At 71.4% G+C, this 112,597-nt stretch carries 98 protein-coding genes and 1 pseudogene (2 of these 99 running past the window's edge); 43 read left to right on the top strand and 56 right to left on the bottom strand.

All coding sequences use genetic code 11. The features are described from left to right. Positions 1–703: the 5' portion of an alpha/beta fold hydrolase gene (locus ACIQTP_RS27995; RefSeq protein WP_403404662.1), read on the bottom strand. It extends 143 nt beyond the left edge of the window; 703 of the gene's 846 nt are visible here — the first part of the coding sequence; the start codon lies at positions 701–703; its stop codon lies beyond the left edge, outside the window. A gap of 85 nt (positions 704–788) precedes the next feature. Here ACIQTP_RS27995 and ACIQTP_RS27990 point away from each other — a divergent pair, with 85 nt between their 5' ends. Then, entirely contained in the window at positions 789–1,421 is a 633-nt protein-coding gene (locus ACIQTP_RS27990; protein WP_403404585.1) for a helix-turn-helix domain-containing protein, read from the top strand. Positions 1,422–1,672: 251 nt separating this feature from the next. Here the strand turns inward: ACIQTP_RS27990 and ACIQTP_RS27985 are convergent, their stop codons facing one another. From ACIQTP_RS27985 to ACIQTP_RS27960, 6 genes are all read right to left on the bottom strand, one after another. Further along, positions 1,673–3,139, bottom strand: a complete 1,467-nt coding sequence (locus ACIQTP_RS27985) for an aldehyde dehydrogenase family protein (protein ID WP_403404659.1) — start codon at positions 3,137–3,139, stop codon at positions 1,673–1,675. A 5-nt stretch (positions 3,140–3,144) separates the two neighbouring features. Beyond that, positions 3,145–4,875, bottom strand: a complete 1,731-nt coding sequence (locus tag ACIQTP_RS27980; RefSeq protein WP_403404582.1) for an amidohydrolase family protein — start codon at positions 4,873–4,875, stop codon at positions 3,145–3,147. A 13-nt stretch (positions 4,876–4,888) separates the two neighbouring features. After that, positions 4,889–6,007, bottom strand: a complete 1,119-nt coding sequence (locus tag ACIQTP_RS27975; protein WP_079065185.1) for an LLM class flavin-dependent oxidoreductase — start codon at positions 6,005–6,007, stop codon at positions 4,889–4,891. Positions 6,008–6,130: 123 nt separating this feature from the next. Further along, the gene (locus tag ACIQTP_RS27970) at positions 6,131–6,907 is read right to left on the bottom strand and encodes an SDR family NAD(P)-dependent oxidoreductase (RefSeq protein ID WP_403404580.1); all 777 of its coding nucleotides are present in this window, start codon (positions 6,905–6,907) and stop codon (positions 6,131–6,133) included. A gap of 32 nt (positions 6,908–6,939) precedes the next feature. Beyond that, positions 6,940–7,845 (bottom strand): TIGR03619 family F420-dependent LLM class oxidoreductase, encoded by a 906-nt coding sequence (locus ACIQTP_RS27965; protein WP_402044908.1) that lies wholly within the window; start codon positions 7,843–7,845, stop codon positions 6,940–6,942. 53 nt (positions 7,846–7,898) lie between these two features. Then, positions 7,899–9,170, bottom strand: coding sequence for an amidohydrolase family protein (locus ACIQTP_RS27960; protein ID WP_403404577.1), 1,272 nt, complete (start codon positions 9,168–9,170; stop codon positions 7,899–7,901). 308 nt (positions 9,171–9,478) lie between these two features. On the opposite strand from ACIQTP_RS27960, the gene ACIQTP_RS27955 reads away from it, so the two are divergent. From ACIQTP_RS27955 to ACIQTP_RS27945, 3 genes are all read left to right on the top strand, one after another. Next, complete coding sequence (locus ACIQTP_RS27955) at positions 9,479–12,439, top strand: AfsR/SARP family transcriptional regulator (RefSeq protein WP_403404575.1); 2,961 nt, start codon at positions 9,479–9,481, stop codon at positions 12,437–12,439. A gap of 207 nt (positions 12,440–12,646) precedes the next feature. After that, a complete protein-coding gene (locus ACIQTP_RS27950; RefSeq protein WP_402044410.1) occupies positions 12,647–12,826 on the top strand; it encodes a hypothetical protein in 180 nt (59 codons plus the stop codon). A gap of 89 nt (positions 12,827–12,915) precedes the next feature. Beyond that, positions 12,916–13,278 carry a hypothetical protein gene (locus ACIQTP_RS27945; protein WP_403404572.1) on the top strand — a complete coding sequence of 121 codons (363 nt, stop codon included), beginning with the start codon at positions 12,916–12,918 and terminating at the stop codon, positions 13,276–13,278. 52 nt (positions 13,279–13,330) lie between these two features. On the opposite strand, the gene ACIQTP_RS27940 is transcribed toward ACIQTP_RS27945, so the two are convergent. Next, on the bottom strand, positions 13,331–14,911 hold the full coding sequence (locus tag ACIQTP_RS27940; protein WP_403404571.1) for a FadD3 family acyl-CoA ligase: 1,581 nt from the start codon (positions 14,909–14,911) through the stop codon (positions 13,331–13,333). A gap of 102 nt (positions 14,912–15,013) precedes the next feature. Between ACIQTP_RS27940 and ACIQTP_RS27935 the strand changes: the two genes are divergently transcribed. Genes ACIQTP_RS27935 through ACIQTP_RS27925 form a run of 3 tightly spaced genes read left to right on the top strand, consistent with a single transcriptional unit; the run spans position 15,014 to position 17,382 of the window. Then, positions 15,014–16,162 carry a lipid-transfer protein gene (locus ACIQTP_RS27935; protein ID WP_403404568.1) on the top strand — a complete coding sequence of 383 codons (1,149 nt, stop codon included), beginning with the start codon at positions 15,014–15,016 and terminating at the stop codon, positions 16,160–16,162. 9 nt (positions 16,163–16,171) lie between these two features. Beyond that, positions 16,172–16,603, top strand: coding sequence for a Zn-ribbon domain-containing OB-fold protein (locus ACIQTP_RS27930; RefSeq protein ID WP_403404565.1), 432 nt, complete (start codon positions 16,172–16,174; stop codon positions 16,601–16,603). Next, on the top strand, positions 16,600–17,382 hold the full coding sequence (locus ACIQTP_RS27925) for an enoyl-CoA hydratase/isomerase family protein (RefSeq protein WP_403404562.1): 783 nt from the start codon (positions 16,600–16,602) through the stop codon (positions 17,380–17,382). The genes ACIQTP_RS27930 and ACIQTP_RS27925 overlap by 4 nt, the downstream gene beginning before the upstream one ends. A gap of 121 nt (positions 17,383–17,503) precedes the next feature. Here ACIQTP_RS27925 and ACIQTP_RS27920 read toward each other — a convergent pair whose 3' ends face one another. Next, positions 17,504–19,828: a PQQ-binding-like beta-propeller repeat protein gene (locus tag ACIQTP_RS27920; protein ID WP_403404559.1), complete on the bottom strand. Its 2,325-nt coding sequence runs from the start codon at positions 19,826–19,828 to the stop codon at positions 17,504–17,506. 160 nt (positions 19,829–19,988) lie between these two features. Beyond that, entirely contained in the window at positions 19,989–20,741 is a 753-nt protein-coding gene (locus ACIQTP_RS27915) for a VOC family protein (RefSeq protein ID WP_403404557.1), read from the bottom strand. A gap of 166 nt (positions 20,742–20,907) precedes the next feature. Between ACIQTP_RS27915 and ACIQTP_RS27910 the strand changes: the two genes are divergently transcribed. Continuing rightward, on the top strand, positions 20,908–21,543 hold the full coding sequence (locus tag ACIQTP_RS27910) for a TetR family transcriptional regulator (RefSeq protein ID WP_101404450.1): 636 nt from the start codon (positions 20,908–20,910) through the stop codon (positions 21,541–21,543). A 42-nt stretch (positions 21,544–21,585) separates the two neighbouring features. On the opposite strand, the gene ACIQTP_RS27905 is transcribed toward ACIQTP_RS27910, so the two are convergent. After that, positions 21,586–22,140: a nitroreductase family deazaflavin-dependent oxidoreductase gene (locus ACIQTP_RS27905; RefSeq protein WP_403404554.1), complete on the bottom strand. Its 555-nt coding sequence runs from the start codon at positions 22,138–22,140 to the stop codon at positions 21,586–21,588. Continuing rightward, on the bottom strand, positions 22,140–23,330 hold the full coding sequence (locus tag ACIQTP_RS27900) for an acyl-CoA dehydrogenase family protein (RefSeq protein ID WP_403404551.1): 1,191 nt from the start codon (positions 23,328–23,330) through the stop codon (positions 22,140–22,142). Before ACIQTP_RS27900 ends, ACIQTP_RS27905 begins: the two co-directional genes overlap by 1 nt. 114 nt (positions 23,331–23,444) lie before the next feature. Between ACIQTP_RS27900 and ACIQTP_RS27895 the strand changes: the two genes are divergently transcribed. After that, positions 23,445–24,614, top strand: coding sequence for a thiolase C-terminal domain-containing protein (locus ACIQTP_RS27895; protein ID WP_403404548.1), 1,170 nt, complete (start codon positions 23,445–23,447; stop codon positions 24,612–24,614). Between the two features lie 10 nt (positions 24,615–24,624). Here ACIQTP_RS27895 and ACIQTP_RS27890 read toward each other — a convergent pair whose 3' ends face one another. Both ACIQTP_RS27890 and ACIQTP_RS27885 read right to left on the bottom strand, forming a co-directional pair. Next, entirely contained in the window at positions 24,625–24,804 is a 180-nt protein-coding gene (locus ACIQTP_RS27890) for a DUF397 domain-containing protein (RefSeq protein WP_403404546.1), read from the bottom strand. Beyond that, positions 24,801–25,595 carry a helix-turn-helix domain-containing protein gene (locus ACIQTP_RS27885; protein ID WP_403404543.1) on the bottom strand — a complete coding sequence of 265 codons (795 nt, stop codon included), beginning with the start codon at positions 25,593–25,595 and terminating at the stop codon, positions 24,801–24,803. The genes ACIQTP_RS27890 and ACIQTP_RS27885 overlap by 4 nt, the downstream gene beginning before the upstream one ends. 107 nt (positions 25,596–25,702) lie before the next feature. Here ACIQTP_RS27885 and ACIQTP_RS27880 point away from each other — a divergent pair, with 107 nt between their 5' ends. Both ACIQTP_RS27880 and ACIQTP_RS27875 read left to right on the top strand, forming a co-directional pair. Continuing rightward, positions 25,703–26,110, top strand: coding sequence for a hypothetical protein (locus ACIQTP_RS27880; protein ID WP_403404540.1), 408 nt, complete (start codon positions 25,703–25,705; stop codon positions 26,108–26,110). Positions 26,111–26,120: 10 nt separating this feature from the next. Beyond that, a complete protein-coding gene (locus ACIQTP_RS27875) occupies positions 26,121–26,792 on the top strand; it encodes a pyridoxal 5'-phosphate synthase (RefSeq protein ID WP_403404537.1) in 672 nt (223 codons plus the stop codon). Here ACIQTP_RS27875 and ACIQTP_RS27870 read toward each other — a convergent pair. Further along, complete coding sequence (locus tag ACIQTP_RS27870) at positions 26,729–27,706, bottom strand: LysR family transcriptional regulator (protein WP_403404534.1); 978 nt, start codon at positions 27,704–27,706, stop codon at positions 26,729–26,731. The two genes, ACIQTP_RS27875 and ACIQTP_RS27870, sit on opposite strands and share 64 nt — an antisense overlap. 222 nt (positions 27,707–27,928) lie before the next feature. On the opposite strand from ACIQTP_RS27870, the gene ACIQTP_RS27865 reads away from it, so the two are divergent. After that, a complete protein-coding gene (locus ACIQTP_RS27865; RefSeq protein WP_403404531.1) occupies positions 27,929–28,834 on the top strand; it encodes an SDR family oxidoreductase in 906 nt (301 codons plus the stop codon). A gap of 21 nt (positions 28,835–28,855) precedes the next feature. Here the strand turns inward: ACIQTP_RS27865 and ACIQTP_RS27860 are convergent, their stop codons facing one another. Beyond that, the gene (locus tag ACIQTP_RS27860) at positions 28,856–29,755 is read right to left on the bottom strand and encodes a GNAT family N-acetyltransferase (protein WP_403404528.1); all 900 of its coding nucleotides are present in this window, start codon (positions 29,753–29,755) and stop codon (positions 28,856–28,858) included. Between the two features lie 175 nt (positions 29,756–29,930). Between ACIQTP_RS27860 and ACIQTP_RS27855 the strand changes: the two genes are divergently transcribed. Beyond that, positions 29,931–31,451 carry a metallophosphoesterase family protein gene (locus ACIQTP_RS27855; protein ID WP_403404525.1) on the top strand — a complete coding sequence of 507 codons (1,521 nt, stop codon included), beginning with the start codon at positions 29,931–29,933 and terminating at the stop codon, positions 31,449–31,451. 55 nt (positions 31,452–31,506) lie between these two features. Here ACIQTP_RS27855 and ACIQTP_RS27850 read toward each other — a convergent pair whose 3' ends face one another. Genes ACIQTP_RS27850 through ACIQTP_RS27840 form a run of 3 tightly spaced genes read right to left on the bottom strand, consistent with a single transcriptional unit; the run spans position 31,507 to position 33,160 of the window. Then, a complete protein-coding gene (locus tag ACIQTP_RS27850) occupies positions 31,507–32,130 on the bottom strand; it encodes a GNAT family N-acetyltransferase (RefSeq protein ID WP_403404522.1) in 624 nt (207 codons plus the stop codon). Positions 32,131–32,160: 30 nt separating this feature from the next. Next, positions 32,161–32,676 (bottom strand): Zn-ribbon domain-containing OB-fold protein, encoded by a 516-nt coding sequence (locus tag ACIQTP_RS27845; protein ID WP_403404519.1) that lies wholly within the window; start codon positions 32,674–32,676, stop codon positions 32,161–32,163. A gap of 31 nt (positions 32,677–32,707) precedes the next feature. Further along, positions 32,708–33,160, bottom strand: coding sequence for a DoxX family protein (locus ACIQTP_RS27840; RefSeq protein WP_403404517.1), 453 nt, complete (start codon positions 33,158–33,160; stop codon positions 32,708–32,710). Between the two features lie 230 nt (positions 33,161–33,390). On the opposite strand from ACIQTP_RS27840, the gene ACIQTP_RS27835 reads away from it, so the two are divergent. After that, positions 33,391–34,725, top strand: coding sequence for a flavin-containing monooxygenase (locus ACIQTP_RS27835; protein WP_403404514.1), 1,335 nt, complete (start codon positions 33,391–33,393; stop codon positions 34,723–34,725). 43 nt (positions 34,726–34,768) lie between these two features. On the opposite strand, the gene ACIQTP_RS27830 is transcribed toward ACIQTP_RS27835, so the two are convergent. Continuing rightward, positions 34,769–35,449 carry a hypothetical protein gene (locus ACIQTP_RS27830; RefSeq protein WP_403404511.1) on the bottom strand — a complete coding sequence of 227 codons (681 nt, stop codon included), beginning with the start codon at positions 35,447–35,449 and terminating at the stop codon, positions 34,769–34,771. A 189-nt stretch (positions 35,450–35,638) separates the two neighbouring features. Here ACIQTP_RS27830 and ACIQTP_RS27825 point away from each other — a divergent pair, with 189 nt between their 5' ends. From ACIQTP_RS27825 to ACIQTP_RS27815, 3 genes are all read left to right on the top strand, one after another. Beyond that, positions 35,639–37,864, top strand: a complete 2,226-nt coding sequence (locus tag ACIQTP_RS27825) for an acetate--CoA ligase family protein (protein WP_403404508.1) — start codon at positions 35,639–35,641, stop codon at positions 37,862–37,864. A gap of 91 nt (positions 37,865–37,955) precedes the next feature. Then, positions 37,956–38,906 carry an enoyl-CoA hydratase/isomerase family protein gene (locus tag ACIQTP_RS27820; RefSeq protein WP_403404505.1) on the top strand — a complete coding sequence of 317 codons (951 nt, stop codon included), beginning with the start codon at positions 37,956–37,958 and terminating at the stop codon, positions 38,904–38,906. Positions 38,907–38,959: 53 nt separating this feature from the next. Beyond that, a complete protein-coding gene (locus ACIQTP_RS27815) occupies positions 38,960–39,577 on the top strand; it encodes a flavin reductase family protein (RefSeq protein WP_403404503.1) in 618 nt (205 codons plus the stop codon). Position 39,578: 1 nt separating this feature from the next. Here the strand turns inward: ACIQTP_RS27815 and ACIQTP_RS27810 are convergent, their stop codons facing one another. Then, on the bottom strand, positions 39,579–40,934 hold the full coding sequence (locus ACIQTP_RS27810; RefSeq protein WP_403404500.1) for an MFS transporter: 1,356 nt from the start codon (positions 40,932–40,934) through the stop codon (positions 39,579–39,581). A gap of 71 nt (positions 40,935–41,005) precedes the next feature. Here ACIQTP_RS27810 and ACIQTP_RS27805 point away from each other — a divergent pair, with 71 nt between their 5' ends. Beyond that, positions 41,006–42,097 (top strand): GlxA family transcriptional regulator, encoded by a 1,092-nt coding sequence (locus ACIQTP_RS27805; protein ID WP_403404497.1) that lies wholly within the window; start codon positions 41,006–41,008, stop codon positions 42,095–42,097. 121 nt (positions 42,098–42,218) lie between these two features. Here ACIQTP_RS27805 and ACIQTP_RS27800 read toward each other — a convergent pair whose 3' ends face one another. From ACIQTP_RS27800 to ACIQTP_RS27790, 3 genes are read right to left on the bottom strand one after another with little or no spacing between them, the layout of a single operon-like run. Beyond that, complete coding sequence (locus ACIQTP_RS27800; protein WP_403404494.1) at positions 42,219–43,268, bottom strand: Zn-dependent alcohol dehydrogenase; 1,050 nt, start codon at positions 43,266–43,268, stop codon at positions 42,219–42,221. 10 nt (positions 43,269–43,278) lie between these two features. Continuing rightward, positions 43,279–44,424, bottom strand: coding sequence for an acyl-CoA dehydrogenase family protein (locus ACIQTP_RS27795; RefSeq protein WP_403404491.1), 1,146 nt, complete (start codon positions 44,422–44,424; stop codon positions 43,279–43,281). Positions 44,425–44,464: 40 nt separating this feature from the next. After that, entirely contained in the window at positions 44,465–45,379 is a 915-nt protein-coding gene (locus ACIQTP_RS27790; protein WP_402044497.1) for an SDR family oxidoreductase, read from the bottom strand. 99 nt (positions 45,380–45,478) lie between these two features. On the opposite strand from ACIQTP_RS27790, the gene ACIQTP_RS27785 reads away from it, so the two are divergent. After that, on the top strand, positions 45,479–46,405 hold the full coding sequence (locus ACIQTP_RS27785) for a cyclase family protein (RefSeq protein ID WP_403404488.1): 927 nt from the start codon (positions 45,479–45,481) through the stop codon (positions 46,403–46,405). A 450-nt stretch (positions 46,406–46,855) separates the two neighbouring features. Here ACIQTP_RS27785 and ACIQTP_RS27780 read toward each other — a convergent pair whose 3' ends face one another. From ACIQTP_RS27780 to ACIQTP_RS27765, 4 genes are all read right to left on the bottom strand, one after another. Beyond that, positions 46,856–47,338, bottom strand: coding sequence for an ATP-binding protein (locus ACIQTP_RS27780; protein ID WP_402044503.1), 483 nt, complete (start codon positions 47,336–47,338; stop codon positions 46,856–46,858). A 476-nt stretch (positions 47,339–47,814) separates the two neighbouring features. Then, positions 47,815–48,744, bottom strand: a complete 930-nt coding sequence (locus ACIQTP_RS27775; RefSeq protein ID WP_403404486.1) for an acyl-CoA dehydrogenase family protein — start codon at positions 48,742–48,744, stop codon at positions 47,815–47,817. A gap of 10 nt (positions 48,745–48,754) precedes the next feature. Beyond that, positions 48,755–49,909, bottom strand: a complete 1,155-nt coding sequence (locus ACIQTP_RS27770) for an acyl-CoA dehydrogenase (RefSeq protein ID WP_403404483.1) — start codon at positions 49,907–49,909, stop codon at positions 48,755–48,757. A gap of 7 nt (positions 49,910–49,916) precedes the next feature. Next, on the bottom strand, positions 49,917–51,110 hold the full coding sequence (locus ACIQTP_RS27765; RefSeq protein WP_402044512.1) for an amidohydrolase family protein: 1,194 nt from the start codon (positions 51,108–51,110) through the stop codon (positions 49,917–49,919). Positions 51,111–51,270: 160 nt separating this feature from the next. On the opposite strand from ACIQTP_RS27765, the gene ACIQTP_RS27760 reads away from it, so the two are divergent. After that, the gene (locus ACIQTP_RS27760) at positions 51,271–52,776 is read left to right on the top strand and encodes a class I adenylate-forming enzyme family protein (protein ID WP_403404480.1); all 1,506 of its coding nucleotides are present in this window, start codon (positions 51,271–51,273) and stop codon (positions 52,774–52,776) included. A 433-nt stretch (positions 52,777–53,209) separates the two neighbouring features. Here the strand turns inward: ACIQTP_RS27760 and ACIQTP_RS27755 are convergent, their stop codons facing one another. Continuing rightward, the gene (locus ACIQTP_RS27755; RefSeq protein ID WP_403404477.1) at positions 53,210–53,722 is read right to left on the bottom strand and encodes an EF-hand domain-containing protein; all 513 of its coding nucleotides are present in this window, start codon (positions 53,720–53,722) and stop codon (positions 53,210–53,212) included. 155 nt (positions 53,723–53,877) lie between these two features. Next, entirely contained in the window at positions 53,878–54,261 is a 384-nt protein-coding gene (locus ACIQTP_RS27750) for an STAS domain-containing protein (protein ID WP_403404474.1), read from the bottom strand. Positions 54,262–54,664: 403 nt separating this feature from the next. Here ACIQTP_RS27750 and ACIQTP_RS27745 point away from each other — a divergent pair, with 403 nt between their 5' ends. Together ACIQTP_RS27745 and ACIQTP_RS27740 are read left to right on the top strand one after the other, a co-directional pair. Beyond that, complete coding sequence (locus tag ACIQTP_RS27745) at positions 54,665–55,246, top strand: sigma-70 family RNA polymerase sigma factor (RefSeq protein ID WP_403404471.1); 582 nt, start codon at positions 54,665–54,667, stop codon at positions 55,244–55,246. After that, the gene (locus ACIQTP_RS27740) at positions 55,243–56,745 is read left to right on the top strand and encodes a maleylpyruvate isomerase N-terminal domain-containing protein (protein WP_403404468.1); all 1,503 of its coding nucleotides are present in this window, start codon (positions 55,243–55,245) and stop codon (positions 56,743–56,745) included. Before ACIQTP_RS27745 ends, ACIQTP_RS27740 begins: the two co-directional genes overlap by 4 nt. 63 nt (positions 56,746–56,808) lie before the next feature. Here the strand turns inward: ACIQTP_RS27740 and purU are convergent, their stop codons facing one another. Together purU and ACIQTP_RS27730 are read right to left on the bottom strand one after the other, a co-directional pair. Beyond that, positions 56,809–57,690, bottom strand: a complete 882-nt coding sequence (gene purU, locus ACIQTP_RS27735; RefSeq protein ID WP_402044530.1) for a formyltetrahydrofolate deformylase — start codon at positions 57,688–57,690, stop codon at positions 56,809–56,811. Between the two features lie 158 nt (positions 57,691–57,848). Next, entirely contained in the window at positions 57,849–58,295 is a 447-nt protein-coding gene (locus ACIQTP_RS27730; RefSeq protein WP_101404420.1) for a hypothetical protein, read from the bottom strand. A 171-nt stretch (positions 58,296–58,466) separates the two neighbouring features. Between ACIQTP_RS27730 and ACIQTP_RS27725 the strand changes: the two genes are divergently transcribed. After that, a complete protein-coding gene (locus tag ACIQTP_RS27725) occupies positions 58,467–59,795 on the top strand; it encodes an ABC transporter substrate-binding protein (RefSeq protein WP_403404465.1) in 1,329 nt (442 codons plus the stop codon). A 37-nt stretch (positions 59,796–59,832) separates the two neighbouring features. Here ACIQTP_RS27725 and ACIQTP_RS27720 read toward each other — a convergent pair whose 3' ends face one another. Next, positions 59,833–61,572, bottom strand: coding sequence for a hypothetical protein (locus ACIQTP_RS27720; RefSeq protein ID WP_403404462.1), 1,740 nt, complete (start codon positions 61,570–61,572; stop codon positions 59,833–59,835). A 225-nt stretch (positions 61,573–61,797) separates the two neighbouring features. Continuing rightward, complete coding sequence (locus ACIQTP_RS27715; protein WP_382149855.1) at positions 61,798–63,183, bottom strand: transcriptional regulator; 1,386 nt, start codon at positions 63,181–63,183, stop codon at positions 61,798–61,800. A gap of 298 nt (positions 63,184–63,481) precedes the next feature. Between ACIQTP_RS27715 and ACIQTP_RS27710 the strand changes: the two genes are divergently transcribed. The 3 genes from ACIQTP_RS27710 (at position 63,482) to ACIQTP_RS27700 (ending at position 66,686) form a co-directional block, all read left to right on the top strand. Further along, the gene (locus tag ACIQTP_RS27710) at positions 63,482–64,144 is read left to right on the top strand and encodes a bifunctional DNA primase/polymerase (RefSeq protein ID WP_402044539.1); all 663 of its coding nucleotides are present in this window, start codon (positions 63,482–63,484) and stop codon (positions 64,142–64,144) included. A 140-nt stretch (positions 64,145–64,284) separates the two neighbouring features. Further along, the gene (locus tag ACIQTP_RS27705; protein ID WP_403404459.1) at positions 64,285–65,079 is read left to right on the top strand and encodes an ABC transporter ATP-binding protein; all 795 of its coding nucleotides are present in this window, start codon (positions 64,285–64,287) and stop codon (positions 65,077–65,079) included. Continuing rightward, positions 65,076–66,686, top strand: a complete 1,611-nt coding sequence (locus ACIQTP_RS27700) for a transporter (RefSeq protein ID WP_403404456.1) — start codon at positions 65,076–65,078, stop codon at positions 66,684–66,686. The genes ACIQTP_RS27705 and ACIQTP_RS27700 overlap by 4 nt, the downstream gene beginning before the upstream one ends. Before the next feature lie 56 nt (positions 66,687–66,742). Here the strand turns inward: ACIQTP_RS27700 and ACIQTP_RS27695 are convergent, their stop codons facing one another. Further along, positions 66,743–67,618: an alpha/beta fold hydrolase gene (locus ACIQTP_RS27695; RefSeq protein WP_403404453.1), complete on the bottom strand. Its 876-nt coding sequence runs from the start codon at positions 67,616–67,618 to the stop codon at positions 66,743–66,745. Positions 67,619–68,443: 825 nt separating this feature from the next. Continuing rightward, the gene (locus ACIQTP_RS27690; protein WP_054235646.1) at positions 68,444–69,136 is read right to left on the bottom strand and encodes a metal-dependent transcriptional regulator; all 693 of its coding nucleotides are present in this window, start codon (positions 69,134–69,136) and stop codon (positions 68,444–68,446) included. Between the two features lie 275 nt (positions 69,137–69,411). Here ACIQTP_RS27690 and ACIQTP_RS27685 point away from each other — a divergent pair, with 275 nt between their 5' ends. Then, positions 69,412–70,167, top strand: coding sequence for an SIS domain-containing protein (locus ACIQTP_RS27685; RefSeq protein WP_402044551.1), 756 nt, complete (start codon positions 69,412–69,414; stop codon positions 70,165–70,167). 509 nt (positions 70,168–70,676) lie between these two features. On the opposite strand, the gene ACIQTP_RS27680 is transcribed toward ACIQTP_RS27685, so the two are convergent. Continuing rightward, on the bottom strand, positions 70,677–72,062 hold the full coding sequence (locus ACIQTP_RS27680) for a PAS domain-containing protein (protein WP_403404449.1): 1,386 nt from the start codon (positions 72,060–72,062) through the stop codon (positions 70,677–70,679). Between the two features lie 677 nt (positions 72,063–72,739). Between ACIQTP_RS27680 and ACIQTP_RS27675 the strand changes: the two genes are divergently transcribed. Next, on the top strand, positions 72,740–73,795 hold the full coding sequence (locus ACIQTP_RS27675) for an isopenicillin N synthase family dioxygenase (protein ID WP_403404446.1): 1,056 nt from the start codon (positions 72,740–72,742) through the stop codon (positions 73,793–73,795). Positions 73,796–73,876: 81 nt separating this feature from the next. Here the strand turns inward: ACIQTP_RS27675 and ACIQTP_RS27670 are convergent, their stop codons facing one another. Continuing rightward, positions 73,877–74,977: a citrate synthase 2 gene (locus ACIQTP_RS27670; protein WP_402044559.1), complete on the bottom strand. Its 1,101-nt coding sequence runs from the start codon at positions 74,975–74,977 to the stop codon at positions 73,877–73,879. Between the two features lie 422 nt (positions 74,978–75,399). Here ACIQTP_RS27670 and pdxH point away from each other — a divergent pair, with 422 nt between their 5' ends. Further along, the gene (pdxH, locus tag ACIQTP_RS27665) at positions 75,400–76,038 is read left to right on the top strand and encodes a pyridoxamine 5'-phosphate oxidase (protein WP_403404654.1); all 639 of its coding nucleotides are present in this window, start codon (positions 75,400–75,402) and stop codon (positions 76,036–76,038) included. A 12-nt stretch (positions 76,039–76,050) separates the two neighbouring features. On the opposite strand, the gene ACIQTP_RS27660 is transcribed toward pdxH, so the two are convergent. The 8 genes from ACIQTP_RS27660 to ACIQTP_RS27625 all read right to left on the bottom strand — a co-directional run bounded on the left by ACIQTP_RS27660 (position 76,051) and on the right by ACIQTP_RS27625 (position 86,309). Next, the gene (locus ACIQTP_RS27660; protein ID WP_403404651.1) at positions 76,051–76,695 is read right to left on the bottom strand and encodes a TetR/AcrR family transcriptional regulator; all 645 of its coding nucleotides are present in this window, start codon (positions 76,693–76,695) and stop codon (positions 76,051–76,053) included. Positions 76,696–76,763: 68 nt separating this feature from the next. After that, positions 76,764–77,507 carry an enoyl-CoA hydratase family protein gene (locus ACIQTP_RS27655; RefSeq protein WP_403404443.1) on the bottom strand — a complete coding sequence of 248 codons (744 nt, stop codon included), beginning with the start codon at positions 77,505–77,507 and terminating at the stop codon, positions 76,764–76,766. Next, a complete protein-coding gene (locus tag ACIQTP_RS27650; RefSeq protein ID WP_403404440.1) occupies positions 77,504–79,120 on the bottom strand; it encodes a 4-coumarate--CoA ligase family protein in 1,617 nt (538 codons plus the stop codon). Before ACIQTP_RS27650 ends, ACIQTP_RS27655 begins: the two co-directional genes overlap by 4 nt. A 33-nt stretch (positions 79,121–79,153) precedes the next feature. Beyond that, the gene (locus ACIQTP_RS27645; RefSeq protein WP_403404438.1) at positions 79,154–80,287 is read right to left on the bottom strand and encodes an acyl-CoA dehydrogenase family protein; all 1,134 of its coding nucleotides are present in this window, start codon (positions 80,285–80,287) and stop codon (positions 79,154–79,156) included. 65 nt (positions 80,288–80,352) lie between these two features. Beyond that, positions 80,353–82,218 carry an acetyl/propionyl/methylcrotonyl-CoA carboxylase subunit alpha gene (locus ACIQTP_RS27640; RefSeq protein WP_403404435.1) on the bottom strand — a complete coding sequence of 622 codons (1,866 nt, stop codon included), beginning with the start codon at positions 82,216–82,218 and terminating at the stop codon, positions 80,353–80,355. A gap of 7 nt (positions 82,219–82,225) precedes the next feature. Beyond that, positions 82,226–83,824: an acyl-CoA carboxylase subunit beta gene (locus ACIQTP_RS27635; protein WP_403404432.1), complete on the bottom strand. Its 1,599-nt coding sequence runs from the start codon at positions 83,822–83,824 to the stop codon at positions 82,226–82,228. Then, positions 83,821–85,518, bottom strand: coding sequence for an acyclic terpene utilization AtuA family protein (locus ACIQTP_RS27630; RefSeq protein WP_403404429.1), 1,698 nt, complete (start codon positions 85,516–85,518; stop codon positions 83,821–83,823). Before ACIQTP_RS27630 ends, ACIQTP_RS27635 begins: the two co-directional genes overlap by 4 nt. Then, the gene (locus ACIQTP_RS27625) at positions 85,515–86,309 is read right to left on the bottom strand and encodes a TIGR03084 family metal-binding protein (RefSeq protein ID WP_403404426.1); all 795 of its coding nucleotides are present in this window, start codon (positions 86,307–86,309) and stop codon (positions 85,515–85,517) included. The genes ACIQTP_RS27630 and ACIQTP_RS27625 overlap by 4 nt, the downstream gene beginning before the upstream one ends. 190 nt (positions 86,310–86,499) lie before the next feature. On the opposite strand from ACIQTP_RS27625, the pseudogene ACIQTP_RS27620 reads away from it, so the two are divergent. Next, positions 86,500–87,246, top strand: a pseudogene (locus ACIQTP_RS27620) (helix-turn-helix domain-containing protein); the annotation flags it as partial. A 173-nt stretch (positions 87,247–87,419) separates the two neighbouring features. Here the strand turns inward: ACIQTP_RS27620 and ACIQTP_RS27615 are convergent. The 5 genes from ACIQTP_RS27615 to ACIQTP_RS27595 all read right to left on the bottom strand — a co-directional run bounded on the left by ACIQTP_RS27615 (position 87,420) and on the right by ACIQTP_RS27595 (position 95,101). Continuing rightward, positions 87,420–88,379 carry an EamA family transporter gene (locus ACIQTP_RS27615; RefSeq protein WP_403404648.1) on the bottom strand — a complete coding sequence of 320 codons (960 nt, stop codon included), beginning with the start codon at positions 88,377–88,379 and terminating at the stop codon, positions 87,420–87,422. Positions 88,380–88,571: 192 nt separating this feature from the next. Next, positions 88,572–90,737 (bottom strand): ABC transporter ATP-binding protein, encoded by a 2,166-nt coding sequence (locus ACIQTP_RS27610; RefSeq protein WP_403404423.1) that lies wholly within the window; start codon positions 90,735–90,737, stop codon positions 88,572–88,574. Positions 90,738–90,826: 89 nt separating this feature from the next. Next, complete coding sequence (locus ACIQTP_RS27605; protein ID WP_403404420.1) at positions 90,827–90,958, bottom strand: hypothetical protein; 132 nt, start codon at positions 90,956–90,958, stop codon at positions 90,827–90,829. Positions 90,959–91,188: 230 nt separating this feature from the next. Further along, on the bottom strand, positions 91,189–92,019 hold the full coding sequence (locus ACIQTP_RS27600) for a metallophosphoesterase family protein (RefSeq protein ID WP_403404417.1): 831 nt from the start codon (positions 92,017–92,019) through the stop codon (positions 91,189–91,191). 82 nt (positions 92,020–92,101) lie between these two features. Beyond that, positions 92,102–95,101 carry an FAD-binding and (Fe-S)-binding domain-containing protein gene (locus ACIQTP_RS27595; RefSeq protein ID WP_403404415.1) on the bottom strand — a complete coding sequence of 1,000 codons (3,000 nt, stop codon included), beginning with the start codon at positions 95,099–95,101 and terminating at the stop codon, positions 92,102–92,104. A gap of 332 nt (positions 95,102–95,433) precedes the next feature. Here ACIQTP_RS27595 and ACIQTP_RS27590 point away from each other — a divergent pair, with 332 nt between their 5' ends. From ACIQTP_RS27590 to serC, 7 genes are all read left to right on the top strand, one after another. Next, on the top strand, positions 95,434–97,236 hold the full coding sequence (locus ACIQTP_RS27590) for an ATP-binding protein (RefSeq protein ID WP_403404412.1): 1,803 nt from the start codon (positions 95,434–95,436) through the stop codon (positions 97,234–97,236). Then, positions 97,233–97,640: a roadblock/LC7 domain-containing protein gene (locus ACIQTP_RS27585; RefSeq protein ID WP_054235659.1), complete on the top strand. Its 408-nt coding sequence runs from the start codon at positions 97,233–97,235 to the stop codon at positions 97,638–97,640. The genes ACIQTP_RS27590 and ACIQTP_RS27585 overlap by 4 nt, the downstream gene beginning before the upstream one ends. Then, complete coding sequence (locus tag ACIQTP_RS27580; RefSeq protein WP_402044609.1) at positions 97,637–97,984, top strand: DUF742 domain-containing protein; 348 nt, start codon at positions 97,637–97,639, stop codon at positions 97,982–97,984. Before ACIQTP_RS27585 ends, ACIQTP_RS27580 begins: the two co-directional genes overlap by 4 nt. Beyond that, positions 97,965–98,609 carry a GTP-binding protein gene (locus ACIQTP_RS27575; protein ID WP_403404409.1) on the top strand — a complete coding sequence of 215 codons (645 nt, stop codon included), beginning with the start codon at positions 97,965–97,967 and terminating at the stop codon, positions 98,607–98,609. Before ACIQTP_RS27580 ends, ACIQTP_RS27575 begins: the two co-directional genes overlap by 20 nt. Beyond that, positions 98,606–99,829 (top strand): cytochrome P450, encoded by a 1,224-nt coding sequence (locus tag ACIQTP_RS27570; protein WP_403404406.1) that lies wholly within the window; start codon positions 98,606–98,608, stop codon positions 99,827–99,829. Before ACIQTP_RS27575 ends, ACIQTP_RS27570 begins: the two co-directional genes overlap by 4 nt. After that, entirely contained in the window at positions 99,826–101,046 is a 1,221-nt protein-coding gene (locus ACIQTP_RS27565; protein ID WP_403404404.1) for a cytochrome P450, read from the top strand. Before ACIQTP_RS27570 ends, ACIQTP_RS27565 begins: the two co-directional genes overlap by 4 nt. Before the next feature lie 314 nt (positions 101,047–101,360). Beyond that, positions 101,361–102,479: a phosphoserine transaminase gene (serC, locus tag ACIQTP_RS27560; protein ID WP_403404401.1), complete on the top strand. Its 1,119-nt coding sequence runs from the start codon at positions 101,361–101,363 to the stop codon at positions 102,477–102,479. Positions 102,480–102,586: 107 nt separating this feature from the next. Here the strand turns inward: serC and ACIQTP_RS27555 are convergent, their stop codons facing one another. Beyond that, positions 102,587–103,570 carry a WD40 repeat domain-containing protein gene (locus ACIQTP_RS27555; protein WP_403404398.1) on the bottom strand — a complete coding sequence of 328 codons (984 nt, stop codon included), beginning with the start codon at positions 103,568–103,570 and terminating at the stop codon, positions 102,587–102,589. A 138-nt stretch (positions 103,571–103,708) separates the two neighbouring features. On the opposite strand from ACIQTP_RS27555, the gene ACIQTP_RS27550 reads away from it, so the two are divergent. From ACIQTP_RS27550 to ACIQTP_RS27540, 3 genes are all read left to right on the top strand, one after another. Beyond that, the gene (locus ACIQTP_RS27550; protein ID WP_403404395.1) at positions 103,709–104,383 is read left to right on the top strand and encodes an SGNH/GDSL hydrolase family protein; all 675 of its coding nucleotides are present in this window, start codon (positions 103,709–103,711) and stop codon (positions 104,381–104,383) included. Positions 104,384–104,486: 103 nt separating this feature from the next. Further along, positions 104,487–105,074: a Uma2 family endonuclease gene (locus ACIQTP_RS27545; protein WP_403404392.1), complete on the top strand. Its 588-nt coding sequence runs from the start codon at positions 104,487–104,489 to the stop codon at positions 105,072–105,074. A 60-nt stretch (positions 105,075–105,134) separates the two neighbouring features. Beyond that, complete coding sequence (locus tag ACIQTP_RS27540) at positions 105,135–106,127, top strand: aldo/keto reductase (protein WP_403404389.1); 993 nt, start codon at positions 105,135–105,137, stop codon at positions 106,125–106,127. 275 nt (positions 106,128–106,402) lie between these two features. On the opposite strand, the gene thpR is transcribed toward ACIQTP_RS27540, so the two are convergent. The 3 genes from thpR to ACIQTP_RS27525 form a co-directional block, all read right to left on the bottom strand. Continuing rightward, complete coding sequence (gene thpR / locus ACIQTP_RS27535) at positions 106,403–106,975, bottom strand: RNA 2',3'-cyclic phosphodiesterase (protein ID WP_403404387.1); 573 nt, start codon at positions 106,973–106,975, stop codon at positions 106,403–106,405. Positions 106,976–107,119: 144 nt separating this feature from the next. Beyond that, complete coding sequence (locus ACIQTP_RS27530; protein WP_403404383.1) at positions 107,120–108,403, bottom strand: MFS transporter; 1,284 nt, start codon at positions 108,401–108,403, stop codon at positions 107,120–107,122. A gap of 345 nt (positions 108,404–108,748) precedes the next feature. Beyond that, complete coding sequence (locus ACIQTP_RS27525) at positions 108,749–109,186, bottom strand: MarR family winged helix-turn-helix transcriptional regulator (protein ID WP_054235179.1); 438 nt, start codon at positions 109,184–109,186, stop codon at positions 108,749–108,751. A gap of 143 nt (positions 109,187–109,329) precedes the next feature. On the opposite strand from ACIQTP_RS27525, the gene ACIQTP_RS27520 reads away from it, so the two are divergent. After that, positions 109,330–109,512: a ribbon-helix-helix protein, CopG family gene (locus ACIQTP_RS27520; protein ID WP_329367041.1), complete on the top strand. Its 183-nt coding sequence runs from the start codon at positions 109,330–109,332 to the stop codon at positions 109,510–109,512. A gap of 610 nt (positions 109,513–110,122) precedes the next feature. On the opposite strand, the gene ACIQTP_RS27515 is transcribed toward ACIQTP_RS27520, so the two are convergent. Then, entirely contained in the window at positions 110,123–111,574 is a 1,452-nt protein-coding gene (locus ACIQTP_RS27515; protein ID WP_403404379.1) for an NCS2 family permease, read from the bottom strand. Positions 111,575–111,855: 281 nt separating this feature from the next. On the opposite strand from ACIQTP_RS27515, the gene ACIQTP_RS27510 reads away from it, so the two are divergent. Next, positions 111,856–112,134 (top strand): DUF2530 domain-containing protein, encoded by a 279-nt coding sequence (locus ACIQTP_RS27510; protein ID WP_403404376.1) that lies wholly within the window; start codon positions 111,856–111,858, stop codon positions 112,132–112,134. Positions 112,135–112,339: 205 nt separating this feature from the next. Continuing rightward, positions 112,340–112,597, top strand: the 5' portion of a protein-coding gene (locus ACIQTP_RS27505) for a cation-translocating P-type ATPase (protein WP_403404373.1). Its footprint extends 2,142 nt past the window's final position; only the first 258 of its 2,400 coding nucleotides appear in the window; it begins with the start codon at positions 112,340–112,342; its stop codon lies beyond the right edge, outside the window.

Below are 112,597 nucleotides of genomic sequence, written 5' to 3'. Positions count from 1 at the left end.
GATCGAACTCCCCGGTGAGCAGCAGGACGGGGGCCCGGAAGGCGGCGAGCGCGGCGCGGGTGGCGGCCGGGTCGAAGGCGCCCTCGGCCGCGAAGAGGGTCACGGCTTCCGCGTTGCGCGGCCGGGCCGCCTCATGGTGCCGGCGTGCCGCGGCGTCCCAACGGCCCCAGAAGAAGGGGGCGATGGCCTCCCAGTCGCCCCCCGTTCCGGCACCGATCGCCTCCAGGGCCCCGAACGCCGCCGGGTACCACGGCTCGCCCTCTCTGAGCCGCGCGAGTGCGCGCCGCGTCTCCCCCGCGACCTCGATGCCGACGGCCCGGGTGCCGGGGCCGATCAGGGCGAGCCTGCCGACGCGCTCCGGGTACCGGACCGCGTACTGCGTCGCGACGTTCGCTCCGGCTGAGTGGCCGAGCAGGTCGAGCCGGGCCGGCCCGAGGTGCGCGCGCAGCGCCTCGACGTCGTCGACCAGGCGGTCGCAGCGGTAGCTGGAGGTGTCGTGCGGGAACGCGGAGCGGCCGGTGCCGCGCAGGTCCAGGACGGCCAGCCTGCGGTGGGCGGAGAGGCCTCCGAGGTCACAGAGGTAGCGGGAGTCCGTGGGGCCGCCGGGGACACAGAGGACCGGATCGCCGCCGCCGTCTCCGTTCCCGCCCCCCATCAGGCGGTAGGCGAGGCGGGTTCCGTCAGGTGCGGTGAAGGTGGGCATGACGTGGATCCTGGCAGTCATAACTGGGTTATACAACCGAGTTATGACGACGATGGGAGACTCGACCTCGGTATATAACCGAGCTATGACAGCCGAAGAGGACACGCCTCGAACCCTCGAACCCCTGACCGAACCCCTGACCGAGCCCCTGACCGAGGCGCAGGCCGAGCGGATCTTCGCGGACATGAACGACGTCATCCGCGCGGGCGAGGAGATGCGCCTGCTGCGCGCCGAGATGATCAGGCTCTTCGCCGACCTCGGCTGGACCCAGGACAGGATCGCCCGCCTCACCGGTATGAGTCAGCCCGCCGTGTCCAAGCAGGTCACCAAGCACAAGGGGGAGGATCCATCATCCCCACCGCGCCTCTCCCTCGACCAGCACGACACCCCGTGGCTCGAGGGACGCCTCTGGGGCCTCGCCGAGGAGATCTCCGAGACCCTCCACGACACCGCCCACTGCACCGGCCACCTCAACGCCGTCGCCCGGGGCAAGAAGCACTTCACACCCCAGAACGTCGACGAACTCCGGCGCCTGGTCGAGGAGGACCTGCGGCTGCACCGGGCCGCCCTGCCCGGCGGCCACCGGCACGCCTACGACGAGATCGGCCGCGCCCTCGACACCCCCGCCCCCTCGACACCCGCCCCCACCGAATCCCCCTCCGTACGCCGCACCCTCGCCCGCCAGATCCAGCGCACCCGCCTCAGGGACGAGGCCTGAGCGTCCCATCGGGGCCGACGTCTCAGCGTTCGCCATACTCGCCATCACATTCGCCGCATGATGTCCTCATGACGGTCAACATGACGGTCAACATGACGATGAGCCGATGCCGGGCGTCCATGCCGACCGTCGCTGGCAACTGCATCCGCCGCGCGGCGCCGCGGGCCCCGGCGCCATGCCGGACCGGTTCGACACCCCCGCCCGGATGACACGCCCTGCCGGCCCCCGGACAGGCCCTGGGCCCTGTCTGCCTAGCTCCCCGACGGCCACACGATCGCCTGCACCTCGCTGTACGCATGCAGTGCGTACGACCCCACGTCCCGCCCCACCCCGCTCTTCTTGAAGCCGCCGAACGGTGCCTCCATGTTGCGGCCGACGGTGTTGACGCCCACCCCGCCCGCCCGCAGCGCGCGGGCGACGCGGAAGGCGCGGGCGACGTCGCCCGACCAGACGTAGTCGATCAGGCCGTAGTCGCTGTCGTTGGCGAGAGCGATGCCCTCCTCCTCGTCGTCGAAGGGGACGACCACGACGACGGGCCCGAAGATCTCCTCCCGGACCACCCGCATGTCGGGGGTGCAGTCCGCGAGGAGAGTCGGGGCGACGTAGAAGCCGCGGTCGTACGGGGGGCGCGTGCCGCCCGTGACGATCCGCGCGCCCTCCTTGCGGCCGAGTTCGACGTAGGCCTCGACCCGGTCCCGGTGGGCCGCCGAGATGACCGGCCCGACGACCGTCCCCGGCTCCCGCGGGTCCCCGACCGTCAACCGCTCGGCGTACGCGGCCAGTTGCTCGACCAGGCGGTCGTGGACACCCCGCTGTGCGATCACCCTCGTCGGCGCCGTGCAGATCTGGCCGCTGTAGAAGGAGAACGTCGTGCCGATGCCGAGCACCGCCGACTCGACGTCCGCGTCGTCGAAGACGACCGCCGCGCCCTTCCCGCCCAGCTCCATCAGCTGACGTTTCATCCCGCGCCCGCACACCTCGGCGATGCGCTGCCCCACCGCCGTCGAGCCGGTGAAGCTGACCATGTCCACGTCCTCGCAGTCCACGGCCGCCTCGCCGACCTCCGCGCGCGAACCGCTCACCACGTTCACGACACCCGCCGGTACGCCCGCCGCCTCCAGGGCCTGAGCCATCCGGTACACGGAGAGCGGGTCCTGCGGGGCGGGCTTCACGACCACCGTGTTGCCCATGGCCAGCGCGGGGGCGATCTTCCCGGCCGGGTTGGCCCAGGGGTTGTTGTAGGAAGTGACGCAGGTGACCACGCCGACCGGCTGGCGCACGGCGAGGGCGCCCATGACCGCCGCCTTCCCGAACGGCCCGGCCTCGTTGATCTGCGGCGGCAGCGGCTGCTCGACGGGCTCCACGCGCGCGTAGCGCCGGAAACGGGCCGCGCCCACCCCCACCTGCATCCCGCGCGCGGTCCCGGTCGTGGCACCGCTCTCGGCCTGGGCGAGATCGGCGTAGGAGAGGAAGTTGCGCCGGATGACGTCCGCCGCCCGGCCGAGGAGCGCCGCGCGTTCCTCGGGAGGCGTCCGCGACCACGGGCCGAAGGCCTCCCGGGCCGCGGCGGCGGCCGCGTGCACCTGCCCCCGCGAGGCCTCCGGCGCCATCCCGACGACACCCTCCGTCGCCGGGTCGATCACCGCGTAGTGCCCGTCGTCGGGCTCCACCCAGGAGCCGCCGATGAACAGCCGCTGCTCGTCACCCGCCCCCCGCACCTCGGTCACCGCGTGCTCACCGTCTGCGTGTCCCGCCCGGAGCGGAGCACCTTCCCGGGGACGGCGCCCGTCACCACGTCCCCCCGGATCGACTCGACCCCGTTGACCCAGACCGCCGTGATGCCGATCGCCTTGGAGTCGAGTCGCGGGCTGTCTCCCGGCAGGTCGTGCACCAGGGTGGCCTTGCCGGCGTCGATGCGCTCCGGGTCGAACAGCACGAGGTCCGCATGGAAGCCCTCCGCGATCCGCCCGCGTTCCCTCAGTCCGAAGAGCCGCGCCGGGTCGTCCGTGAGCATCTTCACGGCCGCCTCCAGCGTGGTCAGCCTCCGCCCGCGCAGACAGTCCCCGAGGAACCGGGTCGTGTACGGGGCCCCGCACATGCGGTCCAGATGGGCGCCCGCGTCCGAGCCGCCGAGCATGACGTCCGGGTGCTGCCAGGTCTCGGCGCGCAGCGTCCAGGAGTCGGAGTCGTTGTCGGTGGGCATGGGCCACAGCACCGTCCGCAGGTCGTCGTGTGCGCAGATCTCGACGAGGCACTCGAAGGGCTCCTGGTGGCGCCGGGCCGCGATGTCCTTCACGACCTGCCCGGTGAGGCCGTCGTTCGCCGGGCTGTAGGTGTCCCCGATGACGTACCGGCCGAAGTTGGCGAGGCGGCGGAAGACACCCGCCTCCTTGCTGTTCGCCCGGGCCAGCATCTCGGCCCGCACGGAGGGGTCCCGCAGCCGTGCGATGCGCTCCGGGACGGGCAGGGCGAGGATCGGGCCCCACCCGGGGATCAGGTTCAGCGCGCAGAACGTGCCCAGGGACATGTTCATGGGCGTGAGGATCGGCATGGTGAGGGCCACCACCCGGCCGCCCGCCTTCCGCGCCCGTTCGCTCGCGACCAGTTGCCTCGGTACACGCTCGGGGACGGCGGCGTCGACGGTCAGCACGTTCCAGTTGAGCGGGCGGCCCGCCGCCGCGCTCATCTCGACGAAGAGGTCGATCTCGTCATCGCTGAACTGGTCGAGGCAGCCGGCGACGATCGCCTCGATCTGGGTGCCCTCGTGCTCGCCGACGGCCCTGCTCAAAGCCAGCAACTCCGCGGGCTTCGCGTGCCGGGAGGCGACCGGTTTCCCGTCGCCGTCGGAGTGGGTGGAGGACTGGGTGGTGGACAGGCCCCAGGCGCCGGCGTCCATCGCCTCGTGGAAGAGGGCGAGCATCTGCTCCAGCTGCTCCCCGGTCGGCTGCCCGCCCACCGCGTCCGCGCCCATGACGTACCGCCGCAGCGCGCAGTGGCCCACCATGAAGCCCGCGTTGACGGCGATCCGCCCCTCCAGGGCGTCGAGGTAGTCGCCGAAGCTGTGCCAGTTCCAGGGCGCCCCCTCCTCCAGGGCGACCAGCGACATCCCCTCGACCTTGGACATCATGCGGCGCGTGTAGTCGGCGTCCTCGGGCCGCGCCGGGTTCAGCGGGGCGAGGGTGAAGCCGCAGTTGCCGCCCGCGACCGTCGTCACCCCGTGGTTCAGGGACGGGGTGGCGTAGGGGTCCCAGAAGAGCTGGGCGTCGTAGTGCGTGTGCGGGTCGACGAATCCGGGGGCGAGGACGAGACCGGAGGCGTCCTCGCTCGTGCGGGACGCCTCCGTGACCGTGCCGATCGCGGCGATACGGCCGTCGCGGACGGCGACGTCCGCGGTGTAGCCGGGCGCGCCCGTGCCGTCCACGACGGTCGCGCCCTTGATGACGTGGTCGAGCATGGCCGCACCCTCCTCAGACCGCTTGGCGGAAACGGGTCGTCCGGTGCACCGGATCCGTGTCGATCTTCGGGATCACGTGCTCGCCGATCAGCCGGATCGTCTGCAGGGTCTCCTCCTTCGGGACCCCGACCGGCAGGCCGAAGGAGAGCTGGTCGGCGCCCGCCTGCTCCCAGCGCTTGCACTGGGTGAGCACCTCGTCCGGGTCGCCGCAGATCAACAGCTCCTCCTCGATGAGGAGTTCGACGAACTCGGCGTTGTACTCGGGGAGCGTCTCCGGCCAGACGGGGAAGCCCTCGGGGCGCGGGAAGGTGTCGTGGTAGCGGAAGACGAGTGAGGGCAGGTAGTGCAGCTCGCCGGCGACCGCGATCCGTATCGCCTCCTCGTGCGTCGGCGCGCAGATGGCGGTGGTCGTCACCATCACGTTGTCGTTGACGAAGGCCCCGACGGGCTCGGCGTCCACGATGGCGGTCTTGTACTGCTGGAGCACCCACTCCATGTCGGAGACCTTCTGCACGCTGAAGCCGAGTACACCCAGGCCCTTGCGGGCGGCCATGGCGTACGAGGGCGGCGACCCGGCGGCGTACCACATCGCGGGGTGCGCCTTCCCGTACGGCTTGGGGAGCACCTTGCGGGGCGGGAGCTGCCAGTGCTTGCCCTGGAACCCGACGTACTCCTCCTGGAGCCACATCTTCGGGAACTCGGCGATGGTCTCTTCCCAGATCTCCTTGGTGTAGTTCATGTCGGTGATGCCGGGGAGGAAGCCGAGGATCTCGTGACTGCCCGCGCCGCGCCCGCTGCCGAACTCGAAGCGGTTCTCGCTGAGGTGGTCGAGCATGGCGACCTTCTCGGCGACCTTCACCGGGTGGTTGACCTGGGCGAGCGGGTTGAAGATGCCCGAGCCGAGGTGGATGCGGTCCGTGGCGTGGGCGAGATAGCCGAGGTAGACGTCGTTCGCCGAGAGGTGCGAGTACTCCTCCAGGAAGTGGTGCTCGGACGCCCAGGCGTACTTGAAGCCGGACTTGTCCGCCTGGATGACGTACTCGGTCTCCTCCATCAGCGCCTTGTGCTCCGCGAGCGGGTCGGTCTCGGCGCGCTTGCCCACGTATCCCTGTACAAAGAGCCCGAATTCCAAGGAGGTTCACCGTCCCCACATTCGTATCTGACGTTCCGTCAGATTTGCTTGCCGCCGACTGTCGCACCGTGCCCGTGAAGCGTCAATACCTGACGGACCGTCAGCCAATGCGGCGGACCACCGTCAGATCACGCTGACCCCCGCCAGCCACCCCCCGTCGATCACGAACGGCTGCCCGGTGATGTACGAGGAGTCCTCCGAGGTCAGGAACAGGGCGAGCCGGGCGACCTCCTCGGGCCTGCCCACCCGCCCGAGCGGCACGAGCTTGCTGTACAGCTCGTCCAGGGCCCTGGTCATCTCCTCGGGATCGGCCGTCGGGTCGAGCTGGGCCGGGTTCGACATGGGGGTGTCGACGGCGCCCGGGCAGATGGCGTTGACCCGTATCCGCTGGTGCGCCAGCTCCAGGGCGGCGACGCGGGTGAGGCCGAGGATGGCGTGCTTGGTCGCCGTGTACGTGCCCACGGCCGCCATCCCCGTCATCGCGGTGTACGAGGCGGTGTTGACGATCGTGCCCCCGCCGGCCGCGGCGATCTCCCCCGCGACCGTCTTGATCCCGAGGAAGCAGCCGACCTGGTTGACCTGCACGACCTGGAGGAACTCGTCCAACGGGGTGTCGACGAGGGCGTTGAAGCGCAGGATGCCCGCGTTGTTGACCAGCCCGTCGATCCGCCCGTACGCGCCCTTCACCGCGGCGACGGCCGCCGCCCAGTCGTCCTCCCGGCCCACGTCGAGGTGGACGTAGAGCGCGTCCAGCTCCTTGGCCACGTCCTCGCCCCGGTCGTCGAGCACGTCCGCGACGACGACCCTGGCACCCTCCGCGGCGAACAGCCGCGCCTCCTGCTCGCCCTGCCCGCGCGCCGCCCCGGTGACGATGACGACGCGTCCGTCCAGCTTGCCCATGCCCTGACTCCCTAGGTGAGGTGCGGCGCGATCTAGTTGAGGTGGGGCGCGACGTCGGCGCCGAACGCCGCGATCTGGTCGACGAGTTCGGCGAGCCCCCGCGCCCGGAACCGCACCTGGATCTGGTGCACCCCCATCGCCCGGTACGCCCGCAGCGACTCGGCGACCGCCTCCGGGGCCCCGCTCACGGTGCGCCGCCCGACCTGCCAGCCGGGCGTGCCGACGTACAGGGGCTCGGTGATGGCCCCGACGACGAGAGGCGCGGAGATCCCCGCCTCCTCCCTGATCCGGTACAGGCGGGCGATCTGCTCCGGCAGCCGCTCGCGCGGATCCCCCTGCGGCAGCCAGCCGTCGCCCCGCAGCGCGGCCCGGCGCACGGCGGCGGGCGAGGAGCCGCCCACCCAGACGGGCACGCGCTCCTGTGCGGGCCTGGGCCGCTGCCCGAGCCCTTCGAAGTCGTACAGCTTCCCGTGGTGCACGGGGAACTCGTCGGCCCCCAGGGCGGCCCGCAGCGCGTCGATGGACTCGTCGAGCACCGCCCCCCGCCGTGCGAAGTCGGCGCCCACCGCCTCGAACTCCTCCTCCACATGTCCGGCGCCGACCCCGAGGATCAGCCGGCCGCCGGAGAGGTGGTCGAGGGTCGCGTACTGCTTGGCCGTGACCAGCGGATGCCGCAGCCCGACGACCGCGACATGACTGAGCAGCCGTACGCGCTCGGTCACGCCCGCGAGGTAGGCGAGGGTGGCGACGGGGTCGTACCAGATCGTGCTCATGGCGTCCGCGAGACGGCGCGGGACGGCCACGTGGTCGCAGCTCGCCACGTAGGCGAAGCCGGCGCGGTCGGCGGCGCGGGCGACGGCGACGAGCTCGCCGGGGCCGGCCTCCGCCTCCCAGGGTTCGGCGTAGATCGTGCTCTGGGACTGGATCGGGAGCTGCATCCCGTAGAGCAGGGGCGCGGGGTCCGAGGGCGCCGGGTTCGACGGGGACTGGTTCAACGGGGACCTCCCGGCCCGGCCCAGAGGCCGTCCTCCGTCAGCCCCAGCAGCTCGATGGCGTTGCCCCGGACGATCCGTTCCACCACGTCCGCGTCCAGGTGCCCCATCTGGGCCTCGCCGACCTCGCGGGACTTGGGCCAGGTGGAGTCGGAGTGGGGGTAGTCGGTCTCGTAGAGGACGTTCGGGACCCCGATGGCGTCGAGGTTCTTCAGGCCGAACGCGTCGTCGAAGAAGCAGCCGTAGACGTGGTCGGCGAAGAGTTCGGACGGCGGGCGGTGGACCTTGTCGGCGACGCCGCCCCAGCCGCGGTTCTCCTCCCAGACCACGTCGGCGCGCTCCAGGATGTAGGGGATCCAGCCGATCTGGCCCTCCGCGTACATGACCTTGAGGTTCGGGAAGCGTTCGAACTTGCCGCTCATCAGCCAGTCGACCATCGAGAAGCAGCAGTTGGCGAAGGTGATGGTGGAGCCGACGGCGGGCGGCGCGTCGGCCGAGGTCGACGGCATCCTGCTACTGGAGCCGATGTGCATGGCGACGACCGTGCCGGTCTCGTCACAGGCGGCGAGGAAGGGGTCCCAGTCGTCGGTGTGGACGGAGGGCAGCCCGAGGTGGGGCGGGATCTCGGAGAAGGCGACCGCGCGCACACCACGGGCGGCGTTGCGGCGCACTTCCGCGGCGGCGAGTTCCGGGTCCCAGAGGGGTACGAGGGTGAGCGGGACGAGCCGGCCGCGGGCCGCCGGGCCGCACCACTCCTCCACCATCCAGTCGTTGTAGGCCTTCACTCCGAGCAGGCCCAGCTCACGGTCCTTGGCCTCGGTGAAGGTCTGGCCGCAGAAGCGCGGGAAGGTGGGGAAGCACAGGGCGGACTGGACGTGGTTGACGTCCATGTCGGCGAGGCGCTGGGGGACGTCGTACGAGCCGGGGCGCATCTGCTCGTACGTGATGATCTCCAGCCGTATCTCGTCCCTGTCGTAGCCGACGGCGGTGTCGAGGCGGGTGAGGGGCCGGTGCAGGTCCTCGTAGACCCACCAGTCGCCGATGGGTCCGTCGTCGCCGGGCCCGCCCATCACCGGGGCGAACCTGCCGCCGAGGAAGGTCATCTCCTTCAGCGGCGCGCGGACGATGCGGGGCCCGGTGTCCTGGTACTTCGCGGGGAGGCGGTCGCGCCAGACGCCGGGTGGCTCCACGGTGTGGTCGTCCACGGAGATGATCTTCGGGAACGGGGTCGTGGACGCCTGGGCGGCCTCAGTGGTCCTCGTGGTCTCCATACGGCTCACGGTAGCGCCGATCTGACGACCCGTCAGCTATCCGTGGGCCACCCGTCGACAACCCTTCGGCAACCCGTCGACAGCCCATCGACACCCCGTCCGCCGCCCGCGCCGCCGCCGTACAACCCCGCGCGCCTCTGGAATGGGCGGCTCTGTGCGGAGATGTGCGCAGAGGTTGTGAGAGCCCTGTGATTCCCCGTGCCTGTACGGTGTGCGGGCCTGTGATCGCTGTCTCGCACGGCTGACGCATCCGCCATGAACAAGGCAAACTGGCCTCGTAGCACTGACGGTTCGGCAGGGGGACGGCGATGGACGGTGTACCGCGAGTGCCGGAGCAGCGACGTGCCGGGGAGTCGGCGGCGTTGCGCTTCAGCGTGCTCGGCCCGGTGCGCGCCTGGCGCGGCGAGGATTCCTTGCCCACGGGGTCCCCGCAGCAACGCGCCCTGCTGGCCGCGCTGCTGCTGCGGGAGGGCCGGACGGCCACGTCCGGCGAGCTGATCGACGCCCTGTGGGGCGAGGAGTCCCCGCCCCAGGCACTGGCCGCCGTGCGGACGTACGCCTCCCGGCTGCGCAAGGCCCTGGACCCCGGCGTCCTGATCAGTGAGTCCGGCGGCTACGCGATCCGGCTGGCCGGGAGCGACAGCTCCCTCGACCTCGCCGAGGCCCAGGAACTCGCCGCCGACGCCGAGAAGGCCAAGCACTCCGGAGACCTGAGCTCCGCCCGCGACCTGCTGAACCGGGCGCTGGGCCTGTGGGACGGGGAGCCGCTGGCGAGCGTGCCCGGGCCGTACGCGGAGACACAGCGGGCGCGCCTGGAGGAGTGGCGGCTCCAACTCCTCGAATCCCGCCTCGACATGGACCTGGAGCAGGGCTGCCACGCGGAGGCGGTCTCCGAACTCACCGCCCTGACCGCGGCGCACCCCCTGCGCGAGCGGCTGCGCGAACTGCTGATGCTCGCCCTGTACCGCAGCGGGCGGCAGGCCGAGGCGCTCGCCGTGTACGCCGACACGCGCCGCCTCCTCGCCGACGAGCTCGGCGTGGACCCGCGCCCGGGCCTGAAGGAGCTCCAGCAGCGGATCCTCCAGGCCGACCCGGGCCTCGCGGAACCCTCGGCCCCGGCGGCCGAGCCCACCGCGGCACCGGTCCGCCCCGCCCAGCTTCCCGCCACCGTCACGGACTTCACGGGCCGCGCGTCCTTCGTCCAGGAGCTGAGCGACGTCCTGGCCTCCGCCTCCTCCGCCGAGGGCGAGGGCCAGGTCATGGCCGTCTCGGCGCTCGCGGGCATCGGCGGCGTGGGCAAGACGACCCTCGCCGTGCACGTGGCCCACCAGGCGCGCACGGCGTTCCCCGACGGGCAGCTGTACGTCGACCTGCAGGGTGCGGGCCAGCGGGCGGCGGAGCCGGAGACGGTTCTCGGCGCGTTCCTGCGTGCCCTGGGCACGGCGGACTCCTCCATCCCCGACTCCCTGGAGGAGCGCTCGGCGCTCTACCGCTCGGTCCTGGACGGCCGCCGGGTCCTGGTCCTCCTGGACAACGCCCGCGACGCGGCCCAGGTCCGCCCGCTCCTGCCCGGCACGGAGGGCTGCGCGGCCCTTGTCACGTCCCGGGTACGGATGGTGGACCTGGCGGGCGCCCACCTGGTCGACCTCGACGTGATGTCCCCGGAGGAGGCCCTCCAGCTCTTCACGAAGATCGTCGGCGAGGAGCGGGTGGCGTCGGAGCGCGAGGCGGCCCTCGATGTCGTCGCGGCCTGCGGCTTCCTCCCCCTCGCCATCCGCATCGCGGCCTCCCGGCTGGCCGCCCGCCGCACCTGGACCGTGTCGGTCCTGGCGGCGAAGCTCGGCGACGAGCGCCGCCGCCTGGACGAGCTCCAGGCCGGCGACCTCGCGGTCAAGGCCACCTTCGAACTCGGCTACGGCCAGCTGGAGCCGGCCCAGGCCCGCGCCTTCCGCCTGCTGGGCCTGGCCGACGGCCCCGACATCTCCCTCGCCGCCGCGGCCGCCGTTCTCGACCTCCCGATCGACGACACCGAGGACCTCCTCGAATCCCTCGTCGACACCTCCCTCCTGGAATCCGCCGCCCCCGGCCGCTACCGCTACCACGACCTCGTACGCCTCTACGCCCGCGCCTGCGCGGAACGCGACGAACAGCCCCCGAGCGAACGCGACGCGGCGATGTCACGCCTCCTGGACTTCTACTTGTCCACGGCTGCCGGTGTGTACGCGATCGAACGGCCCGGGGACCGACTGGTGGACCACCTGGAGCCGACGGAGCACCCAGGGCTGGTGTTCGACGATCGGCATCCGGCGCACGACTGGTTGTACGCCGAGGCGAACGCCCTCCTCTCGTGTGTGCGCCAGTCCGTGGCGGACAGCCGGCTCCGCAGGGCTGTCGACCTGCTCTGGGCCGCCAAGGATCTTGCCGAGTCGGGAGCCAATTCGCGCGAATACGAGGTCGCCGCGAACGCGGCGCTCGAGCGTGCTCGTGCCATTGGCGACGCGCGTGCCGCCGGGCGTGCGCTGACCACGCTCACCGACGTCCACCTGGTCGCGGGACGCTTCGACCAGGCTGACGCCGCCGCCGTCGAAGCCATGCGCATGGCACAGGAAGCGGACGACCCCGTCGCCAGCTGCTGGGCCCCCAACACCCGCGGCATCATCGCCATCTACCAGAGTCGGCACGCCGAGGGCGAGCAGTACCTGACCACGGCCATCGAGAATTTCCGCAGCAACAAGAACCGGCCGGGCGAGGCCAGCGCACTGTGCAACCTGTCCCGCATTCACCTGGCCACGGGACGTGTCGACAGCGCCGTCACTCTCGCTCAACAAGGCATCGACATCTACGACTCCACGGGGAACGCCCTCAGGGGCGCGAACGGGCGCTATGCCCTGGGCTTGGCGCTCACCCGCAACGGGGACCTCGGCTCGGCGGCCGAGAGCCTCGGGGAGGCCCTGGAGACCTTCCGCGACAGCCGCCAGCGACTCTGGGAGGGGATGACTCTCTTCCGGCTCGCCGAGGTCGATCTCGCCGCCCGGCGGCCGGCGCAGGCCGCCTCCAACGCGGAGATGGCTCTGACCGTGCTGCGGGGCATCGGTGGGGAGTGGCGACGGGGGCTCGTGCTCACCGTCCTCGGTCGCGCCCTCAGCGGCATCGGACAGACCGGTCGCGCCCAGGTCTGCTGGCGAGAAGCCCTGGGGATCCACGAGGAGTTGGGCTCACCCGAGGCGGACGAGGTGCGCAGCCTGCTGACCCTGGCCGCCGCCGCCTAGCCGGATGCCGGGGCGTTCATCGAACGTTTATCGCCGCCCGACATGCTCACTCCTGTCGTTCCGTCGCGTCGGGGGGCAGGCGGATCGGTAGTGAGGCCGTGAGGTTAATCTGAGCGGCCGATTGGTGCCCGTCCGGCGTCCATCGGGGGAGTTGCCGGGCGGGCTCCCAAGCCTCTTGCCTGGAACAGAACTGGGGAGTTGACCGCTATGAGCGAAAAGAAGAACGAGCCCATCGTCAAGCCGCAGGACCAGCACGCGACCGGTGAGGAGCTCGTCGCACTGGACCAGCACGCCACCGGCGAAGAGCTCATCGCGCTGGACCAGCACGCCACCGGCGGCGAAATCAAGCCGCTGGACCAGCACGCGACAACCGAACCGTCCAACTGACCAATCACGACGGGGATCGGCCGCGGCGGCGCGGAGGGGGAGCCGCCGCGGCCGATGTGTGTCCAGGGCCGATTCACCGGGGGAGGATCATGATGACCGCACAGCACGCCCAGCCCGGCGGGCCCGGCGTCGCACGGCCCGAGCGGACGCCGGCCGCCCTCCGGTGCGCTCTGGCGCGGGTCGCGCCCCACCGGCTCGCCGAGATGGAACGTGACAAGGACGAGGCGATCGCGCTCGCCGCGGCCACGGGCCGGCTCGGGCCGATCGTCCAGTTCCTCGAGACGTGGGCCGTCGCGGTGGAGATCGCCAGGGACCCGGCGCTGGCAGCGCGCCTGCACGCCGCCGAGCACGCGGCTCGGACCATCGACCGCAACGCCCCCGTCTGGCGTGCCGCCATGGACGAGATCCACGCCGTCCACGCCGTCGCCCGGCAGTCCCTCGTCCGGGAATGACCCGCGCGGCCCTCGTCCCCGTCGTATCGCAGCTGGGCAGGCGGCCCGGGTCTCAGCGTCCCCGCAACTCCCCCTTCACCACCTTCCCGCTCGCGTTCCGTGGCAGTTCCCGTACGAATTCCACCGCTCTCGGGACCTTGTAGTTCGCCATCTCGCGCCGCGACCAGGCGATGAGGTCGTCGGAGGTGAGGACGGATCCCGCGCGGCGGACCACGTACGCCTTGCCGACCTCGCCCAGGCGGCCGTCCGGTACGCCGATGACCGCCACGTCCGCGATGTCCGGGTGGAGGCCGAGGAGTTGTTCTATCTCGGCGGGGTAGGCGTTGAAGCCGCCGACGATGAACATGTCCTTGATGCGGTCGGTGATGCGGAGGTTGCCGGCCGGGTCCAGGACGCCCACGTCGCCGGTGCGCAGCCAGCCGTCCGGGGTCAGGACGCGGGCGGTCTCCTCGGCGTCCTCGAAGTAGCCCCGCATCACGTTGAAGCCGCGGACCAGCACCTCGCCCGGGGTTCCCGCCGGTGCCTCGACGCGTACCTCCACGCCCGGGATGGCCCGGCCCGAGGTCGACGCGACCACGGACGACGGGTCGCCCCGGCGGCACATCGTCACGAATCCGCTGGCCTCCGAGAGGCCGTACGCCGTCAGGACCGTCTCCACGCCCAGTTCGGTGCGCAGGCGTTCCACCAGGCGGAGCGGGACCACGGCCGCTCCCGTGACCACCAGACGCAGCGTCGACAGGTCGTGCGACGCCCGTGCCGCGTGGTCGAGGAGGGACTGGTGGAGGGTCGGCGGGCCCGGCAGGACCGTGACCCGCTCGGACGCGATGTTCGCCAGCACCGTGTCCACGTCGAACACCGGCTGCGGGATCATCGTCGCGCCCCGCATCAGACAGGCGAGCACCCCGGCCTTGTAGCCGAAGGTGTGGAAGAAGGGGTTCACGATCAGGTAGCGGTCCTCCCGGCGCAGACCGGCCAGCTCGCACCACACCTCGTACGCCCGCAGGCTCTGCTCGTGCGTGATCACGGCGCCCTTGGGCCGGCCCGTCGTGCCCGAGGTGAAGACGATGTCCGACGGGGCGGATCCGGGTACGGCGGCCGCCCGTTCCCGTACCTCCGCCGCCCCGACGCCCTCCCCGTCCGCCAGGAAGTCCTTCCAGGTGCGGAAGTCGGCGGGGGCGTCGTCCGCCAGCACCACGACCTGCTCAAGGTGCGGGAGCCCGGGGAGGGGGCCGTTTCCGGCGCCCTCCCCCGCCGCCCGTCGCAGCGACGCCACGTACGACGTCCCCAGGAACGTCCCCGTCACGAACAGCAGCCGCGCGCGGCTCCGGGACAGCACGTACGCCGCCTCGGCGCCCTTGAAGCGGGTGTTCAGCGGGACGAGCACGGCGCCCGCCGACACCGCGCCGAGGGCGGAGACGATCCAGTCCAGGGTGTTCGGGGCCCAGATGGCGACACGGTCGCCGAGCCGTACACCGTTCGCCAGGCAGGCCGCCGCCGCGCGCTCCATTCGGGCGCCCAACTCGGCGTAGGAGATCCGCGTACGGCCCTCGACGACGGCCTCGCGGTCCGCGAAACGCGTCGCCGCCGACCGCATCAGCCCCGGGATGCCGCCCCATTCCAGGTCTCCGCGCATCTCTCGCCTCCCGTAGGCACGAACCCGCTAGCTGACTGTCCGTCAGATTAGCTGTAGCCTGACGGCCTGTCAGCAGTCGGGCCCTTCTGTGGAGGTGCACCCATGCCGGGGATCAAGGACGCCACCGCCGTCGTCGGCATCGGCCAGACCCCCTTCGCCAAGCAACTCCCCGAGTCCGAGAAGACCTTGGCCTGCCGCGCGATCCTCGCCGCCCTCGACGACGCCGGAATCGCGCCCTCCGAAGTCGACGGGCTCGCCTCCTTCACCATGGAGGAGACCGACGAGGTGGAGGTCGCGAAGGCGGTCGGCCTCGGCGATCTCACCTTCTTCAGCAAGGTGGGCTACGGCGGCGGCGGCTCCTGCGCCACCGTCGCGCACCTCGCCGCCGCCGTCGCCACCGGCCAGGCGACGGTGGGCGTGGCCTGGCGGTCACGCAAGCGCGGCAGCGGGCCCAGGCCGTGGAAGAACACCGCCGTCCAACTCCCCACTCCGGCCCAGTGGACCCGCCCCTTCGGGCTGCTCAGACCGGCCGACGAGATAGGCATGCTGGCCCGCCGCTACATGCACGAGTACGGCGCCACCCGCGACCACCTCTTCAACGTCGCCCTCGCCTGCCGCAACCGCGCCAACCAGAACCCCGCCGCGATGATGTACGAGCGCCCGCTGACCCGCGAGATGTACATGACCTCCCGCTGGATCAGCGAACCCCTCTGCCTCTTCGACAACTGCCTGGAGACGGACGGCGCGTTGGCGTGCGTGATCGTGTCCGCCGAGCGCGCCCGGGACTGCCGGCAGCGCCCCGTGTACGTCCACTCCGCCGCCCAGGGGCTGCCCGCCCAGCACCACGGCATGGTCAACTACTGGAACGACGACCCGCTCTCCGGCCCCGCCTGGACCGCCGCCCGGCACCTGTGGAAACACGCCGACTTCACCCCGGACGACGTCGACGTGGCCCAGATCTACGACGCCTTCACCCCCCTCGTCCCGCTCTCCCTGGAGGGCTACGGCTTCTGCGGACGCGGCGAGGGCGCGGCCTACACGGAGGGCGGCGCCCTGGAGATCGGGGGCCGGCTGCCCCTCAACACCGGCGGGGGCGGACTCAGCGAGGCGTACGTCCACGGCTTCAACCTCATCAACGAGGGCGTGAAGCAGTTGCGGGGCACGAGCACCGCCCAGGTCCCCGGCGCCGCCACCTGCCTGGTCACGGCGGGGGAGGGCGTCCCCACCTCCGCGATCCTGCTGAGGAACTGAGGAGCCGAGATGACCGAGCCCCTTCTCACCCCCGTCCTCGACGACGACGGCGCACCCTTCTGGGGGTACGCCGCCCAGGGCGAGCTACGGATCCAGGCGTGCGCCGACTGCGGCGAGCTGCGCTTCCCGCCCCGCCCCTGCTGTCCCCGCTGCCAGTCCTTCGGCAGCGAGTGGCGACGGATGAGCGGACTGGGCCGCGTCTGGTCGTACGTCGTCCCGCACCCGCCGCTGCTCCCGGCGTACGCGGCGCTGGCCCCGTACAACGTGATCGTCGTCGAGCTCGCCGAGGCCCCGCACATCCGCCTGGTCGGCAACCTGGTCACGGCGCCGGGCGCCCCGCTCAACTCCCTCTCCCCGGACCGGATCCGGATCGGGGCGCGGGTACGGGTGGTGTTCAGCGGGGAGGGGCTGCCGCAGTGGGTTGCGGACGGCCGGTCGTGAACGGCGGCGCGCTGCGGATCGCGGCCGACAAGGACACGGGCGTCGCGGTCCTCACCCTGGACCGCCCGGATAAACTGAACGCCATCGACGAGGCACTGGCGTCCGAACTCTCCGCCGCCTGGCGGGCGTTGCGCTTCGACGACTCGGTACGGGCCGTCGTCCTCACGGGCGCGGGCGAACGGGCCTTCTCCACGGGCCTCGACCGCACCACCGAAACCCCCCAGCCCACCTCCCCCTACATGGTGGACGACCCGCTCCTGCGCATCGGCCCGAAGGCCAACGACCTGTGGAAGCCGGTCGTCGCGGCCGTGCGGGGGATGGCGTGCGGAGGGGCCTTCTACCTCCTCGGGGAGGCGGAGTTCGTCGTCGCCGACGAGAGCGCCACCTTCTTCGACCCGCACACGACGTACGGCATGGTCAGCGCGTACGAGTCCGTGTACGCGGCGCACCGGATGCCGTACGGGGAGGCGGCGCGGATGGCACTCATGGGGAACGCCGAACGGATGTCCGCGCGGCGGGCGTACGACATCGGGTGGGTATCCGAACTCACCCCGCCCGGCGGCGCGTTGGAGGCCGCCGTCCGCTGCGCCACGGTGATCGCCTCCTACCCCTCCGAAGGAGTGCAGGGCACCGTCCGCGCCCTGTGGACGGCCCACGAGGCAGCTCGCGCCCACGCCTTCGCCCAGGCGCCGCACCTCATCTCCCTGGGCAACCTGCCCCCGGCCCGGCAGACGGAACTGTTCTCCGCACGCCGACCCAACGGGTTCCGGGTGCGGTGATCAGTCTGCGGGGCGGTGGGGCGCCGGTCGGCTGGAGGCTTTTAGGGGCGCGGGGAACTGCGCGCCAAGCCCCCACCGGCCCGCAGACGAATCACCGCACCCCAGGGGGCCCCGGTCGGCCCTACGTCGTGCGGGCCGTGCCCGTGCCCTTCTCCGCGTCCAGCGCGTACACGCACCGGTCCTTGCTGCACGCGTACACCACCCCGTCCTTGACCACCGGCGCACCGGTGATCTCCCCGCCCGTCGCCAGCTTCCAGCGGAGCCGGCCGTCGTCCGCCTTCAGGGTGTAGAGGAGATGGTCCGTCGAGCCGAAGTGGATGCGGCCCTCGGCGACCGCGGGCGCGCCCACGAGGTCGCCCCCGGCCTGGAAGCGCCACTTCGGGGTGCCGGTGACCGCGTCGAGGGTGTACAACCCCTTGCCGCTGCCGACGTGGACGTGACCGGCGGCGACCAGGACGGGATCGATCGAGGAGCGGGCCTCGGTCGCGATGCGCCAGCGGTCGCGACCGTCCGTCGCGTCGAGGGCGTACACCGTGCCGAGGTAGTCGGCGAGGTAGACGCCGCCTCCCGTGACCGCGGGCCCCGGCACGAAGGTCGGCGGGGAGAGGAAGACCGCGGGAGCCTCGAAGTGCCAGCGGACGTGCCCGCTCGCGACGTCGACGGCGAGGACACGGGTGCCCGCGGAGATGTAGACGTAGCCGTCGGGGGCGGACGTGATCCGTACGGGTACGCCCCCGCAGGACGCCGCGTCGCCGATCGGGTACGACCACCGCTCCTCACCCGTACGGGCCTCCAGGGCGCGCAGCCGGGCGTCCTTCCAGACGTACACCGTGCCGTCGTGGACGGCGGGCCCGGCCTCCGGGGACTCGAAGTCGGTCTGGGCGCCGGTGATCTCCCAGAGTTTCTGGCCGTTGGAGGCCTCCCATGCCTGCACGCCGCCCCCGCGCGTACCGGTGATGACGGTCCCGCGGTCGGCCTTCAGGGAGTACACCCAGGCGTCCGTGGACAGACGCCACAGGTCCGCGCCCTCCCGCGCGTTCAGGGCGAAGAGGGTGGGGCCGTCGGAGGCGTGGATGCGGCCGTCCGCGACGGCCATGGACCAGGCCACGTCCCGCGTCTTGAAGCGGCGGCGGCCGGTCGCGACGTCCAGGGCGTGGACTTCGAAGGAGGTGACGTAGACGAGGTCGCCCGCGACCGAGGGCGTACCCCAGACGTCGTTCGACATACGGAAGCGCCAGGGCCGCCAGCCGGACGGGGAGTCCGGTGCGGCCGGCGGAGCGACCGTCGGCGCGGGGTCGGCGCCGTTGACGCCAACGCGCGGGCGCGACCAGGAGGCGGCGAGGCCCGCCTCCGGAGGAGGTGCCTTCACGGCGGCGGCACGGGCGTCGGCGACACGCGGCCCGGGGCCGATGGGTACCTGGCCGCCCGCGAGCCGCACGGGACCGGTGTCGGGCGCCCCGACGGGCAGGGGAGCGTGCGAGGGGGGAGGAGGCAGGGCGGGGCGTCCGCCACCGCTGCGACCGCCGGAGGACGGGGGCTTCAGCGCCGGACGGCCTCCACGGCGTGACTCGATCAGGCCCACCGCCCGCTCGGGCAGCCACGCCGACGCCGTACCGCTGTCGTCGGAGCCGGAGCCGAAGAGGTGGGGTGCCAACTGGGCCTGGAGGTCGGCGGGGTTGGGGCGGCCGGTCGCCTCCATCTGCATGCAGGACTCGATGAGGGGGCGCAGCTCGTCCGGGAGGCCCTCCAGGTCGGGGCCCTCCCGCAGCAGCATGAAGACGGTCTCGACCGGGTTGGCGCCGTGGAAGGGCGCGTGCCCCGTGGCGGCGAACACCAGCATCGAGCCGAGGGAGAAGACATCGCTCGCGCCCGTCACGCTGCGCGAGTCCTTCGCCTGTTCGGGGGACATGTAGGCCGGGGTGCCGACGGCGACGTTCGTCATCGTCAAACGGGTGTTCGAGACGCCGGAGGCGATACCGAAGTCGATGACCCGCGGCCCGTCCTCCACCACCAGCACGTTCGAGGGCTTCAGGTCGCGGTGGACGAGCCCGGCGCCATGGATCGACTGCAGCGCCTCCGCGACGCCCGCCGCCAGCCAGCGCACCGCCTGGGCCGGCATCGGCCCGCACTCGTTCACTATTTCCTCGAGGGAGGGCGCCGGAACGTACGCGGTGGCCAGCCACGGCACGGCCGCGCGCGGGTCGGCGTCGACCACGGCCGCCGTGTAGAAGCCGGAGACCGCTCGCGCGGCCTCCACCTCACGAGTGAAGCGGACCCGGAACAGCTGGTCCTCGGCGAGCTCGGTCCTGACCGTCTTGATCGCCACGCGCCGGCCCGAAGCCGAGCGCGCGAGATAGACCAGCCCCATGCCGCCGGCACCCAGCCGTCCCAGCACCTCGAACGGCCCGATCCGCCGCGGATCGTGCTGTGTCAGCTGATCCACCACTTGCCTGCCACCTCCCCGTACGAGCCACGTCATCCACGTATGAACGCAGCCCCGTGCAGCGTCTCACCACCGCACCGCCATGGCGGCACGCACCCCGATTCTTCCTGTCCGGGCCACAGGTTGCGAACCCGGGGGCGGAACGGGGTGTCTCGGGACAAAATCACCGGCCCCGTACCTGGAGTACGGCGAACGACGCCCCTTGATTGTCCGTGACGACGGCCGCCCTTCCGTACGAGGTGTCGAAAGGGGGCGTCTGGACGCGTCCGCCGAGCCGGTTCACCGTACCGAGAACCGCGTCGACGTCCTCCACTCCGAAGTGGACGAGGAAGTGCGGCGGCATCTCGGCCGGAAAGACACCGGAGACCGGGGCGCGGCCGAAGTCGGGCGAGGCGTCGGGGCCGAACAGGGCTTCGTGGAACAGGGAGCCGTAGAAACGGTCGACGGTTTCCGGGTCCCGCGCGTACAGCTCGGCCCAGCAGAAGGAGCCCGGCTCGTGCCGCTTGCCGAAACCGGGGTGGGTGCCCGCCTGCCACAGGCCGAAGACGCCGCCCTCGGGGTCGGTCGCCAGGGCGGTCGTACCGTAGGGGCCCAGCGGGGTGGGCGCGGTGATCACCTGCCCGCCCGCCGCCTGGATCCGGGCCGCGAGCGCGGCGGCGTCCGGGGTCGCGAAGGACACCGTCCAGACGGTGGGCATCCGACCGTCCCGCTTGGGGGTGAGGGCGGCGACGGGCTCCCCGTGATGGCGCGCCCACACGCCCTCCGCGTGCGGTCCGTACCCCTCCCCGAAGGTCCAGCCGAACAGCTCACCGTAGAAACGCCTGCCCGCCTCCACGTCGGGAAGCTGCGCGTCGACCCAGCAGGGGACGCCCTCTGGGTAGGCGTGCGTTGCGTCGGATGCCCGGGATACGGCCATGCGGCCAAGTTAACGGCCTTTCATCCACTCCGCGCGACGGCCCGGACACCCCCGGACATCCCCCAGGGCCCCCACTCGCCGCCCGCACTCCCCCACGCACCCCATTTGCAGTCGGCCGAATCGCGCTCCGATCACCCCTCGGTAAGCTGACGGCATGACAGGACAAGTGCGTACCGTCGACGGCCGCGTGGCCGGACGGCGAGGGCAGGCGACCAGGCAGAAACTGCTCGACTGCCTCAGTGAAATGCTCAGCTCGTCGCCGTACCGGGACGTCAAAGTCATTGATGTCGCCCGGAAGGCGGGCACGTCGCCGGCGACTTTCTACCAGTACTTTCCGGACGTCGAAGGCGCCGTTCTGGAGATCGCCGAGCAAATGGCCGCGGAGGGCGCCGGGTTGACCCAGCTCCTCGAAGGGCGCTCCTGGGTCGGCAAGGCCGGCTGGGCGACCGCGCAGGAACTTGTCGACGGTTTCCTGGAGTTCTGGCGGAAGAACGAGGCGATTCTGCGCGTGGTCGACCTGGGCGCCGCCGAGGGCGACAAACGCTTCTACAAGATCCGCATGAAGATCCTTAACTCGGTGAACAACTCCCTCTCGGACTCGGTCGCCGAGCTCCAGTCCAAGGGCAAGGTCGACAAGGACGTGAACCCCGGGGCGATCGCCGGTTCGCTCGTCGCGATGCTCGCCGCGGTGGCCTCGCACCAGAAGGGCTTCCAGACCTGGGGGGTCAAGCAGGCCGAACTCAAGCCGAACCTGGCGCTGTTGGTGCACCTCGGGGTGACCGGGAAGAAGCCGACCAAGTAGCGCGACCATATCTTCTGGGGCTCCCGCCCGGCCCACATCCTGTCATGCAGGCGGCAGTTCACTTCGTGGACTGCCGCCTGCTGTGCTGTGCGCCGCGCGCACGATACGAAACAGCCTGATCTCACGATCGATCCGCGCCTGGTACGTGGCGTACGGCGGCCAGAACGCCAGCACCGCCTTCCAGACCGCGTCCCGCTCCTCCCCCACCAGCAGCTGAGCCGTCACCGGGATGTCCTCGCCCTGCCGGCTGATGACGGCGTCCGGATGGGCGAGGAGGTTGGCGGTCCAGGCCGGATGATCGGTGCGCCCGAAGTTGGACCCGACGAGAATCCAGCTGACCGCCTCCTTTCGCCCCTCCGTCCCCTCTGGCATACAGGCCAGGGGCGTACGCCGCTCCAGCCCGCTGCGGGCGCCCCGCACGGTCAGCACGATCCCCGGCAGCAGCTGCGCGCTGAGCAGCACCTTGCCGCGTGTCAGCCGGTGCACCGCGCGGTCGAGGGCCGGGACGAGGTGCGGGGCGACCCGGGCGAAGGCCCGCGTCGAGGACACCTTCTGCACACTCCGTACGACCGCCCGCGACCGGATCCCCGGCGCCATCAGACCGCCACCTCCGCTCCGTCGAAGAGCCGCGCCGCGTCGGCGGCGTACGCCCGCAGCCGGTGCACGGGCCCGAAGAGCAGTTCGTCGCCGGCCGCGCGCTTGAAGTAGAGCTGGGCTTCGTGCTCCCAGGTGAAGCCGATGCCGCCGTGCAGCTGGATCGCCTCGGCGGCGGCCGTGCGCAGCGCCTCCAGGCCCTGGGCGAGCGCGAGCCCGCCGACCCGCTCGCCCCCGGCCCCCGCCGCCCAGGCGGCGTAGTACGCGGCGGAGCGCGCCGCCTGCACCCGCACGTACACGTCCGCGAGCCGGTGCTTCACCGCCTGGAAGGACCCGATCGGCCGCCCGAACTGTTCCCGCTGCCGCACATGGGCGACGGTCCGCTCCAGCGCCCGGTCGGCGGCACCGACGGCTTCGACGGCGAGCAGGGCGGCGGCGCTGTCCCCGACGGCAGCGAGCGCGCCGAGCACGTCGCCGTCCTCCTCGCCCAGCAACTCGGCTCGTACCTGGCGCAGTTGCACCCGGCCCTGCGTCCGTGTCTCGTCCAACGACGTCTGCCGCATCCGTACGAGCCCCTGGGCCCCCTTCGTCACCAGGAAGATCCGGGTCCGCGCCCGGGCGAACCCCCCAGTGTGCGCGGCGACGAGCAGAAGCCCCGCGCTGTGCCCGTCGAGGACCTGTTCCACCTCCCCGTAGAGGCGCCAGCCGCCCTCCTCGTCCCGCCGGGCCTGCACTCCCCCGGCCCGGCCGCCGCCCGCCCAGTCCCCGGCGTTGTCGCCGACCAGGCCGAGCGCGGTGGGAAGCCCGGCGCCCGGTACCGCGAGGGCGGCGGTCAGCTCACCGGCCGCGATCCCGGGCAGCAGCCCGGCGCGCTGGGCGTCGGTGCCGAGGGCGAGGATCAGCGGGGCCGCGAGGGCGGCCGTGGCGAGCAGCGGCGAGGGCGCGAGGGCCCGCCCCGACTCCTCGCAGGCGAGGGCGAGGTCGGCGAACGAGCAGCCGACCCCGCCGTACGCCGTGGGCAGGGCGAGCCCCGCCAGTCCGAGCTGCTGTGCGAGCGCCTCCCAGAGCCCGGTGTCGTATCCGGCCCCGGTGCGCACGGCCGACCGCACCTCCTCCGGACCGCAGCGCTTGAGCAGGAGTTCCCGCAGGGTGCGGCGGATCTCGTCCTGTTCGGCGGTGAAACGGGCGTCCATGGGCAGGCCCCTTCTCCCGATCTGACGGTCCGTCACATTAGCGCCGTGCGGTACGGATGCCCAGAGCCACGACGGCCTCCCGCGCGTCGCTGCATCTGATGTACCGTCAGATTCATGACTCCGGGGAAGCGCAAGGTCGCCGTCGTGGGTGTCTCCCTCTCGGACTGCGGTCGCGTGGACGACGCGACGCCCTACGCCCTGCACGCCCAGGCCGCCAGGCGTGCGCTGGCGGACGCGGGGATGGACCGCTCACTGGTCGACGGATTCGCCTCGGCCGGCCTCGGCACACTGCCGCCGGTCGAGGTGGCCGAGTACCTGGGCCTGCGCCCCACCTGGGTCGACTCCACCGCCGTCGGCGGCTCCACCTGGGAGGTCATGGCCGCGCACGCGGCGGACGCGATCGCGGCGGGCCACGCCCGCGCCGTCCTCCTCGTCTACGGCTCGACCGCCCGCGCCGACATCAAGGCGGGCCGCCGCACCGGCAACCTCTCCTTCGGCGCCCGGGGCCCTCTCCAGTTCGAGGTCCCCTACGGCCACACGCTCATCGCCAAGTACGCGATGGCCGCGCGCCGCCACATGCACGCGTACGGCACGACACTCGAACAGCTCGCGTCGGTGGCCGTGCAGGCGCGGGCGAACGCGGCGCTGAACCCGGACGCGATGTTCCGCACCCCGATCACCACCGACGACGTCCTGTCCGGCCCGATGATCGCCGACCCCTTCACCAAGCTGCACTGCTGCCTGCGCTCCGACGGCGGCGCGGCGGTGCTGCTGGCGGCCGAGGAGTACGTACGGGACTGCCGTACGGCCCCGGTGTGGATCCTCGGCACCGGCGAGCACGTCTCGCACACGACGATGTCCGAGTGGCCGGACTTCACCGTCTCCCCGGCTGCGGTGAGCGGACGCCTCGCCTTCGAGCGGGCGGGGGTGCGGCCCGACGAGATCGACGTGGCCGAGCTCTACGACGCCTTCACCTACATGACCCTCGTGACCCTGGAGGACCTGGGCTTCTGTGCGAAGGGCGAGGGCGGTCAGTTCGTGGAGAAGGGGCGCCTGACGGTGGGCGGAGAGCTGCCGGTGAACACGGACGGAGGCGGACTCTCGGCCCAGCATCCGGGGATGCGGGGCCTGTTCCTCCTGGTGGAGGCCGTACGGCAACTGCGCGGAGAGGCCGGGGAACGCCAGGTCAGGAAGTCGGGCGGACGCCTTCCCGAACTGGCGGTGGCCTCCGGGACGGGCGGGTGGTTCTGCTCGTCGGGGACGGTGGTGCTGGGGCGGGGGTGAGCCGACCGCCTCAACGGACGGTACGGAGGAAGGCGGTCCAGGTGGTGGGGGTGATGGTGAGGGTGGGGCCGGTGAGGTTCTTCGAGTCGCGGATGTGGATGGTGGTGGGGGCGGTGGCTATTTCGAGGCAGGCCTCGCCTTCAGCGTTGCTGTAGCTCGACTTGAACCAGGCAAGTTCGGTCGTGTTCACAGTTCTCCCACCTTCTGCTGGATGAGCTCCGCGGACTCCCAGGGGTTGAGGGCTTGGGCCCGCAGGATGCCAAAGAGTTCGAACAGGTCAATTGTCTCTTCCGGCTTGTGGATCAACTTACTGCCGCCATATGCCTCTACGTACACCAGATTTCGCCCCTCATCCGTGCTCATCAGCTGCATCGGCCCGTTCAGCCCGGAGTGGAAGTGCCGCTTGGTCGGCATCACCTGAACCGTGAGGTGCTGCGTCAGACGACGGCTGCACTCCAGGATGTGCAGCAACTGCTCCTTCAGCACCTCCTCGCCCCCGAGACTCCGCTCCAGTACGGACTCCTCGATCACGTAACCGACGTACGGCGGCGGAGTGCGCGTCAGCACCTCCTGCCGCTCCAGCCGAGCCGTGACACGCCCCTCGATCTCCTCCTCGGTGTACGCCGGTCGGCGCGCCTCATGCAGCGCCTGCGCGTACGCCGGGGTCTGCAGCAACCCTGGGATCAGCATGTTCTCGTACGCGCTGATCACCCGCGCCTGCCGTTCGAGCCGCACCCAGTTGACGAACAGGGGCGCGTACTTCTCCTCCTCCATCATCTCGATGCACGCGACGAGCGCACCTCTCGCATCCAGCCCGTTGTCCGCGTCCTTGAGGAACTGGATGGGCGGAATGCGTTCCGCCCTCTCGTACGCCCCGAGGCACCCTTCGGAGACCAGTAACAACTCCCCGGCCTCCTTCTGCGTCAGCCCCAATCTGCCCCGTTGGATACGCAGTAGCTCCCCCACCAACCTGCGCCCCATGGACACCCCACCATTCGCCCCCACAACGACCACCATCCTCCCCACAACCAGCAATGTGGACCGTGTCCTCCTGGTCACGCTACGCAACCACCGTCACGCTCATAGTCATGACGAACAAACTCACCCCGAATTGGGTCCCAAGGTCCGGGCTTCAACTACGCCTCGCCGGGGTCCACTTCGATGCGATCCGGGTGTGCGGCGTACGCGGGGAAGCCGTGCTGCACCACCTCGTCGCGCTCACCGACGGTCACCCCGGACCGGTCGTCAGGGAATCCAACGGCTGCCGCTGGACGTACTTCCTGCTGGCGCCCGGCGAGGGCACGGAGCACGACTGGCCGCCCGGCGCCCGCCGGTTCACACGCTCGGCGCACGACGAGTACGTGGGCGTACCCGCGCCGGAGGGGAACACGTACCCGCTGAGCTGGGGGCACGGCGCACCGGAGGTGGGTGAGTTCGTGGACGCGGAGCTGCTGCACGGGGTGCTCATGGCGCAGCTTTGCCGGGCCTGCGAGTGATACTCGGGGCATGGGAACGGATCTTCACGAGCTGCTCAGGTCACTGCGGGTGTGGGACGTAGAGCTGCCCTCCTTCGACCCGGCATCCGCACCCGCCGAACCACTCCCCCTGTTCACGGAGTGGTTCGCGGACGCGGTCGCGGCGGGGCAGAGCGAACCGCACACGATGTCGCTGGCGACGGCGGACGAGGACGGGCTGCCCGACGTCCGGATCGTGATGCTGCACGGCGCGGACGCGGACGGCTGGGCCTTCGCGAGCCATGTCAGCAGCCGCAAGGGCCGCCAGCTGGCCGCGCGCCCGTACGCGGCTCTGGGGTTCTACTGGGCCGCCCAGGGCCGTCAGATCCGGCTGCGGGGGCCGGTCGAGGTCGCCCCGGCCGAGGAGGGGCAGGCGGATCTGCACGCCCGTTCGACGGGGGCGCTGGCCGCCGCGCTCGTGGGCGGACAGAGTGAAGTGCTGGGTTCCGTAGCGGAGCTGGGGCGGGTCTCGGACGAGGCCTGGGACCGCGCTCAGCGCGAGCCCGACGCCCCGGCCCCGACGTGGACCCTCTACCGCCTCCGGCCGCAAGAGGTGGAGTTCTTCCAGGGTGACGCGAGGCGTCGGCACGTACGGCTCGTCTACCGCCGTACGGAAGCCTCATCGGAGGGCGGAGGCTGGCGCAAGGAGCTGCTCTGGCCCTGAGGCTCGGGACCGGTCAGGTGGGCCTGGGCGCACTTGCGGAAGGCCGTCACGAGGCGGCCGCGGTCGTCGGCGCGGGTCGCGAGCACGACGTGGCTCGGTTCGACGCCGTGCAGGGGGACCGTGGTGAGGTCGGGGCGGATTCTGTCGACGCGCGGGTCGGCCGGGACGATGGCCACGGCCTGCCCGGAGGCGATGAATTCGAACTTGTCCTCCAGGGCCTCGATGAGCGGACCGTCGGGCGCCCGGCTGCCGTCGGGGCGCGGGTCGATGCGCCAGAACGCGTTCCAGGCCGCGTCGGACACCCGGGGCAGGGGTTCGTCGGCGATGTCGTCGAGGGTCACGGATTCCTTGCCGGCCAGGCGGTGGTCGAAGGGGATGAGGAGCACGCGGGGCTCGTCGTGGAGGATCGTGACGTGGAGCTGGTCGGTCCGCATCGGGAGGCGGGTCACCGCCACGTCCACCCGGTGCTCGGTCAGAGCCGCGTGGGCGTCGTTCCAGACGAGGTGCTGGGCGGCCACCTCGGCGTCCGGGTGCAGCCGGCGCATCTCGCGCACCGCCGGGGTGACGATGAGGCCGGAGGTGTAGCCGATGGTGACACGGCTGGGCTGGGCGGCGGCCCGGGTGCGCGCCGCGGCCTGAGTGGCCGACCGCAGCAGCGCCTTGGCCTGGGACAGGAAGACCTCGCCTGCCTCGGTGAGCCGGCTGCCCTGCGGGGTACGGTCCAGCAGCCGGGCGCCGAGCTGCTGTTCGAGGCGGCGGATCTGCCGGCTCAGGGACGGCTGGGCGATGCGCAGGGCGGTGGCGGCCCGGCCGAAGTGCCGGTGCTCGGCGACGACCGTGAAATACCGCACGAGGCGCAGATCGAGGTCGACCGGAGGCGAAGGCTGCTGCTGCGGCGACGAGTCGGACGTCATGCCTTCATGGTATTCCTCGCACCCATCGAACGGCAGGACGCTTCGGGCATTGAGCTGCGGTGATGCCTGAAACGCATGTGCCTGTGCGAAACAGGACTTGGACGCGGAACCCCACGTGACCGCACGGTGGATCCGGAACCACCAGGCAGACAACCACCAGGCAGACAACCACCAGGCAGCGAACCGCCGGGCCGGACCCATCACCTTTTTTTGGAGTGCACCATGCGTGTGTTCGTCACCGGAGCCACCGGGTTCGTCGGCAGCGCCGTCGTACGCGAACTGCTGGACGCGGGACACCGGGTTCTCGGCCTCGCCCGCTCGGACCGGGCCGCCGCGTCGCTGACGGCCGCGGGGACGGAGGTGCACCGCGGAGCCCTCGACGACCTCGACAGCCTGCGGGCGGGCGCGGACGCGGCGGACGGAGTGATCCACACGGCGTTCCAGCACGGCTCCTGCGACTTCGAGGCCGCCGCCCGGACGGAACTCCGTGCCGTCCAGGCGCTCGGCGAGACGCTCGTGGGGTCCGGTCGGCCCTTTGTCGTGACCTCCGGGACCGCCGGTCTCACGCTCGTGCCGGGCCGTGTCGCGACCGAGGACGACGAGCAGGATCTCTCGTCGCCCGCGGCGGCCCGGATCCGCGTGGAGGCGGAGGCGCTGTCGTTCGCCGAGCGCGGTGTGCGGGCCTCGGTGGTGCGGCTGCCGCCGTCGGTGCACGGCGAGGGGGACCACGGTTTCGTCCCGCAGATCATCGCCGTCGCCCGCGCGAAGGGCGTCTCCGCCTACCCCGGCGACGGCTCCAACCGCTGGGCCGCCGGGCACCGGCTCGACGCCGCGCACCTGTACCGGCTGGCCTTGGAGGAGGCGCCCGGCGGCGCGCGGCTGCACGCGATCGGCGACGAGGGCGTACCGGTCCGCGACATCGCCGACGCCGTCGGCCGGTACCTGAAGCTGCCGGTGGCCGCCATCCCCCGCGAGGAGGCGGCCGACCACTTCGGCTGGCTCGGACACTTCTTCGTGATGGACGTCCCGGCGTCCAGCGCCCTCACGCAGAAGCAGTTGGGATGGCGCCCCGAGCGGCCCGGACTCGTCGAGGACCTCGAAGAGGGTCACTACTTCACGAAGTCGTAGCCGACTGCCTCCCGTGGACGGTTACTTCACGAAGTCGTAGACGGCGAAGTCGGCGACGGGGCGGTAACCGATGCGCTGGTAGAGGCCGTTGCTGGTCGGATTGGCGAGGTCGGTGAAGAGGAGCACCTCGTCCGCTCCGGCGGCCAGCGCGGCCCTGCTGACCTCGGCGGTGGCGGCCCCCGCGTAGCCGCGTCCGCGCAGGGGTGCCGGGGTGTAGACGGGGGCCACCCGGATCTGCCCGGCGATCAGAGGGGTCGCTCCGGCCATGGCCACCGGCGTACCGTCCGGGGTCTCCCAGAGGGTGACACCGCCGTACGCGAGTCGGCTCTCGGCCCAGCGGTCCGGGTCCTGCCTCTCGTTCCGCCCGAAGATCCCGGCGAACTCGGAGTACCAGCGCGCGACGAGCGCGTGGTCGCCCTCGCCGGCCACCCGGGCGCGGCCCGGCGGGACGGGCGTCGGCGGCGTGAGCGTACCGAGCCGGTACAGCCGTTCGCTTCTCCTGAGTTGGGCCCGCGCGCCGGCGTGGCGCTCCCAGGCGGCGGCGAACTCGGCGGCCGTGTCCACCGGACCGCCGACGCCCGGGAACGAGTACCCCTCGTCCGCGAACCGCGCGGCCAGCGCGTCGACGTCTTCCGCCGCGAGGTCGGTGAGGTTGAGCTGGTACGGCGGAGTGTGGAACAGCACGGCCGACACCCCACCGGCCCCGGCCCCGTCCGCGTCCGCATCCCCGTCGGCGTCGGTGAACCGGCCGAAGAACGGCGCCTCCTCCCCGTACACGTCCGGCCCTCGTCTGCGCAGCGCGTCGGTCACGGACAGCGCCACGGTGTGCGCCGCGGGCCGCGAGCGCAGGAAGTCCCCCGCGCTCGTGAGGAATTCGTCCAGATCGTGGGTGAACACCCAGCCGTACGCGTCACGAGTCATGCCGGGCATGATCCCGCCCATCCCCTGCCCGCCGCCTCCGGTTTTCCGGCGTGACCTTGTAGGCCGTTCGCCCCCGTGGTGGTGCACGGGTCGACACCGTCGATGACCATCCAGGTGTGCCCCTAGGCGATGAAATGCATCGATATGTCCGGGGCACTCGAACGAAGGACTGGACATGCGGTATCGAATCGTCGCCCTCGCCGTGGTGAGCTTGCTGGCCATGGCGGTCCCGGCGGGCGCGACTCCCCCACGGATCGCACCCGACAGCGCGGGGCCGAAACCCCCCGGGCCGACGCCTCCCCCCGGAACGACCCCTCCGCCCGGGGCGCCGAACGGCGAGGCCTGGGCATGGACCCAACTGACCAGCAACGGCACCCAGATCCGGTACGTGTCCACGGACACCAGCCAGACGTGTCCCTCCGTGCGCTACACCACGGGAACGGGCCGGGCCCCCCACCCCCTGCACCTGCTGAGCAGCACTCCCACGTCGGCGCAGTTCCCGACCACCGTCTGTGAGCTGAGGGTGCCCCTCACGGCCTCCAAGGCGGTGCTTGAAAGGACGTCGATCCAGGCGGCCAGGGTGCATCCCGCGAACCGCGAGCTCCCCTTGCCGGGGTGGACCTCGACCACACGTCCCGGCAAGATCGCCGTCATCGGCGACACGGGCTGCGAGGTCCCGGTGAGCGGTCCCGTGCAGAACTGCCTGAACCATCAGACCGGCTGGCCCTTCCAGCGGATCGCGGACAGCGCGGCCACCGTGACGAAGCCGGATCTCGTGATCCACACCGGGGACTACCTCTATCGGGAGAACCCCGACAGGGAGAACGACAAGGCGGCGAATCCGGGCTGCACGACGTTCGCCGACAGAGCCAGTTGGGACTGTGTCGTCGCCGACTTCTTCAGGCCCGCCGAAGCGCTGCTGGCCGCGGCGCCGATCGCGCTGACCCGGGGCAACCACGAAGACTGCAACACGGCGCATCAGGGCGGCGCGGGCGGCGCGTGGTTCCGCTACCTCGCCGACGATCTCCGCTCCAACGGATCGTGCAGCGTTTACCCGGCGCCCTCGCTGATCCCTGCCGGCACCCTGACCCTCGCGTCCGTGGACTCCTCGTTCGCCGACCCGAGCGACAACGGAAGCACTGCCCAGCGGAACATCTACGCAAGGCAGTTCCAAGCCGTGAACCAGGCCGCGCTCCAGACCCCCGCCAACGACTTCTTCGTGGTCACGCACAAGCCGCTGTGGATGGTGAAAGCGTCCGGCAACCCTCCCAACTCGGCGGAATGGCTGACTCGCGTCCTCGACGCGGCCGTCGCCGACACCTCCCTGCACCGGCTGGCGGACAACGTGCGACTGGTGCTGTCGGGGCACATCCATCTCTACCAGATGCTCGATTTCAACTCCCCGCGCCCGCCCCAGCTGACCGTGGGCTCCTCGGGCGGAACACTCGACAACGGCCCGGACGACTCCAAGGTCGTCGGACAGCTGATCGGCACGCAGCCCCCGCAGGCCGTCACACAGTCGATCACTCAGGAACAGAACCCGCCGCAAAACCTGGCAGGGGTCTTCGGATACGCGGTCCTCAACGACAACGGCGGGACTTGGAACCTCACCTTCCATGACACGGCCGGTGCCGTACGGGGCAAGACCTGCGCGCTGAGTGCGAGCAAGACCAACAAGTCGTTCGCCTGCCATTGAGACAGACCGACAGGTCAAAGAGCAGACCGACAGGTCAAGGAGCCGGGACCGGGCCCTACCGGGGCCCGGAGCCCGTCGCCGGCAGCGTCGGCTCCGGGTCCGTCGCGATCCGCGCGTGCAGGTGGACGTCACGGAACGCGTCGTGGCGCCCCGACTCGAACATCGCCTCCCGCAGCGTCCCCTCGTACGGGAACCCGCACCGTTCGGCGATCCGGCAGGACGCCTCGTGGCCGAGGGCGTGGCCGAGTTCGATGCGGTGCAGACGGACGGCGCCGAAGGCGTAGCGGGCGGCCAGGGCGAGGGCGCGGGTGGCGACCTGGTGGCCGCGGGCCTCCGGAAGGACCCAGTAGCCGACGATGCCGACGCGTATGACGTGGTTGATGTCGTTGACGCCTATGTGACCCAGGGTCCTACCGGTGGCCGCGTCCGTGACGCAGAAGGCGACAGCGCTGCCCTCGGCGACGCTCTGGGCGCGCGAGCGGAGCGAGTCACGGGCGCTGTCCAGGTCCCGGACGATCTTGACCGGGGTGTTCCAGCGCTGGAACTCCGGGTCGGACAGCCCGCGCAGCCAAGTCGCGACATCGGCCTCGGATTCCGGGTCCCAGGGGCGCAGCCGCAGGCCGTGACCGTCGAGCACGGGGAAGGGGTGGGCAAGTGACTTCTCGTGAACGTCGGACATCCGGCCATTATTCACGGGGCCCGAAGGGGTTCAGGAACTGGTTTTCGACACGGAGGAGGGGGGTGGGACGGCGGAGGAAGGGGATGGAGCGGCGGAGGAAGGCGGCGGGGCAGTGCCGGACCGAGGCCGGAACACGGGCACCCCCGCCCTGAACGCGACCTCCAGCCCCATCCCGATCCGCAGCGCGTCGCCCGCGCACTCCACCACCTCGGTCATCATCCGCGGCCCCTCCGCGAGGTCGACGACCGCGGCGACATACGGCACCCGCTCGCCGAACGGCGGGAGGTCGTTGCGGTGCACGACGGACCAGGTGTAGAGCGTGGCGTGGCCGCTCGCGGGCCGCCAGCGCACGTCCTCGCTCCAGCAGTGCGGGCAGAACTCCCGGGGGTAGTGGTGGGCCCGGTCGCAGTCCGCGCAGTGGCGGATCAGCAGCCGGCCCTCCGCCGCCGCGTCCCAGTACGGCCGGGTGAAGGCATCGACTTCGGGCAGATCGAACCGCACCCCGCCCGACGGACGCACTGCGCCCGACGCACGCTCCCCGCTCACGAGCGCACCCCGGCCTCGGCCGACCCGCGCCTCACGAGAACAGCCCGAGCGCACCGTCCAGCGACCACGTCTGCCATCCCATCCCGAAGAAGGCGACGACCGAGATCAGCGCCATCATCGCGTTCTGCCCCTGCTCGGCCCAGTCGTGGATCATGAGGGTGAAGTACAGGACGTTGAGGAGCAGTCCGCCGACCAGCGCGACCGGCGTCAGGAACCCGGCCACCAGCCCCAGCCCGAGGGCCAACTCCGCGTACACGACGACGTACGCCATCGTCCGCGGCCGGGGCGCGACCACGATGTCGAAGCCGGAGCGCACCGCGTTCCACCGGTGCTTGCCCGCGACGTCCGCCGCCCACGCGATCCCGGTCCCCCGCTCGAACCAGCCCTTCTTGTCCTTGTGCCGCCAACTCTCCAGCCACCACAGCCCGAGCCCGATCCGCAGCACGGCCAGCCACTCCGCCCCGCCGAGCCAGATCGTGTCCATGGCAGTCCACGCCCCCTTCGATATCTGACGGTACGTCAGTTCAGCGCACGGAGGGCGCCCGCGCAAGAGGCGTACGCCACCCTCCCCTCCACTCGTCCCCCCTCTTCGAACACAACCGAGTGACCTACGCCACCGGCCCCACCCACTCCTCCTACAGCCGTGATCAGTTCGCAACCGATTCCGGGCTTGACCGAGACCTATCAAGTGACGACGTGATTACGCTCGCGCTCATGGCCGACTCGACTGCTTCCTCCACATCCCGCCCGGTGCCGTCGCACGAAGACCGCCCCGTGTACGTGATAGGCGGCGGACCCGGGGGGCTCGCGACGGCGTACGCGCTGCGCGCCCAAGGCGTACGGGCCGTCGTACTGGAGAAGTCCGACCAGGTCGGAGCGTCCTGGCGGCGCCACTACGACCGGCTGCACCTGCACACGACCCGGCGGCTGTCCGGCCTGCCCGGCCTCGCGATGCCGCGCTCCTTCGGGCGGTGGGTCTCCCGCGACAACGTGGTGCGCTACCTGGAGAAGTACGCCGAGCACCACCAGCTGGAGATCGTCACGGGCGTCGAGGTCTCGCGCGTCGAGCCCGCCCCGGGCGGCGACGGCTGGCTGCTGCACGCCACCGGCGGCCGCGAGCTGACCGGCAGCGCCGTGGTCGTCGCCACCGGCCACAACCACACCCCGCGCCTGCCCGACTGGCCCGGCCGCGACACGTACACCGGCGAACTCCTGCACGCCGGCGACTACCGCAACCCCGCCCCCTACGCCGGCCGTGACGTCCTCGTCGTCGGCGTCGGCAACACGGGCGCCGAGATCGCCGTGGACCTGGTCGAGGGCGGCGCCTCCCGGGTACGGCTCGCCGTGCGTACCGCGCCGCACATCGTGCGCCGCTCCACGGCCGGCTGGGCCGCCCAGTTCACCGGGATCCTCGTACGACGGCTGCCGGTGCGCCTCGTCGACGCACTCGCCGGGCCGATGGCCAAGGTCAGCGTGCCGGACCTGTCGGCGCAGGGGCTGCCCCGCCCCGAGACCGGCCTCTACTCCCGCGTCAACGAAGGCTCCATCCCCGTCCAGGACGTCGGCCTCATCAACGCCGTCCGCAAGGGACGGATCGAGGTCGTGGCCGCGGTGGAGGGTTTCGAGGAGGACAAGGTCGTCCTCGCCGACGGGAAGCGGATCGGCCCGGACGTCGTGATCGCCGCGACGGGGTACGTACGCGCCCTGGAGGGCATCGTCGGCCACCTCGACGTCCTCGACGGGCGAGGCCGCCCCGTCGTGCACGGCGCCCGCGCCCCGAAGAAGGCACCCGGCCTCTACTTCACCGGCTTCACCAACCCCATCAGCGGCATGTTCCGCGAACTCGCCCTCGACGCGGAGAAGATCGCGAAGACGGTCGCGAGGACCGCGGAGAGGGCGGAAAAGGCGACGGCCAGGGCGGAGGAGAAAGCGAAGAAGGCGACGGCCAAGGCGGAGGGGAAAGCGAAGAAGGCGGCGGAGAAGGCGGCGACGAAAACCGGGGCGAAAACGGGAGTGCGCGACACGGGAGACACCCGCGCCGCGCACTGAGTCACCGCATTACCGAGCGCTGTTCACCACTGCCGAGCCCTCGTCAGTTGACCGCGAGCGCCGCCGTGTTGTTCGTGGTGTCCGGGTCGAAGGCGAAGTCGCCGAACTCGGGGTGGATGCTGACCTCACCGGTCGTGCCGGGCACCGCCGCGTCGATCCGCAGCTGGAAGGCGTACGTGCGCTCGGCGCTCTCGGACACCCAGTACGGGAGAGCGCAGTCGTAACGCGGGGCGCCCGTCCGCTTCTCGTAGTACCCGCCCGTGAGGGTGTGCGGGACGCAGTCCGCGGGGACGCCGGTGACCGTCGTACCGGTCGGGACGATCAGCCTGACCTTGGCGGCCGGGTCACCGGAGCCGAGGTTCGCGAACCAGGCCGGGCCGTTGTTCTTGAAGGTGAGCGGGGCGGTCACCGTCTGGCCCGCCGTACCGGTGACCGCGGCGCCGGTCACCGAGAAGTCGGCGGTTTTGTCCGTGCCGATCTGCAGGGCCGCGTAGTTGTCCCGGCTCGCCAGGTCGGTCGCGCCGTCGGCCGGGTCGACACTGATGTCCAGCCGGTCGTTCAGCGCGTGCCGCGCGATCGCCAGCTCCAGCGGCGCGGGCAGCTCGAAGGAGTCGCCGGGGGCCAGCACCCGGTCGAACGTGCAGGTCGCGTCCGTAAGCGTGAGAAGAAAGGTGAGGAGAAGGACAGAAGCGGCGGGTCGGCCGGCGTGAGCCGACAGGGTCATGTCATAGACGATCAAAGGGAGTTGATGGTTGCGCGGCGCCCCCAGGGGTTGCGGCGCCGCGTGCGGCGGGTACGAACCAGGTCCCCGCCGCCCAGCCTTTTGCTTGCACGACGGTTCCTGACGCGGCGTCAGTTAAGTAATCTGACAGTGCGTCAGTTAATTGGCTGTCACACAGGAGCGGGCGGACCGATGCTTGGATCAACCCACGGCACCCTCACCACCGACTCCCGCCGGGCCCGCGTCATCGCCTGCGGCGAGCAGCCCTCACCCGTCGTGCACGGCCGCCCGGCCGAGGTCGACGACCTGGACGTCAGCGGCCGGCCGCTGTACGCCGACGCACCCGATCTGGACCGCTTCTTCCGTCCCGAGTCCGTGGCCGTCGTCGGCGCCTCGGACGCCGAGGGCCGGCCGAACACCGGCATCACCCGGCAGCTGATCGCCTGGGCCGAGCGGGTCGGCGCCCGGCTGCACCCCGTGCACCCCACCCGTCAGTCCGTCTTCGGCATCCCCTGCTCCCCTTCCCTCGCCGGCCTGCCCGAGCAGGTCGATCTGGCCGTGCTCCTCGTCGGCGACCCGCTCCCCGTGATCGGGGAGCTGGCCGAGGCCAAGGTGAAGTTCGCCGTCGCCTTCGCCTCCGGGTTCGCCGAGACCGGGGCCGAGGGCGCCGCCGCACAGACCCGGCTCGCCGCCGCCGTCCGCCGCTCCGGCCTCCGGCTCCTCGGGCCCAACACCAACCTCAACGCCTTCGAGAAGTTCCGCGACGATCTCGACGGTCCCGCGATCGCCCTCATCACCCAGTCCGGACACCAGGGCCGGCCGGTGTTCGCGATGCAGGAGCTGGGCGTACGGCTCTCCCACTGGGCGCCAACCGGCAACGAGGCCGATCTCGAGACCGCCGACTTCATCTCCTACTTCTCCGAGCAGCCGGAGATCGGCGCGATCGCCTGCTACGTCGAGGGGCTGAAGGACGGCCGCTCCTTTCTGCTCGCCGCCGACCGCGCCGCCCGCCGCCAAGTGCCCGTCGTCGCCGTCAAGGTCGGCCGCACCGAGACCGGCGCCCGCACCGCCGCCTCACACACCGGCAAGCTGACCGGCGCCGACACGGTGGTGGACGCGGCGATGCGGCAGTACGGCGTGATCCGCGTCGACGGGCTCGACGAACTCCAGGACACCGCAGCCCTGTTGGCCCGCGCCCGCGCCCCGCGGGCCGAGGGTGTCGTCGTCTATTCGATCTCGGGCGGCACGGGGGCGCACTTCGCCGACCTGGCGACGGCGGCGGGGCTGCCCCTGCCGGGTCTCTCCGCCGCCAAGCAGGCCGAGCTGCACCAGTGGATACCCGAGTACCTGAGCGTGACCAATCCCGTCGACAACGGCGGGCACCCGGTCGGCGACTGGCGCGGGCGGAAGATCATCGACGCGATCCTCGCCGACCCGGAGGTCGGGGTGCTGATCTGTCCGATCACCGGGCCCTTTCCTCCCATGAGCGACAAGCTCGCGCAGGACCTGGTGGACGCGGCGGAACAGACGGACAAGCTGGTCTGCGTGGTGTGGGGCTCTCCGGTCGGCACCGAGGCCGCGTACCGCCGGACGCTGCTCGGCTCGTCGAAGGTCGCCACCTTCCGGACCTTCGCCAACTGCATCACGGCCGTGCGCGCCTACCTGGACCACCACCGGTTCGTCGCCGCCTACCGCTCCCCCTTCGACGAGGCTCCCCGCACCCCCTCGCCGTCCTTCCGCAAGACGCAGGCGCTGATGCGGCCGGGACAGCAGCTGAGCGAGCACGCGGCGAAGCAACTGCTGCGCGCCTATGGGATCCGGGTGCCGCGCGAGCAGTTGGTGACCAGCGCGGCGGCGGCAGTGCGCGCGGCGAGTCTCGTCGGCTACCCCGTGGTGATGAAGGCGTCCGGCGCCCAGATCGCCCACAAGACCGAACTGGGTCTGGTGAAGATCGGACTGACCTCCGCCAGCCAGGTCAGGGACGCCTACCGCGAACTCACCGACATCGCGCGCTACGAGGGGATCTCGCTCGACGGGGTGCTGGTGTGCCAGATGGTCGAGCGGGGCGTGGAAATGGTCGTGGGCGTCACGCACGACCAGCTCTTCGGGCCGACCGTGACCGTCGGGCTGGGCGGTGTGCTCGTCGAGGTGCTGCGGGACGCGGCCGTCCGCGTCCCGCCGTTCGGCGAGGACCAGGCGCGGGGCATGCTCGGCGAGCTGCGCGGACGGGCCCTTCTGGAGGGCGTGCGCGGGGGGCCGCCGGTGGATGTGGACGCGCTGGTCGAGGTCGTCATGCGCGTACAGCGGATGGCGCTGGAACTCGGGGACGACATCGCCGAGCTCGACATCAACCCGCTGATGGTGCTGCCCAGGGGGCAGGGAGCGGTGGCGCTGGACGCGCTGGTCGTCTGCCGCTGAGCCCCAGCGCCCCAGCCCCCGTGCCCGCCCCAGCCCCCATGCCATCTCCCGCCCCCGCCGCACCATCCCGCGTAAAAACCGGAGCATCCCCATGACGCCCTCCCCCGAAGACTCCGTCAATTCCGCCGAACCGGTCGAACCGGTCGAACCCGCTGAACCGGTCGGACCCGCCGATCCCGTTGACTCATTGGTACTGCACGCCACTGACAATCACATCTCGTGGATCACCCTCAACCGGCCCGAAACCCTCAACGCCATCACCCCTGACCAGCGCGAACGCCTGATTCAGCACCTCTCCCACGCCTCCTCCGACCCGGACGTGCGGGCCGTCGTGATCACGGCGACCGGACGCGGTTTCTGCGCGGGCGCGGACCTGCGCGGTGGGCCGCCGGCCGGGGAGCGGGTGGCCGGGGAGCGGGTGGCCGGGGAGCGGGTGGCCGGGGAGCGGGTGGCCGGGGAGCGGGTGGCCGGGGAGCGGGTGGCCGGGGACGTGGCCCGCACGATCCGGCTCGGCGCCCAGCGCCTGATCGCCGCGGTCCTCGACTGCGAGAAACCCGTGATCGCGGCGGTCAACGGCACCGCGGCCGGCCTCGGCGCCCACCTCGCCCTCGCCTGCGACCTCGTACTCGCCGCCGAGTCCGCCAAGTTCATCGAGGTGTTCGTGCGCCGCGGCCTGGTCCCCGACGGCGGCGGCGCGTATCTGCTGCCCCGTCTCATCGGCCCCCAGCGCGCCAAGGAACTGATGTTCTTCGGCGACGCGCTGACGGCGGCGGACGCGGCGCGGCTCGGGCTCGTCAACAGGGTCGTACCACCGGACGACCTGGAGAAGACCGCCCGCGACTGGGCCGAGCGCCTGGCCACCGGTCCGACCCGCGCCCTCGCCCTCACCAAACAGCTGGTCAACGCCTCCCTCGACACCGACCGCACCACCGCCTTCGCCGCCGAAGCCACCGCCCAGGAGATCAACATGACCACGACGGACGCGACCGAGGGCGTAACAAGCTTCGTAGAACGCCGAACCCCGCACTACCGGGGGCGCTGAGTCAGCCCCTTCCCTTCCTATCTGACACATCGTCAGCTTCAATGGGTGGTGTGATGGGACACGCAGGGATGGCGGCCGCCGCCGTCCGTTATCTCAGGTCGGCCGGGGCTTCCACCGTCGCGGGACACGTCGAGGCGCTGCCGCGGCCGGAGTTGCGCGCGGTGGGGGACGACGAGCGGGCGCCGGTCGATCAGGCCACGTTTCGGCGGGTGTTGGGGAACTTCGCGACGGGTGTCACCGTCATCACCGCGCCGGGCGTCGAGGGCGTGGCGGGCGGCGGGGGCCCCGCCGGGTTCGCCTGTCAGTCGTTCGCGTCGCTCTCGCTCGACCCTCCCCTGGTCTGCTTCATGGTGGGGCGTACGTCGGCGAGCTGGCCGCGGATCGCCCGCGCCGGCGTGTTCTGCGTGAACGTGCTGGAGGCGCACCAGGGTGAGCTGTGCCGTGGGTTCGCGGTGAGCGGGGCGGACAAGTTCGCCGGGGTCGTGTACGACGCGGCGCCCGTGTCCGGTTCGCCGCGTCTCGCGGGCGCCGCGGCGTGGGTCGACTGCACGATCCACGCGGTGCACACCGGTGGGGACCATCTGATCGTGGTGGGACGGGTGGACGCGCTCGGCGCGAGCGACGGTGACGACGTCGCGCCGCTGCTGTTCCACAAGGGGCGGTTCCTTTAGCTCAGTGGGCCGCCGCGGGAAGCGCGGGTGTGCCCGTCGCGGGGCGCCGTCGGATCACCAGCGCCATCAGGGCCGCCGCCGCGCACAGCGCGCCCGAGGCGTACCAGACCATGTCGTACGAGCCGAACGCGTCCCGTGCCACACCGCCGAGGAAGGCGACGAGGGCGGCGCCGACCTGGTGGGAGGCGAGGACCCAGCCGAAGACGATGGCGCTGTCCTCGCCGTACTGCTCGCGGCACAGGGCGAGGGTCGGCGGGACCGTGGCGACCCAGTCGAGGCCGTAGAAGACGATGAAGAAGAGCATCGGGGGGTGGACGGTGGGGGCCAGGAGCATGGGGAGGAAGAGGAGGGAGATGCCGCGCAGGGCGTAGTAGACGGCGAGCAGGCGGCGGGGCTCGAAGCGGTCGGTGAACCAGCCGGAGGCGACCGTTCCGACCACGTCGAAGACCCCGATGACCGCGAGCAGCGAGGCTGCCGCCGTGATGGGCATCCCGTGGTCGTGAGCCGCGGGCACGAAGTGGGTCTGGATCAGGCCGTTCGTGGAGGCGCCGCAGATCGCGAAGGTGCCGGCCAGCAGCCAGAACGGGCCGGTGCGGACCGCGGAGAGCAGGACCGTCACCGCGCGCCGGGCGGCGCCCTGCACGGGCGCGGGTTTCGGCACGAACTCCGCCGACCCGTACGGCTTCACGCCCACGTCGGCCGGGTGGTCGCGCAGCAGCAGCCATACGAAGGGGACGACCGCGAGCGCCGCGAGGGCCACCGTCACCGCGGCCGGGCGCCAGTCGTGCTCCGTGACGATCCAGGAGAGGAGCGGCAGGAAGATCAGCTGGCCGGACGCCGAGGCCGCCGTCAGGATGCCCGTGACCAGGCCCTTGCGCGCCGTGAACCAGCGGTTGGTGACCGTCGCCGCGAAGGCCAGTGCCATGGAGCCGGACCCCAGGCCGACCAACAGGCCCCAGCAGAGCAGCAGCTGCCAGGCCGCCGTCATCCACACGGTCAGACCGGAACCGAGCGCGATCACCATCAGGGCGACCGCCACCACCCGCCGGATGCCGAAGCGGTCCATCAGCGCCGCCGCGAACGGCGCCGTCAGGCCGTACAGCGCGAGGTTGATGGACACCGCCGCGCCGATCGTGCCGCGCGACCAGTGGAACTCCTGGTGCAGCGGGTCGATCAGCAGACCCGGCAGTGAACGGAAGGCCGCCGCGCCGATGATCGTCACGAAGGTGACGGCGGCGACGAACCAGGCGCGGTGGATGCGGACGCGAGGGGTGGAGGGGCGGGTCGGCTCGGTGGGGCGGGGGTCCTCCGCGGCTGCGGCGCCCCCCGGGGAGGCGGCTTCGGTTGTCTGGGTCACGACATAGAGCTTCGGGCCTGCCGTTCTCACGAACGAGTGGCCCGAAGGACAGCATTCGCTAGGATCGGGCCATGGCCTCTCACGGTGCACATCCTCGCCACCGCGTCGTCGTCCTCGCGCTCGACGGGCTGCTGCCCTTCGAGCTCGGCATCCCGCAGCGCATCTTCGGCAAGGCATGCGACGCGGACGAGCGCCCGCTGTACGAGATCGTCACCTGCTCGGTACGGCCACCCGGCCCCGTCGAGACGGACGCCGACTTCGCCGTCCTCGTCGCGCACGGTCCCGAAGTCCTCGCCACCGCCGACACCGTCGTCATTCCCGCCTCCTACGAACTCGGCCCCGTCCACGCCGAAGGCGTCCTCACCCCCGAACTGGCCGCCGCCCTCGCCCACATCCGCCCCGGCACCCGCCTCGTCTCCATCTGCACCGGCGGCTACGTCCTCGCCGCCGCGGGCTACCTCGACGGCCGCCCGGCCACCACCCACTGGATGCACGCCGAGCACTTCCAGCGGCTCTTCCCGAAGATCAAGGTCGACGCCGAAGTGCTCTTCGTCGACGACGGCGACGTCCTCACCTCCGCCGGCGTCGCCGCGGGAATCGACCTGTGCCTCCATCTCGTACGCCGTGACCACGGCACCGCCGTCGCCAACGACGTGGCCCGCCGCACCGTCGTACCCCCGCACCGCGACGGCGGGCAGGCGCAGTACATCCAGCGGCCGGTGCCCGAGCCGCAGGCGGCCACCACGACCGCCGCCCGCGCCTGGGCGCTGGCCCGCCTCGACGAGCCGATCCAGCTGCGCGACATGGCCGAACAGGAAGCCATGTCCGTACGCACCTTCACGCGCCGCTTCCGCGAGGAGGTCGGCGTCAGCCCCGGGCACTGGCTGACCCAGCAGCGCATCGAACGGGCCCGGCACCTGCTGGAGACCAGCGGCCTGTCCATCGACCAGGTCGCGCGGGACGCCGGCTTCGGCACGGCCCAGTCGATGCGGCAGCACCTACAGGCGGTGCTCGGGGTCACCCCCACCGCGTATCGGCGCACCTTCCGGAGCTCCGGGACCACCGGAGCCACCGGATTCGATGGCCTCGGTGGAGGGCTGGGAGACGGGCTGGGTGAGGGTGACGTCGCCCGTCTTGGGGCCGTGCGTCAACCGTCGCGTTGAGCGCGGTCCGGTGACGGGGGCGGGGCCAGGGGGCTTCGTCCGGGCGTGCTCGCCCAGCGCGCCCGCCAACGTGAGCGGCAGACTGTGCGGCCGCAGACGAATGAACCGAACCCCGAACCCCCTAGAACGTCAGCACCGCCCGCGCCACCCTCCCCCCTTCCGCGTCCTGCGCCGCCTTGTCGAAGTCCTCCACCGGGTAGGTCTGTGTGACCAGTTCGTCCAGGAGGAGGCGGCCTTCTCGGTACAGGTCGGCGTACAGGGCGATGTCACGCTGGGGGCGGGAGGAGCCGTAGCGGCAGCCCAGGATGGACTTGTCGAGGTACATGGACGAGACGAGGAAGGACGCCTCGGCCGTGGCCGGGGGTACGCCGAGGAGGACGGCCTGGCCGTGGCGGTCCAGCAGGTCGATGGCCTGGCGGATGAGTTCGACGCGGCCGACGCACTCGAAGGCGTGGTCCGCACCCGTGGGGAGGATGTCCTTCACGGCCTCCGTCGACGTCAGGAAGTGTGTCGCGCCGAAGCGCCGGGCCACGGCCTCCTTCGCCGGGTTGGCGTCGACCGCGACGATCTTCAGGGCGCCGGCGATCCGCGCACCCTGGAGGACGTTGAGTCCAACGCCGCCGGTGCCGATGACGAGGACGGTGTCCCCCCGGTCCACCTTCGCGCGGTTCAGGACCGCGCCCACTCCCGTCAGGACCCCGCAGCCGATCAAAGCGGCGGACGGGAGGGGGATGTCCTTGGGGATGCGGACGACCTGGACGGCCTTCACCACCGTCCGTGCCGCGAACGCGGAGTTGGACGCGAACTGGTACAGCGGCCGCCCGCCCCGCGTGAACGGCTGCCGCGGCATCCCGATCGCCTTGCGGCACATCGTCGGCCGCCCCCGGTCGCACTCCGCGCACGCCCCGCAGTTGGCGAGCGTGGAGAGCGCGACATGGTCGCCGGGGCGGACATGGCCGACGCCCACGCCCACCGCCTCGACGACACCCGCGCCCTCATGGCCCAGGACCACGGGGACGGGGAAGGGGATCGTCCCGTCCACGACCGACAGATCGCTGTGGCAGAGCCCGGCCGCGGAGATCGCGACCTGCACCTCGCCGGGCCCCGGATCCCGTATCTCCAGGTCGTCCACGACCTGGGTCCGCTTGCCGTCGAAGATCACGCCTCGCATCGCGACTCCCTCAGCCCTTGGGTTCCCTCGGCAGGCCGAGCACACGCTCGGCGATGATCGTGCGCTGGATCTCGTCCGAACCGCCGTAGATGGTGTCGGCCCGGCTGAACAGGAACAGATGCTGGGAGGAGTCGAGTGCGTACGGCGCCTCGGCCGACCAGTCCTCGGGGCCGCTCGCGGCCTGCGCGCCCCGCACCCGTACCGCCAGTTCGCCGAGCCGCTGGTGCCAGCGGCCCCACAGCAGCTTGGCGACGCTGGGCGCGCCCGCGTCGCCCGAACCGCCCAGCGTCCGCAGGGCGTTCCAGCGCATCGTGCGCAGCTCCGCCCACTGGCGTACGAGGCGGTCCCGCACGACCGGGTCGGCCGCCGCGCCCGTGGCGACGGCCGTCTCGATCACCCGGCCCAACTCCTCGGCGAAACCGATCTGCTGGGCCAGCGTCGAGACCCCTCGTTCGAAACCGAGGAGGCTCATGGCGACCTGCCAGCCGTTGCCCGCACCGCCGACCACATGCTCGGCGCGCGCCAACGCCCCGTCGAAGAAGACCTCGTTGAACTCGCTCGTGCCGGTGAGCTGGCGGATCGGGCGGACCTCGACGCGGCCCGGCTGATCCATCGGGACGAGAAGGAAGGACAGGCCGTGGTGGCGGGTCGACCCCGGTTCCGTACGGGCGAGGACGAAACACCAGTCCGCCTCGTGGGCGAGCGAGGTCCAGATCTTCTGGCCGGTGACGCGGTACGTGTCGCCGTCCCGTGCCGCGGCCGTACGGATCCCCGCCAGGTCCGAGCCCGCGCCCGGCTCGCTGTATCCCTGGCACCAGAGTTCCTCGCCGCGGGCGACCGGGGGCAGGAAGCGGGCCTTCTGCTGCGGGGTCCCATGGGCGATGAGGGTGGGGGCCAGGAGCTTCTCGCCGATGTGGCCCGAGCGGGCCGGGGCCTTGGAGCGGGCGTACTCCTCGGCCCAGACGACCTGTTGGGTCAGGCTCACCCGCCGGTTGCCGTATCCGTCCTCCGCCCAGCCGAGGCCGATCCAGCCGCCCCGGCCCAGTTCCCGTTCCCAGTCCTGCCGGACGACCGGCTCCCCGGCCGGATGGGCCGTCAGCCAGTCCCGTGCCGTACGCCGGAAGGCCTCGTCCCCGGCGTCGAATCCGAACTCCATGTGTCCCCCTCGCCCACGGGCCCAACAGAACAACGGCACCTCACGCGTTCGGCCGCGCCTTGCGCGCCGCCGCCCGCGCCATCGCCTCCACCTGTTCCAGCAGGGGCATGGGGTCCACGCCCACGGTCCCCGGCAGGAAGTCCGCGATCCGCTCGGGGGTCCAGGGGCCGCCGTCCGCGTACCCGGCGCGCAGCTCCCGCGGCTGTGCCCACACCGCGATCTTCGGGCCGGCGATCGTGTAGACCTGCCCGGTGATGCGTTCCTCGCGGGCGCGGTCGGAGAGGAGGTAGACCACCAGCGCGGCCACGTCCTCCGGTTCGCCGATCTCCTTCAGCTCCATGGGGACATTGGCCGACATGCGGGTACGGGCGACCGGTGCCACCGCGTTCGCCGTCACCCCGTACTTGTGCAGGCCCAGTGCCGCGCTGCGGACCAGCGAGATGATCCCGCCCTTCGCCGCGCTGTAGTTGGCCTGCGCGACCGAGCCCTGGTGGTTGCCGCTGGTGAAGCCGATCAGCGTGCCCGCGCCCTGTTTGCGCATGACCGCCGAGGCCGCCCGGAAGACCGTGAACGTGCCCTTCAGGTGGGTGGCGACGACGGGGTCCCACTCCTCCTCGGACATGTTGAAGAGCATCCGTTCACGCAGGATGCCGGCCACGCACACCACTCCGTCGATGCGCCCGTACGAGGTCAGCGCCGCGTCGACGACCCGCCCGCCGCCGGCCATCGTGGAGATGTCGTCGGCCACCGCGACCGCTTCGCCGCCCGCCGCCTCGATCTCCTTGACCACGGCGTCGGCGATCGAACTCGTCGGCTCGGCGCCCTCGACGGACACCCCGTAGTCGTTGACGACGACCCGTGCGCCCTCGGCCGCGGCGGCGAGCGCGACGGCGCGGCCGATCCCGCGGCCCGCCCCCGTCACGGCGATGACCTTTCCTGCCAAGAAGTTCCCCACGTCCGGCCCCTTCCCGCAGTTTCTGACGGTCCGTTAGATTCGGTCTCCTCGGATTCTACGACCCGTCAGATACCCGGAGACAAGCCCCGCGGAGGACTCATGTCACTTCCGGTCGAGTTCCACGACATCGCCAAGCGCGTGAACAACTGGGGGCGTTGGGGCGCCGACGACGAGATCGGGACCCTGAACCTGATCACCGACGAGGTGGTGCGAGAGGCCGCCGCCTGCGTCCGCACGGGGCGGCGTGTTCCGCTCGCGCTCCCTCTCCAGCAGGACGGGGTGCAGACCGGGATGATCCCCGGGCGGATCAATCCGCTGCACGTCATGGTGCAGATCAACCAGGAGATCTTCGGGCCGGGAACGGTCGCGTGCAGCGACGACGCCGTGACCCTGGGGCTCCAGGCGGCGACCCACTGGGACGCGCTCACCCATGTCTCGCACTCCGGGAAGCTCTACAACGGCCGCCCGGCCGGCACGATCACCCCGCACGGCGGAGCCGAGTTCAGCGGCATCGACAAGCCCCGGCACCTCGTCTCGCGGGGCGTCCTGCTCGACGTCCCGCGCGCGCGGGGCGTCGACCGCCTCGACGGCGGGCACGCCGTGACCCCCGAAGACCTCGACGCGGCGGAGGAGCTGGCGGGCACGCGGGTGCGCTCCGGGGACATCGTGCTCGTACGGACCGGGCAGATCCAGGTCTATCTGGCCGGCGACAAGCACGCGTACGGGTATCCGTCGGCCGGGCTGTCGATCCGTACGCCCGAGTGGTTCCACGCGCGCGATGTCGCGGCCGTCGCGAACGACACTCTCACTTTTGAGATCTTTCCTCCCGAAATCGAGGACCTATGGCTGCCCGTCCACGCGCTCGACCTGGTCGAGATGGGGATGCTGCAGGGCCAGAACTGGAATCTCGAAGAGTTGTCCACAGCCTGTGGACAAGAGAATCGCTACGCCTTCCTGCTGTCCGCGATGCCAGAACCCTTCGTGGGCGGCACGGGCACCCCCGTGGCACCGGTGGCCATCCTCTGAGATGAGCCCCTGGAGCCCCCTGGACAGGGGTCGACCGGCGGCCCGGGAAAGGGTCGACCGACGGCCGGGGAAAGGGTCGGCTGGCGGCGCGCCACTGCGCGCCCCGAGCACGGCATCGCGCGCCGCCATCCGGTTCCGGCGTACCCGCCCTGCTCCCTCTGGCCCTGTAGGAGCCGACGCCGAATCACGACCCGCACTCGCCAAGGGCTCCCGTCACCGAAACCCTCGCCGTCCCCTCGCGGCGAATCGCTGAACACAAGCGTGATCAAACGGACACGCCACGTCAACACCCGTTCGGGGAATTATCACTTACGCACCCTTTGTGAACGCGCGCACGGAAGCACATCCCGGCGCACTCGGCCCGGACCCGGACCGCGGGAACGGAACGCGTGCACAAATGCACGAACCGTGCTCCCGCACCGGAGGTACGGGAGCGGGTGCGGACGCGGACTAGACCGCCTCGTACGCCTCGTACGCGAAGCCCTCATAGGAGGAAGCCGCGTACGCGACCCCCGCCCGGGCGTCCTGCGTACAGCGGTCGACCTCGCACCAGATGCTCTTGCCGGCACCCTCGGGGTTCCAGCCCCAGCGGTCCGCCAGACCGTCGACCAACTCCAGACCGCGGCCATTGGTCTCGTCCCCCTCGGCATGCCGGGGCACCGGGGGGCGGGCGCTGGAGTCGGCCACCTCCAGGCGGACGGTGCCGATGGACTCACCGAGGACGCCCGGCAGGGACAGCCGCAGCACGGCCGGACAGCCGGTGTGCACCACGGCGTTGGTGACGAGTTCGGAGACGAGCAGGATCAGCGTCTCGGCGAGCGGCTCATCGAGCCCTATCCCGGATCCGGCGAGCCTCGAACGGGCCCACCTCCGAGCTCGCCCCACCTCCGCGGGGTCGGGCCGGATCTCCAGCTGCACTTGAAGCACCTGCACCGCTCACACCATCCGAACCGGCGGACACATCGCCTCGCGCCTCACGAGGGCCACGATCGTGGCCATGACCTGCATGACCAGAACCAGGATCACGGAACGTGATTCCCTTGAGAGACAGCATGGTTGACGTACAGTCACCCCAACAAGCGCTTCGGGCATATTCCAGCGCGAAGGAGTACGCGTGCGGCATACTGTGCGACGCTCGCCACGGGGAGTCGAACAGGCAGTCGCGGGGGTCCGCACTGCCTTGCGAGCGGCGAGCATCGCCGGATCCGGCGCGGCCTCAGGGGCAACACCGGGATGGCTCGATCTCGGAACCACTCGCATCCCACACAAGGTACCCGAGCCCGCCGCCGACTCCAGGCCGTGACAAGTCACGCGTAGGACACAACCCGATATCAACGCTCCGTAATTCCGGTATGCCACGATCCGCGACATTCATCGCGCCCCTTTCCGGACCTTGCCTGTACAGAGCCCTATCGGCCCACTCCGGGCACCAGGTCGGCCGCCAACAACTCCTCACCCTCCGTAGTCGTTCCCGTACGTTGGGTCCGCGTCCAAGCCCGCTTCAGATACAGATGGACGTCGGACTCCCAGGTGAAGCCCATGCCGCCGTGCACCTGGAGGCAGTCGCGGGCGCCGCGCACGGCGGCCTCGTCGGCGAGCAGCCGGGCCGCCGCGATGTCCACGGGGTCGGCCGTGACGGCGGCGGCGTAGACCGCGGCGCGCGCCAGTTCCACCCGCACCAGCATCTGCGCGCACAGGTGCTTGATCGCCTGGAAGGCTCCGATCGGCTGCCCGAACTGCTCGCGGGTCCGGGCGTGTTGCACGGCCGTCTCGCAGGCGCGGGCGGCGGTGCCGAGTTGTTCGGCCGCCGTGAAGAGGGAAGTGAGGGGAGCCGTGGGGAGTGCGCCGGTGGAACCCACGGGGCGTACGCCGGTGAGGCCGGCCCCGCCGGATACGGGTACCCGGTGCAGCGGCGTCAGGGGGTCCACCGGCCGCAGCGGCTCGGCGCCGGTCGCGTCCCCGCGTACGACGTCCGCCTCGGCCAGCCACTCCACCAGGCCGCCGCCGTCGACGGCCGTCACCACGGTCTCACCGGTGGCGGCCCCGTCCACCACGCCCGCCGCGAGATGCGTGGCGATCAGCGGACCGGGCAGCAGGACCCGCCCCGCCTCCTCGAAGGCGAGCACCGCCTCCGGGAGGCCGAGCCCCACGCCGCCGTCCGCCTCGGGCAGGCGCAGCGCGAAGAACCCCGCCTCGCCGAGCTCACGCCACAGGGCCCGGTCGAGCCGCGGCCCCTCGTCCACGGCGGCGCGCAGCCGTTCCCGGCCGAACCGCGCCGCGAGGAGCTCGCGCACGCCCGCCTTCAAGGCTCGTTGATCATCCGTGAGTTGGAAGTCCACGGGGGAGTAGTCACCGTCCCTTCGGCAGGCCCAGGATCCGTTCGGCCACGATGTTGTGCTGGATCTGCGAGGTGCCGGCCGCGATGGTGTACGACAGGGAGCTGAGCCGGTCGAGGGTCCACTCCCTGCCCAGGTCCAGCGCCTCGGGCCCGAGGACCTCGGCGGCGGCGTCGTACAGCTCCTGCCGCGCGTGTGAGTACCTCAGTTTGAAAACCGAACCGCCGACCCCCGGCACTCCCCCGTTCCTCTGTGCCTCGCTCACGTTCCACTGCGTGAGCCGCCACAGCGCGCGGAACTCGGCGTTGAGCCCGCCCAGCCGCCGCCGGAGCACCGGATCGTCCCAGCGGCCGTTCTTCCGGGCCTCGCGCGCGACCTCCCCCAGCACCCGTCGGCAGGCCACGACCTCGCCCACGAAGGCGGTACCGCGCTCGTACGACAGGGTCACCATGGTCACGCGCCAGCCGTCGTTCTCGGCGCCGACCCGGTGCGTGAGGGGCACCCGCACCTCGTCGAGGAAGACCTCCGCGAACTCGGTCGAGCCCGCGAGGGTGCGCAGGGGCCGGACGGTGATCCCGGGCGCGTCCATGGGCATCGCGAGCCACGAGATCCCGCGGTGTTTCGGGGCCGCCGGGTCGGTCCTGACGAGCAGCTCGCACCAGTCGGCGACCTCGGCGTGGGAGGTCCAGATCTTGGACCCGCTCACTACGTAGTCGTCGCCGTCCCGCCACGCGCGTGTACGCAGTGCCGCGAGGTCCGAGCCGGCGTCCGGTTCGCTGAATCCCTGGCACCAGACCTCCTCGCCGCGCAGCACCGGCGGCAGCCAGCGCGCCCGCTGTGCGGGGGTCCCTTCGGAGGCGATGGTCGGTCCGGCATGCAGCAGTCCGACGAAATTGGCCCCTACGTAGGGGGCGCCCGCCTTTTCCGTCTCCTCCAGGTAGATGAGGTGCTGGGTCGGCGTGGCGCCCCGGCCCCCGGCGTCGACGGGCCAGTGCAGCCCCGCGTACCCGGCGTCGTACAGCATCCGCTGCCACCCGAGGTCGTACGCCCGCCGGCCGGGCCAGTCGTCCGGGGACGGTTTCGGGGGCAGCGAGGGGAGCACCTCGGCGAGCCACTCCCGCAGCCGGGCACGGAACTCCTCCTCCTCGGGGGTGTAGGTGAGATCCATGGGCCCGCTACTTGTCGAGGTCCAGGTCGAGCATGCGGATGGCGTTCCCGCGCATCAGCTTGTGGACCGTCTCGTCGTCGAGGCCCTTCACATGGTCGAGGGCGACCTCCTTGGTGTGCGGGAAGGTCGAGTCGACGTGCGGGTAGTCGGTTTCGAAGGTCGCGTTGTCCCGCCCCACGACGTCCAGCGAGGCGACGCCGTGCTTGTCGCGGAAGAAGCAGCAGAAGATCTGCCGGTAGTAGTACGTCGAGGGCGGCTCGGGGATGAGGTCCCGGACGCCGCCCCAGGCGCGGTGCTCCTGCCAGACGTCGTCGGCGCGCTCGAGGGCGTACGGGATCCAGCCCATCTGCCCCTCGGAGTAGGCGAGTTTGAGGCGTGGGAACTTCACCAGCACCCCGCTGAAGAGGAAGTCCATCATCGAGGCCATCGCGTTGTTGAAGGACAGCGAGGCCTGTACGGCGGGCGGTGCGTCCGGGGACGCGGCGGGCATCTGCGACGAGGAACCGATGTGCATGTTCACGACCGTCCCCGTCTCCTGGCAGACCGCGAAGAACGGGTCCCAGTAGCCGGAGTGGATGGAGGGCAGGCCGAGGTGGGTGGGGATCTCGGAGAAGGTCACCGCCCTCACTCCGCGTGCGGCGTTGCGCCGGATCTCCGCGACCGCCAGTTCGATGTCCCACAGCGGGATGAGGCACAGCGGGATCAGCCGGCCGCCGCTGTCGCCGCACCACTCCTCGACCATCCAGTCGTTGTACGCGCGCACGCAGGCCAGGGCCACTTCCTTGTCGTGCGCCTCGGCGAAAGTCTGCCCGCAGAAACGGGGGAAGGTCGGGAAGCAGAGGCTTCCCTCGACATGGTTGAGGTCCATGTCCTTGAGCCGCTCGACGGGGTCCCAGCAGCCGCGCCGCATCTCCGCGCGCGTGATGCCCTCCAGGGTCATCTCGTCGCGGTCGAAGCCGACGGCGGCGATGTTGCGCTTATACGGGAACTTGAGGTCCTCGTAGATCCACCAGTCGGTGGGCGGGCCGTCCGGGTCCATGGTGATCTGGTACTTGCCGCCGACGTAGGCGAGTTCACCGATTCCGGCCGTGAGGGGCTTGGGTCCCCGGTCCTGGTACTTCTTCGGCAGCCAGGTCTCGAAGAGGTGCGCGGGCTCGATCACATGGTCGTCGACGCTGATGATGCGGGGCAGTTCGGTCATGGTTCCCCTCCGCCTGGCGTACCTATCTGATGGGCCGTCAGATTTCCATTTCCCCAGCAGGCTAGTCCCGCACCCCTGGACCGACAAGGCGCCGAGCCCTACGCTCTGCCCACGATCTGACTGCCCGTCAGCTGCATCACGGTCACAGGGGGCCGCCGCCGTGAACGACACCGCCCACGCACTGAGCGCATCCCGCACCCTCTGGGAACTGGTCGCCCGCCGGGCCGACCTCACCCCCGACCGCCCGGTCCTCCTCCAGGGCGACCGTTCCCTGACCTTCGGCGCCCTGCGCGACCGCGCCGAGCGGGTGGCGGCGGGCCTGTACGACCTGGGCGTACGCCCCGGCACGGTGGTCGCCTGGCAGCTGCCCACCCGTCTCGAGACCGCCCTGCTGTCCTTCGCCCTGGCCCGCCTCGGCGCCGTGCAGTCCCCGGTGATCCCCTTCTACCGCGATCGCGAGGTCGGCTTCGCGCTGCGGGAGTCCAAGGCCGAGTACTTCGCCGTACCGGGCGAGTGGCGCGGGTTCGACCACACGGCGATGGCGCGGCGGCTCGGTGCGAAGGGTGTCTTCGAGGCGTACGACGTGCTGCCGGACGGTGATCCCGCCGTGCTGCCCGCGCCGCCCGCCGAGGGCACCTCGGTCCGCTGGATCTACTGGACCTCGGGGACGACGTCCGATCCCAAGGGGGTCCTCCACACGGACCGTTCGCTGATCGCGGGCGGGTCGTGTCTCGCCCACGCGCTGCGGCTGTCGGCCGCCGACGTGGGCTCGATGGCCTTCCCGTACGCGCACATCGCCGGGCCCGACTACACGGTGATGCTGCTGCTGTACGGCTTCCCCGCGGTGATGTTCGAGCACTTCGCGCTGCCGGCGGCGCTGGCGGAGTACCGGCGGCACGGGGTGACGGTGGCGGGCGGTTCGACGGCGTTCTACTCGATGTTCCTCGCCGAGCAGCGCAAGCGGCCGTCCGAGCCGGTCGTCCCCACGCTGCGGCTGCTGGCGGGCGGGGGCGCGCCGAAGCCGCCCGAGGTGTACCACTCCGTCGTACGGGAGATGGGCGTGCAGCTCACCCACGGGTACGGGATGACCGAGGTCCCGATGATCACGATGGGGGCGCCGGACGACACGGCCGAGAACCTCGCGACGACGGAGGGCAGGCCGCCGGCGGGCATGGAGATACGGATCGTGGACGGCGAGGTACGGCTGCGTGGGGAGGCCGTCTGTCAGGGCTATCTGGATCCGGCGCAGAACGCCGAGGCCTTCGACGAGGACGGGTTCCTGATCACCGGCGATGTGGGTCGTCTGACGGAGAGCGGGCACCTCGTCCTCACCGGGCGCCTGAAGGACGTCATCATCCGCAAGGGCGAGAACATCTCCGCGAAGGAGATCGAGGACCTGCTGCACCGGCACCCGGCCGTCGGCGACGTCGCGGTGATCGGCCTCCCGGACGCCGATCGCGGCGAGCGGGTCTGCGCCGTGGTCGAACAGCCCCCGGGCGCCGACGAACTGACACTCGCCGTCGTGGTCTCGTACCTGCGCGAGGAAGGACTCTCCGTCCACAAACTCCCCGAGCAGTTGGAGGTGGTGGACGCCCTCCCCCGCAACGAAACGCTCCGGAAGGTACTCAAGTACAAGCTCAGGGAGCGGTTTTCGGGGGTGGGGTGAGGGCGGGGCGCGGGGCCGCGCGGCGTACGCGGCCCGGGGCCGCTCGGCCTCCGGGGCCTGCGTTGCGCCCCGGGACCGCGTGGCGCCACAGGGGCGCGCGGGCCTCCAGGGACTGCGGGGCGCCCAGGGGGCGCACGACTTCCAGGAGCCAAGCGCCCCCGGCGGCGGGGTGCGCGGGCGCCGGGGACCACGCGGGCTCGATGGGCCCGCGCCCCCGGGAACTGCTCGAACTCCAGGAGCCACGCGGCCCCCGGGAACTGCACGAACTCCAGGAGCCACGCGACCCCCGGGAACTGCACGAACCCCAGGAGCCACGCGACCCCGGGGACCGGACGATCTCCGGCCCCCAGGCCACTCAGCCTCCGCAGGCCGCAGGCCGCAGGGACTCCCCGGGGGCTTGGGGGGTACGGGGAGTTGCGGGTGCCGTAGGGGGCTACTCCGGCACTGTGAAGTAGCGGGCGAACGAGGTGACGACCTCCGTTTCGCCGATCCGGCCGTCGGCGTCCGTGTCGAGCGCGGCGGCCGCCACGGCGGCGACGCCGTCGGGCGCGCCCAGGGCCCTGAGTACGCGGACGGCCTCCTCCACCGTGGCCGCGCCGTCCCCGTCCGTGTCCGCGACGGCGAGGGCCGCGTGCAGGAAGGGACGGGCGATCTCCCCGAAGCGTTCGGGATTGTCACGCAGCCGCTTCACGGCGCCGTTCACGAACTCTTCCCGGGTGATGCGCTGATCGCCGTCACGATCCGCTATCCCCGCCATACCCTGCCAGAACGCCTCCGCGCCGACGTACAGGGCCTGGCCCTTGTCCGACCGTGCAGGCGTACCGAACTCGGCGAGAACCGCCTTCGTCGCGGCGTTGAAGTCCTCCCGGTCGATGTAGCCGTTGCCGTCCTGGTCGAAGCCGGCGAAGCGGGCGGCAATCCTGCGCTCGTACTCGGTGCTGACCATGGTCTTCTCGGACCGCCTTACAACTCAGCCGGACTCTCAGCCGGACTGCGGTTTCATCTGGCACGGAGCGTACGACGCCCGGGCAACCCGGGGTGCGGGAAAACGACGGTTGTGCCAAGACCGAGGGAATTCCCGGACAACTGTGTGGCGCGGGCTCAGGCCGACAGCGGGCTCGACTCCTCGTCGGCGGCCGAGACGATGTCCGGATACACATCGAAAAGGCGGCGCACGCCGAGGGCCCCGAGAACGCGGTTGACGTGCGAGCCGTCGGACGCGCCCTGCGCCGGCAGGATCAGCCGCAGGCGCCCCTGGCAGGAGCGGACCAGGCGGCGGGTCGCGATGAGGACGCCGACGCCGCTGGAGTCGCAGAAGAAGACCTCGGAGAGGTCGAGGACCAGACTGCGGCGACCCTCCGCCACCGCCTCGTGCACCCGCCGGCGCAGCGCCGGAGACGTCACGAGATCCATCTCGCCCGACACCCGGAGCACGGCCCACTCACCCCACTCGCCCCACTCGTCGTCGGTCACCTTGAGCGTCACCGCAACGCCTCCCGCTCGCCTCGCCCGCCGAAAACGGAAGCACTTCGTACGCTTCCTGTCAGCGCGGCTGCCCCACCGTCGTTCCATGAAACACCGGTACGGCATCGATGAAACGTCGGTCTACGGTCGAAAATGCTGGACGACCGAACCGTTTCGGTCGTCTAGTGGTCACGTACGGTCTAGTTCGATCGGATCCAAGGGGGGAAGCGACGGGCTTCTACCATCCGCACCCCGTCCAGGGGCGCACATTGACGTAAAGGGGCGTGCGCTGTCGGACGTGCCGACTACATTCGAGACAGTGATGCACACAGGCTGGACGGGGACGCCGTTCACCGACAGGTACGGACAGGTACGGACAGGACGCAGGGACAGGCGCCGGGCAGGAGCAGAGTGAGGGGGCCGTATGGCGGCGAAGGACGCACCGCCCCGCTGGGACCGCAAGATGCAGCAGCGGCTCGCACGCGGGGAGGCCGCCGCGCTCGGTGAGCTCTACGACCGGTTCGCCTCGCTCGTGCACGGCCTCGCGCACCGCGTACTCGGCGACGAGCGGGCCGCCGACAACATCACCCGCGAGGTGTTCGCCCACGTCTGGCAGAGCCCCGAGTCGTACGACCCCAAGCAGGGTCCCCTGCGTTCCTGGATCGCCACGCTGACCCACCGGCTCGCCGTGCAGCGGCTGCGCGCCACCGAGACCGCCGCGCTCGCCCTGGACGGCGGCGGCACCACCGAGGAGTTGGAACGCAAGGTGCGCAGCGCCTCCGTCGCCGCCCGCGCGGACTACATCGTCACGTCCATGCCGACCCCACTACGGGCCGCCCTGGAGCTGGCGTACTTCCAGCGCCGCGACTACCGCCAGGCCGCCGCCGACCTCGGCGTCACCGAGGACGAGGCCCGCCGCCGGCTCCGCCTCGGCCTGCAACTGCTGTCCACCGCCCACGACGCCGGGCTCTCCGGCACGCCGCCCCAATACGGAGGTGCGCGGTGAGCGAAGGAGCGGACCGGTTCGAGCCCTTCGACGAGCCCTTCGACGAGCCCTTCGACGAGCCTTTCGACAAGCCTCTCGACGAACACGAGGAGCACGCGGCGAAGGAGCAGGGCGGTGAGGGGGACGGCGGGGACGGAGGCGAGCGCGCGCAGGGGGCGGCCGACCGGAGTTCCGGCGGACCCCGCGACGCCGACGGCGGTCACGGTGACGTCCCTGCCGGAGGCGGGGGTGACGACGGTGGCGGCGGCGGTGGGACCACCGGTCCCGCCGGGCCCGCGGGGTCGGGGCAGCCGCCGCGCATCCCCCTGCCGCGTTCCTCCGTCGAGGACACCGGACTGCCGCTGCCGGAACCCGCACCGCTCGTCCTGGAGCACCGGGTGCTGAAGTCGCTGCTCGGCGCGTGGGCCCTGGCCGCCTGCTCGGCGCAGGAGACGGCGGCGGTCGAGGAGCACCTCGGGGAGTGCGGTTCGTGCGCGGACGAGGCGCTGCGGCTGCGCGGCGCGGTCGGGCTGCTGCACCCGCCGGAGAGCCTCGATCTCGACCCGACGCTGCGCACCCGGGTCCTGGAGGGCTGCCTGGACCGGCGTCCGGCGCGTATCCCGGTGCCCGAGTGGGCGGCGCCCTACGACGCGGAGGCCGCGCGGCTCGACGCGCTGTTGCAGGACATAGGAGACTCGGAGTGGCACGCGCCGGTGCGGTTGCGCTGGTTCGAGGGCGACGGGCCCGTGAGCCGGCGTACGACCGTGGCCGGGGTCATCGCGCATCTGCTCTCCGTGGACGGGCTGGTGGGGATCGCGCTGGGCCTGGAGGACCCGCTCGGCGGAGCGACGACCGGGAAGACCGAGGCGCGGGGGGCGGCTGCGGGCGCCCCGACCCCTTCGCAGCGCACCGAGGCGTACTGGCGTGCCTCGCACTTCCCGCCCACCCGGGCCGTGCGCGCGCCCTGGCGGGAGCAGAGCCACAACCTCGTCCGTACGGTGTCGTTCGCGGGCGGAGGCTCCGGGCGGCTCGCCGTGTCGTACGGCGGTTTCGAACTGCCGCTCAGCGACTCGATGCTGGACCGGGCCTTCGAGTGCTGGGTGCACGCGGGGGACATCGCGGACGCCGTGGACTATCCGTACGAGCCGCCCGCGCCGCGTCATCTGCACCGGATGATCGACCTGGCGGCGCGGATGCTGCCCGTGTCGCTCGCCGAGCGGCGGCGGACGGGGCTGTCGGCTCCGGCGCCCCGCCGGCTCGTCGCCGCCGGGTCGCCCGGACGCAGTCTGCGCCTGGAGATCGAGGGCTCCGGTGGGGGCGAGTGGCTGATCCCGCTCGACTCCCCGGCAAGCGTCGCCTCCGCCGAGCACGAGGTCGCGCATGTCGCGCTGGACGGGGTGGAGTTCTGCCGGCTGGCGGCGGGGCATGTGTCGCCGGAGGAAGCGGCGGCGGGTCAGGTGGGCGACCGCGAGGCCATCAGGGACGTGCTCTTCGCCGCCGCGTCCCTGAGCCGGATGTAGGCCGTCCCCGTCCGCCCGCGGCCGAAACGATCTCCGGGGCCGGGGGCGGAGCCTGCGCGTGTCCTACGCGAATACCACCGTGCGGCGGCCGTTCAGGAGGATCCGGCGCTCGGCGTGCCACTTCACCGCGCGCGCCAGCGCCTGGCACTCCACGTCCCGCCCGATGGCGACCAGCCCGTCGGGCGTCACGTCGTGGCCGACGCGCTCGACCTCCTGCTCGATGATCGGCCCCTCGTCGAGGTCGGCGGTGACATAGTGCGCCGTCGCGCCGATCAGCTTCACACCGCGCGCATGCGCCTGGTGGTACGGCTTCGCGCCCTTGAAGCTCGGCAGGAAGGAGTGGTGGATGTTGATGATCCGGCCGCTGAGCTGCTTGCACAGGTCGTCCGAGAGCACCTGCATGTAGCGGGCCAGCACGACCAGTTCGACGCCTTCGGAGCGGACCAGTTCGAGCAGCTGCGCCTCGGCCTGCGCCTTCGTGTCCCTTGTCACCGGAATGTGGTGGAAGGGGACGTCGTACGAGGCCACGAGCTCGGCGAAGTCCGTGTGGTTGGAGACCACGGCCGCGATGTCGACGCGCAGCGCGCCGGTCCGCGCACGGAAGAGCAGGTCGTTCAGACAGTGGCCGAACTTGCTGACCATCAGCACGATCCGCATCTTGTCCTCGGCCCGGTTGAGCTGCCAGTCCATGTGGAAGGAGTCACCGATCGCCGCGAAGCTCGCGCGCAGCTTGTCCACGCTCACCGGCGCCTCCGCCGAGAAGTGGACGCGCATGAAGAACAGTCCCGTGTCGTGGTCGCCGAACTGCTGGCTGTCCTCGATGTTGCAGCCGGTCATGAAGAGGTAGCTCGACACGGCGTGCACGATTCCCTGCTTGTCCGGGCAGGAGAGGGTCAGGACGTACTGTTCGGCGGGCGCGGCGGCGCGGGTGGACTGATCGTTCATGCGGGACAGGGTCCCATACGAGGCGCCGCGCGGGACGAACCGTCCCGCCACGCGGACGGCCTCGGCGTACAGGCGCAGGGCCCTTCCAGGCGGCAGGACCCTTCAGGTCCCGGCCTTCGGGTCCCGGCCCTCGAGTCCCGGCCCTCGAGTCCCGGCCGCTAGGCCGACCGTGTCAGGATCCGCAGGATCTCCAGCGTCCGCGGCGGAGTGTCCGGGTCCTCGCCGTCGCTCACCGCGAGGCGTACGTGCGCGTCGCGCGCCGCCCGCAGTGCCTCCGGCCATGCCTGGTGGTCGAGGTAGGCGGAGACGGGTGCGTCCGGCCCGACCTGGTGCATGATCCGCAGGACGCGGAGCACGGCGGTGTCGACGAGGGCCGCCTCCTGGGAGTCCCGGAAGATCGTCCCGACGTACTTCTCGGCGGACCAGTTGTCCAGCCAGGTGTCCTCGACCAGGCGGTACACGGCGTCGGTGACGTCCCCGTACCCGTCGATCCCGGCGAGCCAGACATCACGTTGGAAGGTGGGGTCGGAGAGCATGTGCAGCGCGGAACGCACATTGCTGCGCCAGCGCCACCAGGGCATGTCGTTCAGTGGCATGCCGCCCATGGTGGAGGAGCGACGGCCGCGACGGGAAGAGTTCTCCGAACCTTGCACAGTCGACGATCGTACGTTCTCCGCGAAAATGCGATCATCGCCCCCCGTAATTCACCTCTACGTCACCTCATGTTGACCGCCGGTCACACACAGGTTAGTGATGTGACGGAATCGTGCGTGTCCATGACCGGTAGGCGACGCACCAGCACCACCCCACCCGTCCGCCCCCAGCGGGCCGGGAGCAGAGTCTCGACGAAGGTCAGGACCAGAGTGCTGTTCGCGGGCGCGGTGGTGGCGTGTGCGTCGATCGCTGTCGGGTGCGGGGCCGTCCCCGGGATCACGGGGGGCTCCGGGGACGACCCCATCACCGTCATGACCTGGGCGCCGCAGGACACCCCCGCGACCAACAAGCCCGGCATGCCCGCCATGGCCGAGGCCTACGCGCGCTGGGTCAACGCGAACGGCGGCATCAACGGCCACAAGCTCAAGGTCCTGACCTGCAACGACCACAACGACACCGTGTACGCGGCGAAGTGCGCCCGGCGCGCGGCCGACGAGAACGTGGTCGCGGTCGTCGGCTCCTACAGCCAGCACGGCCGTTCCTTCCTGGCCCCGCTGGAGGCCGCCGGCATCCCGTACATCGGCGGCTACGGCGTCACCGACGACGAGTTCTCGAGCCCGCTCTCCTATCCGATCAACGGCGGCGAGCCCGCCCTGCTGGCCGGCCTCGGGGAGCAGCTCGGCAAGAAGTGCGGCCCGGTGGCGCTCGTCCGCCCCGACACCGTCGCGGGCGACCAGCTCCCGGTGCTGCTCAACGCCGGTCTGAAGGCGGAGGGCCACGCGCCCACCACCGACCAGCGGGCCGCCGAGGACGCGACCGAGTACTCGGAGCAGACGAAGCTCGCGCTCGACCGCGCGAGCTCGGACCCGCTGAAGCAGGGCTGTGTGGTGTCCGCGCTCGGGGACCGTACGGAGACCTTCATGGACTCGTTCCGGCGTGACCGCCAGGACTATCCGAAGGTGGGTACGGGCACGGTGCTGGGCAGCCTCGACCAGTCCCTGATCGATTCCACCGGCGGTCAGTCGAGCCCGTACGAGGGCGCGCACGTCACCGGTTGGTACCCAGTGGCGAGCGACCCGCGCTGGGACCCGATGCGCAGAGTGATCAAGGAGCAGGCCTTCGGCGACAACCGGATCGACCCCGCGGACGCCGGCGTGCAGACCACCTGGATCGCGTACAACGTGCTCAAGTCGGTCGTCGAGTCACTCGGCGGCGGCAAGGTGACCTCGCTCGCGATCCGGCACGCCCTCGACAACGGCCTCAAGGTGACCACCGGCCGGCTCACCCCGACCCTCAGCTGGCGCTACGAGGACCTGATCGCGGCCGTCGACTTCCCGCGCCTGGTCAACGCCCACGTCACCTTCCAGGTCGTACACAAGGGTCAGCTGGCCTCGGAGCGCAACGGGTTCATCGACGTGTCGAAGACGCTGGAGAACGCCGACTCGAACTGAGACCGGGCTCGGACCGGGCGGTCACCGGACCGGGTGGTCACAGCTGGGTCGTCGTGCGCCGCGTCAGTCCGTACGTCGAGGCGATCGAGTTCCACAGCCTGGCGGCCTTCGCCTTCTGCGCGCTCGCGGTGCCACTGGCCTGGTTGGCCGCCGCGGTCTGACCGGTGGTGCGGGCGTGGCCCTTCTTGCAGCCCTTCTTGCCCTTGACCTGGTCGGCCCAGGCCGCGTAGTGGTTGTCGGCCGACGCGGAGGCCTGCCAGGCGCTGTTCAGCGCGGCGGTCAGCTGGGCGTTGTTCGGGAGCTTGTCGACCGAGAGGCCGGAGAGCCTGGTCACCAGTCCGGACCGCTGCTTGGCCGCGTCGCGCAGGTCACTGGCCGCCTGGTCCAGGTTGTTGCACGCCTTCACGTTCTCCACGGCGTTGATCACCGAGTCGCGGCTGTTGTTGCTGTCCGCGAGGAGCTTGTCCAGCGCGACGGCCTGCGCCTTGGCCGGGTCGGCCGCCGACGACGAGCCGTCCGTGGCCTCGGCCGTCGCCGACACGTTCTTGCTGCTGCCGTTCTTGCCGCTGTCACTGCCTCCGCCGCCGCTGAGCATCGCGCCGGCCCCGACACCGAGCACGACGATACCGATGCCGACGGCCGCGATCAGCGGGACGCGCGAGCGGCTCTGTCCACCGCGGCCACCACCGCCGCCGTCGTCGGCCGCGCCGCGCCGGGTGGCGGCCCGCCCGCCCGGCGCTCCGGGCATCCCCGGGGCCTGCGCGGCATACGGGGCGTGCGGAGCGGGGGCCTCGAACCGCGGCAGCTGCTGCGTGGACGCGGGCCCCTCAGACGCGCCCGGCGCACCGGGCGCACTGCGGAACAGGTTGTCGAACTCCGCGGGCGGCTGCCGGTCCTCCGGGCCGCCCGGACGTATCCCGTACGGCGCCGCGCCCGGCTCCGCGGGCACGGGGGCGATGTACTGCGTGGCCTCGGCGTCGGGGTGCGCGGCCGGGGGCAGCGGTCCCGAAGACACCTCGGGCGGCAGCGCACCCGGGCCCACCGGCGGGATGTACTGCGTGGCCCCCTCGTCGGGCGTGGCGGGGACGGGCGGCAGGAACTGGGTCGCGCCCTCGGCAGGAACCGGCGGGATGTACTGCGTGGCGCCCTCGTCGACGGCGGGCGGCAGCGCCCCGGGAACGGCGGGCGGCAGCGCGGCGGCGTGGGCGCCCTGCGGCTGCTGCTGGGGTACGGCACCGCCCTGGTGGCCGCCGTACGCCTGATCCTGTTGGCCGCCGTAGGAAGAGGTCTCCTGACCGCCGTACGACGGCGGCTGCTGGTTCCCGTAGGGCCGCTGCTCCCCGTACGACGACTGCTGGGCGCCCTCGGCCGGCAGCGGGCCGGCGCCGGGAGCCTGCTGGGCCGGGAAGCCCTGCTGCTGGGCCGGGGCGGCGCCCCAGCCCTGCGCCGGTTCCGCGGGCGCGGCCCAGGTCTGGGTGGACGGGTCGTGACCGCCCCAGTCCGGGGCGGGGGCGCCGGACGGGGACGACTCGGAGCCACCCCAGGTCTGGGTGCCGTTCATGGGCGGACCCCACCCCTCGGCCGGCTGCGGGGCCGGTGCCGCCGACGGGTCCGGTCCCCACGGCTGGTCCCAGGTCTGACCGCCCGCCGGGACCGCCGGAACGGCCTGGTCACCCGTCATGCCCGGCAACAGCGGCTCGCCGCCGTCGGAGGGCAGCACGATGCCTTCGCGCGCCGTGCGCGCCGAGGGCTGCTCGCCCTGTCCACTCTGCGTCACCGGGACTCCTACTAATGGGGGACCTTCGGAATCGTCGGCTCACGCTACCGGGTCCCCACGTGCCCGTGCCACGCAGCACAGGGCGTTACCCCCGCCCCCTGTGACCGGGGTAACGAATACGCCCCACCGTGCGCTGTATCTGTCTCCTCCCACTCCAGGCGCCCTCGTTCGCCCGGCGTTCACGCCCGTGCACACCGCGTGTTCACCGGCGCGCACACGATCCGCTCACGCCGCCGCCTGCAACTCCAGCCGCGCCCCGAACTCCCGTACCACCGCCTCGTCCCGGTACGGCTCCAGGCGCTGCTGGAAGTCGTCCAGGTACTCGGCGCCGCGGTTGGAGCGGAGCGTGCCGAGGAGTTCGACGGCGCGCAGACCCGTGTGGCACGCCTGTTCCACCTCGCGCTGCTGGACCTGCGCGGTGGCCAGCAGGACGTAACCGATGGCCCGGCGGCGGGCCCGCGACTCCGGATGCCCGGCGAGGGACTCCTCGGCGCAGCGCGCGGCGGCCTCCGCCTGACCCAGGTCACGGTGGCAGTGCGCCAACTCGTCGGCGAGATAGGCCTCGTCGAAGTGCGCGATCCACGTCGGGTCGTCCGCCGAGGCCGCGTCGGCGCCCTCCAGCGCGGTGATCGCACGCCCGGACGCCACCTGAGCGGCGCGCGCGTCGCCCATCAGGGCGTGCCCACGCGCCTCCGCGGCGTGGAACATCGACTCCGCGCGCGGTGTCACCCGCCCCCGCGCCCCCTCCTGCGCCGCGCGCGCCAACTGCGCGATCTCGCGCGGGTTGCCGAGCTGCGCCGCCAGGTGGCTCATGGACGCGGCCAGCACGTACCCGCCGTATCCCCGGTCCCCGGCCGCCTGGGCGAGCCGCAGCGCCTGGATGTAGTACCGCTGGGCGAGGCCTGGTTGACCGGTGTCGATGGCCATGTAGCCCGCGAGTTCCGTCAACCGCGAGACCGCCGAGAAGAGTTCGCGTCCGACGCCCTCCCGGTACGAACCCGCGAGCAGCCCGGAGACCACGCTGTTGAGGTAGTGCACGACGACCGGGCGTACATGCCCGCTGCCGTACTGGTGGTCCAGGTCCGTGAGCGCCTGGGTCATCGCGCGGACCGCCGCCACGTCCGAGAGCCCGACCCGCGGGCCCGCCGCACGCGCCACCTGCGAGTCCGGCGCGGAGATCAGCCAGTCGCGGCTCGGCTCGACGAGCGCGGAGGCGGCGACGGACGAGCCGGACAGGAAGTCCCTGCGTCCGACGTCACTGCGCCACAGCTCACACACCTGCTCGATGGCGCCGAGGACGGTCGGCGAGAACTGCAACCCCACGCCCGACGCGAGGTTCTTGCCGTTGGCCATGCCGATCTCGTCGATCGTGACCGTACGGCCCAGCTTGCGGCCGAGCGCCTCGGCGATGATCGCGGGAGCGCGTCCCCGCGGCTGCTGACCGCGCAGCCAGCGCGCCACCGACGTCTTGTCGTAGCGCAGATCGAGGCCGTGCTCGGCGCCGCACATGTTGACCCGGCGGGCCAGGCCGGCGTTGGAACAGCCCGCTTCCTGGATGAGCGCCTGCAGCCGTTCGTTCGGCTGCCTGGCGACGAGAGGCCTTGCGGCCATGGCGTACCCCCTGTGGCTGCGGTGCCTGCCCACGCACCGAGTTGACGTGTCCTCATCGGCCAACCACAGCGAAGGAAGTCGGCCATGAAGATCAATGCCCCGCCGACATACCGAAGATGCGAGACATGTGAGGATTGCCGGGGTAAAGGCGGCTGCCCCGACCCCACCCCTGGTTACCCACCGCCCGCTGCCGTTCCCCCTGCGCGCCCCCACCCGTGCATCCATGCGCCCCACACGCGGGAACGATGCCCCTCCCCCGCGCACGGGACCCCCGTAACCCCCTGTGGCGACTAGAGTTGTGTTCATCGTGGAAGAGACCATCGCGGGGCCCGAGGCCGTCCAAATCCCGAAGCAGCGTGGCGAATCATTGCTTGACACCGCCGTGCGATATGCCGAAGAGCGCCATTGGGACGTGTTCCCGGGCACGTGGCTGGAGGCCGTCGACGGGATGCAACGCTGCTCCTGCGGCGAGGCCAACTGCCCCACGCCGGGCGCACACGCGGCGCGCGAGGACTGGGCGACGCAGGCGACGGGCAGTGCGACGGTCGCGCGCCGGATGTGGTCGAAGCAGCCGAACGCGTCGATCCTGCTGCCCACCGGGCGTACGTTCGACGCGATCGACGTGCCGGAGACGGCCGGGTTCCTCGCGCTCGCCCGTATGGAGCGGATGGAGCTGACACTGGGGCCGGTGACGTGCACGCCCGACCGGCGCATGCACTTCTTCGTCCTTCCCGGCGCGGCGACAAAGGTCCCCGACCTGGTACGCCGACTGGGCTGGCCGCCCGCCTCCCTCGATCTGGTCACCCTGGGCGAAGGCTCGTACGTGGCGGCTCCGCCCACCCGGTTCGGTTCGCGGGGTGCGGTGCAGTGGGCCTGCCGGCCGACGCCGGCGAACCGGTGGCTGCCGGATGCGGAGGAATTGATCTCGCCGCTCGCCTATGCGTGCGGTCGGGATCGGTAGCCCTGGATGGCTATGCGTGCGGTCGGGATCGGTAGCCCTGGATGGCGTCGTCTTCTTCTGCGGGTGCGTTGTGGCTGGTCGCGCAGTTCCCCGCGCCCCTAAAAGCCCAAAAACAGGTCGCTTCCCCTTAGGGTGCTCGTATGGCCGAGGGAGCAGGGGGCAGTGCGCCCGCCGTACGTGTGCAGGGGCTCTGGAAGCGGTTCGGGGAGCAGGTCGCCGTCTCCGGGATCGATCTGGAGTTGCCCGCCGGGCGGTTCATCGGGCTCGTAGGGCCCAACGGCGCGGGCAAGACGACCACCCTCTCGATGGTGACCGGGCTGCTCAGGCCCGACCAGGGCGGCGTCGAGGTCGTCGGCCATGACGTGTGGCGCGACCCGGCGGCGGTGAAGGCCCGGATCGGCATACTCCCCGAGGGCCTGCGGCTCTTCGAACGGCTCTCCGGGCGTGAGCTCCTCGCCTACACCGGCCGGCTGCGCGGCCTGCCCGGCGCCGAGGTCGACAAGCGCACCACCCAGCTCCTCGACGTCCTCGACCTCGCGGGCGCCCAGCACAAACTCGTCGTCGACTACTCGACGGGCATGCGCAAGAAGATCGGCCTCGCCGCCGCCCTCCTCCACAACCCCGAGGTCCTCTTCCTCGACGAGCCGTTCGAGGGCGTCGACCCCGTCTCCGCGCAGACCATCCGCGGCGTCCTGGAGCGCTACACGGCGTCAGGTGCCACGGTCGTCTTCTCCTCCCACGTCATGGAACTCGTCGAATCGCTGTGCGACTGGGTGGCCGTCATGGTCGCGGGGCGCATCCGCGCGCACGGCCCGCTCGCGGAGGTCCGCGGCGACGCACCCTCCCTCCAGCAGGCGTTCCTGGAACTGGTCGGCGCACACGGCCGCGACCGCGGGTCCGACCTGGACTGGCTGGGCGGCGGGGCGACGCGATGAGCACGGGTACCTACGAGGCCTCGATCACCCCCGTCTTCGTACGGCTGAAGCTGTCGCTGCTGCGCAACGGGCTGCGGCAGTCGGCCGGGCGGCGGGCCGCGTACATCACCTCGGTCGTCGTCGTCCTCCTCTTCGCCGCCCTCCAACTGCTCGGCCTCATCGCCCTGCGCGGCAACGCGCACGCCGCGTCCGTCACCGTCCTGCTGATCGCGGTCATGGCGCTCGGCTGGGCCGTGATGCCGCTGTTCTTCCCCAGCGGCGACGAGACCCTAGACCCGACCCGGCTCGTCATGCTGCCGTTGCGACCGCACCCGCTGGTCCGGGCCCTGCTCGTGGCCTCGCTGGTCGGCATCGGACCGCTTTTCACCCTGTGTCTGCTGGTCGGTTCCGTGATCTCCGTGGCGCACGGCACGGCGGCGTACGTCACCGGTGTCGCGGCCGTGCCGTTGGCGCTGCTCGTCTGTGTGGCCCTCGCGCGGGCCGTCGCCGCCGCCAACATCCGGCTGCTGTCCAGCCGCAAGGGCCGCGACCTGGCCGTACTCAGCGGCCTCGTCATCGCGATCGGCGCGCAGCTCGTCAACTTCGGCGCGCAACGACTCGGTTCGGCGGGCGGACTGTCCCGGCTCGACCCGGCGGCGGACGTGCTGCGCTGGGTGCCGCCCGGTTCGGCGATCGGCGCGGTGGACTCGATGAGCAGAGGCTCGTACGGGGCGGGGGGCGCCCAACTCGTCCTGAGCGTGGCGGCGCTGGCGGGGCTGCTGGCGCTCTGGTCGAGGCACCTGACCCGGCTGATGACCTCCCCGGACGGGTCGACGTTGCAGGCGGGCGAAACCGCGGCGCGGGAGCGGGTCCCGACGGACGGGCTGCGCCGACTGCTGCCCTCGGGGCGCACCGGGACCGTGATGGAGCGCAGTCTGCGGTACGTGTGGCGCGACCCGAAGACCAAGGCCGCGTGGGTGACCTCGCTGGCGATCGGGCTGATCGTGCCCGTGTTCAACGCCCTGCAGGGCACCGGCTCGATCTACTTCGCGTGCTTCGCGGCCGGGATGCTCGGCATCCAGATGTACAACCAGTTCGGTCAGGACACCTCCGCGTTCTGGATGGTCGCGATGACCATCGCGTCCCCGCACGACGCGTACGTCGAACTGCGCGGGCGTGCGCTGGCGCTGCTGGTGATCACCCTGCCGTACGCGACCCTCGTGACCGTGCTGACGACGGCGATGCTCGGCGACTGGTCCAAGCTGCCCGAGGTGCTCGGCCTGTCCTTCGCGCTGCTCGGCGCGATGCTGGCCACCGGCGCCTGGTCCTCGGCCCGCTTCCCGTACTCGATCCCGCAGGAGGGCTACAAGAACGTGGCCCCCGGGCAGGCGGGCCTCGCCTGGATCGCCATCTTCGGCGGAATGGTCTCGGCGGCGCTGCTGACCGCTCCCGTCATCGCCCTCACGATCTGGCTGAACGTGACGGCGGACGGGGACCGGTGGAGCTGGCTGCTGCTGCCGCTGGGGGCCGGATACGGGGCGCTGCTCACGGTGTCCGGACTGCGGATGGCCGCGCCGCGGACGGCCCGGCGGCTGCCGGAGATCCTGGCGGCGGTCAGCAGGGGCTGAGCCGACGGGGAGGGCGAGCGACCCAGGCGTGATCCAGACGACAAGGTCCTGTCGGCCTAGCGGTCCTGGCCGGTGAGTACGCCGTCGAGGAAGGGCTCGATCGCGGCGCGCCACGCCTCCGGCTGGTCGTAGTGCACGAGGTGACCGGCGTCGGCCACCTCCGCGTACTGGCCGCGCGGCAGGACGCGGACCATCTCCTGGGCCTCGGCCCGGCCGAGCTCGCCGTCGAGGCCCCGTACGACCAGTGCGGGGCACTGGACCTGGGCGAGCTCCTCCCAGTGGGCGTCGTACACCCAGGTCTGGCGGGACTTGAGCATCTGCTCGGGTTCGAAGACCGGGCGCCAGCCGTCGGCGGACTCGTGCATCACCTCTGCGTAGAACTCGCCGCGGGACGGGTTCGGCCGCTCCACCCAGGGGTCGTCCTCGCCGAACCACTTCCGTACGTCGGCGAGCGTGGCGAAGGGCATGGGCCAGGCCTTGAACCAGTCCTCCCACTCGCGCTGGGACGCGGCCCCTAACGCCGAGGCCCGCATGTCGCAGACGATCAGCCCGCGGACGAGGTCGGGGCGCTTGGCGGCGAGCTGCCAGCCGGTCAGCGCACCCATCGCGTGGCCGATGAGGACGGTGGGGGCGAGACCCAGTTGCTCGAGAGCGGCCTCGGCGTCCTCGACGTACGCCTCCCGCGTGTACTGCCCCTCCGGCGCCTTGTCGCTCTGGCCGTGGCCGCGCTGGTCGAGGGCGACGGCGCGGTGCCGCTCGGAGAGCCAGCGGGCGGTGGACGCCCAGTGGGAGGCGCGGCCCATGAGGCCGTGCAGAAGCAGCACGCCGGGGGCGGGTGAGGTCCTGGGAGGGTCGCTCTTGGGAGGATCGGCGAACTCCCAGGCGGCGAGGCGCAGACCGCCCGCGCCCGTCACGTCGATGCGCCGCACCATAGGTCTGGCACCCCCCCTAGCTCGCTCGGACCGCTCGCTCCCGCTCGAGTCGGCCGGTCCACTCGTAACCGCTTCCTGCCGCTTCCTGCCACTGTCGTGCCACTGAGTTCGCTGATGTGTTGCTCTACGTGTACCCGATGCGCCTGTGATACGCCGCCAGGTTATCGAATGGGCATTCGAAAATACTCCTCTCGGCGGCAACACCCCTCGTTCGAGTGACCACGCTCGGGGATTGACCGCCGCCGCTGAGGGGAGATCTTCAGCGGGAGGCGGACCGCTCGGGGAAATCGGTCCGAAGGGGATGACCCTGGGAGCTCGGGGCTCCGGGTCAGCACAGGGGAGGACAGGCCCCGGCGCCGTAAGGTGCCGGGGCCCTCTCCACATCTACGGCACATCCTCCCCGCCCCTCCCCAACCGTGCGACATCCCTCTTGGACACGGTCAAGAGCCCTCAGGTCATATGCCTCACGGGCCAGCCTCGCACGCAAACGGTCGCGGCGCTGCGATTCCGCACACTGAATCTTGGTTTCGGTCATGTAGCGAAAACATCACAACTACCCCTGTGGTCGCGGGAGTTGACATGACCGAGGTGCGTCGGCGGAGGTGCGGGGAGGGGGGTGGAGCGTTGGGTCACCGCAGGCGGACGACGCGCTCCACGGCGAGCGACCTGCGCCATGGCGCCCACGCCCGCGCCCGGCGCGCCCGGAGGCCGACCCGGGGTTCGGCGGATGCCGGACCCCGTGGCCCACCCCCGGGAGCTGCCCCTCGCGGGCTCAGGGCCGGGAAGCCCGCACCGGGGTGCGAGGCCTCCCACGATCACCGAATGTCAGCGCTTGGCGACGAACACGTGGGACGCGACGTCCGACTCCAGCTCCGCCGCCTCACCACCGCTGCCGACGAGCACGCCGCCCGCCGACTCCGTCACACTCACCACGGAGCCGGGCTGCACACCCGCGCGCCGCAGCGTGTACATCAGCTGCGCGTCCGTCTGGATGGGCTCGCCGATCCGGCGTACGACGACGGTCTTGCCGTCCAGGCCGGGGTCGAGCTCGGCCAGCGACACCATGCTCTCGTCCAGGAACGGGTCGGCGCCGTCCTTCTCGCCGAGCTCCTCCAGCCCGGGGATCGGGTTGCCGTACGGCGACTCGGTCGGGTGGCGCAGCAGCTCCAGCACGCGCCGCTCCACCGCCTCGCTCATCACGTGCTCCCAGCGACACGCCTCGGCGTGCACCTGCTCCCACTCCAGACCGATGACGTCGACGAGCAGGCACTCGGCGAGGCGGTGCTTGCGCATCACCCGGGTGGCGAGGCGACGGCCCTCCTCGGTGAGCTCCAGGTGCCGGTCGGTGGCGACCGCCACCAGACCGTCGCGCTCCATGCGCGCCACCGTCTGGCTGACCGTCGGCCCGCTCTGGTCGAGCCGCTCCGCGATCCGGGCGCGCATGGGGACCACGCCTTCCTCCTCCAGCTCGAGGATGGTGCGGAGATACATCTCCGTGGTGTCGATCAGTCCGGACATACGTGCCCCTTGATTAGCTCTGCCGAAGGCTCGGTGGCTCACCGGCGTGTGCGCTGGCCCTGAACTCAATTCTGACGCATACCACTGACAAGCGTGCCTCGCCGTTGAAACCACAGCGTTACGGGTGCCCCTGCGGACGCCCCGCCGGGAACCCCCGTGGCCACCTCCGCAGACCGTATTGACAGCGCGCTGGTCCAGACCGCAACGTGATCCGCGACACGAAGCGTGACCCAGCGCCCACCCGACGCCGACGAGACTTCTAAGGGGCTTCGCCGATGAGCGACCGCAAGCTGGCCGGGCAGTTCTTCGACGCGGCGATCGGCCTGCTCCAACAGGTGCGGGACGAGGACGCGGGAGACATCGAGGCGGCCGGCGCGCTGATCGCCGACACCGTCGCGGACGGCGGCCGGCTCTTCGCCTTCGGCGCCGGGCACTCCTCGCTCGCCGCGCAGGACGTCGTCTACCGCGCGGGCGGTCTGGCCCTGATGAACCTGCTCGCCGTGCCGGGCGTGGTCGGCGTTGACGTCATGCCGGCGACGCTGGGCTCGGCCCTGGAGCGGGTCGACGGCCTCGCGAGCGCGGTCCTGGACTCCAGCCCGGTCCGCGCCGGCGACGTACTCGTGATCATCTCCCTGTCCGGCCGCAACGCGCTCCCGGTCGAGATGGCCATGAACGCGCGGGCCCTGGGGGTGAAGGTCATCGGCGTCACCTCGGTCGCCTACGCCTCGGAGACGAAGTCCCGGCACGTCTCGGGAACGTATCTGAAGGACCACTGCGACATCGTCCTCGACTCGAAGATCGCGGTCGGCGACGCGGAACTGACCCTGGAGGCGATCGAGGCGCCCTTCGCTCCCGCCTCCACGGTGGTCACGACCGCCCTCCTCCAGGCCGTCATGGCCACGGCCGCGGGCGCGCTGGCCGACCGGGGCATCGAGCCGCCCCTGCTCCGCTCGGGCAACGTCGACGGCGGCCACGAGTGGAACGGCCGGGTGATGACGGAGTACGGCGACCGAATCTTCTACCGCCGCTGAGCCGACGAGGATCTTTCACCGCGGCTGGGCCGACCGGGATCTTTCAGCCCGGCGGGACCGACCAGGGCCTTTCACCGCGGCTGGGCCCACCGAGACCCTTCACCGTGACCGGGCCGACCAGGGCCTTTCACCACAGCTGAGCCGACCGAGACCCTTCACCCTGACTGGGCCGACCAGGGCCTTCCACCGCGGCTGGGCCCACCGAGATCCCCCACGCCGCTGAGCCGACCCGGATCCTCGACCGACGCTGAGCCGAACGGCCCTCTCCACGGTCGCTGGATCCGACCAGGAATCTCCACCCCGCTGAGCCGACCGAGATCCTCATCGACCGACACTGGGCCAACCGAGACTCTCCGCTCGCTGGACCGGCCCAGATCCTCCAACCCCGCTGGACCGGCCCAGATCCTCCAACCCCCGCTGAGCCGACCGGGAATCCGCCACCCGCGCTGGGCCGACCTGGAATCCTGCCCCCCGCTGGGCCGATCGGGTGGGGAGGGCGGGCGGCGGTTCTACGTCCGTCCCGCCAAGCCCTCCAGATCCAGTGCCATGGCGATCCGTACCGCCACGTCCTCCGCGTACGTCGCGTCCGTGCGCTCGAACTGGCTGCGCCCCGCCCCCCGCAGAAACGTCACGACGCCCAGCGTGCGCCCTCGGCTGCGCAGGACCGCGCACAGGGCGTGCACCGAGTCCGGCGGCCACTGGCGGGCCGTGGCCCACTCCCGCATCCGCTCGGGGGTGGTCTCAGCGGAGCTGGCCCGCACGGAGCCGGCCCGCTCCACGCACTGGAGCGCGGGATGCCCCTCGGCGTACCGCACGGGCAGTCCGGCCTTCCCGGTGAGCAGGCTCGGCCCGGGCGCCCCGGCGGGCGTGGTGGCGGCGCGTACCAGCCGTACGGGCTCGTCCTCGTCCCCCGCCGACCACCCGCTCGCGACCCGGTCGATCAGCGCGTGGTCGGCGAACCCGGCGAGCGCGAAGTCGAGGTGGACGGTGGCGGCCTCCCCGGGGTCCTCGCACTCGGCCGCCGCCCGTGCGGCCCGGTGCAGCTGGTTGGCCCTGAACCGCAGCAGGGCCGCCTCCTGCTCGGTGTGCTTGGCCTCGGTCACGTCCTGGAAGAGCCACCCGACCCCGAGCGGAACCGGTTCTTCCGCGAGCGGCGAGGCGAGCCGCACGAACCCGCTGCGCCAGCACCGCCGCTTCTCGCCCTCGGCCGACCGCACGCTCACCCACATCTCGGCGGGCGCGGGCGGCGCGCCCTCGGCGAGCACGTGCGTGAGCGCGCCCTCCAGCTCCTCGACCCCTTGGGAGAGCAACTCCCCCAGCGGCCGTCCGAGCACCGCCGTACGCCCGATCCCCAGGGCTCGGGCCGCGTGCGCGTTGACGACGGCGGGCCGCAGGTCCGCGTCAACCAGCACCACACCCCAGCTGGCGTCCTCGAACAACGCCTCGCTCAGGGCGATGGACCGCTCGAGATCGATCTGCGCGTGCACCTCGCTGAAGGCGCAGTAGACCCCGGCGGGCTTCCCGTCGGCTCCGCGCACGGCGGCGGACTGGGTCCGTACGAGCACACGCCCGCCGTCCTTGGTCAGCAGCGCGAACTCGTGCACCTGGCGCCCGGGGGCCTCCATGGCGGACAGCAGCCGTGCCTCGACCTCCTCGGCGTCCGCGGTCCGCACCGCCCACCCGGCGAACCCGCGCCGCCCCACGGCCTCGGCAGCGGTCCAGCCGAGGATCCGCTCGGCCTCCCGGTTCCAATGGGTGACGACCCCATCCGCGTCGAACGCGCACAGCGCCGCGTCCATCCCGTCCAGCAGCGCGGCAAGCAGATCGGAACCAGCCGGCTCGGGCTCGTCCGGCCCCAGCTCGTCGGTGGTCCCACTACGCCGGGAAGCACTCACCTGGACCCCCTGCAGGCTGCGTCCGCACGTACGGCGAGACAGTTCGCTCACTCGCCCTCATTCAACTCGAACGTGACCCAGCCCACATCGTGTTCCCCAAAGATTGGACGAAATCGTTGTACGCAGGGATTCCGCCCCGTCAGCCCCAGGAATCGCCCCAGGAATCGCAGGCTCGAAAAAAAGTGGTTGAGCTGTCGGCGATCGGTTCCTAAGGTGTGGTCTACACGAGAAGGGAGGTGGTTCGGCAGATGTACAAGAACCGGACGCGTGAGGTGGCTGCGGGCTAGCGGCCCGTCACCACATCCAGTGCGGTGCCGGACCAGCGTGTGAAGTGAGCGCGCAGCCGGCCCCAATCCCAAGCAGTCACCCGACCCGCGAGCTCGCCGGTACGTCCGGCCGGCTCCTCCGCCGTGAGGCGGAGGGACCCGAGCTCGCGGGTCGTCTGCGTTTCACAGGGCTTGTGACCTGGGGCACATGCGTTTCGCAGGGTCCGCAGTACCCTTAGGCCATGCTTCCGATGCTCGTTCGACGCCGGCACGTGGACTTCGTGCGCGTCACGAGCATGGGCTGTCGGGCTTCTTCCTGACCTCGGCCCCCTCTCTTCCCCTTGGCACCCGTGGCCCCCGCCCCACCCCCGGCGGCCGCCCGGGCACCCGTAGACCCTGCGGACGCACCTCATGACGACGAACACGTCTTCTGCCCAGTACCAGCAGAGCCGGCAGCACCGGCTGTACCAGCAGCTTCCGATCATCGATCTCTCCGCTGCCGACCGCGGCCCCCAGGCCCGTGCCCTGCTGCACGCGCAGTTGCACAGCGCCGCGCACGACGTGGGCTTCTTCCAGCTCGTCGGGCACGGGGTGACCGAGGGCGAGACCGCCGCCCTGCTCGACGCCATGCACCGGTTCTTCGCGCTGCCCGAGGCCGAGCGGCTCGCCCTCGACAACGTCAACTCGCCGCACTTCCGCGGGTACACGCGCACCGGCGACGAGCGCACGGGCGGCAGCCGGGACTGGCGGGACCAGCTCGACATAGGGGCCGAGCGGCCCGCGCGCAGGCCCGGTCCGGGCGAGCCCGCCTACTGGTGGCTGGAGGGGCCCAACCAGTGGCCGGCCGCGCTGCCGGAGCTGCGGACCGCCGCGCTGGCGTGGATCGACCGGCTCAGCTCGGTCGCGGCCCGGCTGCTGCGCGAGCTGCTCACCGCGATCGGGGCGCCCGCCGACTTCTACGAGCCGATCTTCGGCGAGCGGGCCCATCCGCATCTGAAGCTCGTGCGCTATCCGGGCAGCGCGGGCGACGGCGCCGACCAGGGCGTTGGCGCGCACAAGGACTACGGATTCCTGACGCTGCTGCTCCAGGACCAGGTCGGCGGCCTTCAGGTGCAGCGCGAGGACGGCCTCTTCCACGAGGTGCCGCCGCTGCCGGGGGCGTTCGTGGTCAACCTGGGCGAGCTGCTGGAAGTGGCCACCAACGGGTACCTCGTCGCCACCAACCACCGGGTCGTCAGTCCGCCCGGGGCCACCGAGCGGTTCTCCGTGCCCTTCTTCTACAACCCGCGCCTGGACGCGCGCGTGGAGCCGCTGCCCTTCCCGCACGCCTCCGCCGCGCCCGGCGTCACCGACGACCCGGCGAACCCGCTGTTCGCGGAGTACGGCTTCAACGAGCTGAAGGGCAAGCTGCGGGCCCACCCACTGGTCGCCACCCGTCATCACGCGGGGCTGCTCACCCCCGCGTGATGACCGGCAGACCCGGTGAGTGGGCCCGGAGGGCTCGGTGTGCGCTCGGTGCGCTCAGCGCATTCAGCGCACTCAGTTCGCTCAGTGCGCGATGTCCTCGTAGCCCTTGATCTCCTGGGGGCTGCGCGAACCGGGGCCCACGTAGAGCGCGGACGGCCGTACGAGCCGTCCCGTGCGCTTCTGCTCCAGGATGTGCGCCGACCAGCCCGCCGTACGGGCGCAGGTGAACATCGACGTGAACATGTGCGCCGGGACCTCGGCGAAGTCGAGCATGATCGCGGCCCAGAACTCGACGTTCGTCGCCAGGACGCGGTCCGGGCGGCGCGCGTGGAGCTCCTCCAGGGCCGCCTTCTCCAGCGCTTCGGCGATCTCGAAGCGGGGGGCGCCGAGCTCGCGGGCGGTGCGGCGCAGGACGCGGGCGCGCGGGTCCTCGGCGCGGTAGACGCGGTGGCCGAAGCCCATCAGGCGCTCGCCCTTGTCGAGGGCCTTCTTGACGTAGGCCTCCGCGTCGCCCGTGCGCTCGATCTCCTCGATCATGCCGAGGACGCGGGAGGGCGCGCCGCCGTGCAGCGGCCCGGACATGGCCCCGACGGCGCCGGAGAGGGCGGCGGCGACATCCGCGCCCGTCGACGCGATGACGCGGGCGGTGAAGGTGGACGCGTTCATGCCGTGCTCGGCGGCGGACGTCCAGTAGGCGTCCACGGCCGCGACGTGCTTGGGGTCGGGCTCGCCGCGCCAGCGGATCATGAAGCGTTCGACGACGGAGTGCGCCTTGTCGATCTCGCTCTGCGGAACCATGGGCCGGCCCTGGCCGCGGGCGGACTGGGCGACGTACGAGAGGGCCATGACGGCGGCGCGGGCGAGGTCCTCGCGGGCCTGGGCCTCGTCGATGTCGAGGAGGGGTTTGAGGCCCCAGACGGGGGCGAGCATGGCGAGCGCGGACTGGACGTCGACGCGGATGTCGCCGGAGTGGACGGGGATCGGGAACGGCTCGGCGGGCGGCAGGCCGGGGTTGAAGGCGCCGTCGACGAGGAGGCCCCACACGTTTCCGAAGGAGACGTGGCCGACCAGATCCTCGATGTCGACGCCCCGGTACCGGAGTGCGCCGCCCTCCTTGTCCGGTTCGGCGATCTCCGTCTCGAACGCGACGACTCCTTCGAGTCCGGGTACGAAGTCGGACATCAGGCGGCTCCTCGTGATGTGTACGACGGGGGATTCATGGGGGTGATGGTGGGGGCGCGTCTTGCGGTCGGAAAGGGAAACCGTGCGGCGGTGATGGGTGGTCGACGTCCGGTTCCACGGTCGGCTCGTGGACTCGCGGTCCGGTACGTCTTCCCGGTGATGCCCCGTACGGCCGGCGGTCATCCCACCGCAACGGTGCCAGCACCATATCCCCGAGTGCCACCTTTGGGGAGGCCCTGCGGCACTCAGTGCCACCCACTGACACTCAATGCCGTACCGGGATACGGCAAGATGACCGCGTGACCGACCGCGACCGCCTCCCGGATGAATCCGCCGACGAGCCCCTCGTCCTGCGCGCCGCGGCAGCCGCCGCCGCGGAGGCCACGGGCGACGTCGAAGAACTCGCCGCCGACCCCGCCGCGATGCGCGCCCACTACCGCGCCGAGGGGCTCGTCGAGGCGGATCTCGCCGCGCATCCCATGGACCAGTTCGCCCGCTGGTTCAAGCAGGCCGCGCAGGCCTCCGTGCAGGGCATGGTGTACGAGCCGAACGCGATGATCGTCTCCACGGCGGACGCGGACGGCCGGCCCAGCTCACGCACGGTGCTGCTCAAGCAGTACGACGAGCAGGGCTTCGTCTTCTACACCAACTACGACTCCCGCAAGGCCCGCGAGCTGTCCGAGAACCCGTACGTCTCGCTGCTCTTCCCCTGGCACCCGATGGCCCGCCAGGTCATCGTCACCGGAACGGCGCGGCGCACCGGACGCGACGAGACCGCCGCGTACTTCCGCACCCGCCCGCACGGCTCCCAGCTCGGCGCCTGGGCCAGCGCCCAGTCCTCGGTCATCTCCTCCCGGGACGAGCTCGACGCCGCCTACGAGGAGTTGAGCGCCCGCTACCCGGAAGGTGAGCAGGTCCCCGTGCCCCCGCACTGGGGCGGCTTCCGCATCGCTCCCCGGACGGTCGAGTTCTGGCAGGGCCGCGAGAACCGCCTCCACGACCGGCTGCGGTACGTGGCGGAGCCGGACGGCAGCTGGCGGGCGGAGCGCCTCAGTCCGTGACGCCGGCGGGGCTCAGCCCAGCGCCTCGTCCAGCAGTACGCCCCACTGCGCCACCACTCGCTCCCGGCGCCCCCCGTCGTTCGTGAGGAGGTTGGCGAGGCCGAGGCCGCGGGACATGTCCAGGAGGCCCTGGACCGTTTCGCGTACGCCCGGGCGGGATTCGTCGGCGGCGAGGAGTTCCACGGCGATCCGGTGGGTCTCGCGGCCCACGCGGGCCTCCAGCTCGGTGACCCTCGGGCGGAGCTGTTCCTCGTCGGAGGCGGCGACCCAGAGGTGGAGGGCGGCGCGGAAGAGGGGTCCGGTGTAGAGGTCGACCAGGGCCGCGACCACCTCGCGACGGTCGGCGGCACCCTCCGGGAACAGGGCGCGCAGCGCGGTGGAGCGCTCCTCGGCGACGTACTCCACCGCCGCGGTGAACAGGTCCTCGCGGGTGCGGAAGTGGTGCTGGGCGGCCCCGCGGGACACTCCCGCGCGCTCGGCGACGACGGAGACCGTGGAGCCCGCCCAGCCGTGCTCGGCGAGAGCGGCCACGGCGGCCGCGAGCAGCCGCTGCCGGGTGGCGCGGCTGCGGTCCTGCTTGGGAACGTGCGGAAGCCGGGGACTACGGGGGGCGTTTTCGGCCGGCTCTGTCGCTTCCGTGGTCGCGTCCGTCGTCACGTCCGTGGCGTCCGTGTTCGGCTCCGTGGGCTCCGTGGGCTCCGCGCGCTCCGCGGCTTCCGTCGTGCTCACACCACCCATGCGGGATCCCGTCGTTCGAGGAAGGCCGTCATCCCCTCGCGGGCCTGCGCGGAGGAGAACAGTTCGGCCGAGAGCGCGGTCAGGGCGCTCGCGTCCCGGTCGAAGGCCTCCAGCACCCTAGCCGTGAGCAGCCGTTTCGTCTCGGCCAGGCCTTGGGGGGAGGCGCGGCGCAGGCCGTCCAGGACGGGTTCCAGGGTGGCGTCGACGTCGTCGCCGGTCGCCGTCAGGAGTCCCGTCCGTACCGCCTCGGCCGCGTCGAAACGTTCGCCCGTGAGGTAGTAGCGGGCGAGGGCGCGGGGGTCCGTACGGGGCAGCAGGGGAAGGGAGATCACGGCGGGCGCGACGCCGATGCGTACCTCCGTGAAGGCGAACGTGGCCTCCTTGGAGGCGATCGCCAGATCGCAGGCTCCCAGGAGCCCCAGTCCGCCGGCCCGCACATGGCCCGTCACCCGGGCCACCACGGGCTTGTCCAGCTCGACGATCTGCCGCAGCAGGGCGACGAGCGCGTCGGGGGGCGGGGGGTCGCGCAGGTCGGCGCCCGCGCAGAACGTGTTCCCCGTGTGGGTGAGGATGACCGCGCGGACGTCACGGTCCTTGCCGCACCGGGTGAGCCCGTCCGCGAGCTCGCCCACGAGGGCGGCGGAGAGGGCGTTGCGGTTGGCGGGCGTGTCGAGGGTGAGGGTGGTGATGGCGCGGTCGTGCGCCACGCGGACAACCGGTTCAACGGTCATGACAGGCCTCGCAGTTCCCGGCGCAGGATCTTTCCGGAGGCCGCCCGTGGGACGGCGTCGATGAAGGTGACTCCGCGGATCCTCTTGTAGGGGGCGACGCGCTCGGCGACGTACATCATCACCTCTCCTTCGGAGAGGCCAAAGAAGCCGGGGTCGTCGGAGAGGTCCGACGCCTGACCGGCCGGACCGGCCCCGGACGGCTGGCGCACCACGAAGGCGTGCGGGACTTCGTTGTTGTCCTCGTTGTAGACCCCGATGACCGCGGCGTCCGCGATACCGGGGTGGGTGAGGAGCAGGGCCTCCAGTTCGGCGGGCGGGACCTGGAAGCCCTTGTACTTGATGAGCTCCTTGACGCGGTCGACCACGAAAAGCCAGCCCTCGGTGTCCACGTGACCGACGTCTCCGGTGTGCAGCCAGCCGTCCGGGTCGATCATCGCGGCGGTGGCGTCGGGCTGCCCCAGATAGCCCTTCATGACCTGGGGACCGCGGATGACGATCTCGCCCGCCTCCCCGACGCCCAGGTCCTTGTCGGGGTCGTCGAGGGAGACGATGCGCATCTCGGTGCCCGGGACGAGCCTGCCGACCGTTCCCGGGGGTGCGACCTGGGCGGCGTCCAGGGGGACCAGGTGCGTGCAGGGAGACAGTTCCGTCATCCCGTAGCCCTGGCCGATGGGCGGCAGCCCGAGCCGCTCGGCGCAGGCCAGCGCGAGCTTGGCGTCCAGGGGCGCGGCGGAGGAGACGATGTACTTCAGGGACGACAGGTCGTACCGCGCGACGGCCGGGTGCTTGGCCAGGGCCAGCACGATCGGCGGCGCCACGAAGAGGCCGCTGATGCGGTGCTTCTCGATGGCCGCGAGGAAGGTGTCGAGGTCGAAGCGGGGCAGTACGACGACGGTGGCGCCCTGCCTGAGGGGCGCGTTCATCAGGGCCGTCAGCCCGTAGATGTGGAAGAAGGGCAGCACCGCGAGGATGCGCTCGCCCTCGCCCATCGGCAAGAAGGGCACCAGCTGCGCCAGATTGGTGGCGATGGACCGGTGGGTGAGCATCACCCCCTTGGGTATGCCGGTCGTCCCGGAGGAGTACGGCAGGGCCGCGACGTCCGTCACCGGGTCGATGTCGATCTCCGGTTCGGGCGCGGTCGAACCGAGCAGGTCGATCAGCGAGCGATGCCCCGGCGCGCTGTCGCAGACGAAGATCTCCCGCACCCCACCGGCGAGCTCGGCGGCCTGCCGCGCCGCCTCCAGGAGGGGCGACACGGTCACGATCCAGCTCGCGGCGCTGTCCCGCAGCTGCTTGGCGAACTCCTCGGGCGTGGCGAGCGGGTGCACGGTCGTGACCGACGCCCCCGCGCGCGTGGCGGCGTAGAACGCCGTCGGGAAGGCGATGGTGTTCGGGCTGTGCAGGGCGAGGACGTCGCCCTTGCGGACGCCCGCGTCGGCGAACGCGGCTGCCAGCCTGCGGTGGAACCGGTCCAGCTGCCCGTAGGTGAGCGTGGTGCCGTCGACTCCGTCGATCAGCGCGGGCGTGTCGCCGCGCTCGGCGGCGCGTCCCAGGACCGCCTCGTGAATGGGTTCCTCTACGGCCGGGACTTCGGCGTACTCGCTGCGGAACACGGTTCCTCCTAGAGCGGCTCGTGGAGCAACGGCCTAGTACGACTTGGGCAGGCCCAGGGTCTGGTGGGAGACGTAGTTGAGAATCATCTCCCGGCTCACCGGAGCAATACGAGCCACGCGCGAGGCCGTTATCAACGAGGCGAGGCCGAATTCGCGGGTGAGGCCGTTGCCGCCGAGGGTGTGGACGGACTGGTCGACCGCCTTCACACAGGCCTCACCCGCCGCGTACTTGGCCATGTTGGCGGCCTCACCTGCGGCGACGTCGTCCCCGGAGTCGTACAGGTACGCCGCCTTCTGCATCATCAGGCGGGCGAGTTCGAGGTCGATGTGGGCCTGTGCGAGGGGGTGGGCGACGGCCTGGTGGGCGCCGATGGGCTCCTTCCAGACGGTGCGCTCGCGGGCGTACTCGACGGCCCTGGAGAGCGCGTAGCGGCCCATGCCGATCGCGAACGCGGCCGTCATCACCCGCTCGGGGTTGAGTCCCGCGAAGAGCTGAAGCAGGCCCGCGTCCTCGTCGCCGACGAGGGCCTCGGCGGGCAGCCGCACGTCGTCGAGGGTCAGCTCGAACTGCTTCTCCGCGCTGTGGAGTTCCATGTCGATCCGCCGCCGCCCGAAGCCGTCGGCGTCGCGCGGGACGATGAACAGGCAGGGCTTGAGGCGACCCGTCCGCGCGTCCTCCGCGCGCCCCACGATGAGGGTGGCGTCCGCGATGTCGACACCGGAGATGAACACCTTGCGGCCGCTCAGCAGCCAGTCGGCGCCGTCCCGGCGGGCCGTGGTGGTGATGCGGTGCGAGTTGGATCCCGCGTCGGGTTCGGTGATGCCGAAGGCCATGGTGCGGGTGCCGTCGGCCAGGGCCGGGAGCCACTCCTGTTTCTGGGCTTCCGTGCCGAAGCGGGCGATCACCGTGCCGCAGATCGCGGGCGACACGACCATCATCAGGAGGGGGCAGCCCGCGGCGCCGAGTTCTTCCAGGACGATGGAGAGTTCGGCTATGCCGCCGCCCCCGCCACCGTATGCCTCCGGCAGGTTGACGCCGAGGTAGCCGAGCTTGGCGGCCTCGGACCAGAGGGTGTTGATGTCGTAGTCGCGGCCGTGGCGTTTGCCCAGGGCGGCCACGGCGGAACGCAGGGCTTTGTGCTCTTGGGATTCGATGACGGGGCTCATGGGGCTCCTGAGGTCGTCTCAACACTGCGGGTCGTATGTGGCTGGTCGCGCAGTTCCCCGCGCCCCTAATGGGGCGCCGCACTCACCGGTGTCGTCTCCACCACTGCCAGCAGGGTCCCGACCTCCACCTGTTGGCCGGGGGTGGCGTGAAGGGCCGTGAGCGTGCCTGCTGTCGGCGCGGAGATCTTGTGTTCCATCTTCATCGCCTCCAGCCACAGGAGGGGCTCTCCGGCCCGTACGGCGGCTCCCGCGGCCAGTCCCTGGGCGACGCGGACGACGGTTCCTGGCATGGGAGCCAGGAGGGAGCCGGGGGCCTGCTGGGCGGTGGGGTCGGGGAAGCGGGGCAGGGCGGTGAGGGCGGTGGCGTTCACGAACACCTGGTCGCCGTACCGCGTCACCTCGAACTTCCTCCGTACGCCGTCCACTTCGAGTACGACGAGACGGGCGTCGGCGTGCACGACGCGCACCCCGTCGGCCGTGAGGCCCTCACGGGTGTGCCGGTAGCGCACCTCGTGCTCGGTGCCGGCCAGGTCGTAGCGCTTGGTCTGGGGCTGCGAGGGGAGGTTGCGCCAGCCGCCGAACCGGGAGCGGGAGTGGCCCCGCGCGTCCGCCAGGGCCGCCGCCAGGGGCGCGTACGGGTCCGGGGCCGGCGTCGTGAGGGCGGCGAGGTGGCGCTCGTAGAACCCGGTGTCCATGCGGGCCTCGGCGAACTCCGGGTGCCGCAAGGAGCGTACGAGCAGGTCCCTGTTGGTCGCCGGGCCGTGGATGTCGGCACGCTCCAGGGCACCCGACAGCTTGCGCAGGGCCTCCGCGCGTGTGGCCGCGTACGCGATCGCCTTCGCCAGCATCGGGTCGTAGTGGACGCCGACCGGGTCGCCGTCGGTGTAGCCGGTGTCCAGGCGGACGCCCGCCGGGACGGCGAGGCGGTGCAGGGTGCCGGTCTGCGGGGCCCAGGCCCGTGCCGGGTCCTCCGCGTACAGGCGGGCCTCGATCGCGTGCCCACGCGCGCGCGGCGGGTCGTTCGCGAGCGCCGTGCCCTCCGCCACCTGGATCTGGAGCGCGACGAGATCGACGCCGAAGACCGCCTCCGTCACCGGGTGTTCGACCTGGAGGCGGGTGTTCATCTCCAGGAAGTGGGCCTTGCCGTCGGCGACCAGGAACTCGACCGTTCCCGCGCCCACGTAGTCGACGGCTCGGGCGGCCCGCACGGACAGGTCGTAGAGGGTTTCCGTCAGGTCTCCGAGACCGGGGGCCGGGGCCTCCTCGACGACCTTCTGGTGGCGGCGCTGGAGGGAGCAGTCGCGGGTGCCGAGCGCCCAGACCGTGCCGTGCGCGTCGGCGAGGATCTGCACTTCCACATGCCGACCGCCCTCTACATAGGGCTCGACGAAGACCTCGCCGTCACCGAAGGCGCTGAGGGCCTCGGCCCGGGCCGCGGTCAGCTCGGCGTCGAGGGCGTCGAGTTCGCGTACGACGCGCATACCGCGTCCGCCGCCGCCCGCCGCCGCCTTGACGAGCACCGGGAGATCGGCGGCGGTGACCGTCTCCAGCGGTTCGAGCCCCATCAGCTTCTTGGCGCGCGTCTTCGAGGCCATCGCCTCGATGGCCTCGGGCGGCGGCCCGATCCAGACGAGGCCCGCGTCGAGGACAGCCCGCGCGAAGTCGGCGTTCTCGGAGAGGAAGCCGTATCCGGGGTGCACGGCGTCCGCGCCGGAGTTCAGGGCCGCCTTCACGATCAGGTCGCCGCGCAGATACGTGTCCGAGGGCGCCGCCCCCGGCAGTCGTAGCGCCTCGTCGGCCACACGTGTGTGGAGGGCGTTCTCGTCGGCGTCCGAGTACACGGCGACGGTCCGGATCCCCAACTCACCGCAGGTGCGGAAGACCCGGCAGGCGATCTCGCCCCGATTGGCCACGAGGACAGAAGTAATCACTGGGACCTCACATCCGGAAGACGCCGAAGCCACCGCGCGCACCCTCGTAGGGGGCCGTGTGGATCGCGGACAGGCACAGGCCGAGGACGGTGCGGGTGTCGCGGGGGTCGATGACCCCGTCGTCGTACAGCCGCCCGGACAGGAACATCGGCAGGGACTCCGACTCGATCTGCTGCTCCACCATGGCGCGCAGGGCCGCGTCGGCGTCCTCGTCGTAGGGCTGCCCCTTCGCCGCGGCCGACTGCCGGGCGACGATCGACAGGACGCCCGCGAGCTGCTGGGGGCCCATGACGGCGGACTTGGCGCTGGGCCAGGCGAACAGGAAGCGGGGGTCGTAGGCGCGCCCGCACATGCCGTAGTGACCGGCTCCGTAGGAGGCCCCCATGAGGACGGACAGGTGGGGGACCTTCGAATTGGAGACGGCGTTGATCATCATCGCGCCGTGCTTGATGATCCCGCCCTGCTCGTACTCCTTGCCGACCATGTAGCCGGTGGTGTTGTGCAGGAAGAGGAGGGGGATGTCGCGTTGGTTGGCGAGCTGGATGAACTGGGCGGCCTTCTGGGACTCGGCGCTGAACAGCACTCCCTGGGCATTGGCCAGGACGCCGACGGGATAGCCGTGGAGGGTTGCCCAGCCGGTCGTGAGGCTCGTTCCGTAGAGGGGCTTGAACTCGTCGAAGTCGGAGCCGTCGACAACGCGGGCGATGACCTCGCGCGGGTCGAAGGGGTGTCGGAGGTCGCCGGGGACGATCCCCAGGAGTTCGTCCTCGTCGTACTTGGGGGGCGCGGCCGGACCGGGATCGCCGAACGCCTTGCGGTGGTTGAGCCGGGCGACGACGCGCCTGGCCTGACGGAGGGCGTCCTGTTCGTCGACGGCGAAGTAGTCCGCGAGACCCGACACGCGCGCGTGCATCTCGGCGCCGCCCAGGGACTCGTCGTCGCTCTCCTCGCCGGTCGCCATCTTCACCAGCGGCGGCCCGCCCAGGAAGACCTTCGCCCGCTCCTTGACCATGATCACGTGGTCGGACATGCCGGGGATGTACGCGCCTCCGGCGGTGGAGTTCCCGAAGACGACGGCGACGGTCGGGATTCCCGCCGCCGACAGCCTGGTGAGGTCGCGGAAGATCGCTCCCCCGGGGATGAAGATCTCCTTCTGCGACGGCAGATCGGCGCCGCCCGACTCCACCAGGCTGATGCAGGGCAGCCGGTTGGCGAGGGCGATGTCGTTGGCCCGCAGGGCCTTCTTCAGGCTCCAGGGGTTGCTGGCGCCGCCCCGTACGGTCGGGTCGTTCGCGGTGATCAGGCACTCCACGCCCTCGACGACCCCGATCCCGGTCACCAGCGACGCGCCGACCGCGTACTCGCTCCCCCAGGCCGCGAGCGGCGACAGCTCCAGGAACGGTGTGTCGGGGTCGAGCAGCAGCTCGATGCGTTCACGGGCGAGCAGCTTGCCGCGCTTGCGGTGCCGGGCCACGTACTTCTCGCCGCCGCCCGCGAGCGCCTTGGCGTGCTCCGCGTCCAGCTCGGCGAGCTTGGCGAGCATGGCCTCGCGGTGAGCGGAGTAGTCGGGGGCGGCGGTGTCCAGGGCGGACGCCAAGACCGTCACAGCAGGGCCTCCGGGATGTCGAGGTGGCGGGAGCGGAGCCATTCGCCCAGGGCCTTGGCCTGGGGGTCGAAGCGGTGCTGGGCGGCGACGCCTTCGCCGAGGATTCCTTCGACGACGAAGTTGAGGGCGCGGAGGTTCGGCAGAGTGTGACGGACAACTTTCAGATGACAGCTTTCAGTTATCAGATTCTGAAATCTGTCAGCTGTCAGTTGATGAACCAACCAGCGCCACGCGTCATCCGATCGCACCCACACCCCGACATTCGCGTTCCCCCCCTTGTCCCCACTGCGCGCACCCGCGACCACGCCAAGAGGAGCGCGTCTCGTCGGCCCCGGAGGGAGCGGTTCGGGCGGGGCGGGCGCGGGCGCGGGTTCGAGTACGAGGGTGTCGAGGGCCGGAGCCACCGGCACCCGCCGCCCGTCATGGAGGACCGCCACGTGCTCCACGGAGCCCTGGGGGACGTACACGTCCTCGAAGACCCCGTACGGGGAGCCCTTTCCCGGGGGCGCGATCACGTGGAAGCCGGGGTAGCTGGCCAGGGCCAGTTCGATGGCGGCGCCGCTGAGGGTGCGGCCCACCGTGTCCTGGTCGGGGTCGCGTACGACGAGGCGCAGGAGGGCGCTCGCGGTCTCCTCCGTGGGGGCGTCGGGGTGGTCGGTGCGGGCGAGGTCCCAGCGGACCTCCGTGGGGCGCGACTTGGCGGCGTCGAGGGCGGCCTCCATCTGGTCCCGGACGAGGGCGGCCTTCGCCTCGACGTCGAGGCCGGTGAGGACGAAGACGACTTCGTTGCGGTAGCCGCCGAGGCGGTTGAGGCCGACCTTGAGGGTGGGGGGCGGGGCCTCGCCGCGTACACCGGAGATGAGGACGCGGTCGGGGGCCTCCTGGGTGAGGCGGACCGAGTCGAGGCGGGCGGTGACGTCGGGTCCCGCGTACCGGGCGCCGGAGGTCTCGTACAGGAGTTGCGCGGTGACCGTGCCGATGTCCACGAGGCCGCCGGTGCCGTCGTGCTTGGTGATCACGCTGGTGCCGTCCTCGTGGAGTTCGGCGAGCGGGAAACCGGGGTGGCGAAGGCGCGCCGGGTCGTGGTCGGTGAAGAAGGCGTAATTGCCGCCGGTCGCCTGGGTGCCGCATTCCAGGACGTGACCGGCGACGACGGCGCCGGCGAGACGGTCGTACGCGTCCGGCGCCCAGCCGAAGTGGGCGACGGCGGGCCCGGTGACCAGCGCCGCGTCCGTGACCCGCCCGGTCACCACGATGTCCGCGCCCTCGCGCAGACAGGCGGCGATCCCGGCACCGCCGAGGTAGGCGTGCGCGGCGAGACTCCTGGGGTGGCCGGCGGTCAGGTCGTCGCCCTCGACGTGGGCGACGCGCACCGGTATGCCGAGGCGGTCGGCCAACTGCCGTACGACGTCGGCGAGTCCGGCGGGGTTGAGGCCGCCCGCGTTCGCCACGATCCGCACGCCCCGCTCGTGCGCGAGGCCGAGGCATTCCTCCAACTGGCCCAGGAAGGTGCGGGCGTAGCCGCCGGCGGGGTTCTTGAGGCGGTCGCGGCCGAGGATGAGCATGGTGAGTTCGGCGAGGTAGTCGCCGGTGAGGACGTCCAGGGGGCCGCCGGTGAGCATCTCGCGCATCGCGTCGAAGCGGTCGCCGTAGAAGCCGGATGCGTTGCCTATGCGGAGGGGCGCGACGGTCACCTGGCGTCTCCCTTGGACGCGCGGCCCTGTCCGGGTGGCCCCGCGAAGGCCTGCGCGATGTCCAGCCAGCGGTCGGCGTCGGGGCCGTCCGCCCGTACGGCGAGGTCGCCGCGGTGGGCCCGTTGGGTGACCAGGAGACAGAAGTCGAGGGCGGGGCCGGTGACTCGCTGGGCGGCCTCTTCGGGCCCGTACGTCCACAACTCACCCTTGGGACCGCGTAGTTCGACGCGGAACTCGGTGGCGGGCGGCGTGAGCCCGCGTACGTGGAAGGCGAAGTCCCGGGCCCGTACGCCGATGCGGGCCACGTGGCGCAGGCGGTCGGTGGGAGTGCGCGTCACGCCCAGCGCGTCCGCCACGTCCTGGCCGTGGGCCCAGGTCTCCATCAGGCGGCCGGTGGCCATGGAGGCGACCGACATGGGCGGCCCGTACCAGGGGAAACGGGTGCCCGTGGGGGCCGCCCGAAGGGCCTCCTCCAGCGCCTTTCGTCCCGACCGCCAGTCGGCGAGCAGTGTCGCGGGCGGCAACAGCGCCCCCTCCTCCGCGCCCTCGTCCACGAATCCGCCGGGCGAGGCGATCGCCTTCTCGACCTCCTCGGCGAATGCTTCGGCGTCCGTCACGGCGAGCAGAGCGGAACGGTCCGTCCAGGCCAGGTGCGCGATCTGGTGAGCGACGCTCCAGCCGGCGGCGGGGGTGGCCAGTGACCAGCGGACCTCCGCCAAGTCCCTTACCAGCAGGTCGAGTTCTTCGCTCTCCCGATGCAGATCGTCGATCACTGACGACGGGTCGGACACGATGGAGCTCCCCTCGGGGCACGACGGTGTGCGGGGTCTTTCGCGATGCGTTCTGGAGCATGGCAGCGGGAGGAGAAACAAGCAAGCATGCTTGCATTAATTGATTCAGCTACCTGAGTGCACGCAACTGACTACGCTCGGCTACAGAACGTCGCTGTTCGCACCGGGAGGTGACCGTCCCAGGGTCCATATCCGCGCACTCGACCCCAGCGCCTCGCCGTTGGACTACTTCGGGGCGGAGTTGCGCCGCCTGAGGGAGGCGGCGGGGCTCAAACAGAGCGAGTTGGGGGCGTGCGTGTTCCGCACCGGGTCCCTGATCGGCCAGATCGAGACGGCACGGAAGGTTCCCACCAGGGACTTCAGTGAGCGGGTGGACGCGGCGCTGGGAACGGACGGGTTCTTTTCGCGGTTGGTCGGGCTGGTGTTGCGGAGCCAGCTTCCGAACTGGTTTCAGCCGTATGCGGAGATGGAGGCGAAGGCGGCCTATATCTCCACGTATCAGGCACAGTTGGTCTACGGGTTGCTACAGACGGAGGGGTACGCACGGGCGATCCTCGGCAACCGGACCGAGGACGGCCTCGAAGCCAAGCTCGCCGCCCGGATGGAGCGGCAGCGCATCCTGGAGCGGGCGCAGCCGCCCGTGACGTGGGTTGTGCTGAGCGAGGCCGTGCTGCATCAGGAGATCGGCGGCAAGGAGGTCATGCGGGAGCAACTCGGCCAGCTGTTGGCCCTGCGGGACCGGCGGTGGCTGCATGTGCAGATCCTGCCGTTCGAGGTCGGTCAACACCCGGGCCTGATGGGGTCGTTCAACGTCCTGCGCTTCGATGGCGACCCGGACATCGTCTACACGGAGGACTTCGTGCAGGGCCATATGACGGCCAATCCGGACGCTGTCAGGGAGGGTTCGCTCCGTTACGATCAACCGCAGGCCGCCGCCGGCCTGGTCGCGCACCACCAGACGTCGGACCGGACCGGACCGTCGACCCCACCGTGGACCCCGACGACGTGTTCGACATGCCGCTGGGTGCCGTCCTGACTCGCACGCTGCTGTTCAGCGCCACGGCACGCGGCCGCCCCGTCGAACGGACGGTGGAGATGATCCTCCGGCTGCTACGCCCCCTCGACCGGGTCGACTGATCGGGCCGGGTCGGCTGAACGGACGGCACCGGCCGATCCGACGTTCTTCACCCTGCCCCGCCCCACCTGTGTCCGTACCGCCCCCATGCTCGCGGCGATGACCAGGGCGATCGCCAGCGCCTCGGTGGCGGAGAGGGCCTGGTCCAGGACGAGGAAGCCGGCGGTCGCGGCGACGGCGGGCTCCAGGCTCATCAGGATGGCGAAGGTGGCGGCGGGCAGCCGCCGCAACGCGAGCAGTTCGAGGGTGTACGGCAGCACGGAGGACATCACGGCGACCGCGCCGCCCAGGGCAACGGTCGTCGGGTTGATCAGCCGGGTCCCGGACTCGGCGATCCCCAGCGGCAGGAACGCCACCGCCGCGACCACCATGGCGAGCGCGAGCCCATCGGCCTGGGGGAAGCGTCGCCCCGTACGCGCGCTGAAGACGATGTACGCCGCCCACATCGCGCCCGCGGACAGGGCGAAGGCGACGCCGACCGGGTCGAGGGAGCTGAAGCCTCCGCCGCCGAGCAGGAAGACGCCACCGAGGGCGAGGCCCGCCCAGAGGAGGTTCAGGGCGCGGCGGGAGGTGAGGACCGAGAGGACGAGCGGGCCGAGAACCTCGAGGGTGACGGCGGGGCCCAGCGGGATCCGGGCGACCGACTGGTAGAAGAGGCCGTTCATCGCGGCCATGGTGAGACCGAAGATCAGGACCGTGCCCCAGTCCGCCCGCGAGTGCCCGCGCACTTTGGGCCGGCAGACGGCCATCAGCACGATCGCGGCCACCAGGAGGCGCAGGGCGACGACCCCGAGCGCGCCCGTGCGCGGCATGAGGGTGACCGCCAGCGCGCCGCCGAACTGCACCGAGACGCCTCCGGCCAGGAGCAGTCCCACGGGGCCGAGGGCGCTCCACCGGCCCGGGGCGCCCTCACCCGGAGTGGGCGCGGGCGCCATCGCCGGGGCGACCGAGGCCGGGGAGGACGGGGAGGACGGAGACGCCGGGGAGGACGCGGCGGCGCAGGGGGTGTTCACGGGGCCTTCCAGGGGCTCGACTCAGGAGTCGTGCATCAAGGTGCACTTCTCAGTCCACAGTAATGGACCGAGTCAGGCACGTGAACCCCTTATGCGCCTGTCCAGGCCGTCTCGTTATGCGCCTGTCCAGGGCGTCTCGTCGCGGAAGAGGGGCCGACCGTCGGGCGGATAGCCGTCAAGGGGGTCCCGCAGAGGATCGGGATCGGAGAGGGGGTCGGGAAACGCGCCGGGGTACCAGGCTCCCTCGGCCCCGTACTGCCCGGACCCGTAGTACGCGTACTGCGGAGCCGCTTCCGCCACGAAGCCCCCCGCGTAATCCACCGGCACCCCGGCAGGCACCCCGGTCGGCATCCCCACCGGCACCGCGCCGCCCCCCGCAACCTCCGCCTCCGTGAACAGCGGCAGCCGTAGCTCTCCGGTGTCCATCAGCGCGTTGTTCTGCGATCCGTGCAGACGGGCGTACGCGCCGCCGCGGGCCAGGAGTTCGTCGTGGCGGCCGGTTTCGACCACACGGCCGCGGTCGACGACGAGGATGCGGTCGGCGTCGGGAGCCAGGTTGAGGTCGTGGGTGATCATGATCGTCGTACGGCCCTGCATCAGACGCCGCAGCGGCTTGATCACGCGGCGTGCGGCCATCGCGTCCAGGCCGGTCGTCGGCTCGTCGAGGACGAGGACGGGGGCGTCGCGCAGGATGGCGCGGGCGATGGCGAGCCGTTGGAGCTGGCCGCCGGAGAGCCGGGCCGAGTTGGGGTCGATCCTGGTGTCGTATCCGTCCGGCAGCTTCATGACGAAGTCGTGCGCGTCGGCGGCGCGCGCGGCCTCCACAAGCGCCTCGTCGCTCGCGCCGGGGCGTCCGCAGCCGATGTTGGCGCGGACGGTGTCGTGCAGGACGAGGGTCTCCTGCGGCAGCAGCGTGACGTACTCGCGCAGCCGGGCCAGGGGGAAGTCGCCCACCGGGACGCCGTCGAGAAGCACGGAGCCGGCGTCCGGGTCGTAGAAGCGCAGGAGAAGCTTGGACACGGTGGACTTGCCCGCGCCGCTCGGGCCCGTGACGATCACGAGCTCGCCGGGGTCGACCGTGAAGGACAGACCGCGCAGGGCGTCGCTCTCCGTGCCGGGGTAGCGGAAGGTGGCGTCGCGGACCTCCACGGCGCCGTCGGGGCGGCCGAGCCGGCTCTCCGCCGAGCGCGTCGGGTCGGCGACCGCGGGCCGCACATCGAGAATCTCGATCAGCCGTTCGGCACCGGCGGTGGCGGCGGCGACGGTGAGACCGAGCTGGGCCAGGCCGCGGACGGGCGGGTAGAGGTAGCCGAGGAACGCGGCGAAGGCGAGCAGCTGGCCGAGGGTCATCCGGCCGCCGGAGATCTCCCACACGCCGAGGCCGATGACCGCGAGCACGCAGATCGTCTCGATGACCTGGACGAGCTGCTCGTACAGCTCGTTGAGGCGCCCGGAGCGCACGGAGGCCCTGAACCAGGCGTTCGCCTCCTGGTTCAGCCGCCGCCGCTCGGCGTCGCGGCGGTCGTACGCCTGGGTGAGGACGATGTTGCCGAGGGACTCCTCGACGACGGAGGTGATCGCGCCGTCGGCGACCCGGCCGTCGCGCGAGACGGACTTGATGGAGCCGGAGAAGCGGCGGGCGGCCAGCCAGAACAGGGGGGCGAGCACGAAGGTCGCCGCGGCCAGGTCCCAGCGCAGCCAGAAGGCGGCCGCCGCGTAGAACAGCGCGCTGAACGCCGCCGACGCCGCGCCCACGAGCCCGGACACGACCATCGTCTCGATCGACTCGACGTCGCTGGTCAGCCGGGACAACAGGTCGCCCTGGCGGTGGCGTTGGAAGAAGTGCGGCGGCAACTGCTGCACGTGGTCGAAGACGTGCTCGCGCAGCCGCATCACAAAGCGTTCGGTGACCCAGGTGGCGAGGGAGTTGCCCGCGTAGGCGACGGCGGCGCCGAGCACGGCGACGGCCAGCCATTCGGCGGCCGGGGTCCAGAACGCGGCCAGTGAGCCCTGTTGCAGGGCGTGGTCGGTCAGATCGCTGAAGAGGAGAATGGCGGCGGTCTCGGCGAGGGCGGCCAGGACCGTGCACAGCCAGATGGCCAGCAGCCAGCTCCGCAGCCCCTTGGTCAGCGGCCAGAAGCGCCGGAATGCGGTACGGGCGGGGATGGTCGGCGTGTCGTGGTCGAGCTCGTCCTCGTAATCACACTCGTCCTCGTACTCGTCGCCCTCGTACCGTTCGGCGTGTTCTTCGTATCCCTGATTCTGCCTTTGCCGGGTCATGGCCCTCCTCATTTGAATTGCAGGCCGTGCCGTGGAATTCAAAAGAGAGAGGCCGACGGCGCACCGTCGGCCTCTCTGCTATCGCCCGATCAGCCCTCGCTGTGGGGGAACGGCTTGGGGAGCGGCTTGTGCGCCTTCTTGCGCGGCTTCGGCGCCGGCGGGGGCGGGAGCTGCTTCGACTTGGGCTTGGGGGGCAGGGGGGCAAGCTTCTTGAAGCTCATGCCAACTCCTTGAGGTTTCTGGCTACGCAATAGCGAGCGCAATAGTGCGATGGTGCGAGAATTCTCTACGGAAACGGGCGGGAATTCCTGGTCGTCACCTCGGTATTCCCTGCCGCCCGACATGAAGGAACCTACACGCCCCACACGCCAAGGCACAGCAAAATGCGGCACATGACGACTGTGAATCCCCTTATGAAACCTGAGAGTTGCCTAAAAAACCTGGGTATTGGTTATCCGTGCTCATGCCCGTGCTCATGCCCGTGCCGCGGGTTCGTCCGCCCGTCCCTGGGCGCGAAGGCCGCCAGGGCCTCCGTGTCCGTGGCCCTGGCGTTGAGGTAGTAGTCGGCCCACTCGGCGATGTCGGGGTAGCCGCACTCCCTGATGAGACGGGCGGTGGCCGAGGGGATGTCGAAGGTGGTGGTGCGCAGGGTGATTCCGGGGCCGAGGAGGGACCAGTGGGCGCCCGGATGGCCGTACGGCATGCCGACGCTGCCCGGGTTGACGACCTGACGGCCGTGGGCGAGGCGGACGTACGGCATGTGGGTGTGGCCGCAGACCACGGTGCGGACGGTGTCGTCGAGGTCCGCGAAGACCTCCGCCCAGCGGGCGGGGCGGGAGTCGACGACGACCATCTCCTCGTCGTCCCGTGGTGTCGCGTGGCAGAACAGCACCTCGCCGAGACCGGTGACGGAGAGGGTGCGCGTCTTCGGGAGGCCGGCCAGGAAGTCGATCTGGTCGTCACGGAGTTGGTCGGCGGCCCAGGGGGCGATCGGGTCGGGGATCGCCATGCGCTCGCCGCGGCGGTACTCCACCAGCTCGCGGTCGGCGTTCCCGGCTATCCAGACGAGTGGGCGTTCGTCGCCCTTTTTCACCAACAGGTCCAGGACCTCGACCGGTTGCGGGCCGGCCGCGATGTCGCCGGTCAGGACGACGACGTCCGCGGCGGACACCTCCGGTTCGGCCAGCACGGCTTCCAGGGCGGGCAGCACACCGTGGATGTCGGAGAGGACGGCCACGCGGTCGACGGTGTTCCGTATCGGGCCCTTGTCAGTTTTCGGCATCGGTCCACGATCGACGATGGTCACCGGCCCCGCCCGGGTGTTCGCCTCTCGCGTAGCCCCCCTCGGTCCAGCCCCCTTGCCCTCAGTCCAGCCCCTGGTCCAGCGCCTCGGCCAGCGCCTCCGCCAGATGGCGCCCCTCGCGCCCCGTCAGTTGTTCCAGCTGTGTGCGGCAGGAGAAACCGTCCGCGAGAAGAAGGGTGTCGGGCGTGGCGGCCCGCACGGCCGGGAGCAGCTGTTCCTCCGCGCAGGTCTTCGACACCTCGTAATGGCCCTTCTCGAAGCCGAAGTTGCCCGCGAGTCCGCAGCAGCCGCCCGCGAGGGAGCCGGTGAGGCCCGCCGCCTCGCGCAGCCGGCGGTCGGCGGCGTCGCCGAGGACGGCGTGCTGGTGGCAGTGGGTCTGGCCGGTCACCGGACGGTCGAGGGGCGGGGGTGACCAGGCCGGGGCGAGGCGCTCCAGGGCCTCGGCGAACGTCAGCACCGCCGAGGCGAGGCGTGCCGCGCGCGGGTCGTCGTGCAGGAGCTCCGGGAGGTCCGTGCGCAGGGCGGCGGCGCAGCTCGGTTCCAGGACGACGACGGCCGGCGGACGCGGGTGGACGTCCGGGTCCAGGAACACGCCCATCAGGTCGAGCGTGCGGCCCATCACCGCGCGGGCGCGGTCGAGTTGGCCCGTGGAGACGTACGTCAGTCCGCAGCAGACGTGGCCCCGGGCGCCCACCGACCAGGGGTGGTGCGAGAGCGACACGCTCTCCCCGGCCCGCGGTGTCCGCTTGCGCATCGCCACCGTCGGCGGGAGCATCACGTCCACTCCGGCCGCCTCCAGCACCCGTACGGCCGCCTGCCCCACGGAGGGCGACAGGTGCTCGGTGAAGGTGTCCGGCCAGAGGAACGCCACCTCCCTCGGGGACCCGTCGAGCTCCGCCTCAGGGCCGTACACCCCGTACACCCCCTCCCGCACCATCCGCCGCACCCGCTCCTTGAACCGCCGCCCCCACCACCGGCTGAACGTCTCCGGCGCCAGGCGCGGGATCTCCCGCTCGGGTGCGATCCCGCCGAGCCGTTTGGCGAGCGCCGCGACCGGCCTCACGGAAGCGAGCGAGTTGAGCAGCGGCGCCGTTCTCGTGCGGTCGACCAGGCGCAGCCACACCGGCAGCCGGCCCATCGTGTAGTGCGCGGCGGGGCGCCTCCTGCCTTCGTAGTGGTGGTGCAGGAACTCCGCCTTGTACGTGGCCATGTCGACGCCCACCGGGCAGTCGGACCGGCAGCCCTTGCAGGACAGGCACAGGTCGAGCGCGTCCCGGACCTCGGTCGAGCGCCAGCCGTCGGTGACCACCTCGCCCGCGAGCATCTCGTGCAGCAGCCGGGCCCGCCCCCGCGTGGAGTGCTCCTCCTCGCCCGTCGCCCGGAACGACGGGCACATGACGCCCGCGTCGGCGGCCGTCGTACGGCACTTGGCGACCCCCACACATCTGCGCACCGCCGCCGAGAAGTCCCCACCGTCAGCCGGATATCCGAACGCCACGTCCACCGGCTCGCGCGGCAGCACCGCGAACCGCAGGTTCTCGTCCAGCCGGTGCGGGCGCACCAGCATCCCGGGGTTGAGCAGGTCGTCCGGGTCCCAGAGGTCCTTGGCCCGCTCGAAGAGGCCGACCAGCTCGGTGCCGTACATCCTGGGCAGCAGTTCGGCCCGTGCCTGGCCGTCCCCGTGCTCGCCCGAGAGGGAACCCCCGTGGGAGACCACCAGTTCGGCCAGTTCCTCGGAGAACCGGCGGAAGCGGCCGACGCCCGCACTGGTCAGCAGGTCGAAGTCGATGCGGACGTGGATGCAGCCGTCGCCGAAGTGTCCGTACGGGGTGCCGCGCAGGTCGTGGGCGCTCAGCAGGTGCCGGAAGTCGCGCAGATACGCGCCGAGCCGGGCCGGCGGCACCGCGCAGTCCTCCCAGCCCGGCCATGCCTCGCTCCCGTCCGGCATCCGGGTCGCCGTGCCGCTCGCGTCCTCGCGCAGCCGCCACAGGGCGCGCTGTCCGGCCGGGTCGGTGACCACGAGGGCGTCGAGGACGTCAGCGGCCCGGACGATCGCGTCCGCACCCACGCGTGCCTCCACCGGGTCCGCGCCGCCCGTCTCCACGAACAGCCACGCGCCGCCGCGCGGCAGCCCCGCGTCCGGCGGCACGAGGTCCGCGGCCATCCCTTCCACGGTGAGCGGCCCCAGCGGCAGCAGCCCGGCCGCCGCCTCGGCCGCCGCGCTCTCGTCCGCGTACGCCAGCACGGCCAGCGCCCGCGCGCGCGGCGCCTCGACCAGTCGTACGACCGCCTCCGTGAGCACCCCGAGCGTGCCCTCGGAGCCGCAGAAGGAGCGGGCGACGTCGGCGCCCTTCTCGGGGAGCAGCGCGTCGAGCGCGTAGCCGGAGATACGGCGGGGCAGCTCAGGGAAGCCCGTGCGCAGGCGGGCCAGCTCGCCCTCGACCAGCGCCCGGAGGCCGTCCGGGGCACCCTGCCAGTTCTGCCCCAGCCGTACGGCGGAGCCGCTGCCCTTGACCACCGACAGTTCGCTCACGCTGTCCGCCGTCGTGCCCCAGGCCACCGAGTGCGAGCCGCACGAGTTGTTCCCGATCATTCCGCCGAGGGTGCAGCGGCTGTGGGTGGAGGGGTCGGGGCCGAAGCGCAGGCCGTGCGGGGCCGCGGCCTCCTGGAGGCGGTCGAGGACGACACCGGGCTGGACGACGGCCGTGCGCGCCTCGGGGTCGAGCGCGACGATCCGGTTCATGTGGCGGGTGAGGTCGAGGACGACCCCGGTGCCGGTCGCCTGTCCCGCGATCGACGTGCCGCCGCCGCGTGGCACGACCGGCACTCCGTGGGCCCGGCACACGGACAGGGCGGCCGCCACGTCGTCGGCGTCGCGCGGGCGGACCACGCCGAGCGGGACCCTGCGGTAGTTGGACGCGTCCATGGTGGTCAGCGCCCGCGCGGTCACGTCGAAGGCGACCTCGCCGCGTATGTCCGCCGCGAGGGCGGCCCGCAGCCCGTCCACGTCGGGCGGGTCCGCCGCGCCGTTCGTGCCGTCCTTCGCGCCAAGATCCGTCATGTCTCCAGGATGACCCCGCGCACGGACAACGGTCCGTAACCGTGATGCATCGATCACGGCCGATCGCCGGACGATCACCTTCCGATCGCCGGACGATCTCCTTCCGATCGCCGTCGCGATCACAGACCGATCACCGACCGGTCACCGGCCGATCACCGGCGGATTCCGGGCTCGGATCGGGAACCTTCCCAATGCGATCACGAACTCTCATATAGTGACGGCGAATTGAGCAACCGGTGTCGGCTCTCGCCCCAGGAACCTCCTCCCAGGAACCTCCTCCCAGGAACCTCGCCCCAGGAACTTCGCCCAGGACACGACCGAGGACACGATTCATGACCGCGCCCATCCCCTCCGGCGAACGACCCGCCCTCCGCGCGAGCGCCCCCGCGCCCCTGCTCACCGCCGTCGCGGCGGCGGTCGCGGTCGTCGTCGCCGTCTCCCTGGCACCCGACTCGGCACGCGTCCCCCTCGCCTGGGGTACGGGCGCCGCCGCCGCGCTGCTGTGCGTCGCCGTCGCGGTCGCCACGCACGCCCTGCAGACCGCGAAACTAGCGCGCCGCCGCCTCGACGCCGTGGCCCAGGACGCCGGGCGGCTCCTGCAGGAACGGGCCCGCATGGCCGAGGAGTTCAACCAGGAGCGGTCCCGGCTCGCGGAGGAGTCCGCCCGCGACCGCGCGCGCCTGGCCGACGCCGACGCCCGCGAACGCGCCCTGCTCAGGCAGGGGTTCGAGGAGGAGCGGCGCCGCCTCGCCACCGAGATCGCCGAGGAGCAGCGGCGGTTCGCCGAGCTCTCCGAGGAGAACGCCCGGCTGACCGAGCGCGTGCGGCGGGCGGCCAGTGACCGGGCCGCCGCGATCTCGGCCACCGCCAACGCGGCCGGGCGGATGCAGGCACTGTCCACCGGCATGCTCGCCGACCTGCGCGCCATGGAGGAGAAGCACTCCGACGAGGAGGTCCTCGCCGACCTCCTCCACCTCGACCACCGCACCGCGCAGGCGGGCCGCCTCGCCGACTCCGTCGCCGTCCTCACGGGCGCCCGCTCCGGCCGCCGCTGGGCGCGCCCCATCGTCATGGAGTCGATCCTGCGCGGCGCCATGGGCCGCATCGGCGGCTACCAGCGGGTGCGCGTCCACTCCGCGAGCGACGCCGCCGTCGCCGGGCACGCCGCCGAGGGCGTGATGCACGCGCTCGCCGAACTCCTCGACAACGCCGCGAACTTCTCGCCGCCGACCGCCGAGGTCCACGTCTACGTCGAGGAGGTCCCGGCCGGCGTCATCGTCTCCGTCGAGGACAGCGGCCTCGTCATGGGCGACGTCCAGCTGCGCCGCGCCGAACGCGCCGTCTCCGCGGACGCCGAGAACGCCGCCGACCTCGGCGGCCTCACCGGCACCCGGCTCGGCCTCGCGGTGGTCGGCCGGCTCGCCCGCAAGCACGGCCTGAAGGTGTCCTTCCGGCCTTCCGCGCGCGGCGGCACGGGCGTCCTGGTGCTCATCCCCCAGGACATCCTGAGCCTGCCCGCGATATCGGCCCCGGCCGCCCCGGCGGCGACGGAACCCCAGGTCAAGCCCGCCACGGCGACCCCGCCCGCCGAGGACCGCTCCCTCGCTGAGCCGCGCCACCGGGCGTCGTACGCCGCCGCCCGCGCCCCCGAGGACCTCGACCCGGACCCGGTCCCCACCCACGAGTCGCCCCGGCGCGACACCGACACCCCGCCGAACGGCACCCCCGCGACCGGCGGCCTCCCCAAGCGCCGCCGCGGCCGGACCCTCGCGCACGCCGAGCGCAGCCGCGCCCACCTCGCGAACCAGGCCGGCCCCGAGCCCCGTACGGCCGACTCCAAGGCCACCGCCGCCCGCTTCAGCAGCTTCCGCCAGGCCGTCCGCGGCACCGCGCCGGACCAGGCGGCGGTCCAGGGAACGGTGCCCGAGGTCGACGCCGTACGGGACGAATTCCCGCAGGGCGAACCCGTACGGGCCGAATCCGTACAGGACGCATCTGTACAGGACGCATCTGCACAGGACGCATCCGGGAAAGCCGTACGCGGCGAAGAAGCCGTACGGGAGTCCGCCCCCGCGCATCCCTCGCACACCTCCTCACACACCCCCTCGCATTCGGAAGGCGACACCACTTCATGACCGGCACCACCACCGCCGACGAGAAGCTCTCCTGGCTCATCGAGGGCCTCCTCGAGCGCACCCCGGGCGCCCGGCACGCGCTCGTGCTCTCCCGGGACGGCCTGAAGCTGTGCCGCACGCCGGAGCTCACCGTCGACCGCGCCGACCAGCTCGCCGCGATCGCCGCCGGCATCCAGTCGCTGTCCCACGGGGCGTCCGTGGAGTTCGGCGACGGCACCGGGGGCGTGCGCTCGGCGATGACCGAGTTCTACGGCGGGGTCCTGTTCATCGTGGAGGCGGGCGACGGCGCCCACCTCGCCGTGGTCACCGCCGAGGACGCGGACGCCGGTCTGGTCGGGCACAACATGAGCGAGCTCGTGGAACAACTCGGCGAACACCTGAGCGCGCAGCCCCGGACGTCATGAGCCGTCCGGGCAGGGACGACGCGCCCGACCGGCTCTACACCCTCACCGGAGGGCGCAGCCGGTCCGCGCCCGACACCCCGTTCGACCTGGTGACACTCGTGGTCGCCGAGTGCGATCCGGTGGTGGGCATGCAGTCGGAGCACACGGCGATCCTGCGGTTGTGCGAGCGGCCGACGGCGGTCGTGGAGATCGCCGCCGTGCTGAAGCTGCCGGTGTCCATCACCCGCATCCTGCTCTCCGACCTCCTCGCCGCGGGCCGCGTCAGCGCCCGTCACCCCCAGAAGGCCGCTCTTCCCGATCCCGACATCCTGGAGCAGGTGCTCGTTGGACTCCGTAACCTCTGATGCCCGTACGTCCCAGGGGGCCGACGCCCGTACGCCCCTGGGGGCACAGGCCGACAACGGTCTGAAGATCGTCATCGTGGGCGGCTTCGGCGTCGGCAAGACCACCCTGGTCCGCTCCGTGAGCGAGATACGTCCCCTCAACACCGAGGAGACGATGACGCAGGCCGGCGCGGCGGTCGACGACATCAGCGAGGTGCGCGGCAAGTCCGCGACCACGGTCGCCTTCGACTTCGGGCGCATCACGCTGGACGCCCGCAATGTGCTGTACCTGTTCGGCGCGCCGGGCCAGGAGCGTTTCTGGTTCCTGTGGGACCGGCTGTTCTCGGGCACGCTCGGCGCCGTCGTCCTCGTGGACACCCGGCGCATCGACGACTCCTGGTACGCGATCGACCGCCTCGAACACCACGGCACGCCGTTCATCGTCGCCTGCAACGACTTCGGCGGCTCCGCGCACACCCCCGCCCAGATCCGCGAGGCCCTCGACCTCGATCCGCAGGTCCCGCTGCTCGACTGCGACGCGCGGTCGCGGGAGTCCAGCAAACGGGTGCTGATCACGCTGGTGGAGCACCTCAAGACCTTTTACGCCGCCGAAAGCGCCCCCAAATCACCGGAGTTGGCCCTGTGACCCCCGCCCCCGTGCCCCTCAGCGGGCCCCGGTTCCAGACCGAACCCGCCGAGCTGTACCGGGAGATGCGGCGCGACCACGGTGCCGTGACACCCGTCGTCCTGGACGGCGACATCCCGGCGTGGCTGGTGCTCGGCTACCGCGAACTGCACCAGGTCACCGGCGACCCCGTGCTGTTCAGCCGCGACTCCGAGCTGTGGAACCAATGGGACCGCATCCCCGACGACTGGCCGCTGCTGCCGATGATCGGCCGCAAGCAGCCCTCGATCCTCTACACCGTCGGTGAACGCCACCGCGAGCGCGCCGCGATGATCAGCGACGCCCTCGAAGCCGTCGACCCCTTCGAACTGCGCGCCCAGGCCGAGAAGTTCGCCGACGAACTCATCGACGCGGCGTGCGCCAAGGGCGAGACGGACCTCATCGGGGACTACGCCGCCCTGCTGCCCGTCCGCGTCCTCGCCATGCTCTACGGCTTCGCCGAGGAACAGGGACCCGGCCTCGTCACCGCACTCAACGACATGATCAACGGCCGTGAGAACGCGCTGGCCGGACAGCAGCACCTGGCCGGCTCCATGGCCCAGCTGATCGCCGACCGGAAGGCCGCGCCCGCAAGCGACGTCGTGTCCCGCATGCTCGCGAACACGGCCGGCTTCACGGACGAGGAGATCATCCAGGACCTGATGGTCATGATGGCCGCCGGCCACCAGCCGACCGCGGACTGGATCGGCAACTCGCTGCGCCTGATGCTGACCGACGAACGCTTCGCCGCCTCGCTCTTCGGCGGCCGCAACAGCGTCGCCGAGGCCATGAACGAGGTCCTCTGGGAGGACACCCCCACCCAGAACGTGGCCGGCCGCTGGGCCTCCCGCGACGCCCAGCTCGGCGGTCACCGCGTCCGCGCGGGCGATCTCCTGCTTCTCGGGCTCCAGGGCGCCAACTCCGACCCGCAGGTCCGCACCGACGGCTCCGCCCTCACCGGCGGCAACAACGCCCACTTCTCCTTCGGCCATGGGGAGCACCGCTGCCCGTTCCCGGCGCAGGAGGTCGCGGAGGTCATCGCGCGGACGGGGATCGAGGTCGTACTGGACCGCCTGCCGGACATCGACCTCGCGGTCCCGGCCGACACCCTGACCCGGCGCCCCTCACCGTGGCTGCGGGGCCTGACCGAACTGCCCGTGCGCTTCACCCCGACCCCGGCCCTGGGAGGCACCCCCGCATGACCAGTCGTATCGCCCTGGACCCGTTCGTGTCCGACCTGGACGGCGAGAGCGCTCGGCTCAGGGAGGCGGGACCGCTCGCCGCCGTCGAACTGCCCGGCGGCGTCCCGGTCTGGGCCGTCACCCACCACGCCGAGGCGCGCGCCCTGCTCACCGACCCGCGGCTGGTCAAGGACATCAACGTCTGGGGTGCCTGGCAGCGCGGCGAGATAGCCCCCGACTGGCCGCTGATCGGGCTCGCCAACCCCGGCCGCTCCATGCTCACGGTGGACGGCGCGGACCACCGACGGATGCGCACGCTGGTCGCGCAGGCGCTCACGCCGCGCCGGGTGGAGCAGATGCGGGAGCGCATCACGAAACTGACGGAGGGTCTGCTGGACTCCCTGGCGCCGGGCCCGGACGGGGTCGTCGACCTGAAGGCCGACTTCGCCTACCCCCTCCCCATGTTCGTCGTCGCCGACCTCATGGGCATCGAGGAGTCCCGGCTCCCCCGTCTCAAGGAACTCTTCGAGAAGTTCTTCTCGACGCAGACCCCGCCCGCGGAGGTCATCGCCACGCTGACGGAGCTGGCCGGGATCATGGCGGCGACGGTCGCCGCGAAACGGGCGGAGCCCGGCGACGATCTGACCTCCGCCCTGATCCTGGCCTCCGAGGACGGCGACCACCTCACCGACGAGGAGATCGTCTCCACCCTCCAGCTGATGGTCGCGGCGGGCCACGAGACGACGATCTCCCTGATCGTCAACGCGGTGGTCAACCTCTCCGCCCACCCCGAGCAGCGCGCCCTCGTCCTCTCCGGCGAGGCGGACTGGTCGGCGGTCGTGGAGGAGACCCTCCGCTACTCGACTCCGACCTCGCACGTCCTGATCCGCTTCGCGACGGAGGACGTACCCGTCGGGGACAAGGTGATCCCCGCGGGCGACGCCCTGATCGTCTCGTACGGCGCGATCGGCCGTGACGAGAAGGCCCACGGTCCGACCGCGGGCGACTTCGACATCGCCCGCACCGTCGAGAACCGTCACATCTCCTTCGGCCACGGCCCGCACGTCTGCCCCGGCGCCGCGCTCTCCCGTCTGGAGGCGGCGGTCGCCCTCCCGGCCCTGTACGCCCGCTTCCCGGCCCTGGACCTGGCGATCCCCACCTCGGAACTCCGCAACAAGCCGGTAGTAACCCAGAACGACCTGCACGAACTCCCCGTACACCTAACTCCGACCCCCTAACCACTCCCTCGCCCCGCCGCCCCCGGATGGGTTCTTCGGCTGCGGGTGGGTGGGGGCCGGTCGCGCAGTTCCCCGCGCCCCTAAAAACCTGGGCCGCGGGGGATGCGGGGCGAAGCCCCGGCCCCAGGGGCGCGGGGAACTGCGCGGTCGGCCCCCACCGGCCCGCGGTCGAAAGGACGGCTTACGGGGTCCGGGGCGGAGCCCTGGGGATGGGTCGGGCAGGGGCGGCGGGGGCGAGGAAACGTGGTCTCCGCCCCGTCTCACCCGCCGGACGACGTTTCCACCACGTTTCGCACAACGGATACGCTCCCACCGTGGCTGATATCCAGATCCCCGCTGACATCAAGCCCGCCGACGGACGTTTCGGCGCGGGCCCCTCCAAGGTACGCACGGAGGCGCTGGACGCGCTGGCCGCGACCGGTACCTCCCTGCTCGGCACCTCCCACCGCCAGGCCCCGGTCAAGAACCTGGTCGGCAAGGTCCGCGAGGGCGTGCGCGACCTGTTCTCGCTCCCCGACGGCTACGAGGTCGTCCTCGGCAACGGCGGCTCCACCGCCTTCTGGGACGTCGCGACCCATGGCCTGATCGACAACAAGTCCCAGCACCTCACCTTCGGCGAGTTCAGCTCCAAGTTCGCGAAGGCCGCCAAGCTCGCCCCGTGGCTCGCCGAGCCCACCGTCATCTCCTCCGACCCGGGCACGCACCCCGAGCCGACGGCCGAGGCGGGCGTGGACGTCTACGCCTACACCCACAACGAGACCTCCACCGGCGTCGCCGCCCCCCTCAAGCGCGTCAACGGCGCCGACGAGGGTTCCCTCGTTCTGGTGGACGCCACCTCCGGCGCCGGCGGCCTCCCGGTCGACATCACCGAGACGGACGTCTACTACTTCGCCCCGCAGAAGTCCTTCGCCTCCGACGGCGGCCTGTGGATCGGCGTCTTCTCCCCCGCCGCCATCGAGCGCGCCGAACGCATCCACGCGTCCGGCCGCCACGTCCCGGAGTTCTTCAGCCTCCCGACGGCGATCGACAACTCCCGCAAGAACCAGACGTACAACACCCCGGCCCTCGCCACCCTGTTCCTGCTCAACGAGCAGCTGGAGTGGATCAACGGCCAGGGCGGTCTGGAGTGGTCCACGGGCCGTACGAAGGACTCCTCGACCCGCCTCTACACCTGGGCCGAGGAGAGCAAGTACGCGACCCCGTTCGTCGCCGACCCCGCCAAGCGCTCGCAGGTCATCGGCACGGTCGACTTCGCCGACGAGATCGACGCCGCCGCCGTCGCCAAGGTCCTGCGTGCCAACGGCATCGTCGACACCGAGCCCTACCGCAAGCTCGGCCGCAACCAGCTCCGTGTCGCGATGTTCCCGGCGATCGCCCCGGCGGACGTCGAGGCGTTGACGAAGTGCATCGACTACGTGATCGAAAAGCTGTAACAGCTACGGCGAGGAAGGGCGCCCGGTGCTCGGACGAGCACCGGGCGCCCTTTTCTCATACGACCGCGCACGTGACCGCTGTGCGCGGCGTTCACGCCATGGGGCGACTACGACTTGCGCAACAACCTCCGCAGCCCGAACCCCGCCGCCAGCACCGCGGCGACGGCGAGCGCCCCCTTGGCGCCGGAGCTCATGCCGCCACCCCCACCGGCCGACGCCGACCCCCCGCCCTCCGAAGGGGACTTGGAGCCGGACCCGCCCCCGGGCACCGAACCGGGCTGGACCGGACTGTCCTTGCCCTCGCTGCCGTACATGAGCTTGGAACCGTCGGGGGTGTACGTGACCGACTCCCCCTGCCGCTGGAGCGGTACGTTCAACCGCCCCTGCCGCTTGAGCTTCCCGTCGTTCCAGTCGTACGCGATCCCGCCGAAGTAACCGCGTACGACGAGCTGTTGACCGTCGGGCGAGAAGGCGCCGTCGGTGACCCAGAGGTCGATGGTGGCGACGGGCCGGAAAATGTTGGTGCCCGACGTGGAGAGCCGGGCGGGACCCTCGTACAGGTGGCCGCCGTCCTCGTTCTTGTCGGCGATGTAGACCCGTCCGGTCTTCGGATGGACCATCAGCGCCTCGGCGTTACGGGGCCCGTCCGCGTACTTCACGACGTACTGCGTGGCCCGGATCGTCTGGTCCTTGAGCACCTTCGGCTCGGGCAGCTTGTAGATCCACACGTAGGACCACTTGCCGCCGAGGTTGTCGCCGATGTCGCCGACGTAGAGGTCGCCGTCGGGCCCGAGGGAGATGGCCTCGACGTCACGCGGAGCACCCACCCCCTTCATGGTGATGGTGGCGACGGTCTCGCCGGTCCTGCTGTCGACGGCGTAGAGGTACGGACCGTCGTCGCTGTCGTTGTGGGTCCAGTAGATGCCGGGGTGGAGGTGCGAGGCGGCGAGCCCGCTCGACTCGGTGATCCGGGAATCCTTGATCGTGAACCCCCCGTCCCCGTCGGCGGCGAGGGCCGGCGCCGGCAGAGCAAGGACGAGGACGGCGGCGGCGGAGGCTGCTCCGGCGAGGAACGAGGGCGATCGGCGCATGGCCCAAGCCTGCCATCCCGGCGCCGCGGGGACGCGGGCGCGCCCGCGGGGAGCCGACGCCCCCGGCGTGTCCATCCTCACACCTCACACCCCACACGGCGCTTACTGATCGCCCGCCCGATCCTCCATGATGAGCGGATGCTCAGGTTCATGCCCGTCGGCGACTCCATGACGATCGGAAGCGCGGGCGAACACACATGGCGTTACCGAATGTGGCAGCACCTGCGCGCGACGTACGGGGGCCCGTTCCGGATCGTCGGCCCGCGCGAGACGCTGTACGACAAGGCGACGGAGTCCCCCGACTCGCACGAGTACGCGGACCCGGACTTCCCGCGCGGCCACCTCGCGGGCTGGGGCGAGGGCTGGCAGCACATGGTGCCCCTGATCGGTGAGGCGGTCCGCACCCAGCGGGCGGACGTGCTCCTGGTCTCCCTCGGCCTGATCGACCTGGGCTTCTACACGAACGCCGTACAGACTGCGGCGAACGCCCGCGCCTTCGTCGCTCAGGCGCGTGCGGCGAACCCGCGCGTCCACCTGGTCCTCCTCCCGGTCATACCGAACGTCCGGGCCGAGTCCGACGCGCCCTTCGCAGCCGAGGTCGCCGCCTTCAACGAACTCCTGGCGAAGGCCGTGGCCGACCTGGACGAATCCCGCTCCCCCGTCCTCCTCGCCTCCCCGCCCCCCGCCTACGACTTCCACCACGACACGTACGACGGCACGCATCCGAACGCCGCCGGCGAGCACAAGATCGCGGAGGCCTTCGCGGAGGCGATGTACCAGGCCTGGGACCTGGGCGAGTCCTACTCGGCCTGACGAGGTCGAGGTGAGGCACGCCCCGACGAAACCCGGTCACCGTGCGTATCGTTGTACCGCGCGGCTGTACTCGTGCGTGGGGCAGCCGGGGAGGAGCGCCACGATGACCGTCCTTGAAGACAGGATCGAGATGGCCGACGCCAACACCAAGCGCTTGGACGAATGGTTCCAGCGGCTTGAGCGTATGCCCGTCCCCGAAGGATTCAGGGTCGAGATCGTCGGGGGCACCGTTCATATGACGCCGCAGCGTGACACCCACTGGGAGATCATCCGCAGGATTGTGCGGTCCGTCGAAGACAGGTTCGGGATGGACGTCAAAGTCCTCTCGGACGTCCGCATCGACTTCCCGGGCCACGAGAACGGCTTCTGCCCTGACGTGGCCAAACTCAGCGACTCCGCCGAGAAGGACGAAGAGGGCCGCTGGCATTACAAGAACGTCGAGTTCGTCGCCGAGGTCATCTCGCAGAGTACGGGTTCCAACGACTACGGCCCCAAAAAGACCGCGTACGCACTCGCGGAGGTCCCCGTCTACCTCGTCGCCGACCCCTACCAGGGCAGGTGCCACCTCTTCACCCAGCCCAAAGATGGCGAGTACGTCAGTGAGTTGTCCGTCGCCTTCGGGGTGGACATCGACCTGACCGCCACTCCCGTCGGCCTCACCCTCAAGACAGACGAGTTTCCCCGCGACTGAGGGCCCGTCCCGCACACCTCCCTTGCCTAGAGCGCACTCCACGTCGTTGGCTAGGGACTCATGAAGTACACGCAGCTCGGACGCACGGGACTCAAGGTCAGCCGACTCGTCCTCGGCACCATGAACTTCGGTCCGCAGACCGACGAAGCCGACAGCCACGCCATCATGGACGCGGCGCTGGACGCAGGGATCAACTACTTCGACACCGCGAACGTGTACGGCTGGGGCGAGAACAAGGGCCGTACGGAAGAGATCATCGGGAACTGGTTCGCGAAGGGCGGCGAACGGCGCGACAAGGTCGTGCTCGCCACCAAGGTGTACGGGAACATGGCCGCCGACGGCGACGCCTGGCCCAACCACGACAAGCTGTCGGCCCTCAACATCCGACGGGCCGTGGACGCCTCTCTCAAGCGGCTCCAGACCGACTACATCGACGTCTACCAGTTCCACCACATCGACCGCCGCACTCCCTTCGAGGAGATCTGGCAGGCCGTCGACGTACTGGTGCAGCAGGGCAAGATCCTCTACGTGGGGTCCAGCAACTTCCCCGGCTACAAGATCGCCCAGGCCAACGAGATCGCCGCCCGGCGCCACGGCACCATCGGTCTCGTCAGCGAGCAGTGCCTCTACAACCTCGCCGAACGGCGCGCGGAGATGGAGGTCATCCCGGCCGCGCAGGAGTACGGCCTCGGGGTCATCCCCTGGTCGCCGCTGCAGGGCGGGCTGCTCGGCGGCGTCATCAGGAAGGAGGTCAAGGGCGGACGCAGGGCGAGCGGCCGGGCCGCCGACTCCCTCGCCAACACCACCATCCGCGCGCAGGTCCAGTCGTACGAGGATCTGCTCGACAAGCACGGGATCGAGCCCGGCGAGGCCGCCCTGGCCTGGCTGCTGACCCGACCCGGCGTCACCGGCCCCATCGTCGGCCCCCGTACCGCCGCACAGCTCGACTCGGCGCTGCGCGCGGTCGAGCTCGAGCTGTCGGACGAGCTGCTGACCGGCCTGGACGAGATCTTCCCGGGCCCGGGCCCGTCCCCGGAGGCCTTCGCCTGGTAGCGCTCCCCAGGGGGCGCCCGCCAGGGCGCCCCCTCAAGGGGTGCGAGGAACTGCGCGACCGGCCACGACCTGCCCGCGGCACGACCTGCCCGCAGGCGGACGAACGGCGCGGTATTCCGCCGGCCGATCCAGCGGCGGAGCGGTCCGGTCGGCTCTACTTGACCGCCGCCGCCAGCGCCACCACGACGAACATCAGCACGAGCACACCGGCCATGATTTGGTTTCGGGTCTTCGGGTTCACGCCATCGAGGTTAACCGGCCGCCCCCGGGGGCCTTCAGCCGCCCGCCCCGTCCAGCGGCCAGCGCGCCACCGTCTCGTAGCGCGGCTGTTCCCCCGTCACTCCTGACCTCGGCAGATTGCTGCGTACGAGACACAGTTCCCGGGCCGTCCAGTCCCGCCCGGCGAAGGCGTCCAGGACGGCGACGTACGGGGCGAAGTCCGCGGTGTCCCGGCTGCGCGCCAGCGTCAGGTGCGGGCGGTAACGACGGTGCTCGCCCGTCTCGAGGCCCGCCTTGCGCGCCGCCGCCTCCGCCCGGTCGGCCAGCAGCCGCATCGTGGGGACGTCTCCCGACACCCCGGTCCACAGCGCCCGGCCCCCGAAGTGGCCGCCGCCGTGGAGGGCGAGGGGGAAGGAGTGGGTGCGGTGGGCCGCGCGGCCCAGGCGGTCCGACAGGGGCTCGACGAGTTCCTCCGCCACCTCGCCGTAGAAGGCGAGGGTGAAGTGCCAGCCGGGGCGGCCCGTCCAGCGCAGTCCGTCCGCGCCCGGCAGGCGGTGCAACTCGTCCACCACCGTGCCGAGTTCACGCACCGCGGCCTCCGGTGGCAGCACGGCGGCAAAGAGTCTCATGCACAGCAGCCTTCCAGGGAACGGATCACCGGGCCACCTTCGTCCACGATGAATTCGCACGCGCCGCAGCCGAGCCGTCCCCGGTCCGGCTGCGGGCGCCCGGACAGCCGTACGGCCGTCGCCCGGGTATCCGTACGGCCGTCGTCACACCGCTGTGGCCAGCTGTTCCTGCTGCTCCCCGGCTTCCTTCGGCACGAAGCTGACCTGCGGGTGGCCGCGATGCCAGCCCACCGACAGGCGCAGCCCGCCGACGCGGGCCAGAACCAGGCCGACGGTGGTCGCGGCGACCGCCGAGACCAGGCCGCCCAGGGCGAAGCCGACGCGCGGACCGTAGGCGTCGGTGACCCAGCCGACCAGGGGCGCCCCCAGGGGCGTACCGCCCATGAAGACCATCATGAACAGCGCCATCACCCGGCCCCGCATGGCCGGGTCGGTGCCCATCTGGACCGCGGTGTTCGCCGTGACGTTGACGGTGAGGCCGAAGATCCCGATCGGGACCATGAGCAGGGCGAAGAGCCAGAAGGACGGGGCCAGGGCCGCCACCACTTCCAGGACGCCGAAGGCCAGGGCCGCCGCGATCAGGATGCGCAGTCTCGCCGTGCCGCGGCGGGCGGCGAGCAGCGCGCCGGCCACCGAGCCGACCGCCATCAGCGTGTTGAAGAGGCTGTACCCGCCGGCGCCCGCGTGGAAGATGTCGTCCGCGTACGCCGAGAGCCAGACCGGGAAGTTGAAGCCGAACGTGCCGATGAAGCCGACGAGGACGATCGGCCAGATCAGCTCGGGGTGGCCGGCGACATAGCGCAGGCCCTCGCGGAGCTGGCCCTTGCCGCGCGGCGCCCGCTCGACCGGGTGCAGGTCGCGGCCGCGCATCAGGAGCAGGCCGACGATGGGCGCCACGAAGGACAGGCCGTTGAAGAGGAACGCCCAGCCCGTGCCCACGCCGGTGATCAGGACGCCCGCGACGGCGGGGCCGACCAGGCGGGCGGACTGGAAGTTGGCGGAGTTGAGGCTGACCGCGTTCTGCAGCTGGCCCGGGCCGACCATCTCGGAGACGAAGGACTGGCGGGCCGGGTTGTCGACGACCGTGGCGAGGCCGACGGCGAAGGCCGCCAGGTAGACGTGCCAGACCTGGACGTGGCCGGAGAGGGTCAGGAAGGCGAGCGCGAGGCCGGTGACGCCCATGGCGGTCTGGGTGGCCAGCAGGGTGGGGCGCTTGGGGAGGCGGTCGACGAGGACGCCGCCGTACAGCCCGAAGAGCAGCATCGGCAGGAACTGCAGCGCGGTGGTGATGCCGACCGCGGCGGAGGAGCCGGTGAGACTCAGGACCAGCCAGTCCTGGGCGATGCGCTGCATCCAGGTGCCGGTGTTGGAGACGACCTGGCCGAGGAAGAAGAGCCGGTAGTTCCTGATCCTCAGCGAGCTGAACATCGAAGAGCGGGGGGAACGCGGGGAACTCTCGGGGGCGGGCGGGGAGTCGGGGCTGGCTGGTCCGGGGGCGGAAGGTATTCCGGATCCCGTACTCAAAGGGATTCGCCTCCTGGCGTGGGACGTCGTTGCACGCGGGCGCGGCCGCGTCTGTCACGGTGAGGTTCGGGCACGGCGGAGCGTGCGGGGCAGTGCGCACAGCCCGTCACGGCGTGCCCCTGGCGGTGCGTGGGACACCGTGGCCGGCGCACATCCGGCGGTCTGCCGTACGCGGCTGCGACCGCCGCGCGGCGCCCGCGCCGAAGGCGCGCCTGTCGCGGGTGCGCCCCAGCCGGGTGTGCGCCCCTGTCACAGTTGCGCGAGCTTTTCGAGGACGGGCGCGGCCTCGCGGACCTTCGCCCACTCGTCCTCGTCGAGGGCCTCGACCAGTCCGGCAAGGAACGCGTTGCGCTTGCGGCGGCTCTCCTCGAGCATCGCCTCGGCCTTGTCGGTCTGGGTGACGACCTTCTGGCGCCGGTCCTCGGGGTGCGGCTCCAGTCTGACCAGGCCCTTGGCTTCCAGCAGCGCGACGATGCGGGTCATCGACGGCGGCTGCACATGCTCCTTACGGGCGAGCTCGCCGGGCGTGGCGGTGCCACAGCGGGCGAGGGTGCCGAGCACCGACATCTCGGTCGGGCTCAGCGACTCGTCGACCCGCTGGTGCTTGAGTCGACGCGACAGCCGCATTACTGCGGAGCGCAGGGCGTTCACGGCGGCAGCGTCGTCGCCATGGGTGAGGTCAGCCATGTCTTTAGGATAACTCATTACTCTCGCTAAAGAGCCACAGGATGCCCGTGACACGGGCCACTGAACCTTTACATCACCCATATGAGTGAGTCGCCTCCAGAAAGTGACCCCTCGTCCACCCGACGCCCGCGACCCTCGACTGCATGGGGACCAGCGTGCTCAGCCTGCGGATAGACGGGGAGCTGCTCGACCGGCTCCGGATACATGCCGCGCGACGTGGAATCAGCGTTCAGGACTACGTGCTCCAGACGCTCGCCCGGGACGACTTCGACGAACGTTTCAAGGCAGCTGTCGAAGAGACCAGGAAGTTCTACGGCGTGGGGTAGGGCACCGCCGAGTTCCGGCTCGTCGAAGTCATCGCGAGTCCAACCGCCCACTGGCCAAGCGGCCGGTGTCCGCTCGTGGTGTCGAGCGAGACCAGGTTGACCAGCTCAAGTCATCCGCGAATGGAGGTGCCATGGATGACTACGTTTCATACGGGTGAGAAGACCCACCCCGCCGTGCGCGCCTGGCCAGAATTCTCGGACAGGCCAGGGCACCACTGCGGGACTCGGCCGCGATGAACGCCACTCAGAGGCAACTCGCCAAACCTGGACCATGAACAAGGCGACGCCATCGTGCGCATCTCTGCGCAGGTACTCGTTGTCACAGCCACCGGACGTGGCTCATATGCTCACACCCGACCTGATAAATATGGCTTCCCGCGCTTGAATCTCACCCGGATCAAACGGCATTACGGCTACCAGACCGGCGACCTCGTACGGGCAACCGTTCCGTCCGGCAAACGAGCCGGAACATATACGGGCCGGGTCGCTGTCCGATCCAGTGGCAGCTTCAACGTCACCACTGCGCAGGGGACCGTTCAAGGCATCCGCCATAGGCGTATCCGCCTGCTCCAGCGAGCAGACGGATACGCCTATACGGTGAAACCCGAGGCTACGTCAGCCCCAGGGCCGGCATCAGGTAGTAGAAGGCGAACACCGCCGAGACGACGTACATCGCGACCGGGATCTCCCGGGCGCGGCCGGCGGCCAGGCGCAGTACCACGAAGGTGATGAAGCCCATGCCGATGCCGTTCGTGATCGAGTAGGTGAACGGCATCATCATCATCGTCACGAAGGCCGGGATGGCGATCGTGTAGTCCGCCCAGTCGATCTCCTTGACCGAGTGGGACATGATCAGGAAGCCGACCGCGATGAGCGCGGGCGTGGCGGCCTGGGACGGGACCATCGTGGCGACCGGGGTGAGGAACAGCGCCACGGCGAAGAGCGCACCGGTGACGACGTTCGCGAAGCCGGTGCGGGCGCCCTCGCCGACGCCCGCCGTGGACTCCACGAAGCAGGTGGTGGCGGAGGAGGAGGTCGCGCCGCCCGCGGCGACCGCGATGCCGTCGACGAAGAGGACCTTGTTGATGCCGGGCATGTTGCCCTGCGCGTCGGTCAGCTTGGCCTCGTCGCTGATGCCCATGATCGTGCCCATCGCGTCGAAGAAGGTCGACAGCAGCACGGTGAACACGAAGAGGATGCCGGTCAGCACGCCGACCTTGTCGAAGCCACCGAAGAGACTGACCTTGCCGACGAGCCCGAAGTCCGGGGTGGCGACCGGGTTGCCCGGCCACTTCGGGGTGGTCAGACCCCAGGACGGGATCTTGGCGACGGCGTTGATGATCACCGCGACGACCGTCATCGTGACGATCGAGATCAGGATCGCGCCGGGCACCTTGCGCACCATCAGCGCAAGGGTGAACAGCGTGCCGAGGATGAAGACCAGGACGGGCCAGCCGTTGAGGTGGCCGTCGGCGCCGAGCTGGAGCGGCACGGTCGTCTGCGCGATGTCCGGGATGCGCGTGACGAAGCCGGAGTCGACCAGGCCGATCAGCATGATGAACAGGCCGATACCGATCGCGATGCCCTTGCGCAGGCCCAGGGGCACGGCGCTCATGACGCGCTCACGCAGACCGGTGGCGACAAGGAGCATCACGATGAAACCGGCCAGCACGACCATGCCCATGGCGTCCGGCCAGGACATCCGCGGGGCGAGCTGGAGGGCGACGACCGTGTTCACGCCGAGGCCCGCGGCCAGCGCGATCGGCACGTTGCCGATGACGCCCATGAGCAGCGTGGTGAAGGCCGCGGTCAGGGCGGTCGCGGTGACCAGCTGGCCGTTGTCCAGGTGGTGCCCGTACATGTCCTTCGCGCTGCCCAGGATGATCGGGTTCAGCACGATGATGTAGGCCATCGCGAAGAAGGTGGCCAGACCGCCGCGGATCTCGCGGGGCAGGGAGCTGCCGCGCTCGGAGATCTTGAAGTAGCGGTCCAGCGCGCCCTGCGCGGGGCCGGGCCCCGGCTGGTCCGGGGCGGGGGCCTTGGTGGTGGCCGAGGTGGACATGGGTGACCTCATACGTGCGGGGCCTTGCGGGCCAGGACTGGCGCCGGGCGGGGACGGCGCCGGGCTGGGGGAAACATGATCGAGTCTGGCCGCTGCGCGATCACCAACAGGTTTCCCAGATGTTTCTGTTGGTGTTTCGTACGAACAGAAGGAGCCAGACTCAGACCGTTTCAGTATGAACATATGAGTCCGAAATCGCTATCTCCGCGCGTAGACCGTTGGTATACAAGGGGCTCACGGGCCCGGCGGAGCCGGCACGGACGGCCTCGTAAGCTGTGTCCATGGCGAAGTGGACCCCCAAGCACGAGGCGCCGGAGCCCCTGGAGGGCCCCGTCGTCGCCACCATCACGGGCGGCACGATCCTCTGGTTCGTCCTCTTCGTGGCGCAGCTGCCGTTCTACGGCTGGTTCGACGACCACGGGCACCTGTGGTGGCTGTGGACCTGCCTGGCCGGCGCGGGCCTCGGCCTGATCGGCATCTGGTACGTCCGCGGGCGCGACGCCGCCCTCAAGAGGGCCGCCGCGGAAGCGGAGCGGTCCTCGTCCGCCACTACGGAGTAACCGCCCTCCGCCACCGCGGAACAACCCTCTTCCAGCACTGCGGAGCAACCCCCCTGCGGTACCGCGGAGCAACCCTCCGCTGCCGCGGATCAGCCGGCTCCCCCTACAACCACGGCATCACTCACCGCCGCTCCGGTCCTCCGCTGGTCGGATCTTTGGGGCACTCGGCGGGTGAAGCCGTATTTCCGCACGTACCGTCGAATGCATGACGCACATCGACGCGGGCGCCGAACTCGACCCTGTTCACCCCGTGCCCCTGCCCGCCCCCAAACGGGCCCCGGGGCTGTCCGCCGCCGAAGTGGCCGAACGGGTCGCCCGCGGCGAGGTGAACGACGTCCCCGTGCGCAGCAGCCGCTCCATGGGCGAGATCGTCCGCGCCAACGTCTTCACCCGGTTCAACGCGATCATCGGTGTGCTCTGGCTGATCATGCTGTTCGTGGCGCCGTTCCAGGACAGCCTGTTC

This window comes from Streptomyces sp. NPDC090798 (genome assembly GCF_044768965.1).
Lineage (GTDB): Bacteria > Actinomycetota > Actinomycetes > Streptomycetales > Streptomycetaceae > Streptomyces.
The sequence above is the reverse complement of the archived record's forward strand: the minus strand, read 5'-3'. Positions and strand labels throughout refer to the sequence as shown.

Excerpts from the sequence above, each read along its gene's own strand:
- ACIQTP_RS27960 (WP_403404577.1), bottom strand. The coding sequence starts at position 9,170 with ATGGAGACCACGAGGACCACTGAGGCCGCCCAGGCGTCCACGACCCCG.
- ACIQTP_RS27595 (WP_403404415.1), bottom strand. The coding sequence starts at position 95,101 with ATGACGGATCTTGGCGCGAAGGACGGCACGAACGGCGCGGCGGACCCG.
- ACIQTP_RS27875 (WP_403404537.1), top strand. The coding sequence starts at position 26,121 with ATGGGAACGGATCTTCACGAGCTGCTCAGGTCACTGCGGGTGTGGGAC.
- ACIQTP_RS27745 (WP_403404471.1), top strand. The coding sequence starts at position 54,665 with ATGGCGGCGAAGGACGCACCGCCCCGCTGGGACCGCAAGATGCAGCAG.
- ACIQTP_RS27870 (WP_403404534.1), bottom strand. The coding sequence starts at position 27,706 with ATGACGTCCGACTCGTCGCCGCAGCAGCAGCCTTCGCCTCCGGTCGAC.
- ACIQTP_RS27835 (WP_403404514.1), top strand. The coding sequence starts at position 33,391 with ATGGCCGACTCGACTGCTTCCTCCACATCCCGCCCGGTGCCGTCGCAC.
- pdxH (WP_403404654.1), top strand. The coding sequence starts at position 75,400 with ATGCGCGCCCACTACCGCGCCGAGGGGCTCGTCGAGGCGGATCTCGCC.
- ACIQTP_RS27935 (WP_403404568.1), top strand. The coding sequence starts at position 15,014 with ATGCCGGGGATCAAGGACGCCACCGCCGTCGTCGGCATCGGCCAGACC.
- ACIQTP_RS27545 (WP_403404392.1), top strand. The coding sequence starts at position 104,487 with ATGACCGTCCTTGAAGACAGGATCGAGATGGCCGACGCCAACACCAAG.
- ACIQTP_RS27675 (WP_403404446.1), top strand. The coding sequence starts at position 72,740 with ATGACGACGAACACGTCTTCTGCCCAGTACCAGCAGAGCCGGCAGCAC.
- ACIQTP_RS27860 (WP_403404528.1), bottom strand. The coding sequence starts at position 29,755 with ATGACTCGTGACGCGTACGGCTGGGTGTTCACCCACGATCTGGACGAA.
- ACIQTP_RS27510 (WP_403404376.1), top strand. The coding sequence starts at position 111,856 with ATGGCGAAGTGGACCCCCAAGCACGAGGCGCCGGAGCCCCTGGAGGGC.
- ACIQTP_RS27645 (WP_403404438.1), bottom strand. The coding sequence starts at position 80,287 with ATGAGCCCCGTCATCGAATCCCAAGAGCACAAAGCCCTGCGTTCCGCC.
- ACIQTP_RS27855 (WP_403404525.1), top strand. The coding sequence starts at position 29,931 with ATGCGGTATCGAATCGTCGCCCTCGCCGTGGTGAGCTTGCTGGCCATG.
- ACIQTP_RS27990 (WP_403404585.1), top strand. The coding sequence starts at position 789 with ATGACAGCCGAAGAGGACACGCCTCGAACCCTCGAACCCCTGACCGAA.
- ACIQTP_RS27520 (WP_329367041.1), top strand. The coding sequence starts at position 109,330 with ATGGGGACCAGCGTGCTCAGCCTGCGGATAGACGGGGAGCTGCTCGAC.
- ACIQTP_RS27850 (WP_403404522.1), bottom strand. The coding sequence starts at position 32,130 with ATGTCCGACGTTCACGAGAAGTCACTTGCCCACCCCTTCCCCGTGCTC.
- ACIQTP_RS27600 (WP_403404417.1), bottom strand. The coding sequence starts at position 92,019 with ATGCCGAAAACTGACAAGGGCCCGATACGGAACACCGTCGACCGCGTG.
- ACIQTP_RS27900 (WP_403404551.1), bottom strand. The coding sequence starts at position 23,330 with ATGGACGCCCGTTTCACCGCCGAACAGGACGAGATCCGCCGCACCCTG.
- ACIQTP_RS27950 (WP_402044410.1), top strand. The coding sequence starts at position 12,647 with ATGAGCGAAAAGAAGAACGAGCCCATCGTCAAGCCGCAGGACCAGCAC.
- ACIQTP_RS27895 (WP_403404548.1), top strand. The coding sequence starts at position 23,445 with ATGACTCCGGGGAAGCGCAAGGTCGCCGTCGTGGGTGTCTCCCTCTCG.
- ACIQTP_RS27670 (WP_402044559.1), bottom strand. The coding sequence starts at position 74,977 with ATGTCCGACTTCGTACCCGGACTCGAAGGAGTCGTCGCGTTCGAGACG.
- ACIQTP_RS27700 (WP_403404456.1), top strand. The coding sequence starts at position 65,076 with ATGAGCACGGGTACCTACGAGGCCTCGATCACCCCCGTCTTCGTACGG.
- ACIQTP_RS27905 (WP_403404554.1), bottom strand. The coding sequence starts at position 22,140 with ATGGCGCCGGGGATCCGGTCGCGGGCGGTCGTACGGAGTGTGCAGAAG.
- ACIQTP_RS27795 (WP_403404491.1), bottom strand. The coding sequence starts at position 44,424 with ATGGAGTTCGGATTCGACGCCGGGGACGAGGCCTTCCGGCGTACGGCA.
- ACIQTP_RS27815 (WP_403404503.1), top strand. The coding sequence starts at position 38,960 with ATGGGACACGCAGGGATGGCGGCCGCCGCCGTCCGTTATCTCAGGTCG.
- ACIQTP_RS27800 (WP_403404494.1), bottom strand. The coding sequence starts at position 43,268 with ATGCGAGGCGTGATCTTCGACGGCAAGCGGACCCAGGTCGTGGACGAC.
- ACIQTP_RS27615 (WP_403404648.1), bottom strand. The coding sequence starts at position 88,379 with ATGGCGCCCGCGCCCACTCCGGGTGAGGGCGCCCCGGGCCGGTGGAGC.
- ACIQTP_RS27610 (WP_403404423.1), bottom strand. The coding sequence starts at position 90,737 with ATGACCCGGCAAAGGCAGAATCAGGGATACGAAGAACACGCCGAACGG.
- ACIQTP_RS27725 (WP_403404465.1), top strand. The coding sequence starts at position 58,467 with ATGACCGGTAGGCGACGCACCAGCACCACCCCACCCGTCCGCCCCCAG.
- ACIQTP_RS27785 (WP_403404488.1), top strand. The coding sequence starts at position 45,479 with ATGTCACTTCCGGTCGAGTTCCACGACATCGCCAAGCGCGTGAACAAC.
- ACIQTP_RS27880 (WP_403404540.1), top strand. The coding sequence starts at position 25,703 with ATGACGAACAAACTCACCCCGAATTGGGTCCCAAGGTCCGGGCTTCAA.
- ACIQTP_RS27540 (WP_403404389.1), top strand. The coding sequence starts at position 105,135 with ATGAAGTACACGCAGCTCGGACGCACGGGACTCAAGGTCAGCCGACTC.
- ACIQTP_RS27565 (WP_403404404.1), top strand. The coding sequence starts at position 99,826 with ATGACCAGTCGTATCGCCCTGGACCCGTTCGTGTCCGACCTGGACGGC.
- ACIQTP_RS27885 (WP_403404543.1), bottom strand. The coding sequence starts at position 25,595 with ATGGGGCGCAGGTTGGTGGGGGAGCTACTGCGTATCCAACGGGGCAGA.
- ACIQTP_RS27840 (WP_403404517.1), bottom strand. The coding sequence starts at position 33,160 with ATGGACACGATCTGGCTCGGCGGGGCGGAGTGGCTGGCCGTGCTGCGG.
- ACIQTP_RS27690 (WP_054235646.1), bottom strand. The coding sequence starts at position 69,136 with ATGTCCGGACTGATCGACACCACGGAGATGTATCTCCGCACCATCCTC.
- ACIQTP_RS27525 (WP_054235179.1), bottom strand. The coding sequence starts at position 109,186 with ATGGCTGACCTCACCCATGGCGACGACGCTGCCGCCGTGAACGCCCTG.
- ACIQTP_RS27605 (WP_403404420.1), bottom strand. The coding sequence starts at position 90,958 with ATGAGCTTCAAGAAGCTTGCCCCCCTGCCCCCCAAGCCCAAGTCGAAG.
- ACIQTP_RS27770 (WP_403404483.1), bottom strand. The coding sequence starts at position 49,909 with ATGGATCTCACCTACACCCCCGAGGAGGAGGAGTTCCGTGCCCGGCTG.
- ACIQTP_RS27730 (WP_101404420.1), bottom strand. The coding sequence starts at position 58,295 with ATGGGCGGCATGCCACTGAACGACATGCCCTGGTGGCGCTGGCGCAGC.
- ACIQTP_RS27830 (WP_403404511.1), bottom strand. The coding sequence starts at position 35,449 with ATGACCCTGTCGGCTCACGCCGGCCGACCCGCCGCTTCTGTCCTTCTC.
- ACIQTP_RS27915 (WP_403404557.1), bottom strand. The coding sequence starts at position 20,741 with ATGGCCGTATCCCGGGCATCCGACGCAACGCACGCCTACCCAGAGGGC.
- ACIQTP_RS27530 (WP_403404383.1), bottom strand. The coding sequence starts at position 108,403 with ATGTTCAGCTCGCTGAGGATCAGGAACTACCGGCTCTTCTTCCTCGGC.
- ACIQTP_RS27655 (WP_403404443.1), bottom strand. The coding sequence starts at position 77,507 with ATGACCGTTGAACCGGTTGTCCGCGTGGCGCACGACCGCGCCATCACC.
- purU (WP_402044530.1), bottom strand. The coding sequence starts at position 57,690 with ATGAACGATCAGTCCACCCGCGCCGCCGCGCCCGCCGAACAGTACGTC.
- ACIQTP_RS27755 (WP_403404477.1), bottom strand. The coding sequence starts at position 53,722 with ATGGTCAGCACCGAGTACGAGCGCAGGATTGCCGCCCGCTTCGCCGGC.
- ACIQTP_RS27945 (WP_403404572.1), top strand. The coding sequence starts at position 12,916 with ATGATGACCGCACAGCACGCCCAGCCCGGCGGGCCCGGCGTCGCACGG.
- ACIQTP_RS27715 (WP_382149855.1), bottom strand. The coding sequence starts at position 63,183 with ATGGCCGCAAGGCCTCTCGTCGCCAGGCAGCCGAACGAACGGCTGCAG.
- ACIQTP_RS27550 (WP_403404395.1), top strand. The coding sequence starts at position 103,709 with ATGCTCAGGTTCATGCCCGTCGGCGACTCCATGACGATCGGAAGCGCG.
- ACIQTP_RS27825 (WP_403404508.1), top strand. The coding sequence starts at position 35,639 with ATGCTTGGATCAACCCACGGCACCCTCACCACCGACTCCCGCCGGGCC.
- ACIQTP_RS27705 (WP_403404459.1), top strand. The coding sequence starts at position 64,285 with ATGGCCGAGGGAGCAGGGGGCAGTGCGCCCGCCGTACGTGTGCAGGGG.
- ACIQTP_RS27955 (WP_403404575.1), top strand. The coding sequence starts at position 9,479 with ATGGACGGTGTACCGCGAGTGCCGGAGCAGCGACGTGCCGGGGAGTCG.
- thpR (WP_403404387.1), bottom strand. The coding sequence starts at position 106,975 with ATGAGACTCTTTGCCGCCGTGCTGCCACCGGAGGCCGCGGTGCGTGAA.
- ACIQTP_RS27515 (WP_403404379.1), bottom strand. The coding sequence starts at position 111,574 with ATGTCCACCTCGGCCACCACCAAGGCCCCCGCCCCGGACCAGCCGGGG.
- ACIQTP_RS27765 (WP_402044512.1), bottom strand. The coding sequence starts at position 51,110 with ATGACCGAACTGCCCCGCATCATCAGCGTCGACGACCATGTGATCGAG.
- ACIQTP_RS27590 (WP_403404412.1), top strand. The coding sequence starts at position 95,434 with ATGACCGCGCCCATCCCCTCCGGCGAACGACCCGCCCTCCGCGCGAGC.
- ACIQTP_RS27940 (WP_403404571.1), bottom strand. The coding sequence starts at position 14,911 with ATGCGCGGAGACCTGGAATGGGGCGGCATCCCGGGGCTGATGCGGTCG.
- ACIQTP_RS27585 (WP_054235659.1), top strand. The coding sequence starts at position 97,233 with ATGACCGGCACCACCACCGCCGACGAGAAGCTCTCCTGGCTCATCGAG.
- ACIQTP_RS27805 (WP_403404497.1), top strand. The coding sequence starts at position 41,006 with ATGGCCTCTCACGGTGCACATCCTCGCCACCGCGTCGTCGTCCTCGCG.
- ACIQTP_RS27865 (WP_403404531.1), top strand. The coding sequence starts at position 27,929 with ATGCGTGTGTTCGTCACCGGAGCCACCGGGTTCGTCGGCAGCGCCGTC.
- ACIQTP_RS27965 (WP_402044908.1), bottom strand. The coding sequence starts at position 7,845 with ATGCAGCTCCCGATCCAGTCCCAGAGCACGATCTACGCCGAACCCTGG.
- ACIQTP_RS27695 (WP_403404453.1), bottom strand. The coding sequence starts at position 67,618 with ATGGTGCGGCGCATCGACGTGACGGGCGCGGGCGGTCTGCGCCTCGCC.
- ACIQTP_RS27685 (WP_402044551.1), top strand. The coding sequence starts at position 69,412 with ATGAGCGACCGCAAGCTGGCCGGGCAGTTCTTCGACGCGGCGATCGGC.
- ACIQTP_RS27555 (WP_403404398.1), bottom strand. The coding sequence starts at position 103,570 with ATGCGCCGATCGCCCTCGTTCCTCGCCGGAGCAGCCTCCGCCGCCGCC.
- ACIQTP_RS27980 (WP_403404582.1), bottom strand. The coding sequence starts at position 4,875 with ATGCTCGACCACGTCATCAAGGGCGCGACCGTCGTGGACGGCACGGGC.
- ACIQTP_RS27970 (WP_403404580.1), bottom strand. The coding sequence starts at position 6,907 with ATGGGCAAGCTGGACGGACGCGTCGTCATCGTCACCGGGGCGGCGCGC.
- ACIQTP_RS27930 (WP_403404565.1), top strand. The coding sequence starts at position 16,172 with ATGACCGAGCCCCTTCTCACCCCCGTCCTCGACGACGACGGCGCACCC.
- ACIQTP_RS27580 (WP_402044609.1), top strand. The coding sequence starts at position 97,637 with ATGAGCCGTCCGGGCAGGGACGACGCGCCCGACCGGCTCTACACCCTC.
- ACIQTP_RS27820 (WP_403404505.1), top strand. The coding sequence starts at position 37,956 with ATGACGCCCTCCCCCGAAGACTCCGTCAATTCCGCCGAACCGGTCGAA.